Source organism: Actinoplanes nipponensis, from assembly GCF_016862275.1.
GTDB lineage: Bacteria > Actinomycetota > Actinomycetes > Mycobacteriales > Micromonosporaceae > Actinoplanes > Actinoplanes nipponensis.
On the sequence record NZ_BOMQ01000024.1, the window covers coordinates 1 to 111,376 of the forward strand.

The following is a 111,376-nucleotide window of genomic DNA, read 5'->3' on the forward strand; positions in this document are numbered from 1 at the left end:
GGGGTGCCCGTGCGGCTACCGGGGTGCCCGTGCGGCTACCGGGGTGCCCGTGCCGCTTCTGGTGTGCCCGTGCCGCTTCTGGTGTGCCCGTGTCGCTTCTGGCATGCCCGTGCTCGCAGGCCCTGCCACACTCCGCTCCGGTCCCCTTCACTCGGATCTTGGTGACGCCGCGCCGAGACGAGGGTCTGGGCGTATCAAGATTCGCTCGCGGGGCGGGCTTGTCCGCTTTCTGAGGTGCTCGCCGGCTTGCCTCGGTGAATCTTGAGGCGCCGGGCCGTGGCAACCGACCCGCTCTCCCCAAGATCCGCGTGGGTGGAGGGGCAACCGGGCAACGCGGGCTGCCACCTGGCGGTTCCCGCAGCTGCCGGGCTGACGCGGCGGCGGCCGAGTGCGAGCGCGCCGCATCCGGCAGTAGGAGCCCGGCGGGCGCCGAGCGGCAGAGCGCCGCGTCCGGGAGTGAGAGCGCGGCGGGCGCCGAGTGGGAGCGGTCCGTATCCGGGAGTGGGGGTGCGGCTCGTAGGAGCGGTCCGCATCCGGGAGTGAGAGCGCGCCGGGCGCCGAACGGGACGCGCCGCATCCGGTAGTTCTACCTCGGACGGTCCCGCGACGAGCATCCGAGCGACCGCGAGGTCCGGCACCCTGGCGTGCCGGACGGGCCGCCCCCGGGCCGCCCCCGGGCCGCCCCCGGGCCGCCCCCGGGCCGGCAGAACCGCCCCGTTCCGGACCGTCAGGCGCCGCTGCCGGCCCCGAGGATCAGCCGAAGAGCATGCAGCTGGAGGTGGCGTGGGCGATCAGCCGCCCCGCGGAGTCGGTCAGCCGGGCCTCGGTGAGCGCGGTCCGGCGCCCCTTCTGCAGCACGCCGCCCTTGCAGGTCAGCCGTCCCGATTCGACGGTCACCGCGCGCAGGAACTTCACGTTGAGGTCGAGCGACGTGTAGCCGACGCCGGCCGGCAGGGTCGAGTGCAGTGAGCACGCGGCCGTGCTGTCCAGCAGGGTGGAGATCACGCCGCCGTGCACCGAGCCGAGCGGGTTGTAGTGGAACTCCTGGGGGTCCAGGAAGAACGTCACGCTGCCCTCCTCGACCTCCATGCCGGCGATGTCGATCAGATTCATGATCGGCGGGGGCGGCAGCTCGCCGGCCGCCATGCCGCGCAGCAGGGTCAGCCCGTCGGTGGTGCCGAGCAGGGCGGCGTGCGCCGCCGGGTCGGTCCAGGAGTACGTGCGGGTCCGGTCCTGGGTCTGCGTCATGGACGCAGATTGGCACGGGCTTGCTGTGTCTGTCAAACAGACCTAGCCTCGGTGTCATGCAGCCCACCCTCCCGCGTCCCGCCGCCCTGGACTGGTCCATCGACACCTGCACGATCGGCCGGGCGATGGAGATCCTCGGGGAGCGGTGGACCGTGGTGGTGCTGCGTGAGGTCTTCAACGGCGTCCGCCGCTTCGCCGACATGCGGGAGCGCACCGGCATCCCGCGCCAGGTCCTGGCCAACCGGCTCGCCTCGCTGGTGGCGCACGGCCTGCTGCGCCGCGAGCCGTACCGGGAGCCCGGGGCGCGGATCCGGCACGAGTACCGGCTCACCGCCAAGGGGCTCGACCTGTACCCGGTGCTGACCGCGGTGAAGGCGTGGGGCGACCGCTACCTGGCCGAGCCGGAGGGCCCGCCGCTGGAGATGGCCCACCGCGGCTGCGGGGCGGAGGTCCACGTCGAGCTGCACTGCGCGGACGGCCACCGGGTCGCCGACTACCGTGAGGTGGTGCCCCGCCCCGGACCGGGGGCCCGGCGCCGAAACTAGAGTCCCTCGGCGTGACGACGACACCGGCGTGGAGCCCGCTGCGGGACAAGGTCTTCCGGGGGCTGTGGATCGGCGTGCTGGCCAGCAACGTCGGCACCTGGATGCAGACCGTCGGCGCCCAGTGGCACCTGGTGCACGAGCCGGCCGCGGCGACCTACGTCAGCCTCGTGCAGACGGCCACGATGCTGCCCGTCCTGCTGCTCGCCCTGCCGTCGGGCGCCCTGGCCGACACCTTCGACCGCCGGCGCCTGCTGCTCGCCGTACAGGTGGGGCTCTTCGTCGTGGCCGCGGCCCTGACCGGGCTCACGGCGCTGGACCGGATGCCGCCGCCGCTGCTGTTGATCTTCACCTTCCTGCTCGGCGCCGGGCAGGCGCTGACGCTGCCGGCCTGGCAGGCGGTCATCCCCGAGGTGGTGCCGCGGGACGAGCTCCCGGCGGCGTCCGCGCTCGGCGCGGTCAACACCAACCTGGCCCGCTCGGCCGGGCCGGCGGTGGCCGGCCTGCTCGTGGCCCACGTGGGCGTGGCCGCGGTCTTCGGCCTCAACGCGCTGTCCTTCGTGATCTTCGCCGGGGCGCTGCTGCGCTGGCGGCGGCGCCCGGAGAGCCGACCGGGGCACGCCGAGCGGTTCGGTCCGGCGCTGCGGGCCGGCGGCCGGTACGTGCGCTACTCGCCCGTGGTCCGCCGGATCCTGCTGCGCGTCGTGCTGTTCGTGCTGCCCGGCAGCGTCGTCTGGGGACTGCTGCCGCTGGTCGCGGAACGCGAGCTGGCCCTGGGCCCCAGCGGCTACGGCGCCCTGCTGGCCGCCCTCGGCGTGGGGGCGGTGCTCGGCGCGCTGCTGATGCCCCGGGTCCGCGAGCGGGTGCCGGCCAACCGGCTGCTGGTGCTCGCCGGCGTGGTCTACGGCCTGGCCCTGGTCGTGGTGGCCTCGGTGGCGAACGCGGTGGTCGTGGTGGGGGTGCTGGTCGCCGCCGGGCTGGCCTGGATGATCCAGGTGTCGCGGATGAACGCCGGCCTGCAGCTGTTCCTGCCGAACTGGGTGCGCGCCCGCGCCTTCGCCGTCTACCAGGTCGTCTTCGCCGGCGGCCAGGCCCTCGGCGCGCTGGTCTGGGGTCAGGTGACCGAGGCGTTCGGCCTGCGCGCCGCCTTCCTCGCCGCCGCGGCCCTGATGCTGGTGGGCACCCTGACCGTGCCCTGGCTGCCGCTGCACCACCAGGAGGGCGACCGCGGCCCGGCCGTCTACTGGGCCGAGCCGCACCTGATGTTGGAGCCGCACCGGGACGCCGGCCCGGTGCTGGTCACCTCGACGTTCCGGGTGCGGCCGGAGAACCGGGCCGCCTTCGTCGCCGCGATGCAGGCCGTGCGGCGCTCCCGGCAGCGCACCGGGGCGACCCGGTGGGGACTGTTCCGCCCGGGCGAGCAGGCCGGCGAGTTCGTCGAGGTCTACCTGGTGCCCACCTGGGAGGAGCACCTGCGCCAGCACGAGGGCCGGCTCACCGGCAGCGACGAGCGGGAGGAGCACGAGGCGTGGGCGCTGGCCGAGGGCCCGCCGGCCGTGACGCACCTGCTGCCCGCCGACTCGGCGGATTAGCCGGATGTTTCGGTATTGTTCCGTTTAGCCTCTAGGCAGGCCGCCGGATCGTCGGGTGCGGCCCCTTCAGGAGGCGCGGCGTGGCAATCGTCGATCATCGCGGTCACTCCCGCCTGCTCGTCATCGGCGGCGCCGAACGCTACGGCCCCGGCGGCACCGGGATCCTGCGGCGCTTCGTCGACCTGGCCGGCGGCCGGGCGGCCCACATCATCGTCATCGCCACCGCGAGCGCCGAGCCGGCCGTCCTGGAGGCCGAGTACGCCGCGCTGTTCACCCGCCTGGGCGCGGGCCGGGTACGCGCGCTGCGCCTGGAGAACCGCGGCCAGGCCAACGAGCCCGCCGTGGTCGAGGCGCTCGCCGCCGCCACCGCGGTGTTCTTCACCGGCGGCGACCAGCTGCGGATCACCGCCGTGCTCGGCGGCACGCTGACCGACTCGGCGCTGCAGCGGCTGGTGCAGACCGGGACGATCGTGCTCGGCGGCACCAGCGCCGGCGCGGCCATGATGTCCGGCACCATGATCCTCGGCGGCGACGCCCCGGGGATCAGCCGCGACAGCGTGCGCACCGGCCCCGGGCTGGAGTTCCTGCCCGGGGTGCTGATCGACATGCACTTCGCCGAGCGGGGCCGGCTCAACCGGCTGCTCAGCGCCGTCGCCCTCTATCCGCACGAGCTCGGCCTGGGCATCGACGAGGACACCGCGATCCTCGCCGAGGGCGACAACTTCGAGGTGCTGGGCACCGGCACGGTCACCGTGGTCGACGCGGGCGCGGCCGCGGACATCCGGGTGCCGGCCGCCGGGCCGATCGCCCTCACCGGGGCCCGGGTGCACGTGCTGCCCGCGGGATACCGGTTCGAACTGTCCGGCCGCCGCCCCTCGCTGGTCGACGGGGCCGCCGGGGAACGGGAACTGGCCGCATGAAGATCATCGGCATCCGCCGGCTGCGCGGACCCAACGTCCACCTGTCCCGGCCGGCGATCGTGGCCCGGGTCCGCCTGGACGCGCTGACCGGCCGCGAGACCAGCGACGTGGCCGGGTTCACCGAGCGGATCCTGCGCTCCCTGCCGGGCCTCGCCGAGCACCACTGCGCCGCCGGGGCGCCCGGCGGCTTCGTGAGCCGGATGCGCGGCGGCACCTACTTCGGGCACGTCACCGAGCACGTCGCCATCGAGCTGTCGCACCGCATCGGCCGCGACGTCAGCTTCGGCCGCACCGTCGCGGCCGGCGAGCCCGGCCTCTACGACCTGATCATCGAGTGCCCGGTGGACGAGTCGCCGGAGTCCACCCTGCCCGCCGAGCTGCTGGCGACCGCCGTGTCGCTGGTCTGCTCGGTCGCCGGCGGCGAGCCCGTGCCCGCGGCCACCCTCGGCGAGCACCTCGCCGCGCTCGCCGCCCTGGCCGAGCGCGAGGCCACCGGGCCGAGCACCCGGTCGATCATCGCCGCGGCCCGGCGCCGGGGCATCCCGGTGGAGCGCTACGCCGACCTGAGCCTGCTGCGGCTGGGCTGGGGCACCCGCCGGCGGCTGGCCTGGGCCGCGATGACCGACCGGACCAGCGGCGTCGGCGTCGACATCGCGGCCGACAAGCAGGTCACCCGGCGGCTGCTGGAGGACGCCGGGGTGCCGGTGGCGCCCGGCGGCGCGGCGCGGACCGTGGAGGAGGCGATCGGCCTGCTCGGCACGCTGGGCGCGCCGGTGGTGGTCAAGCCGCGCCAGGGCCGCCAGGGTGAGCACGTCGTGCTGAACCTGCGCACCGCCGAGGAGGTGGCCCGGGCGTACGCCGCCGCGGGCGGTGACGTCGTCGTCGAACGGCAGCTCGGCGGGCGGGACTACCGCGCGCTGATCGTGGCGGGCGAGCTGGTCGCCGCGGCCGAACGGGTCGCCGCCCACGTGGTCGGCGACGGGAAGAGCACCGTGGCCGAGCTGGTCGCGTCGACCAACGCCGACCCGCGCCGGGGCGTCGGGCACGCCCGGGTGCTGACCCGCATCGAGCTCGACGACACCGCCCGGACGGCGCTGGAGCGGCAGGGCTGCACCCCGGAGACCGTCCCGGCCGCCGGGCGGCAGGTGTGGCTGCGCGACAACGCCAACCTGTCCACCGGCGGCACGGGCAGCGACGTCACCGACCGGGTGCACCCCGACGTGGCCCGGCTCTGCGTGCGCGTCGCCGCCCTGGTCGGGCTCGACATCGCGGGCATCGACCTGCGGCTGGCCGACATCGCCGCGCCGCTGCCGCCGACCGGCGAGCAGGCCGGGCCGGCCGCCGGGGTGATCGAGGTCAACGCCGTGCCGGGGCTGCGCATGCACCTCGCGCCGGTGCGGGGCCGCGCCCGCGACGTCGGGGACGCGATCGTGCGGGCGATGTTCCCCGGCGGCTCCGACGGGCGGATCCCCACCGTGGCCGTCACCGGCACCAACGGCAAGACCACGGTGACCCGGCTGACCGCGTACCTGCTGGCCGGCACCGGCCTGCGGGTCGGCACGGCCACCAGCGACGGCGTGTCGATCGACGGCCGCCTCGTGTACGCCGGCGACGCCACCGGCCCCCGCTCGGCGCAGATGGTGCTGGGCGACCCGGGGGTGCAGGCGGCGGTCCTGGAGACCGCGCGCGGCGGGACGCTGCGCCGGGGCCTGGGGTACGACTGGACCGACGTCGGCGTGCTCACCACCATCACCGCCGACCACCTGGGCCAGGACGGGCTCGACTCGATCGAGGACCTGGCGCACGTCAAGGCGCTGGTCGCCGAGCGGGTCCGGGACGGCGGCACGCTGGTGCTCAACGCCGACGACCCGTGGGTGCGCAGCATCGCCGAGCGCCCCCGGGTCCGGGCGGACCGCAAGCGCGTCGTCTGGTTCGGCACCGACTCCCGCCAGCCGGTGCTGGCCGAGCACCTGGGCCGCGGCGGGACGGCGTACGTGTTGCAGGACGGCTGGCTGGTGCAGGCCACCGGCGGCCGGCGCACCCCGTTGCTGCGGGTGGCCGAGGTGCCGGGCGCGTTCGGGGGAGCGGCGCCGTACGCGGCCGTCAACGCCCTCGCCGCGGCGGCCGCCGCCCGGGCCCTGGGCGCCTCGCCGGACGTGGTGGCCGAGCGGCTGGCCGGCTTCGAGCCGCGGGTGGACAACCCGGGGCGCGGGACGCTGCTGCGGCTGGGGGAGGTGTCGCTGTTCGTGGACTACGCGCACAACCCGGCGGCGATCGCCACGGTCCTGCGTACCCTGCACCGGCTGTGGGGTCCGCAGCGCTGCCTGGCCGTGGTCACCCTGCCCGGCGACCGCCGCGACGACCTGCTGGCCGCCTCCGCCCAGGTGCTCGCCGACGGGGTCACCCGGGCGGTGCTGCACGACGACGAGGACCCGCGCGGCCGGGCGCCCGGCGAGGTGTCGGCGTTGGTGGAACGCGAGATGCGGGCGCGCCGCCCCCTGCTGCAGGCTGTCCGCGCGGCCGGCCCCCGGGCCGCGGTCGAGGCGGCGCTGCGGCTGGCGGCGCCGGGCGACGTGGTGCTGGTGCTCTACGAGAAGCTCGCCCCGATGCTGGATCTGCTGGCCGACCTGGGTGCCGTGCCGGGTGACTCCACGGTGGTGCACGCCGGCCGGCTGGCCGCTCATCCGGGCCGTGCGGCGGAGCCCGGGCGGGGCACGGTCCGGCCCGAGGGGGCGGCCGCGGCCTCGGCAAAGTAACTGGATCGGGTGAATTGCCGGCAATGCTGGCGAGTTGCGCCAACAAAGAATGATCGGCGGCGGGAAATCACCCGATCGGGCGGGGTGCCCCAGGTCATTTGCCCTGGGACAACCATCACACAGGGTATAGATGAAAGTGACTCGGAATCGGCCCATGGTATCTGTGCGTGATGCATGAGCGACTGCACGTGCAGAATCCCTGGTGAAGTCCCCCGATTCGCGTTCCTGCCGCACATTCCGACGAAGCGGTCATAACCGGTCAGCCCTCGGCCTGATGGTCATCTATACAACGCTGACCTGCCGTTATGCCCAAACCTCCGGCCGGGCACCGCAGGCGCACAGGGGGAAACTGAGGGTGACGACGTGCAGGTCACCCCCGGGGCGAGGAGTCGAGACAGTGGCCGATCGTCCGCTAACATCCTCGCCGTCGATGGGGAATGCTCGGTCCAACGGCGGACCGACAACCGCCCCGGCGTCAGCACGCATGGCGGTGCAGTGTTGATGTTTCTTCCGATCGCGCATGTGGGGGCACATGAGCACGACGGACCTGCCCGGTTCGAGTCTGCTGGCCGGTCGCTACCGACTGGTCGAGCGGCTCGGCGCCGGCGGGATGTCAGTGGTCTGGCGAGGGTTCGACGAGGTTCTCGGTCGGCAGGTGGCGGTGAAGGTGCTGCCGCCCTCGACGAGCACCGACCCCTCGTTCCGGCGCCGACTCCGCGGGGAGGCCCAGGCCGCCGCGCGCCTGAGTCACCCGCACATCACCAACGTCTACGACTACGGCGAGGCGACCACCGTCGACGGTGAGCCCGTGCCGTACGTCGTGATGGAGCTCGTCGACGGCGAGTCGCTGGCCGCCGTGCTGGCCCGCTCGCGCCGGCTGCCGTGGCCGGCCGCCGTGCGCATCGCCTCCGAGGTCTCGGCGGCCCTGGCCGCGGCGCACGCCCGGGGCATCGTGCACCGCGACGTGACCCCGGCCAACGTCATGCTCACCTCCGCGGGCGCCAAGGTCGTCGACTTCGGCATCTCGGCCCTGATCGGCGAGAACGACATCGACCCCGACGGCAGCCTGCTCGGCACGCCGGCCTACCTGGCGCCCGAGCGGCTCGAGGGCGGCCAGGTCAGCCCGGCCACCGACGTGTACGCCGTCGGCCTGCTGATCTACCGCACCCTGATCGGCCAGCTCCCCTGGGACGTCGGCACGACCACGGCCCTGCTGCGCGCCCACCAGTACACCGAGCCCGACCCGCTGCCGGCCGTCGAGGGCCTGCCGCCCGCGGTCTCCGCCCTGATCGCCCGCTGCCTGGAGAAGCGGCCGGCCGACCGGCCCTCCAGCGCCGAGCTGGCGCACGTGCTCGGCACGGTGACGGCCGGTGTGCCGGCCGCCCGCGCGTACGTCCCGGACGGCGCGGACAACGGCGAGGACACCACGATCCTGCCGTCGGCCCGCCGGAACACCGACGGCTACGCCCGGCTCCTGTCGGGTCTGGCCCGGGTGCCGGCCCAGGCTCCCGGCCGCGGCGTCGCGCCGATGCCCGCGGCCGAGGCGCCGGTCTCGCCGGCCCCCGCGGGATCGCCGGTGGCGCCCCCGGTCTCCGTCGCCGAGGTCGAGGCGGCGGTCGGCCCGGTCGCGTCCCCGCCCCAGCGCGGCGCCCGCAACAGCCGGTTCGGTCCCGTGAGCCCGGCCCCCGTCGGCTCGGCGGCCGCCGCCCCGCCCGCCCCGCCGTCCGAGCGGCCGGCCCGGCCGTCGGAGCAGCCGGCCTCGCCGTCCGGGAAGCCCCTGCCGCCGGCCGAGCGGTCCGCCCCGTCGTTCGGGCGGCCGGCCTCGTCGGCCCCCGGCCACCCCGGCCCGGCGCTGCGTCCCGCCTTCGGCGCGGACGGCGCGTCCCGGCCGCCGGCGGACCGTGCCGCCGGCCCGTCCACCCCGCCCGCACGTCCCGGCGGCGGGGGCGTGCCGCCGCACCAGAACAGGCCGGGCGCGGCGGCCACCGGTCCCTCGGGCCCCGGGCGCAACGGGGGCCTCACCCAGCGGCGCCGGGTGCTGATCGTGTCGGGCGCGGTCGCCGGCGCGGTGCTCGCCGGCGGTGTGGCCGTGGCCGCGCTGGCCCGCGACGGGGCGTCGCCGCGCACGCCGAACGCGATCTCGACCACGCTGGCCGGATCGAACAAGTGCGTGGTCAGCTACGCGGTCTGGTCCGACAAAGACAACCAGTTCAAGGCCGCGATCACGGTGGCCAACCGCGACACGACCGCGATCAAGGACTGGAAGCTGTGGTTCGTCATGCCCGGTGACCAGGTGGTGACCGGCATCGGCAAGGTCAAGCTGGACCAGCAGGGCCGCGGCGTCACGGTGCAGTCGCCGAAGGTGCTCAGTCCCCAGCGCACCGAGACCCTGCAGGTCAACGGCCGGTACAACGCCAGCAACGCCGCCCCGATGGTCTTCCAGCTGGGCGGCGAGACCTGCCAGACGTTCGTCTCGCCGGCCCCGGGCGCGCCGTCGCGGCCGGTGGAGCACCTCAGCAACGGCACGGTCCGGCTCGGCCCGGTGCCGACCAAGGACACCCCGATCCCCGGCATCTCGATCAACCCGAGCGGCGTCGCCGTTCCGGTCCCGGTCGGGACGACGGCCCCGGCGGGCGGCGCGCCGACCAGCTCCGGTCCGGGCACCGTGGTCGATCCGGGCACCGGCACCGGCACCGGCACTGGTCCCGGGACCGGCACGGGCACCGGCGGCGAGGACGGCGAGGACATCGAGCCGTCCGTGGCGGGTACGACCCCGCCGACCACGCCGCCCACGACGGCGGTCGAGCAGCCGCCGACGACCCCGCCGACGACGGACGCGTACACCGACCCGGCCGACACCCCCGGCGACGTACCTCCCGCGCCCCCGGCCGGCCTCGGCTGACCTGCGCCCCGCACGATCCTCGGGCGGTCGACCGGAGTTCCGGTAGGCCGCCCGAGCTGCGCGTAAAGTCGGACGGAGAGCCCGTCGGGAACCTGTGCTCCCCTCCGCGAACCGCGACGGCCGCGACGAGGGCCACCCGCCGAAATCGGTACGGACCGCATCGGCGTGCCGCCGGGCCGGGCTGACGCCCACGGGGAAGATGACTGATACCGGTCTGCAACCTGAGCGGTTCCGGTCGGCACCGGCGCGAGCGTTAGCTGGAACCAGAGCAAGTCGTCGCACATCGGGGAGCTCCACATGATCAGCACCGTCCAGGAACTGGCGGCCGAGGCGTTGTTCGTCTCGTATCTGCAGCCGTCCGAATGCCCGAGCCGGCAGACCGTCGAGGAGACCGTCACCGCCATGCTGCTGCGGCACGGCAGCGACGGCTGTGCGGCCGGGGTCGCGGAGGAGTTCGGCGACCACCCGGAGGCGGCCGTGCGCCGGATGAACTGGGTGCGTCACGAGCTGAGCGGCCTGCTGGCCGCCCCGCGCCGCCCGCACTTCGCCAGCTAGGGGCCGGCCGGAGCCACCGCCCGGCGACCTGAGTCTTTTTCGCAAAAAACACCATAAAAGCAACCGAGTTCGGCCGCGCCTGCACCTTTCGGCCACAAGTGTTCTCCTCATCAGCCGGTTCATCAGCCGGCTCGTACGAGCGAGGAGGAACACGTGACCGTGACGACCGATCTCCCCGCCGCCGCCGGCATCATCCACGACGCGCCGTCCGCGCGCGACCTCGAGGACCTGGTCCGCGAACACATGCCGATGGTGGGACACCTGGTTCGGGAACTGCTCAACCGTGTGCCCGGCCACGTGCATGCCGACGACCTGTCGTCCGCCGGATTCGCCGCGCTGCTGGGCGCCGCGCGCTCCTTCGACGTGAGCCGGGGCATCCCGTTCCACCGGTTCGCCGCGGTCCGGATCCGGGGCGCGCTGCTGGACGAGCTGCGCGGGCAGGACTGGGCCAGCCGGTCGGTACGGGCCCGGGCCCGCCGCACGGCGACCGCCCGCCAGGAGCTCACCGCGGCGCTGGGTCGCACCCCGTCCGAGGCCGAGGTGGCCGAGATGCTGGGTATCGGCGTGGCCGAGCTGGCCAGCGTCGAGGACGACGTGCAGAAGGCCGCGCTGCTCAGCCTCCAGGGCTTCCCCACCGGGGCGGCCGAGGAGATGGTGCCGGAACTCTCCGAGGGCCCCGAGGACCTGCTGCTCAAGCGGGAACGCCTGGGCTACCTGCACCAGGCCATCCAGGCCCTGCCCGAGCGGCTGCGCCTGGTGGTCACCCAGTCCTTCCTGCAGGAGCAGCCGCTCAGCGACGTGGCCGCCGAGCTCGGGGTCACCGAGTCGCGGATCTCGCAGCTGCGCACCGAGGCGCTGCGCCTGTTGCGCGAGGGACTGAACAGCTCCCTGGCCCCGGAGCTGCTCACCGTCGCGGCGGGTGGGCCGCGGACCCGCAAGGGCTGCCTGCAGCGGCGGCGGACCGAGTACTTCGCCCGGGTCGCCGAGCAGGGCAACCTGCGGACCAGGCTGGCGCTGACCGACAGCCACGGGGTGCCGATCGCGGTCGCCGCCTGACGTATTCCCCGGCCCCTCCTGATCATTGTTGAAGTGGATCATGAGGGGTCGGGGAAAAGAATTCCCCCACCCCCGTCATACGGGGTCGCGAGTGGACGACGGTCTATGCAACGATTCGTCCGTCCGCAATCTCGGGACCAACTCGCACGGGGGTTTCCTTGTATTTCCGCATGCGTATCGCGGCGTTCTGCGCCGCTGTCACGATCGTCTCCGTGGGCGCCGGATCGGCGCCCGCGGTCGCCGATCCCGCACCCGCCCCGCCGGCGGCCGCGCCGGGCGCCACGCTCAGCCGGCCCGTCGCGGCGCCGGCCGGCAAGCAGCTCTGCGCCGCCGTCACGGCGCATCCGCGCAAGTTCATCAGAGCCGGCGAGACCCAGGCCGGCTGCGCCGTGGCCGCGACGACCGCGGCCGCCGCCGCGGTCGCGCCGGTCAGCTGTCAGGACCAGACGACCGGCACCTGGCACTACCGCCGCACCTCGGTCTGCCTCGCGGGCTACCAGCGCAGCCTGCAGACCGTCGACGCCGCCGGCAAGGTCACCGGCACCGCCACGATCGAGATCTCCACCGACATGCCGTTCCAGACCGAGCGCCTGACCTGGACGGAGAACTGGTACCTCACCCTGACCGCGGCGACCGGGCGCCTGACGACCATGGGTCTCACCTGGTCGGTGGCCTGCGGCACCGGCTGCGCGGCGCGCAGCACGCCGGCCGGCGCGCAGCAGGTCACGGTGGGTGCGACGGTGTCCGGCACGACGACGTACACGGCCAACCCGGCCGGCCGCAGCGAGTGGACCCAGACGTACTCGCTGGCCGCCACCAACCCGTCCGGCGACACCCTGCCGGTGCAGAGCTACCCGGGCTACTACCCGTTCCGCTGCGACCGGGTGATCGGCCCGAACCCCGGCTGCGTGGTCCCGGCGGTGACCATGTCGCTGGCGATGAGCAAGTCCGGGGCCGAGCGGTCGGTGCAGGCGGCCTGGCTGCTCCAGCGCGACTTCCCGGACAACTGGGGGGCCGGCGCCAAGCTGCACCGCCAGATGGATTCGACGCTGGCCCAGGCCAACTACGACGCCGTCTGCAACGACGGGACGTTCGTCAAGAGCGGCACGTCGGACACGTGCGTGCTGTTCCCGCCCGCCTCGACGTACGAGACCGCGCGGCTGCTCGGCCTGTCGGCCGGTGACTGCGTGGACGCCACCGCCCGGCAGTCGCGGGGCACCGGCCAGTGGTATCTGGACTACGCGGCGGGCACCGTCGATTTCACCGAACGGTGCCTGCGGGCCCACGCGCCGGACACCGAGGCGGCCGAATTCCAGCGTCAGCTGAACGGGTTCTACCAGGGCCAGCGCATTCTCGACAATGACGCCTTCGGGCTGGTTTTCTCCGGCTGAGGAATCAATTCCGGCAGCGCGTATTCCATCGACCGTGGGGCGGCTTCGCGGCAGGACATCCCGGGCGGGGCCGCCCGCGGGCGGTGGCGCGGGACAGACGTCTCGGGGTGTCACTCGCCGGGCGCGGCGCAGAGCGGATCCAGGGCGGCGCGTACCTGGCGGATGTCCCGGCCGACGGCGGACGCGAGCAGCCCCGGCCCGGCGAGCGGCATGAGCGCGGCGTCCCCGCCCAGCAGCGCCGGCTCGGGCCACCCCGGGCCGGCCAGCACCAGCGCGCCGACCGCCCGGCCGCCACCGAGCACGGCTGCTCCCGACCAGCCCGGCGCGCCGGGGCCGACCGCCAGCTCGTGCCGGTGGAGGGTGCTGCCCGCGTACCGGATGGTCACGTCGGCCCGCACGTCGCCGGACGGCTCGTCGTGCCGGCCGCAGACCAGGTCGTCGCGCCACAGCAGCCGGCCGCCCGCGGCGACCTCGACCCGGGTGCCGGCCCGGTGCCGGCAGCCGGCCGCCGCGATCAGCGGCTCCGGCAGCCAGCGCAACGTCGCGTCCGCCGCGACGGCCGCCCGGATCTCCAGCCGCGACGGCGGCGCCCCGGCCCGGCCCGGTAGTGCGAGCTGGGCGGCGACACTGCGCACCGTCAGCCGCGCGGCCGGCCCCACCTCGACGTCCAGGCGCAGGTCGTCGCCGCCCAACGGCCCGGCGGCGCCACCGACGAGATGCACGGTGACGGCACCGCCCGCGCGCGGCCCGGTCCGGCGCAGCAACAGCGGCGACTCGCCCCGGAGCACCCGCAGCCGGGTGCCGCCCCGCCCGTCGGCCTCGGCGACGATCCGGGCCTCGGCCCGCATCAGCGCGCCACCGGCCGCACCCGCGGGTGGGCGCCGGAGGGCCGCGGGGGCGTCAAGGGGCCGGGACCCGGGCCGCCACCAGCGCGCGGATCCAGTCGGCGACCGGGGCGGCCGCCCGGTCCTGGACCAGCGACAGGAACACCGTCGGCAGGTCGCCGCGCCGGGCCCGCGCGTCCCGGTCCATCACCGCCAGGTCGGCGCCGACCAGCGGGGCCAGGTCGGTCTTGTTGATCACCAGCAGGTCCGCCGTGGTGACCCCCGGGCCGCCCTTGCGGGGCACCTTGTCGCCCCCGGCCACGTCGACCACGAAGATCTGCCGGTCGATCAGGCCCTTGCTGAACGTCGCCGTCAGGTTGTCGCCGCCGCTCTCCACCAGCACCAGCTCCAGCGGCCCGAGCGCGGCCTCCAGGTCCTCGACCGCGTCGAGGTTCGCCGAGATGTCGTCGCGGATCGCCGTGTGCGGGCAGCAGCCGGTCTCCACCGCGCGGATGCGCTCGGCCGGCAGCACGCCGTTGCGCAGCAGGAAGTCGGCGTCCTCGGTGGTGTAGATGTCGTTGGTCACGACGGCCAGCCGCAGCTCCGCCCCTAGCGCCCGGCACAGCGCCGCGACCAGCGCGGTCTTGCCGGAGCCGACCGGGCCGCCGATGCCGATCCGCAGCGCGCGGGGCGCTGCGGGCAGCGGGGCGTGCGGGTCCACACCCGGATCGGGGTGGCTGTGGGGCGCCTCGTCGGGGCCGTGTTCGTGCGGTTCAGGATGCAAAGAGACGCACCTCCCAGGTGGCGTGCAGCTCGGCGCCGAGGTCGAGCAGGGGCGCTCCGGCGGCCGGCAGGTCGTCGACCGGGTCGTCGGTGCGGGCCGCGGCGTCCGCCGCGATCCGGTCGATCTCGGGGGCCAGGCGGGCCAGCAGCGCGTGCACCGCGTACGGGTCGAGGCCCAGCAGCCGGACCGCCGCGCCGGCCGGACCGCTCACCGTGCCATGCGCCGCCGCGACCGCGGCCTCCCGCGGGCCCAGCCCGGCGGCGGCGGCGAGGGCGCCGAGCGCGACGGGGTGGTGCGGCTCGCGGCCTAGCTCCGGCAGGGACCACATCGCCCGCCCGGCGCGCAGCAGCGCCCGGCCCTGGGCCCGGGAGGCCCGGCGCAGCGCGGGCGAGGGCGTCCGGGCGTCCAGGCCGCGATCGAGATCCCGGAAGTCCCCGGTACGGGCACACGCGCCGGCCGCGAAGGCGGCGGACACCAGGCCCGTGGTGTGCAGCCGTCCCCGCAGGAACCCGCCCAGGTCGCCGACGTCGCGGACCCGCCCCGCCGCCACCGCCGCCTCCAGCCCGCCCGAGTGCGCGTGCCCACCGGCGGGCAGCCTCCCGTCGGCCAGCACCAACAGCGTCGCCAGGCTCATCCGGGCGTCCTCAGAACAGGAAGTAGCGCTGGGCCATGGGCAGCTCGTCCACCGGCTCGGGCGTCACGACCTCGCCGTCGATGCGTACCGTGAACGTGTCCGGCTCCACCTCGATGCGGGGCAGCGCGTCGTTGAGCGGCAGGTCCGCCTTGCCCACCGAGCGGGTGTCGGTCACCGGCACCAGCGCCCGCTTCACCCCGATCCGGTCGCCCAGCAGCGCGTCGATCGCCGCGGGCGCCACGAAGGCCACCGACGTCACGGACGGCACCACCCCGTACGCGCCGAACATCGGCCGGGGCAGCATCGGCTGAGGGGTCGGGATCGAGGCGTTCGCGTCGCCCATCTGGGCCGACGCGATCATGCCGCCCTTGAGCACCAGGGCCGGCCGGACGCCGAAGAACGCCGGGTCCCACAGGACCAGGTCGGCCAGCTTGCCGGGCTCCACCGAGCCGACCTGCTCGGCCAGGCCGTGGGCGAGCGCGGGGCAGATCGTGTACTTGGCCACGTACCGTCGCGCCCGCAGGTTGTCCGCCGCGCCGTCGCCCGGCAGCGCGCCGCGGCGCGCCTTCATCACGTGCGCGGTCTGCCAGGTACGCATGATCACTTCGCCGACCCGGCCCATCGCCTGCGAGTCGGAGCCGATCATCGAGATCGCGCCGAGGTCGTGCAGCAGGTCCTCGGCCGCCATCGTGGACGGCCGGATCCGGCTCTCCGCGAAGGCCAGGTCCTCGGGCACCGAGGAATTCAGGTGGTGGCAGACCATCAGCATGTCGAGGTGCTCGCTGAGGGTGTTGCGGGTGTACGGCCGGGTCGGGTTCGTCGACGACGGCAGCACGTTGGGGTGCCCGGCGACCGTGATGATGTCGGGTGCGTGCCCGCCGCCGGCCCCCTCGGTGTGGTACGCGTGGATCGACCGCCCGGCGACGGCCCGCAGCGTCTCCTCGACGAAGCCGGCCTCATTGAGCGTGTCGGTGTGGATGGCGACCTGCACCCCGGAGGCGTCGGCGACCCGCAGCGCGGCGTCGATCACCGCGGGCGTGGTGCCCCAGTCCTCGTGCAGCTTGAAGCCGCCGGCGCCGCCGCGCAGCTGCTCCCACATCGACTCGCTCGACATGGTGTTGCCCTTGCCGAGCAGCAGCACGTTGATCGGCCAGGAGTCCAGCGACTCGAGCATCCGGGCCAGGTGCCAGGCGTTCGGCGTGACCGTGGTGGCCTTGGTGCCCTCGGCCGGCCCGGTGCCGCCGCCGATGATGGTGGTGATGCCGCTGGCCAGCGCGGTGTCCAGGATGGTGGGGCTGATCAGGTGGACGTGGCTGTCGATCGCCCCGGCGGTGAGGATCCGGCCGTTGCCGGCGATGATCTCGGTGCCGGGCCCGATCACCAGGCCGGGGTGCACGCCGTCCATGGTGTCGGGGTTGCCGGCCTTGCCGAGCGCCACGATCCGCCCGTCCCGGATGCCGATGTCGGCCTTGACGACGCCCCAGTGGTCGAGCACCACGGCGCCGGTGATGACCGTGTCCGGGCTGCCCTCGGCGCGGGTGGCGCGGGACTGGCCCATCGACTCGCGGATCACCTTGCCGCCGCCGAAGACCACCTCGTCGCCCGGCCGCGGTCCGGCGCTGCGGTCCTCCTCGATCTCGATCAGCAGGTTGGTGTCGGCCAGCCGGATCCGGTCGCCGGCGGTGGGGCCGTACAGGGCGGCGTAGCGGCCGCGGTCCAGGGTGGTCATCGGGGACTTCCGTTCGCCGGCTGGTCCTCGCCGGTGTCCTCGTCGAGGGAGCCGGCGGGCTCGATGTCGTCCGGGTCGGGCGCCGGCGCCGCCGGGGGCCGGTCCAGCGGGCCGGCGGCCAGGCCGCGCAGGCCGGGGACGATCCGCCGGCCGGCCAGCGGGATCAGCTCGACGTCGCGCGGCAGGCCGGGCTCGAAGCGGACCGAGGTGCCCGCGGGCACCGCCAGTCGGTGCCCCCAGGCGGCGTCGCGGTCGAAGTCGAGGGCCGCGTTGGACTCGGCGAAGTGGTAGTGCGAGCCGACCTGCACGGGCCGGTCGCCGGTGTTGCGCACGGTCAGGGCCAGCACCGGCCGCCCGGCGTTGATCGTGATGTCGCCGTCGCCGGCGATGATCTCCCCCGGCACGATCATGAGATCGGCTCGTGCACGGTGACGAGCTTGGTGCCGTCCGGGAAGGTGGCCTCGACCTGCACCTCGGGCAGCATCTCGGGCACCCCGTCCAGGACGTCCGCGCGGGTGAGGACCCGCCGCCCGGCGTCCATGAGGTCGGCGACCGTGCGCCCGTCGCGCGCGCCCTCGAGCAGGAAAGCGGTGATGATCGCGGTGGCCTCGGGGTGGTTGAGGCGCAGGCCGCGCTCCCGCCGGCGCCGGGCGACGTCCGCCGCGACGTGGATGAGCAGGCGTTCCTGCTCGTGCTGGCTGAGGAACAACCGAACCTCCCCGGGTCGCCAGGCGATGCTCGCAGCTCGAGGTTTCCGACGTGTTACCCGCGCCGCCAGCTTGATCATGCTGATCAGACCACGGTGGCCCGGCCGTCCGCAGGTGACCACGCCGTGCGGGCGCGCCGGGCCGGGAACATCGGTTCGCTACCGTGCGGGGCATGGCCGAGACACCGGAGTACCTGCGCCCGTTCGTCCTGTCGCCGCCCGCCCGGGAGCCCGAGCGGGCGGGCAATGTGGACACCTATCGCCCGCCCGGGGAGGGTCCGTTCCCGGTGGTCGTGGTGGTGCACGGGACGCCGTTGCCGCCCGGGCTGACGACCGGACCCCGCGACTGGCCGCTGTACCGCGGCTACGGCGAGCTGCTGGCCGCGGAGGGACTGCTCGCCGTCGTGGTGGAGCACCGGATGCCGGTCACGCCGGGCCCGGACGGCCTCGTGCTGGACTACGCCACGGCGGCGGACCAGGTCGCCGCGGCCGTGACGGCCGCCCGGGCCGATCCGCGCGCCGACGCGGACCGGGTGGTGCTGTGGTTCTTCTCCGGCGGCGCCATGCTCAGCGCCCCCTGGCTCCGCGACGCGCCGCCCTGGCTGCGCGGCGTCGCCCTGACCTACCCGGTGGTGACCCCGCTGCCGGGCATGGTGGCCGGGCCGGGCTACGCCGCCCCGGCCGCGGCGGTCGGGGCCGGCGCCCCGCCGATCCTGCTCACCCGGGTGGGTCGCGAGGACCCCGGCTTCGCCGCGGGGGTGGAGCAGTTCCTGGCCCGGGCGGCCGGCGTGGAGGTCATCGACGTGCCGGACGGGCAGCACAGCTTCGACATCGCCGACCACACCGAGCAGTCGCGGGCGGCGGTACGCCGGGCCGTCGCCTGGGTGCGCGCGCGTCAGGCGGTGTAGAGCACGGCGTCGATCTCGATGTCGAAGCCGACCAGCGGCACCGGCAGGGTGGTGCGCACCGGCAGGTTGTCGCCCTTGATGTACTGCGCGTAGATCTCGTTGAGCTCCGCGAAGTCGGCGAAGTCCCGCAGGTAGACGCCGACCCGGACGGCCTGGTCGAGGCTGGCGCCGGCGGCCTCGGCCACCGCCGCCAGGTTGCGGAAGGCGGCGTGGGCCTGCTCGGCGAAGCTGCCGGTGACCCGGGTGCCGTCGGGCCGCGCCGGGATCGCGCCGGCCAGGTAGACGGTGTCGCCGGCGACGACGGCGTGCGAGTACGGGCCGCCAGCGGGGGCGGCCTTGTCGGTGGTGACGGCGCGGTGCATCAGGAACTCCTCGGTGTCGGTCTCGGGAACTGGTCGGCCAGGCCGTCCGCGCCGACCAGCGGCGCGGCGAGCAGGGCCCGCAGGTCGCGCTCGCGCCGGGCGAGGGCGGCGCGCTGGGCGTCGGTGAGCGGGATCCACGGCGCCGGCGGCGGGTCCAGCCGCGGGGCCAGCCGGCGGCCGGCCACGTACGTCGCCTCGTTGACCAGCCGCAGCGGGGCGTGCCGGACCTGGCGGTGGGCGTCGACCACGGGGAACGCGCCCTCCTCGACCCGGAACACGGCCAGGTCGGCCGGCGCCCCCACGGCCAGCGTCCCGCCGCCCAGCCCGAGCGCCCGCGCGGGCCGTACGGTGGCGGCGGCCAGCACCTCGCTCAGCGGCAGGCCGGCGGCGAGCAGCTTGGCCATCGTGGTGGGCAGGTCGAAGACCGGGCCGTGCACCGAGCGGGCGTGCAGGTCGGTGGAGACGGTGTCCGGCGCCAGCCCCGCCGCGAGCTGCCGTTCCAGCACGTCGAAGGCGAAGCCGCCGGAGCCGTGGCCGACGTCGAACAGCACGCCGCGGTCGCGGGCGGCGTGCACGGCCGGGCCCAGCGGAGTAGCGATGCCGCTGGCGCAGTGCGTCACGATGTCGCCGGGGCGCAGCAGGTCGAGGACCTCGGCCAGCGGCGGCGGGGCCGCGCCGATGTGGACCATGACCGGGACGCCGCAGGTCTGCGCCGCGGCCAGGCCGCGGCGCAGCGGCTCGACGCCGTTGCCGCCGACGGTCTCGCGGTCGATGCGGACCTTGATGCCGCGGATCAGGTCGCGGTGCGCCTGCACGGTGTCGATCGCCAGCGCGGTGTCGCAGACGTCCAGGTCGCGGCTTTCCCCGGTACGCCCGGCCAGCCCCACCGCCGCGATGTTGAGCAGCGCCGGCACCCGCACCTCGGCGCCGGCCGCCACCCGGCGCAGCCCGTCGAGGGTGTACGCCCCCGCCGACCCCGCGTCCACCCAGGTGGTGACGCCGGAGCGCCAGGCCACCGGGCCGGGGTCGATGCCCCAGTAGCCGGGCCCGACGTGGGTGTGCAGGTCGACCAGCCCGGGCGTGACCAGCAGCCCCGACACGTTCACGACCGTGGCGGCGTCGCGCCGCAGCTGCGGTCCCACCGCCGCGACGAGCCCGTCGCGCACCGCCAGGTCGGCCCGTCCGGTCCCGAGCACCTCGCCGCCGGTGAGCACCAGATCGAAGGTCACGCCGCCTCCTCGAGGGCCGCGGTGATGGCCAGCCGGTAGAGCCGGGTGGGCCGGCCCCGGCGATAGGGCTGGGCGCTGCCGTCGGGCACGGCCAGGCGGGACCCGCTCAGCTTGCGGATCAGCCGCCGCCCGCTGGGGTCGGTGATGCCCAGCGACCGGGCCAGCTCGCCGGGGGTGACCGGCCGGCCGGCCAGCCGGCGCTCGATCGCGGCCAGCCGGGACAGCGTGGCCGGGCTCAGCCCGGCCCGCCCGGCCAGCGCCTCCAGCGCGCCGTGCTCGCGGTAGGCGTAGGCCAGCGGCGGGCCGGCGGCGCCGATCGGGCCGATCACCATTCCGCCGGAGATCAGGTACGCGCCCGGCCCGCGGTCCTGCTCGGCCCGGGCGGCGGCCCGCTCGGCCAGCGTCACGCAGAGCCGCGCCGAGTCGCCCTGCCCGAAGCCGGCCACCACGCGGACGCCCAGGCTCTCGCGGGCCGCGGCCAGCAGGGGCAGATCGACCCACTGGCGGGTGGCCGCCGCGAAGAGCGCCGCCGGGGCGAGCACGAGGACGCCGCGCGGCCCCCGGTCGTCGATCCAGGCGTCGGCGAGCTCCGGGGCGGTGCGCAGCAGCTCGCGCAGCCCGGCGCGCTGAGCGGGCTCGGCGGCCAGGAACACCCCGGCGGCGAAGCGCAGCCCGTCGGCGTGCCGGTGCCGGATGCGCAGCGCCAGCTCGTGCAGGTCGGCCCGGATCGTGCCCGGAGTGGGCAGCGCGGGCAGCACGGCCACCTCGCCGGCGAGCGCGGCCGCGACGCCGGTCCGCACGCTGATCACGTACGGGGCGCCGGTGCGGGCCAGGTGCGCGCGGTGGAACGCGACGACGTCGGCGACCGGCTGCTCCGGCTCGAACGGCAGGCTCGCGATCGCCTCCCGGTCCAGCTCCAGCGCCGTGGCCACCTCGTCGACCGTCTCGCGGGCGAAGGTGTCGATGCTGACCGGGGTGGCCGGCCAGCCGTTGCCGCGGGCCCGGGCCCAGGCCAGCGCCAGGTCCAGGGCGGCCGAGCGGGTGACCGCGACCGGCAGCTCCGGCGGCAGCAGGTCCCGGGAGCGGGCATACGGGACCGGCCCGAGCAGCAGCCCGTCCAGCCGCCCGGCCCGCAGCAGCCCGGCGACGCGGTCCCGGATCTCGTCCTCGTGCTCGTAGACCGCCCGGGCCAGGGTGACCCCGCTCAGGGTGCGGGCCGCCGCGGCGAACCGGGCGCGGTGGCTCGCGTGCAGCACCAGGCCGATCACCATCGCCGCCGGCACGCCTCGCCCCGCTTCCGCTCCTGGTGGTTCGTAATTGGTTCGTAGTAGCGTGCGCGACAGCGCCCCCGCGGTCAAGCCTGAGGAGACGGACATGACCCTCGACATCCCGGACGAGCTGATCGACTGGCGGGCCAAGGGCTTCTGGCTGCCCGCGGGCGAGGTGACCGCGCGCGACTTCGCCGCCGCCCGGCACCACCTGTTCGACGGCTCGTTCACCTGGCCGCTGCTGGTGGTCCGGGAGTCCGCGGTACGGGCGAACATCGCCACGATGGCCGCGTACGCGCAGCGCCACGGCTTCTCCTTCGCGCCGCACGCCAAGACCTCGATGGCCCCGACCCTGCTGGAGGCGCAGCTCGCGGCGGGCGCCTGGGCGATGACCGTGGCCACCGCGAGCCAGGCCCTGGTGCTGCGCCGGCTCGGGGCGCCCCGGGTGCTGATCGCCAATGAGGTGCTGGACCCGACCGCGCTGGGCTGGCTGGCCGCCGAGTCGGCCCGCGGCTGGGAGGTGTTCCTGCAGGTCGACTCGGTGGCCGGGGTCGAGGCGGTGGCGGCCGCGGGCGGGTTGCCGGTGCTGGTCGAGCTGGGGCACGCGGGCGGGCGCACGGGTTGCCGTACCGTCGCCGAGGTCGTGGCGGTGGCCCGCGCGGCCGCCGCCGCGCCCGGGGTCACGCTGCTCGGGGTCACCGGCTACGAGGGCGCGCTGCCCGACGTCGCGGCGGTCGACGCGTTCCTGGCCACCCTGGTCGAGTCCGTCCGGGCGATCGCCGACCTGCTCGGCGACGAGGTGCTGGTCTCGGCCGGCGGCAGCGCCTGGTTCGACCGGGTGGTCAAGGCGCTCGAGGGGCAGTGGCTGGAGGGTCACCGGCTGCGGGCGGTGCTGCGCAGCGGCGCGTCGGTGACCCACGACGACGGCTTCTACCGCGAGCGCACGCCGTTCAACCGGGAGCCCGGCGACGGCACCCTGGCCGCGGCGCTGGAGATCTGGGCGCAGGTGCTGTCCACCCCGGAGCCGGGGCTGGCGATCGTCGGCATGGGCAAGCGGGACGCGCCGTTCGACGAGGGGCTGCCGGTCGCCGCGGGGCTCACCGTCACCCGGATGAACGACCACCACACGTACGTGACCGGGGGCTCCCCGGCGGTGGGCGAGCTGGTGCGCTTCGGGCTGTCGCACCCGTGCACGGCGTTCGACAAGTGGCGGTTCATCCCGGTGGCCGACGAGCGCGACGTGGTGGTCGACGTGCTGCACACGTACTTCTGAGCCGGCGCGATGATTCCCCGCCCGGAGAGCGTGGCGTACCAACCCGGTGTCTTCGTGCTGCGCCCGGGCACTCCCGTGGTCGCCGATCCCGGGCTGGCCGGCGTGGCCGCCTGGCTGCGCGGCCTGCTCCCGGCCGGGCGCCCGGCCGACACCCCGGGGCGCATCCGGCTGCGGCTCGACACCGCCCTGGCCGCGGAGGGCTACGTCCTGACCGTCGGCGCGGGCGGCATCGACATCCGCGGTGGCTCCCCGGCCGGGGCCCACTACGGCGTGCAGACCCTGCGCCAGCTGCTGCCCGCGCGGAGCCTGCGCCGGGCGCCGGTCTCCGGCGACCCGCTGCTGGTCCCGGCCGTGCACATCGAGGACGCGCCGCGCTTCGGCTGGCGCGGCGTCCTGCTGGACGTGGCGCGGCACTTCATGCCCGTCGCCGACGTGCTGCGCTTCGTCGACCTGGCCGCGTTCCACAAGCTCAACGTGCTGCACCTGCACCTGACCGACGACCAGGGCTGGCGGATCGAGGTGCCGGGCCGGCCGCGGCTGACCACGGTCGGGGCCTGGCGCCCGCGCACGATGCTGGGCTCGCGGATCCACGGCCGCTACGACGACCGGCCCCACGGCGGCTACTACACCGCCGACGACCTGCGGGAGATCGTCGCGTACGCCGCCGAGCGGCAGGTGACCGTGCTGCCGGAGGTCGACATGCCGGGGCACATGCAGGCCGCCGTCGCGGCGTACCCGGAGCTGGGCAACGGGTTCGCGGGCGGGGTGCGTACCTCCTGGGGCATCTCCCCGCACGTGCTGAACCTCTCCGACGCGGCCCTGGACTTCTGCCGCGAGGTCCTCGACCACGTCTGCGCGATCTTCCCCGGCGAGCTGATCGGCATCGGCGGCGACGAGTGCCCGGTGACCGAGTGGGACACCCCGGCGGCCCGCGCGCGGATCGCGGCCGAGGGACTGGCCGGACCGCACGAGGCGCAGGGCTGGTTCACCGCCCGGATCGCCGAGCACCTGGCCGCCCGGGGCCGCCGCGTCCACGGCTGGGACGAGATCCTCGCCGGCGGCGCGCCGGCCGGCGCCACCATCGCGGCCTGGCGGGGCGCCGCACCCGCGGTCCTGGCCGCCCGCGCCGGACACGACGTCGTGTCCTGCCCGGACACCGCGGTCTACCTGGACTACCGCCAGTCGGACGACCCGGGTGAGCCCACCCCGGTCGGCACGCTGCTCACCCTGGCCGACGTGTACGCCTTCGAGCCGGTCCCGCCCGGGCTCACCGGCGCGGCGGCGGACCGCGTCATCGGCGGGCAGGCCAACGTCTGGACCGAGCACCTGGAGTCCGCGCGCCGGGTCGACTACCAGGTCTATCCGCGGCTGTGCGCGTTCGCCGAGACGGTGTGGGGCCCGCCGGACCGCGACTACGCCGACTTCACCGACCGGCTCGGCCCGCACCTCGCCCGCCTCGACGCGCTGGGCGTCAACTACCGGCCGCCGTCCGGTCCGCGGCCGGGCGACGCCCGGCCGGACGCGCCGGGTCACCCCCGCGAGCTGGCCGACCGGCTGGCCGAGGTGCACGAGATGACGGCGGACCTGCGGCGCTGAGCCGGTGTCGTACCCGAAGGGCGGCCCGGCCACCTCGCAGGACCGGGGTCGCGACCGGCACGGGTTGACGCGCCCGGCGGGGCTTTGATCGGATGGCCGCAGCGTCGCAGTGCACCCGGCGAAGAGGCCGCCGCGGGCACGGAGGCGCCGGACCATGGGACTTCCGTGGAGAGCACATCGAGCGAGTACGCCCGCTTCCTGGCGTACGGCAACCAGTTGATCGAGGTCCACATCGGCCTGCGCGACCTGCTCGCGGATCTCCGCGAGGGCGTGGTCCCCGCCGCCGAGCTGGGCGCGCACTGCCTGGCCTTCTGCGCCGCGGTGACCCGGCACCACACCGGCGAGGACACCCAGGTGTTCCCGCTGCTCGCCGCGCGTGACCCCGGGCTGCGGTCCTTCCTGGCCGGGCTGGAGCACGACCACCGGATCATCGCCGGCCTGCTGACCCGGGCCGGCGCGGTGGCCGCGGAGCTGCGGGACGGGTCCACCGCCGACGGCGCCGCGCGGCTGCGGCAGGAGCTGGACGTGGTCGCCGCCGTGCTGGAGACCCACTTCATCGGCGAGGAGAAGCGGCTCGTGGCCGTGCTGAACGCCATCGACCCGTCCGTGGGATTGACCGCCCTCACCGACCAGGCCGTAGAGTTCCGTTAGCGCTCAGCGCCTCGAGCATCGCTCTCCGTGACCGCAGGGGGTACGCGTGGGTGCAACCCGGGACCGGCTCCTCGCCCGGCAGGCCGAGCTCCGCGTGCGGCACGACGCGCTCGGCGGCCTGGGCGCGGAACCGCCGCACGATCCCGCCCTGCTCGCCCAGGTGTTCGCCGGCACGGACGAGCTCATGACGGTGGTCGAGGAGCTCGCCGCGGCCACCGCCCGCCGCCGGGTGGTGGTGGCGCTCGCGCTGCTCGGCGTAGCGGCGGCCGGGGCCGTGCTGGTGGCATTCGGCGTGCTCCCCGCGTACTGGTTGCTGGCCGTGCTGGCGCTGCTGGTCACGGCGGTGCTGCTCTGGCTCACCACCCGCGCCGCGCCGTCGCGGGCCGGGCCGTGAACGCCGACGCGTCGGGGGATCTGGCCCGGGTCGCCGCCGGGCTGCGCCAGGAGATCCGCAGCAAGGTCGACGGCCTCCGGCGGCAGCTCACCGACGAGCTGAAACGCCTCGACCGGACCGTGGAGCGGCGGGCCCGGGAGACCGCGGCGCGGCTGGACGCCGTCGACGCCCGCCTGGACACCCTCGCCGCCGATCAGGCCGTGCTCCGGCAGCACGTCGAGCGCAGGCTGCGCGACGTCGCGCAGCGGACCGGCCGGCTGGAGGGCGAGATCCAGCAGATCGAGGGGCTGCTGCGCCACCAGCAGGGTCACGTCCCGGTCGACCTCGACGGCGTGCCGGCCGACCTGCGGGTGCTGGTCGACGACGTCCGCGCGGCCGAGCGGATCCGCGCCGGCCTGCTCGACGACGACGCCCGGGCGGCCCGCCGGCGGGACATCGAGCGCTGCGAGCAGGACGAGCACACGCTGGCCGAGACGCGGCAGCGAGCGCTGAGCGCCAGCCGGGCGCTGGCCGTCCGCACGGCCGGCGGCTGGGCGTTCCGCCGGGCCGTCCTCGCCTACCGGTCGGAGCGGAGCCGGATGAGCGAGCTGGAGGCGCAGCTCGCCGCGGCCCGGGAGAAACGTGCGCAGGCGGAGCAGGAGCTGCGCCACGATGCCGCCCAGCAGCAGGCGTTCCGCGCGCATCCCGGCGCCGACGCCGCGGACCGGCTCGCCGGCCGGGTCCGTGACCGGATCGACGATGCCGTCGCCGAGTACCACCTGTTCCCGCCGTGGTTCGTGACCGTGCTGGGACACCGCCCGGCGCCGACCCGGGCCGCGCAGTGGCGGGAGGCCGCGGTCCAGGTGGTGCTCTACCGGATCACCTTCGAGGTCACCGACCGGCTGCTGGCCCTCGGCCCGCCGCCGTCCGGGGGCCACCGGCTGGTCCGGTACGACGCGGTGCAGGCGGCGCTGCGCGGGCTCGAGGAGTGACACGTGCTGTCCTTCACCACCGCGCTGACCGTGGCCGCCGAGCGGGGGATCGCGGTGCTGCCGTACCGGTGGGGTGACGACTCCGCGGCGCGGGTGGCGCGGGAGCAGGGTGCGGTGCTGGCGGTCGGGCGCCGCCGGGGCCGGGAGGGGGGAAAGGTCAGCCTGTCGCCGGACAGCATCCGGCGCAGCGCGGGCATCACCCGGCTCGTGCTGCCCTCACCCAACGGCGCGACGGTCGCCGCTCGGCTGGCCGGGGCCGGGGCCACAGTCGTCGGCGTCGCGCTGCGCAACGCGGACGCGGCCGCGGCGGCCGCGCTGCGACGGCTGGGTGCGGGCGACGCGGTCGCGCTGGCCGCGCAGGTGGACGCCGCCACGGCCGTCCCCGTCCTGGACGAGGGGGGATGGTTCACGACGGAATCCGCGCCTTCCGGCGGTCCGCATGGAACTTTCTGACGTCTCCTATCGACTATGAGGATGGTCCTCACCTGGTCAGCGGTTCGGCTGGCAGATCCGCATGGGGCTGGAGGAGGGTGAGGCGGTCACGCCACGTCAAGGAGAAGCCCGTGCGGAAATGGTGGCCGCTGGTCGCGGTATGCCTCGGAACATTCATGCTGCTCGTCGACGTCACCATCGTGAACGTCGCGCTGCCCGGGATGGCGGTCGACCTCGGGACGTCGTTCAGCTCGCTGCAATGGGTGGTCGACGGCTACGCGCTGGCCCTGGCCGTCCTGCTGCTGGGCGCCGGCGCGCTCGGCGACCTGTTCGGGCACCGCCGGCTCTACATCGGCGGCCTGATCGTGTTCGCGCTGGCCTCGCTGGCCTGTGGACTGGCCGGCGACGACGCCACCCTGATCGCCGCCCGGGTGGTGCAGGGCGTCGGCGCCGCGGCCATGTTCACCACCACCTTCGCCCTGCTCAACAGCGCCTACCAGGGCCGCGCCCGGGGCGTCGCGTACGGCGTCTGGGGCGGCGTGTCGGGCGCGGCGGCCGCCATCGGCCCGATCCTCGGCGGCCTGCTCACCGAGGCCCTGAGCTGGCGGTGGATCTTCCTGGTCAACCTGCCGGTGAGCGTCGCCGCGCTGGTGCTGTGCGGCACCGTGCTGGCCGCCGACCGGGCACCGCGCCGGGGCCGCTTCGACCTGACCGGCACCCTGACCTTCACGGTGGCCGCCGGCGCCCTGACGCTGGCCGTCATCCGGGCCACCTCCGTCGGCTGGGGCGCGGCCCAGACCTGGGGTCTGCTGCTGCTCAGCGGGGTCGCGCTGGTGGCGTTCGGGCTGGTGGAACGGCGCAGCCCGCACGCCATGCTGGACCTGGCCCTGCTGCGCAACCGTTCGTTCGCCGGCATCCTGGTGGCGGCGCTGCTGGTGAACTTCGCGGCGTTCGCGGCGTTCACGTACACCTCGATCTGGCTGCAGACGGTCATCGGCCTGTCGCCCGTGCAGGCCGGCCTGACCGGGCTGCCGATGTCGATCGTCTCGGTGGTGGTCGCCGGCGTCGCCGGCGCCCGGCTGCACGGCCGGTCGCCGCGGCTGATCATCGGCGGCGGGATGCTGCTCATCGGCGCGGGCAGCGCCCTGTGCGCGCTGCTGCTGGGCCCGCAGTCGAGCTGGCCGGCGCTGCTGGCCGGGTACGCGGTGATCGGCGCCGGGGTCGGCCTGGTCATGCCCGCCCTGGCCGAGTCGGCGATGAGCGCGGTCCCGGCCCACCGCGGCGGCATGGCCGGCGGCGCCGTCACGACCGCCCGGCAGCTCGGCTTCGCGATCGGCATCGCCGTGCTCGGCACCGTGTTCGCCGCCCGGGCCGAGGACCACCTCGGTGAGCAGGGCGCGCCGGAGCCGGAACGGGCCGCGCAGGCCCTCGCCGGCGGGCAGGCCGGCCGGGTCCTGGCGGCGTTGCCGGACGGCCTGCGGGACACCGTCGACCGGGCCCTGCACGGCGCGGCCGTGGCCGGGCTGGACGCGGGGTTCCTGGTGGCGGCCGGGGTGGGCCTGCTGGGCGGGATCGCGGTGCTGGTCCTGGTGCGCCCGGCCCCGGCGCGAGACTCAGACGACCGGCGCGCCGAGTACGCCCCCGTCCACGAGTGAGACGGCGTGCTTGACCCGGTTCTGCACCGGCACCGTCTCGCAGCTGCGGATCTCCGGGATGGCGGCCACCTCGGTGGTCAGGTAGCGGTAGAGCTCGCCGGCGTCGCGGCACAGCGCGGTGGCGGTGATGCTGGTCGTGCCGGTCACCGCGGCCGCCCAGACGAGCTGCCGGTGGTCGGCGAGCCGGGCGCCGACCGCGGCCAGGTCGGCCGGCGCCACGGTGAACCACAGGTTCGCCGCGGCCCGGAAGCCCATCAGCGTGGCCGCCACCTCGGTGTCGAAGTACACCGCCTGGGCGGCGGTCAGCGCGGCCAGCCGCAGGGCGACCTTGCGCTGGGTCCAGCCGGTGGCCGCGGCCAGCGCGGCGTACCCGGCCCGGCCGTCGGTGGCCAGGGCGGCCAGCAGCGACCGGTCCCCGGGCTCGACGTGGGCGTCGCCCTCGACGGGGGCGTCGGTCCCGGCCCGGGCCCGGGGCTCGTCCCCGGCGGCCGGCCCCGGCTCGCGACCGGCGCGCAGTCCGGGATCGTGACCGGTCAGCAGCCGCGCGCGTTGCCCGGCGTCCAACTGGGCGTCGCCGGCGATCCAGTCCGTCTCGCCGCGGCCCACGAAGCGGTGCAGCACCTGGTGGGCGCTCAACGACAGCACGTTGGCCGCCCGGGGCAGGTGGTGCAGCAGCCCCTCGTGGCCGTCGCGGCCCTCGGCCACCCGGACCGCGCAGGTCAGCTCGGCGCCCCCGGCCCCGATGGTCACCCAGCTGGTGTCGGTGCGCCGGGCCAGCGCCTGGGCCGTCGTGGTGGCGGTGCCCGGCCGGCAGGCGATCCGCAGCGTCCAGTACGTGTACCCGGGCAGCAGCTCCGGGTTGGCCTGGCCGAAGACCCGGAGCAGCCCGGCGCCGCGCATCCGCTGGTAGCGCCGGGCCACGGTCTGCTCGGACACCTCCAGCACGGCCGCCAGCCGGGCGAAGGGGATCCGGGGGGCGAGGCGCAGGCCCTGGAGGATCTGCCGGTCGAGCCGGTCGATGACGGCGGATTCGATCGCGCTGCGGGCTGCCACGTGCGGAATGGTACGTGGCTGCGTCGGCTGCCGAGTCATGCCGCGTCCCGGATGACGACATCCTGATCCGCCCGGCGACCGGCGCGCAGCCGGGCGGGGCGGAGCTGACACAATGTCGGATGCGCCCCGTAACCCCGTGAGGAGAAGTTTCCGTGATCCGTACCCATGACGCCGGCAGCTTGCGCGCGAGCCACGCCGGTCAGACGGTGACGCTCGCCGGGTGGGTCGCCCGCCGGCGCGACCACGGAGGCGTCATCTTCGTCGACCTGCGCGACGCCTCGGGCATCGTCCAGGTGGTCTTCCGCGAGGAGGACGCGCACGCGCTGCGCAACGAGTTCTGCGTGCAGGTCACCGGCGCGGTCACCCAGCGCCCGGCCGGCAACGAGAACCCCGACCTGCCCACCGGCGCCGTCGAGGTCACGGCCACCGAGCTGGTCGTGCTCTCCGAGGCCGCCCCGCTGCCGCTGCCCGTCGACGACACCATCACCGCGTCGGACGACCTGCGGCTCAAGTACCGCTACCTGGACCTGCGCCGCAGCGGGCCGGCGAACGCGCTGAAGCTGCGCAGCCGGGCCAACCAGATCGCCCGCGAGATCCTGCACGCCCGCGACTTCCACGAGATCGAGACGCCGACCCTGACCCGGTCGACGCCCGAGGGCGCCCGCGACTTCCTGGTCCCGGTCCGGCTCCAGCCCGGCACCTGGTACGCCCTGCCGCAGTCGCCCCAGCTGTTCAAGCAGCTGTTGATGGTCGCCGGCATGGAGCGGTACTACCAGATCGCCCGCTGCTACCGCGACGAGGACTTCCGCGCCGACCGCCAGCCGGAGTTCACCCAGCTCGACATCGAGATGTCCTTCGTGACCCAGGACGACATCATCGCGCTCGGCGAGGAGATCGTCGTCAAGCTGTGGGGCGAGCTCGCCGGCCACCGGGTGCAGACCCCGATCCCGCGGATCACCTGGACCGACGCGATGAACCGGTACGGCTCCGACAAGCCCGACCTGCGGTACGGCCTCGAGCTGACCGAGCTGACCGACTACCTGCGCGGCACCGAGTTCCGGGTGTTCGCCGGCGCGATCGACGCCGGTGGCTACGTCGGCGCGGTCGTCATGCCGGGCGGCGCCTCGCAGACCCGCAAGGAGCTGGACGGCTGGCAGGACTGGGCCAAGGCGCGCGGCGCCCGCGGCCTGGCCTACGTGGTGCTGGACGCCGACACCGGCGCCGCCCGTGGCCCGGTGGCCAAGAACCTGTCCGAGGCGCACCTGGCCGGGCTGGCCGACGTGGTCGGCGCGAAGCCGGGCGACGCGGTGTTCTTCGCCGCGGCCACCGAGCGCCGCGAGGCCCAGGAGCTGCTGGGCGCGGCCCGCATCGAGATCGCCAAGCGGGCCGGGCTGATCGACGAGTCGGCGTGGGCATTCTGCTGGGTGGTCGACGCCCCCATGTTCGAGAAGACGGACGAGGGCGGCTGGACGGCCGTGCACCACCCGTTCACCTCGCCGAACGCGGAATGGATGGACACCTTCGAGTCCGCGCCCGACCGGGCCCTGGCCTACGCGTACGACATCGTGGTCAACGGCAACGAGATCGGCGGCGGCAGCGTCCGTATCCACCGCGCCGACGTGCAGAGCCGGGTGTTCGACCTGCTCGGCATCACGCCGGAGGAGGCCCAGGACAAGTTCGGCTTCCTGCTGGAGGCGTTCAAGTACGGCCCGCCGCCGCACGCCGGCATCGCGCTGGGCTGGGACCGCACCTGCATGCTGCTGTCCGGCAACGAGTCGATCCGCGAGGTCATCGCGTTCCCGAAGACCCGCGGCGGCTACGACCCGCTGACCACCGCGCCCACGCCGATCACCGCCCAGCAGCGGCTGGAGGCCGGCATCGACGCGAAGCCGAAGGCCGCGGCGGGGCTGCCGGGCACCGACGGCGTGGCGGCCCCGGTCGAGCCCTCGAACTGATGCGCTGGCTGGTCGTCGGCGCCAGCGGCCACCTCGGCGGCGAGGTGGCGCGGCTGGCGTCGGCGGCCGGCGCCGAGGTGCACGGCACCTCCACTACCGGTGGCAGCTGGTCCCGGCTGGACATCACCGACCGGGCGGCGGTGCGCGCGCTCGTCGCCGCGGTGCGGCCGGCGGTCGTGGTCAACGCGGCGTACCGGGCGGACAGCTGGGCGATCTGCGCCGACGGGGCCGCCCACGTGGCGCTCGCGGCGGCCGAGGCGGGCGCCCGGCTCGTGCACGTCTCCTCCGACGCGGTGCACGGCGGCCGCCCGGAGCCGTACCCCGACGACGCCGCGCCGACGCCGGTCTACCCGTACGGTGCGGCCAAGGCGGCGGCCGAGGCGGCCGTCGCCGCGATCGACCCGGCGGCCGTCGTGGTGCGTACCTCGCTGATCGTCGGCGACGAGCGCAGCAAGCAGGTCCGGTTCGTCCTCGACCTGGCCGCCGGGCGGGCCCGGGGCGCGCTGTTCACCGACATGGTCCGCTGCCCGGTCGACGCGGGCGACCTGGCCGCGGCGATCCTGGAGCTGGCCGCGGCCGGCTACGCCGGCCGGATCAACGTCGCCGGCCCGCAGGCGGTGACCCGGGCCGAGCTGGGCCGCCTGGTGGCGGCCCGGTACGGGCTGGACCGGGCGGCCGTGCCGGTGGGCCCGATCGCCGAGGGTGGCGTGGCCGCCGGGCCCGCGGAGATCCGCCTGGACAGCAGCCGCGCCGCCGGCCTGCTCAGCACCCCGCTGCGGGGTGTCCGCGAGGCGCTCGGCGGTGCGTGACCGCGGCAGCGGGTGCGGTGGGCCCGGTCGTTGCCGATGATGGACCCAATCCGTCGACGAGGAGGCGCCGTGCCGGCCGAACCCACTGTCCTGTGGCGCGACGAGCAACTGTACGTCGCCCGGCGCGAGTCGGTGACCATGACCGACTTCGCGCGGGTGGCCGATCACCTGCCGGGCATGTTCGGCTGGCTGGCCGAACGCGGGGCGGCGCCGGCCGGCCCGCCGTTCTTCCGCTACCGGGTCATCGACATGTCGGCGGAGCTGGTCGTGGAGGCCGGCATCCCGCTGGCGGCGCCGATCGAGGTGCCCGCGCCGGCCTTCCTCGACGTGCTGCCCGCCGGCCGGTACGCGACCCTCACCCACGTCGGGCACCCGGAGGAGCTGATGGGCGCCACCGCGGCCCTGCTCGACTGGGCGCAGCGGCGGGAACTGCGCTGGGACGTGACCCCGACCCCGGAGGGGGAGGTGTGGGGCGCCCGGCTGGAGGTGCTGCTGACCGATCCGGCCGCGCAGCCGGACCCGCACAAGTGGGAGACGGCACTGCTCTTCCGCCTCGCCGACGAGGACGGGCCCGGCTAGGGTCCGGCCATGGAGTTCCTCTGCTACCACCGGGATCGGCCCGGTTCCGCCGCCCTGCGCCGGGACCTGACCGAGGCGCACTGGTCCTACATGGACGGCTACGCCGACGCCCTGATCGCCCGCGGCCCGACCTTCGCGCCCGGTGGCGACAGCCCCAGCGGCAGCGTGCACATCGTCGACCTGGACGGCCCCGCGGCGGCCCGGGCGTTCGCCTTCGACGAGCCGAACTACCAGGCCGGGGTGTACCGGGACGTGCTGCTGCGGCGGTGGCGCAACGCGCTGGGCCGCACGATGTGGGAGTTCCCGGGCGGGCGGGACGGCGGCGAGCGGTATCTGGTGCTCGGCTTCGGGGCGGGCGAGGCCGCCGACCTCGCCGTGCCGGAGCACGACGGGCTGATCGCGTACGGGCCGCTGCTGGCCGACGACGGGGTCGCCTGGCTGGGCACGGCGATGCTGATCCGGGCGGCCGGTCCGGAGGAGGCCCGCGCCCTGCTGACCCCGGGCCGGTACGCCGCCGTGGAGGTCCACGACTGGGCCTTCGGCGGCCGTCCTTCGTGAGCTGCTTCCACTGTGGACCGCTTCGCCCGGATTGCCGTGTGGCCCCGGTCATGGGCGAGGATTCTTCTTGATCGTTGATCTATGACTATGCGTGTCCGCGTGGATACGATCAGCGGCAGCGACGGCGCGCCCACCGGTGTCCGCGTCCGTTCCACGGTTCCGCCGCTTGCCGACCCACGAGGAGCTGCAGTGGACGCGTACTTCATGACCGAGCGGCACGAACAGTTGCGCCAGGAGGTGCGGGCCTTCGCCGAGACCGAGGTGCGCCTGCGGGTCGACGACATGGAGGCGTCGCGTGCCGTCCAGCACGACCTGGCCCGGCTGATCGCCCGCCAGGGCTGGATCGGGGTCACCATCGGCGCCGAGCACGGCGGCCTGGGCCTCGGCCACCTGGCCAAGACGATCATCATCGAGGAGCTGGCCCGGGTCAGCGGCGCGATGGGCGCCATGGTCCAGGCGTCACAGCTCGGCGTGGCCAAGATCGTGCACTTCGGGAACGCGGAGCAGCGGGCGGCCTGGCTGCCGGCGATCGCCGCGGGCGACTGCCTGCCCACCATCGCGGTCACCGAGGAGCAGTCCGGCGGCCACGTGCTGGGCATGGCGGCCACCGCGGTCCGCGACGGCGACGAGTACGTCCTCAATGGACGCAAGGTGTTCGTCGGCAACAGCCACGTCGGCGACCTGCACGGGGTGGTCGTCCGCACCGGCGCCGGCTCCCGGGGGCTGTCGGCGTTCCTGGTCGAGGCCGACCGGTCCGGCTTCTCGCTCGGCGAGCACCGGCCCGCGCTGGGCCTGCACGGCTTCAGCTTCGGCGAGCTGATCTTCACCGACTGCCGGGTGCCGGTGGCCAACCGGCTGGGCGCCGAGGGCGACGGCCTCTCGGTGGCCTACTCCTCCAGCATCCTGTACGGCCGCCCCAACCTCACCGCCGTGGCCCTCGGCATCCACCAGGCGCTGGTCGAGGAGACCTCGGCCTACGTCACCGAACGGCACCGCTACGGCAAGCCGCTCGGCGACCTGCTGCCGGTCAAGCTGAAGCTGGGGCAGATGCAGTCCCGGCTGATGACCGCCCGGCTGGCGGCGTACCACGCCGTGCACACGCTGGACCTCGGGCTGCCCTGCGACGCCGAGCTGATGAACGCCAAGCTCATCAACGTGGAGTCCACCCTGGACAGCGCCCGCAACGCGATGGAGATCCACGCGGCGGCCGGGCTCTACCTGGACCGGCCGGTGGAACGCTACCTGCGCGACGCGCACCACATCTTCGCCCCGGCCGGCACCTCCGACGTGCAGCTGATCCGGCTGGCCGAGTTCGCCCTCGGCACGGCCAAGGGTCAGTGGTCGCAGCGCCTCGCGCCGCGCCCCGCCGCGGAGGCCGTGCCGTGACGGCGCCCACGGCTCAGCGGCTGTCCTCGCGCCGGTGGATCCGCTCGATCAGCTCGGCCGCCATCGACTTGATCGTCTCCAGCCCGGGCCGGCCCCACGGGCGCGGCTCGACGTCCACCACGCAGATCGTGCCCAGCGTGGTGCCCGTCCGGTCGATGAGCGGCGCGCCGAGGTAGGACCGGATGCCGATCTCGTCGACCACCGGGTTGCCGGCGAAGCGCGGGTAGTCGCAGACGTCGTCCAGGACCAGGGCCTTGCGGCGCACCACCACGTGCGGGCAGTAGCCGTGGTCGCGGTCCATCTCCCGGCCCGGCGTCGCGGACGGGTCGCCCTTGGCCACGGTGTGCAGGCCGGCGAAGTACTGCCGGTCCTCGCTGATGAAGTTCACCATCGCGTACGGCGCCCCGGTGACCTCGGTCAGCTTGCGCGCGAAGTCGTCGAATTCCGGGTCCGGCCGCTCGCCCAGGCCGAGCTCGCGCAGCCGCCGCATCCGCAGCGGCACCTCCAGGTCGGCCGGGGTCAGCGGGTGGTGCGGGGACGAGTCGTAGATCATGCCGGGCTCCGGATGAACGTCGGGGTGGGATGGGCGCCGAGCAGGTGCTGGACGAGCTGGACGAGCACGCCGGTGGCGGACCGGGCGTCGCGGGCGTCGCAGGTGACGATCGGCACCTCCGGCCGCAGGTCGAGGGCGGACCGCAGGTCGGCCGCCTCGTACCGGAACGCGTTGTCGAACTGGTTGACCGCCACCAGGAAGCCGATGCCGCGCGACTCGAAGAAGTCGACGGCGGCGAAGCAGTCCTGCAGCCGGCGGGTGTCGGCCAGCACCACCGCGCCCATCGCCCCGGCCGACAGCTCGTCCCACATGAACCAGAAACGCTCCTGCCCCGGGGTGCCGAACAGGTACAGGATGTGCCGGCGGTCGATGGTGATCCGGCCGAAGTCCAGCGCGACCGTGGTGGTGGTCTTCTGCTCGATGCCGGTCAGGTTGTCGGTGCCGACCCCGGCGGTGGTGAGGATCTCCTCGGTGCGCAGCGGCTCGATCTCGCTGACCGCGCCCACGAAGGTCGTCTTGCCCACCCCGAAGCCGCCGGCGATCAGCAGCTTGAGCGCCGTCGGGAACGGATCAGAGCCGTCGTTGTAAAGCATTGAGAATGGTCTCCAGTACCGCCGTGTTGGTGGGTTCGGCCGCCGGGCCGGGGGATCGGGCATCGATGGCGCCGGCGTCGACCAGGTCGGAAAGCAGGATCTTGGTGACGACCGCGGGCAGCCGCAGCCGGGCGGCGACCTCGGCCACGGTGGTGGGGCTGCCGCACAGCCCGAGCGCCTCGGCGTGGTCCGGCTCGAGCTGCCCGTGCGGCAGCCGGCCGGTCGCCATCACCATCGACAGCAGCTCCAGGCGTGTGCTGGGCTGGGTGCGCCCGTTGCTCACCGTGTACGGCCGCACGAGTCGTCCCGCGGCGTCGTCGAGCCAGTGCTCGTCGTCGGCCCGCGGCATCGTCACCGTCCCGGGGCACCGGGATGGCCGGCCGCGGACCGGACCGGAGTGCCCAGGTACGGCCGTACGCTCTTGACCAGCTGCGTCATCTCGTAGCCGAGCACGCCCGGGTCGGCCTCCTTGCCCGCGATGACGGCGAGCACCGCGCCGGACCCGGCGGCGGAGACGAACAGCAGGCCGTCCTCCAGCTCGGCGACGACCTGGCGCACCGTCTCGCCGCCGCCGAACCGCGTGCCGGCGCTGCGGGCCAGCGAGAACAGCCCGGAAGCGATCGCGGCGAGGTGGTCCGCGCCGTCGTCGTCCAGCCCGTGCGCGGCCTTGCGCAGCCCGTCGGAGGACAGCAGCAGCGCGCTCCGGGTGTCCGGGACGCGCTCGACCAGCCCGGACAGCAGCCAGACGAGGTCCTGGGCGGAACGTGCCGGATCGTTGCTCAGCATCTGAGCCCTTTCTCGATGGAGCGCGGGAGGTGTCAGCGGGGGTCGGAGTCGGCTTCGCCGCGGGCGATGCCGCGCATGAAGGACGCCATCAGCGCGGGGTCGTGCTCGGCGTCGTCGTCCGCCGCCGGCGGCGGGGGCGGGCCGAACTGCAGCTGCGGCGCCAGGTGCGTCTGGCTGTGCCGGCGCGGGAGCGGGGGAGGGGTGACAGCCGGGCGGACCTCGGCGGCCTCCGTCCCGGACCGGCTCGGCGACGCCGCCGGTACGGCCACGGAGTCACCGGACGCAGGCACCCCCGAAGCCGGTGCGACGGCCGGCGCGGGCGCCGCGGACACCGGCGTGGTCGCGGCGGGTCTCGGCGCGCCGGTGGATCCGGGCGCGCCGGTGGATCCGGGCGCGGCGGCGAGGCCGGGCGCGGCGGTCAGGCCGGGCGCGGCGGTCAGGGCCGGCGTCGCCGCGGTTCCGGCGAAGGCCGGCCAGGGCGGCGGGGTCGCGGCGATCTGCGACGGCCCCGGCACCCGCTGGGCCAGCTCCATCGTGGCCTGCGAGAGCGCGTTGGGCACGGCGGCCGGCGGCGGGTCGTCCTGGGCCGAGCCGAGCAGCTGCTGCGGCAGGATGATCACGGCCTGGGTGCCGCCGTAGATGTTGCCCTGCAGCTGCACCGTGACGCCGTGCTGACGGGCGATCATCGAGACCACGAACAGCCCGATCCGGCCGTCGCGCAGCAGCTCGTCCAGGTTGATGTCCTCGGGGTTGAGCAGCAGGCGGTTGACCCGTTCCTGGTCCTCGCGCTGCATGCCCAGGCCGCGGTCCTCGACCTCGACCGCGACGCCGGCCGTCACGTGCTGGGCCCGCAGCAGCACCTGGGTCTGCGGCGGGGCGAACATGGTGGCGTTCTCGATCAGCTCGGCGACCAGGTGGATGATGCTGGCCACGGCGTGCCCGGGCACCGTGCCGTCGATCGGCGGCACCAGCTTGACCCGCGAGTAGTGCTCCACCTCGGCGATGGCCGAGCGCAGCACCTCGGTCAGCGCGACCGGCCGGCTCCACTGCCGCCGGGAGACCGCCCCGCCGAGCACCGCCAGGTTCTCCGCGTGCCGGCGGATCCGGGTGGCCAGGTGGTCGACCTGGAACAGGCCCTTGAGCAGGTCGGGGTCCTCGACCTCGTTCTCCAGCGCGTCCAGCAGCTTGATCTCGCGGTGCACCAGCGACTGCAGCCGCCGGGACAGGTTGACGAACACCTCGACCTGGCGGCCGGCCGACGTGCGTACCGGCACCGGCCGCGCCTCGGCCAGCCGTACCCGCTCGGTCAGCGCCTCGATCTCACTGCGGGCGTCCGCGACCGCTGCGCGGTATCCGGTCGCCTCGGTCAGCGCCGCCGTCGCCTCGGCCCGCGCGTCGTTCAGCTCGGCGCGGGCGCCGGCCAGCTCGGCGCGGGCCGCGGCGGTCTGCGCGCGCGCCTCGGCGAGCTCGCCGCGCAGCCCGGCCGGCCGATCGCCGAGCTGCCGGACGGCCGTGACGGCCTGGCCGGCCAGCACGGTGAGCAGCGCCACGCCGGCCAGGAACACGATGATCAGCACCAGGTCGGGTCCGTCCGCCCCGCCGGCCCAGAGGTAGCCCGCGGTGACCGCGAACAACAGCGCGGCGGCCCCGGCGGGCGCCGCGACCAGCCACGGCAGCCGGCCCCGGAGCAGGGTGTCGTCCGCGGGCACGGCGGACGGGGGTGTTTCGGGCATGGGCGTCCTCGGTCGGCGGGGGACTCGGGTGGCAGCGCGTCCAGCGGATTCCACAGTGGAAGCAGCGACCACTCTAGTGCTCCGCGAGATCTTGTCCAGGCGCCGCCCGGCGGTGCGGACGGGAGCCCGCGGCGTGCCGGGAGGCCGCCGGCAGCAAGGGATCCGGGTCCCGCCCGGCCGTGCCGGGCCGGCCGGCGGGCGGCCGCCGCGGGGCCTCGCCCACGAGCGGGACCGGCGCGGCGCTGTGCCGGTGGGAACGGGGCCGGGGGCCAGGGGCGATGATGATCCCGTGGGTTTCGAGGAGGATCTGGCCGCGCGGCCGTTCTGGCGCCGGCTCAGCCGCGGCGAACAGCGCTGGCCGTTCGCCCTCGCCATCGCCGTGATGATCGCGCTGCAACTGGCCCTGCCCGAGCGGTTCAGCCTGGGCGCGTGGTGGGTGCTGCCGGCGGTCGAGGTGGTCCTGGTCGGGGCGCTGGTGGCCGCCAACCCGGGCCGGCTGGAGCGGCGGACGCCGGTGCTGCGCCGGCTCAGCCTGGGCCTGATCGCCGTGGCCAGCCTGGGCACCGCCTGGTCGGTGGTCCGGCTGGTGGCCGACATCGCCGGGGGCGCCGACACCGGCAGCGCCGCCGAGCTGCTCGGCAGCGGCGCCACGATCTGGCTGATCAACGTGCTGACGTTCGCGGTCTGGTACTGGGAGCTGGACCGGGGCGGGGCGCCGGAGCGGGCGGCCGGCGCGGATCCGTACCCGGACTTCCTCTTCCCGCAGATGACCGCGCCGGAGCTGGCGCCGAAGGACTGGCGCCCGCAGTTCGCCGACTACCTGTACCTGGCGTTCACCAACGCGACCGCGTTCAGCCCCACCGACACCCTGCCGCTGTCCCGCTGGGCCAAGCTGACCATGCTGCTGGAGTCGGCGATCTCCCTGGTCACCGCGGCCCTGGTGATCGCCAAGGCGGTCAACGCGCTGGGATGAACAGGCGCATGCCGGGGTCGCGGTTGCGGACGAAGCCGAGCGAGGCGTAGAGCGGCTCGCCGTCCGCGGAGGCGCGCAGGTCGACGGCGCCGATGCCGCGCTCGGTGAACCAGGCGAGCAGGGCGGTCATACAGGCCCGGGAGTGGCCGCGGCGGCGGTGCGCCGGGTCGGTGGCGACGTTCAGCACGTACCCGCGCCGCCCGGTGGGGTCGTTCGGCCCGGGCAGGCGCTGGTCGATGGTGCCCACCGCGCAGGCCGCGAGGCCCGGCCCGCCGGGCGCGTCGACCACGAAGGCGGCCATGGTGTCGGGCTGCTCGGCGAGCAGCCGCCGGACGACCGGGACGCCGGGGCCGATCCAGCTCTGCGGGTCGTCCAGGCCGGGGCGCACCGCGGCCAGCATCACACTGCGCAGGCGCAGGAGCTCGGCGGCGTCCTCCATGCCGGCGCGACGGGCTTCGATCATGGCGCCATTGTGGCACGGAAGGGTGGCACAATTTCTGTGCACAAGTATTATGCAAGGTATGGAGCCCACTCTGGTCCACCTCGACGGCAAGCAGATCCGCGTCCTCGCGCACCCCCTGCGGTCCCGGCTGCTCGGCCGGCTGCGGCTGGACGGGCCGGCCACGGCGACCCGGCTCGCCGAGTCGCTCGGCACCAACACCGGCGCCACCAGCTACCACCTGCGCCAGCTCGCCGACGTCGGGCTGGTCACCGAGGAGACGGCGGCCGGGCGCGGCCGGGAGCGCTGGTGGCGGGCCGCCCACGACATGAGCAGCTGGCAGCGCGACGCGTTCGCCGGCGACGCGGACGCGGTGGAGGCGGCCGACTGGCTCGACAGCAACGCCCTGCACATGTTCGTGGCCCGGGCGGAACGGTGGCAGCGGGCCCGGCCCGCCGAGTCCGCGGCCTGGCGCAGCGCCGCCGGCTTCTCCGACTACATCCTCAACCTGGGCACCGAGCAGCTGAACGCGCTGACCGCCGAGCTGGACGCGGTCATCGAGCGCCACCGCGCCCTCGGCGAGGCCGAGCCGGCTCCGGACGCCCGCCAGGTCCTCCTCTACCTGTACGCGGTGCCGAGGCTCGAGGACCCGTCATGACCACGCTGACCGCCGACCGGGTCCGGCGCCGCTTCCTCGGGCTGCTCGCGCTGCGCTGGCTGCCGGTCGGCCTGATGATCCCGGTGACCGTGCTGCTGCCCCTGGAGCGTGGCCTGACCCTGGCCCAGTACGGCACCGCCGCCGCGCTGCAGGGCATCACCGTCCTGCTGCTGGAGCTGCCGACCGGCGGCCTGTCCGACGCGATCGGCCGGCGCCCGGTCCTGCTGCTGGCCGGCGTCCTCGAGACGGCCGCCCTGGGCCTGCTCACCGTGGCCGACACGATGCTGATGTTCGTGATCTTCTACGTGCTCCAGGGCGTCTACCGCGCGCTGGACAGCGGCCCGCTGGAGGCCTGGTACGTCGACCACGCGCTGGCCGCCGACGAACACGCCGACATCGAGACGGGCCTGAGCCGCAGCGGGGTCGTGCTCGGCGTGGCCATCGCCGGGGGCGCGCTGGCCTCGGGCGGCCTGGTCGCCCTCGGCCCGCTCGGCCCCGGTACGGCGCTGACCCTGCCGGTCTACGTCGCCCTCGGCCTGCAGCTGGTGTCGCTGGCCGCGGTGGCGCTGCTGATGACCGAGCGGCGCCCGCACCGCGGGCTGGCCGCCCTGGCCGGATCGGTACGCGGGGTGCCGGCGGCGATCGCGGGCGCGCTGGGCCTGCTGCGCCGCTCGCGGATCATCGTGGCGCTGGTGGCCGTCGAGATCTTCTGGGGCTTCGGCATGGTGGCGTTCGAGAGCCTGATGCCGGTCCGGCTGGCCGAGGTGGTGGGCGATCCGAGCGCGGCGTCGGCGCTGATGGGCCCGGTCGGCTCGGTGGCCTGGCTGGCCTCGGCGCTCGGCGCGGCGCTCATCCCGCTGCTGGCCCGCCGGATCGGGGCGCCCTGGACGGGCTTCACCCTGCGTATCGTGCAGGGCGTGACGGTGGCCGGGATGGCGCTGTTCGCCGGGCCGGTCGGCGTGATCGCGGCCTACCTGGTGAGCTACACCGTGCACGGCGCGTCGAACCCGGTGCACAGCGGGCTGCTTCACCGCCAGGTCGACGGGCCGTACCGGGCGAGCCTGCTCTCCCTGAACTCGATGGTGAGCCAGCCGGCCGGGGCCCTGGGGCTGGTCACGCTGACCGCCGTCGCCGCGGCGACCGACCTGCGGGTGTCCCTGCTGGTCGGCGCGGGTGTGCTCGCGGTCGCGGCGCCGCTCTACCTGGTCGCCCGCGGCTCGGCGGCGGGCACCGGTCGGGTCACGGCGCCGGCCCCGGAAACCCTCCCGGCGCCCTGAGCCCGGGCGCCGGCCTCCGAAGACGTCCACGGTGGAGTTTACCCGCGACCACCCCCGGGGTAGTAGCACGACAAGTGCTCTCATCCCCTCGGAGGAACCCATGCTCGCAATCGCCGCCGCGATCGTCTTCGGCATCTGGCTGCTGCTCGATCTCTTCGACACCAACCTCGGCGCCCCCGACCTGTTCAACTTCTCGACCATGGCCTCGCTGGGCCTGCTGCTGCTCTCGCTCTACCTGGCCGGCGTGGGCAGCGGCCCGCGCGCCGGTGGCGGCAGCGGCAGCGGCCGGCGCTTCTACGGTCGCCGCCCCGGCCGCGGCTGATCGGTCGATGCCGGTCCACGGCCCGCCTTCGGTGCATTTCCGGCACCCGAGGGCGGGCCGGTACTGTCGTTGCCGATGGAATTCGACGGACTCTTCCCCCTGGCCGAGCCGGGCGGTGTCCGCACCGCGCCCCCGGCCGGTGCGGGATCCGCCGGCTTCACCTCCTGGTCCGAGGACTCCCCGCTGCCCGTCCGGATGCGCCCGGCCAGCATCGACGAGCTCGTCGGCCAGCAGCACCTGCTCGCCCCCGGCGCCCCGCTGCGCCAGCTCGTCACCGGCACCACGCCGATGTCGGTCATCCTGTGGGGCCCGCCCGGCACCGGCAAGACCACGATCGCCCACCTGGTCGCCGGGGCCACCGACCGCAAGTTCGTGGCCATGTCCGCGCTGACCGCCGGCGTCAAGGACGTGCGCGCGGTCATCGACACCGCCCGCCGCGAACGCCGCGCGGGCGGCCCGCCGACCGTGCTGTTCATCGACGAGGTGCACCGCTTCAGCAAGACCCAGCAGGACTCGCTGCTGGCCGCGGTCGAGGACCGCACGGTGACGCTGCTGGCGGCGACCACCGAGAACCCGTACTTCTCGGTCATCTCACCGCTGCTGTCCCGCTGCGTGCTGCTCACCCTCCAGGCCCTGGACGAGGACGACGTGCGGCAGCTGATCCGCCGCGCGGTGACCGACCCGCGCGGCCTGGGCGGCGCGGTCACCCTCACCGACGAGGCCGAGGAGCACCTGGTACGCCTGGCCGGTGGCGACGTCCGCAAGGCGCTGACCGCCCTGGAGGCCGCCGCGGGATCCGCCGCCGCCCAGGGCGCCACCGAGATCGACCTGGCCACCGCGGAGCAGGCGGTGGACGTGGCCGCGGTCCGCTACGACCGCGACGGCGACGCCCACTACGACGTGACCAGCGCGTTCATCAAGAGCATGCGCGGCTCCGACCCGGACGCGGCGCTGCACTGGCTGGCCCGGATGCTGGTCGCGGGGGAGGACCCGCGGTTCATCGCCCGCCGCATCGTGATCTTCGCCAGCGAGGACGTGGGCATGGCCGACCCGCAGGCGCTGCTGGTCGCGACGGCGGCGGCCCAGGCGGTGCAGTCGGTGGGCCTGCCGGAGGCCCAGCTCAACCTGGCCCAGGCGGTGGTCCACCTGGCCACGGCCCCGAAGTCGAACGCCGTGACGACCGCGCTGGGCGAGGCCCTGGCCGACGTCCGGTCCGGCCGCGGGGGCGCGGTTCCGCCGGCCCTGCGCGACGCCCACTACCCGGGCTCACGTGGTCTTGGTCACGGCAAGGGCTACCGCTATCCACACGACGACCCGAAGGGTGTTGTTAGGCAGCAGTATGTGCCGGATGATCTGATCGGCGCGGACTACTACCGCCCGACGGACCACGGCGCGGAACGCGCGGTCGCCGAGCGGTTGCCTCGCCTGCGCAGAATCGTGCGCGGCCCGTCCGCGGGTGCGCAGCCCTCGTCGTCGGGCGGGGGTGGTTCGGTGGGCCCGTCCGCGGGTTCGCAGCCTCCGTCGTCGGGTGGGGGTGGTTCGGTGGGCCCGTCCGCGGGTTCGCAGCCTCCGTCGTCGGGTGGGGGTGGCTCGAGCGGCTCGTCCGGTGACGGGCCGACGGTGAACGACAGCGGCCCGGCCGCCGGAGAGGACCAGCCGTGAGCAGGCGCGGTGCCGAAAGGCCCGACGACGACGCCGACCAGCGGGAACAAGCCGGTCGGAGCCGCCGCCTGTTCGGCCGCGGCCGGCCGGAGCCCGTCGAGCCGGTCGAGGTGCCCCGCGAGGAGACCGGCTGGCTCGACGACCTGCGCAGCGCCAAGGAGGACCGCTCGGCGATCGGGCCCGGCGCCGCGGCGGGAGAGGCCCGCACGAGCAAGAGCGGCCGCCGCGCCCCCGGCCCCGACGACGTGGTCGACGACGACTCGCCGTTCCCGGTAGCGCCGCGGTCGCCCGCTGCCCCCCGCTCCGCTGCCGCTCCCGGCTCCCCGGCCGGTCCTCGTTCCGCTGCCGCCCCGGGCTCCCCGGCCGGTCCTCGCTCGGCTGCCGCTCCGGGTTCCCCGGCTGGTCCTCGCTTCGCTGCCGCTCCGGGTTCCCCGGCCGGTCCTCGCTCCGCTGCCGGCCCGGGTTCCGCTGCTGGCCCTCGGGCTGCCGGCCCGGGTTCCGCTGCCGGCTCTCGCGCTGCCGGCCCGCGCTCCGGCTCCGTGCCCGGTTCTCCGGCCGGTCCTCGTTCCGGTCCGGTGCCCGGTGCCGCGGCCGGTCCTCGTTCCGGTCCGCCCGGTCCGCCCGCCGGTTCTCGCGCCGTCCGGTGGCCCGGTGGCCCCGGCGGCTCCGTGCCGGATGCCTCGGGGATCCCCGGGCCCGGCGCTCCCGCCGGCCCCGGAGTGGATGCTCAGGCCGGTCAACACTCCCCGGCTGCTCCGGGTTCGCGACCCGGGTACGGCCCGCCCGTCACGCCCGGCGCCCCGCCCGGCGTGGATCAGCCGCCGGCATGGCAGGCCGGTTCCGGCGCGCACGCGACCGGCGCCTGGCAGACCCCGCCCGGCGCCCGCCACGGCGGCGAATCCACCGGCCGGCACACCCCGCCGGACCGCAGCGAGCCCGGCATCCGCCCGCCCGGCCGGCGTGCGGCGCCCGTGCCCCCCGAGCCCGCTGACCTGGCCACGCCCGGCCACGGCCGCCGGCAGATGGATCCCGGGCAGCTCAGCGGCCGGATCGACCCGAGTTCCTCGGGCGCGTTCCCGGCGGTCGGCCCGACCTCGGCGGTGCCCGCCTCCGGCAACGCCCCCGAAGTGCCGGCGGCCCGCCCGACCTCCCCCGCCTGGCCCGGCGCCGCCGGCCCGACCGCCGGTGGCCGCCGTGCCGCGATGCCGCCCGCTGGTCCCGGCCCGGCCGGACCGCCAGATGCCGCGGGTCCGCCCGCCGGTGGCCGTCGCGGTGCGGTGCCGCCCGGCGCCACGGCCGGCGGGTCGCCTGCCGGTGGCCGCCGCGGTGCCGTGCCGCCCAGTGTTTCCGGCCCGGCAGGGCTGGCGCCGGACGCCGCGGGCCCGCCTGCCGGTGGTCGTCGCGGTGCGGTGCCTCCGGGTGTGGCCGATGCCGCGGGTCCTTCGGCTGGTGGTCGTCGTGGTGCGGTGCCTCCGGGTGTTGCCGACGCCGCGGGTCCGCCCGCTGGTGGCCGTCGGGCTGCCGTGCCGCCCGGTGCCGCGCCGCCGGGTGCGGCGACCGGTGGGCTGCCCGGCGGTGGTCGTCGTGGTGCCGTGCCACCCGGTGTCTCAGCAGCCGGAACACCGCCCGCCGGCCGCGGCGCGATGCCGCCGGGTGCCGCCGATGCCGCGGGTCCGCCCGCCGCGGGCCGCCGCGGCGCAGCGCCGCCTGCCGGTTCCGGACCGGTCGGCCCGCCGGCCGGTGGCCGCCGTGCCGCCGGGCCGCCCGACGCGGCCGGACCGATGCCCGGACGCCCGGTGTCGCCGGCCGGCCGTGCGGCCCGCCACCAGGAGCCGGACGACTACACCGCGCCCGGGTGGCCGGGTGCCCACGCCGGTCATGCCGCGCCGGAGCAGCCCGGTCCCGCCCGCCGGGGCCACGCCGCGCCCGAACCGTCCGGTGGCCACGCCGCGCGGTCCGGTGGTCACGCCGCGCCCGACGAGGTCGGCGGTTTCACCACCGGCGGACACAGCAGGCGACCGGCCGGTGGCGCCGGCCGGCCGGTGTCCGCCGTCCCCTTTGACGAGGACCAGTCCTTCGGTGCCCGCGCCGCCGGTACCGCCGCGCACGCGCGCCCCGACACGTACCCGGCCGAGGGCGGTGGCCGGCACGGCCGTCCCGACCCCGGGCCGCAGTCCGGCGACACCGCCGGCCGCCACACCGGCGCGTTCCCCGCCGCCGGTCAGCACGGCGTCCCGGACCCCGACGACGAACCCGGCACCGGCCCGATCGGCCGCCGCAACGGCCCCGGCCCACGCGGCCGTGGTGGCCCGCCGGACACCGCGGGCCGTGGCGGCCCGCCGGACACCGCCGGCCGTGGCGGCGCCGTGGACCCCGCCGGCCGCGGCGGTCCCGGTTCGGCCACCGGCCCGGTGCGCGCGTCCGCGGTCGTACCGCCCGTGGTGCCCGGCCGCGAAGGTGTGCGCACCCCCGCCGTCCCCGGCCGCGCCGGGGCGATGGCGGGCAGCACGTCCGGCGTCATCGGCACCACCGGTCAGATCGCCCGCGCCGGCGAGGCCGCGGCCCGCGCCGCCGGCCGGGGCACCGGGCGCGTCGCCCGGCCCGGTCAGCCGCAGGGCCGGCCCGTTCCCGGACAGGGGCCGGGTCAGGATCCGCGGCAGGCGCCGGGCCAGCCCGGAGGTCCCCGTCAGGCGGGCGGCGCTCGTCAGGCGGGCGGCCCTCACCAGCCCATGGGTCCGGGTCAGCCCGGCGGTCCTAGCCAGCCCAGTGCTCTGGGTCAGCCCGGCGGCCATGGTCAGCACAGTGCTCCGGGTCAGCCCGGCGGTCCTGGCCAGCCCAGTGCTCCGGGTCAGCCCGGCGGTCCGGGTCAGCCCAGTGCTCCAGGCCAGGCCGGCGGGGTCGGTCAGCTGGGGCCGGGTCAGCCCGGCGCCGGTCAGCCGGCAGCGGGTCCGGCGGGCGCCTCCCGCGGGCCCGGCGGACGTCCGCCGGCGGGTGCCGGTCGTTCCGGTGCCGTTCAGCAGGGCGCACGCCGGGGTGGTCCTGGTCCGGTGGGCATCCCCGGTCAGCCCGGCAGCGTCGCCGCCCGCCCTGGCCAGGCGAGTGGTCCCGTCGCTCGCCCCGGTCAGCCGGGTGGTCCGGCGGGCGGTTCCGGTCACCCGGGCGGTCCCGGTGGCGCTCCCGGCCGGCCGAGTGGTCCGGGCGGTGGCCCCGCTCAGACCTCCGCCCCCAACCTCCCCGGCCAGCCCGGCCCCTTCGCGGGTCCCGGCCAGCGGGTTCCCGGCGCGGTCGAGGCCGGTCAGCGCAGTGCCGGCATGACCCGTGGCGGGGGTTCCGCGCCCGTCCGGGGCACGCCGCGCCAGCAGCCCACCGCTCCCGGTGCTCCCGGCGCCCCGGCCCGGCACCCGGCCGGTCCGGTGAGCCCCGCCGATCCGTCCGGTCTGCCGATCCGTCCCGGCAGCCCGGCGCCCGGTGGCCCGGCTCGTGGCCGTTCCGGCCCCGGCCTGCCCAGCGGTCTGCCGCTGCCCGGGCAGCCCGGTGGCCCCGCGAACGGACCGGCCGGTGGCCCCGCGAACCGACCGGCCGGTGGCCCAGCGATCGGGCAGCCCAGTGGCCCCGCGATCGGGCAGCACGGCGGCCCCGCGAACGGACCGGCCGGCGGGCCGGCGAACCGACCGGCCAATAGTCCCGCGAACGGACCGGCCGGTGGCCCCGCGAACGGACCGGCCGGCGGCGCCGCGAACGGACCGGCCGGAGGGTCGGTGAACCGACCGGCCGGTGGGCTTGCGAACGGACCGGCCGGTGGGCTTGTCAACGGACCGGCCGGTGGCCCGGCGAACGGATCGGCCGCACCACGCGGTGACGGCTCCGCGGGTCCCCGCCCGGCCAGCCTGGGCGATCCCGGGCGACCCGTTCGGGGGACCGGTCCGGCGCTGCCCGGTCGGGGCGCCGCCGAGGTGCCGCCCGGCCAGGGCGCCGCGACTCCCGCCCGGGACCTCTCCGGTCTTCCGCAGAGCCGCGAGGCCGTCGCGTCCGCGTCCGACGCCCCGGTCCGGGGTGCGGCGGGCGTTCCCGGCCGCGGCGCCGCCGCCGTGCCCGCCCGGGGCGGCGCCGAGCTGCCGGGTCACGGCAGCGGAGACGTCACGGCCCGGGGTGGCGCCGAGGTTTCCCCCGTACGGGGGACCGGGCTGGCCGCCGTGCGGGAGCGGGGCGGCGCTGTGGCCGTACCGGACGACGGGCGTGAGTCGCCCGGCGGGGTTCTCGGCAAGGCCGCCGAGTTGCGCGACCGGTTGCGGACCGAGCGGCGGCTGCGTGTCATCACCCTGGTCACGCTCAGCGTCATCGTGCTCGGGCTGCTTCCGCTGCTGTTCGGGATCCGGTCGGCGACGCGGGACCCGGTCTTCAACTCCCTCGATGCCCTCAGCGTGCCCACCTGGGCCGACAAGCAGGTCGACGACCGCACCAGCGGCAGCATCTGGTGCTTCTTCGACTGCCGGTTCCGGGAGCGCACCGCGCAGTCGGACCGGCCGTTCGAGGAGACCGACAAGGTGTACTCCGACGCGCTGACCGCCGCGGGCTGGCGGCTCCGGGGCGGCGAGTGCGCCGACCAGCCGACCACGTCGGGCAAGTACACCTGCTGGACCCGGGACGAGTTCACTCTGGACCTGTGGGTGCGGCTGCCCGAGTGCGCCGTCGACGCCGTCGCCGCCCAGGATCCGGCCACCCAGCCGTCGATCGGGCCCGACGGGCTGGTGCCCACTCCCGACCCGGCGACCTGCACCGGCTCCACCGTCAGCATCAAGGTGCAGAACGCCGTCACCGACCAGCGGGGCAAGCCCCAGCCGGCCGTCGACCCGTCGCTGATCGGGGAGACGCCGGACCCGGTGCTGACCCCCGATCCTTTGCTGGAGCCGACACCGACGGCGTCGTGACGCGCCCGCCGGTCACTGACGGTAGGGTCTGCACGTTGTCACACGTGGAGCACGTCAGTAGAGGAGACGCGTAGATGGACGTTACCGCCGGAGAAATCGCAGGCCTGATCGCGGCGGGCGCGTTTTTGATGCTCGTGCTGGTGCTCGCGGTCCCGATCCTCAAGCTGCGCCACACCGTCGACGCCGCCACCCAGGTGATCAACGACCTGAACGACCGGACCGGGCCGCTGCTCGGCAACGTCACCGAGACGGTGAGCAACGTGAACACCGCGCTGGGCCAGGTCCAGGTCTCTTTGGACGGCGTCAACGTCCAGCTCGCCAAGGTCGACACCATGACCGAGCACGCGCAGAACATCACCGCGAGCGTGGCCAACCTGGTCACCGTGGTGTCGGCCGCCGCCGCGAACCCGTTGGTCAAGGTGGCGTCGTTCGGCTACGGCCTGCGCAAGGCCGCCGCCGCCCGCCGGCACGCCGAGGACGAGCGCGAGGTCCGCGCCTCCCTCAAGCAGCGCCGCAAGGCCGCCCGCGCGGCCCGCTGACCATCTCCGTCGAAGTCTCTAGCTCGGAAGGAACACCGCCATGAAGCGGCTGCTCTGGCTGGGTGTCGGCCTGGCCGTCGGCGCCATCGTCGTGCGCAAGGTCACCCGCAAGGCCAACGAGTTCACCCCCACCGGCATCGCCACCTCGCTGTCGCAATCCGCTGGCGGCCTGGTCGAGTCGCTGCGTAGCTTCGTGGATGACGTCCGCGAGGGGATGGCCGAGCGGGAGCGGGAGATCCACGAGGCCTTCGCCGCGGGGGAGCTCTACGACGACCAGTTCGCCGAGCTGCGTGACGGCACGCAGGGGCGGCACGCGAGTGAGGACCACTGATGAAGACGGCGGAGATCAAGCGGCGCTTCCTGGCGCACTTCGAGGCCAACGGGCACACGGTCGTGCCGAGCGCCCCGCTGCCGGCCATCGAGGATCCGAACCTGCTGTTCATCAACGCCGGCATGGTGCAGTTCGTGCCGTTCTTCCTCGGTCAGCGCACGCCGCCGTACCAGCGCGCGGTGAGCGTGCAGAAGTGCATCCGCACGCCGGACATCGACGAGGTCGGCAAGACCAGCCGGCACGGCACGTTCTTCCAGATGAACGGCAACTTCTCCTTCGGTGACTACTTCAAGGCCGAGGCGATCCGGCTCGCGTGGGAGCTGTCCACCAACCCGGTCGAGCAGGGTGGCTTCGGGCTCGACCCGGAGCGCATCTGGCCGACCGTGTACCTCGACGACGACGAGGCGTTCGAGATGTGGCGCGCGACCGGCGTGCCCGCCGAGCGGATCGTGCGCCGGGGCAAGAAGGACAACTGGTGGCACATGGGCATCCCCGGCCCCGGCGGCACCTGCTCGGAGCTGTTCTACGACCGCGGCCCCGCCTACGGCAAGGAGGGCGGCCCCGAGGTCGACGAGGACCGGTACATGGAGTACTGGAACCTCGTCTTCATGCAGTACGAGATCACCGACGTGAAGAGCAAGGAGAGCTTCACGATCGTCAGCGATCTCCCCAAGAAGAACATCGACACCGGCATGGGCCTGGAGCGGGTCGCGTCGATCCTGCAGGGCGTCGACAACCTGTACGAGATCGACGAGGTCAAGCCGATCCTGGCGCGGGCGGCGGAGCTGGCCGGCAAGGTGTACGGCGCGCACTCGGGCCACGAGGCCGGCCTGTCGCACCCCGACGACGTCCGGCTGCGCGTGATCGCCGACCACGTCCGCACCGCGCTGATGCTGATCGGCGACGGCGTCACCCCGTCCAACGAGGGCCGCGGCTACGTGCTGCGCCGCATCATGCGCCGGGCGATCCGGGCCATGCGGTTGCTGGGCTGGCAGGGCGCGACGTTCCCCGAGCTGCTGCCGGTGGCGCGCGACTGCATGGCCCCGTCGTATCCGGAGCTGGCGCAGGAGTTCGGCCGCATCTCCACGTACGCGTACGCGGAGGAGGAGGCGTTCCTGTCCACCCTGCGGGCGGGCACCACGATCCTCGACACGGCGATCACCGAGACGAAGCGGTCCGGCGGGGCGAAGCTCAGCGGCGCGCAGGCGTTCCAGCTGCACGACACGTACGGCTTCCCGATCGACCTGACCCTGGAGATCGCCTCCGAGCAGGGCCTCGACGTCGACCAGGACGGCTTCCGCCGGCTGATGGCCGACCAGCGGTCCCGCGCGAAGGCGGACGCGGCCGCGCGCAAGACCGGCCACGCGGACCTGTCGGCGTACCGCTCGGTGCTGGACGCCGGCGGCCCGGTGGAGTTCACCGGCTACGCCGAGGTGTCGCGCGAGTCCCGGGTGCGCGCGTTGCTGGGTGACGGCGGCGCGATCGAGGCGGCCGGCGAGGGCGACTACGTCGAGCTGGTGCTCGACACCACCCCGTTCTACGCCGAGGGCGGCGGCCAGCAGGCCGACACCGGGCTGATCAACGTCGGCGGCGGGCAGGTCGAGGTCGTCGACGTGCAGCAGCCGCTGCCCGGCCTGATCGTGCACAAGGCGCGGGTGGTCCGGGGCGAGGTGCGCGCGGGTGAGGCTGGCTTCGCCGAGATCGACGTGACCCGCCGCCGGGCGATCTCGCGGTCGCACACGGCGACGCACCTGATCCACCAGACCATGCGGGCGTTCCTCGGCGAGTCGGCGACCCAGGCGGGCTCGCTGAACGCGCCCGGCCGGCTGCGGTTCGACTTCAACACCCCGGGGGCCGTCTCGCCCGCGGTGCTGCACGACGTCGAGCAGCAGGTCAACGAGGTGCTGCTGCGTGACCTGGAAGTGCATGCGTTCGTCACCTCGCAGGAGGAGGCGCGCCGGCTCGGCGCGATGGCCCTGTTCGGGGAGAAGTACGGCGACGAGGTCCGCGTGGTTGAAGTCGGCGACTACGCGCGGGAACTCTGCGGCGGCACGCACGTGGCCCGCTCGGGTCAGCTCGGCCTGGTGAAGATCCTCAACGAGTCGTCGATCGGCTCCGGGGTGCGCCGGGTCGAGGCGCTGGTCGGTATCGACGCGTTCGGCTTCCTGGCCAAGGAGCACCTGCTCGTCTCGCGGCTGGCGGAGCTGTTCCGGGTGCCCGGCGACCAGGTGGCGGAGCGGGTCGAGCAGACCGTGACCGCGCTGCGCGACGCCGAGAAGGAGCTCGAGAAGATGCGGGCGCAGATGGTGCTCGGCGGCGCCGGTGCGCTGGCGGCTCAGGCCCGTGATCTGCGGGGCGTGGCGTTCGTCGGCACCGAGGCACCCGAGGGGGCGGCGACCAACGACGTGCGTACCCTGGCCCAGGAGATCCGCGGCAAGATCGACGCCGGTCGTCCGGCGGTGGTCGCGGTGGCGGCCCGGTCCAACGGCAAGGCGTCACTGATCGTAGCGATCAACGCCACGGCGAAGAGTCGTGGCCTGTCCGCCGCGGACCTGGTCAAGGGCGCGCTCTCCGGCCGGGGCGGCGGCAACGCCGATCTCGCGCAGGGCGGTGGAGTGCCCGCCGACCAGGTGAACGTCTTGCTCGCAGCGGTGGAGAAGGCGGTCGGCGAGGCTGCCTGAGAGGGAGGCCGTCGACATGTTGCCGGTGCCACGGGGTAGGCGACTGGGTGTGGATGTGGGTAAGGTCCGCGTCGGGGTCGCAGTTAGTGACCCTGACGGGATCCTGGCCACCCCCCTGGTCACGGTCGCCCGTGACATGGGTGGGGCGCCCGACGCAGTGCCCGCCGACATAGCTGAGCTCGTGCGCCTCGTGGGGGAACACGAGGCCGTGCAGATCGTGGTGGGCCTCCCCGTGCGCCTCAACGGCGAGGAGGGGCCTGCCGCCATAGACATTCGTGCGTACGCTGGGCGACTGGAAAGGGCGGTCGGGAACGTGCCGGTCGTCCTGGCGGACGAGAGGATGTCGACCGTGGTCGCGACCCGTAGGCTGGCCGAACGTGGCGTGCGGGGCAAGCGGCAACGGGCGGTCGTCGATCAGGCGGCCGCGGTGGAGATCCTGCAGAGCTGGCTGGACGCGCAGCGGAGGCAGACGAGATGATCGACGAGCTGGACCTGGCGTTCGACGAGCAGGCCGAGAAGGGCAGACCCCGGCACCGCCGGGGCTCGCGCGGCGCGAAGGGCGGCGGCAAGGGTAAGTCCGCCGTCGCCTTCCTCATGGTGTTCATCCTGCTCGGCGTGCTCGGCGTCGGCGGATACCTGGGCTACTCGAAGATCAAGGGCTTCTTCACGGCGGCCGACTACGACGGCCCGGGCACCGACCCGGTCCAGGTCGAGATCGCCAAGGACTCGTCGCTGACCGAAATCGGCAACGTGCTGGTCGACGCCGATGTGGTGAAGAGCACAGCCGCCTTCACCGAGGCCGCGGACGCCAACCCCAAGGGCAAGAACATCCAGTCCGGCACGTACAACCTGCGCAAGCAGATGGCCGCCGCGCAGGCGGTGGCGCTCATGCTGGACCCGAAGTCCAGAGTGGTGTCCGGCATCCTCATCCCGCCCGGCAAGACCGCCCGGCAGACCTTCGAGCTGCTGGCCAAGGGCACCGGCATCCCGCTGGCCGACTTCCAGGCCGCGGCCAAGGATCCGAAGGCGCTGGGCGTGCCCGCGTTCTGGTACAACCGCCGGGACGGCAAGAAGGCCGCCACCACCAGCATCGAGGGCTTCCTGTTCCCCGACACCTACGAGTTCCCGCCGAAGTCGACCGCCGAGGAGATCCTCGGGATCATGGTGCAGAAGTTCCTCGCGGTGACCGGCGAGCTGGGCTTCGTCGACAAGGTGCAGAACAACCTGTCGGTCTCGCCGTACGAGGCGCTGATCGTGGCGTCGCTGAGTCAGGCCGAGGCCGGCATCGCGGCGGACCTGCCGAAGATCGCGCGGGTGGCGTACAACCGGGCGTACAAGGCGAAGATGCCGCTGCAGTTCGACGTGACCACCAACTACTGGCTGGATCTGCAGGAGAAGGACGGCAAGCACTCCGGCAAGATGACCGACGCCGAGCTGCAGGACCCGAAGAACCCGTACACGACGGAGCTGCGCGTCGGCCTGCCGCTGGGCCCGATCAACAGCCCCAGCGAGGCGGCGCTGAAGGCCGCGGAGGCGCCGACGGCCGGACCGTGGCTCTTCTTCGTGGCGGTGGACAAGTCCGGCCGGTCGGCCTTCGCGACCACCAACGAAGAGCACAACGCCAACGTCCAGAAGGCCTGCAAGAACGGCATCCCGCTCTGTTGACCCCGGTGCCGGCCCGGCGGGCCGCGGTCTGCGGCAAGCCGATCGGCCACTCGCTGTCGCCCGTGATCCACAGTGCCGGTTTCGCCGCGGCCGGGCTGCTGACGTGGTCGTACACGGCCATCGAGTGCGCCGAGGCGGAGCTGGCCGGCCTGGTGGCCGGCCTGGGCCCGGAGTGGGCGGGCCTGTCGCTGACCATGCCGCTGAAGGAAGTGGGGCTGACGCTGGCCGCGGCGGCGTCGCCGGTCGCGGCCGCGACCGGCGCGGCCAACACCCTGGTACGCCGCCCCGACGGCAGCTGGTTCGCCGACAACACCGACGTCCCGGGCATGGTCCGGGTGCTCACCGACGCGGGCCTGAAGGCGTCCCCGGCCGTCACCGTACTCGGCGGGGGCGGCACGGCCCGGGCCGCGCTGGCCGCCGCGGCCCGGTTCGGCGCGGACGAGGTGACGGTGGTGACGCGGCGTCCGCAGGCGCGCGCGGAGCTGGCTCCCGCCGCCGCCGCCCTCGGCGTCACGATCAGGGGCGTGGACTGGGCCGACGCGCCCGCGGCGTTCGACGCGGACGCGGTGATCTCGACCGTGCCCAAGGGTGCGGCCGACGCCCTGGCCGCCGCCGCGCGCTGGCGGCCGGGTTCGGTGCTGTTCGACGCGATCTACGACCCGTGGCCCACGCCGCTGGCCGCCGCGGCGGCCGCGCACGGCGTTCCGGTGGTGTCCGGGCTGGATCTGCTGCTGGCCCAGGCGCTGAGCCAGTTCGAGCAGTTCACCGGGGTGGTGCCCGCGCCCGAGGGGCCGATGCGGGCGGCCCTGACGGCGGCGGCCGCCGTCCGCTGACCCCGGCCGCCGGACGGGCGGGGCTCAGACCGCGCGAGCGGTCGCGGCCCGGGCGAGCACCACCACCGACAGCAGCGCCACCAGCGCGAAGCTCATGATCGCCACGGCCATCGGCGCGCCCCGGCCGGGGTCGCCGAAGCCGATCAGCGGCGCCGCCACCGCCGCGATCACCGACTGGATGCCGCCCAGCAGGGCGGCCGCCGTCCCGGCGCGTTCCGGGTGCCGGTCCAGGGCCAGCGCGGTCGCGTTCGGTGTCACCATGCCGATCGTGCCGACCAGCACGAACAGGCCCACGAGGAGCCCCGGCAGGCTGCCCAGCAGGGCCGCGGCGAAGACGATGCCGCCCGCCGCCCCCTGCGCCACGAGCGTGGCCAGCAACAGCCGGCGGGGCGGGTAGCGGTCCAGCAGCCGGCCGTTGACCTGGCTCAGCACGATCAGGCCGCACGCGTTCAGGCCGAACAGCAGGCTGAACGTCGTGGGGGACAGGCCGTAGCCGTCCTGCAGGACGAAGGACGAGCCGGAGATGTAACTGAACAGGGCGGCGAACGCGAACGCCTGCGCGAGCGCGTACCCCAGGTAGGTCCGGTCCCGGACCAGGATCCGGGCCGTGCGCGCGGTGTCGGCCAGGCCGCCCGGGCTGCGCCGCGCCGGCGGCAGCGTCTCCGGCAGGCGCCAGCCGATCAGCAGCGTGAGCAGCGTGGCGATGACGCCGAGGGCGACGAAGACGCCGGGCCACGAGGTCACCTTCAGCACCGCGCTGCCGAGGGCGGGCGCCGCGATCGGCGCCACCCCGAAGATCAGGGTCAGCCGGGAGAAGTACTTCGCGGCGGCGACCCCGGCGTGCAGGTCCCGCACGATCGCCCGGGCCACCACGACGCCGACGCCGCCGGCGACGCCTTCCACCAGGCGCAGCCCGGCCAGGGCCGGGGCGGTCGGGGCGAGCGCGCACAGGTACGAGAAGACCGCGTACGCGCCGACGCCGGCGATCAGCGGCCGCCGCCGGCCCCACCGGTCGCTGAGCGGGCCGCAGACCAGCTGCCCGACCGCCAGCCCGATCAGGCACGTGGTCAGCGACAGCTGCACCTGCGCGTCGGACACCCCGAGGTCGCCGGCCAGGGCCGGGAACGCGGGCAGGTACATGTCCAGCGACAGCGGCCCGATCGCGGTGACCAGCCCCAGCATGACCACGAGCAGCGGACCGTGGGCGCCGGGCACGGGCCGGCTGACCGGCGCGGCGGGCGGGGAGGACACCCCAGGACCATAGCCCGGGTGGATGTCACGGGTCCGTAAGGCGGGACGACCCTGCCCGGGGGCGCAGGCCGCGACGGCTGCGTGCCAGACTGTGACCCGTGTTGCGCTGGCTTACCGCAGGTGAATCCCACGGCCCGGCGCTCGTCGCCCTTCTCGAAGGGGTGCCCGCCGGTGTGCGGGTGACGAGCGAGGACATCGGCCGCGACCTCGCACGCCGCCGCCTCGGCTACGGCCGCGGCGCCCGGATGCAGTTCGAGCAGGACGAGATCGAGATCATCGGCGGCGTGCGCCACGGTGTCACGCTCGGCAGCCCGGTCGCGATCCGGATCGGCAACTCGGAGTGGCCCAAGTGGCGCACCGTGATGGCCGCCGACCCGGTCGACCCGCAAGAGCTGGCCTCCCAGGCCCGCAACGCGCCGCTGACCCGGCCCCGGCCCGGCCACGCCGACCTGGCCGGCATGCAGAAGTACGGCCACACCGACGCCCGGCCGATCCTCGAGCGCGCCAGCGCCCGCGAGACGGCGGCCCGCGTGGCCGTCGGCGTGGTCGCCAAGGCCCTGGTCAAGCAGGCGCTCGGCATCGACGTCGTCTCGCACGTCATCGAGCTGGGCTCGGTCGTGGCCAAGCCCGGCCTGATCCCCACGCCCGACGACGCCGACCGGATCGACGCCGACCCGCTGCGCTGCCTCGACCCCGAGGCCAGCGCCCGGATGGTGGCCGAGGTCGACGCGGCCAAGAAGGACGCGGACACCCTCGGCGGCATCGTCGAGGTGCTCGCCTGGGCCGTGCCCCCGGGCCTGGGCTCGCACGTGCAGTGGGACCGCAAGCTCGACGCCCGGCTGGCCACCGCCCTGATGTCCATCCAGTCGGTCAAGGGCGTGGAGATCGGCGACGGCTTCACCCAGGCCCGCTCGCGCGGCTCGGTCGCGCACGACGAGATCATCCCGACCGCCGACGGCGTCAAGCGGATCACCGACCGGGCCGGCGGCCTGGAGGGCGGCATCACCAACGGCGAGAACCTGCGGGTCCGCGCCGCGCTGAAGCCGATCTCCTCGCTGAACCGGGCGCTGCAGACCGTCGACGTGGTCACCGGCGAGGCGACCACGGCGATCAACCAGCGCTCCGACGTGTGCGCGGTGCCGGCCGGCGCGGTGGTCGCCGAGGCGATGGTCGCGCTGGTGCTGGCCGAGGCGGCGACGGAGAAGTTCGGCGGCGACTCGGTCGCCGAGATCCGCCGCAACCTGGCCGGCTACCTCGACAGTCTGCTGATCCGGTGACGGCGCCGGCCGCGGTGATCGTCGGCCCGCCCGGCGCGGGCAAGACCACGGTCGGGCAGGCGGTGGCCGCGCTGCTCGGCGTGGACTTCGCCGACACCGACCACCTGATCGAGCAGCGCGCCGGCAAGCCGATCCCGGAGATCTTCTTCGACGACGGCGAGGACGCCTTCCGCGCCCTGGAACGCGAGACGATCGCCGCGTCGCTCGGCTCGTTCACCGGGGTGCTCGCCCTCGGCGGCGGCGCGATCCTGCACGAGGGCACCCGCGAGGCGTTGCGCGCGCACACCGTGGTGTTCCTGTCCGTCGAGCTGACCGACGCGGTCAAGCGGGTCGGGCTCGGCGCGGGCCGCCCGCTGCTCTCGGTGAACCCGCGGGCGACCCTGAAATACCTCATGGAGCAGCGCCGCCCGCTCTACGCGTCGGTGGCCACCCACACGATCGCCACCGACGCCCGGAGCCCCGACGAGATCGCCGCCGAGCTAGCCGCGCTGCTCAAGGATCGCGGCTAGCGCGGCCGGCTCGCTCAGCATCGGCCAGTGGCCGGTGGGCAGCGCCACGATCTCGGCCTCGGTCAGGCCGGCGAAGAACGGGTGGCCCGCGGCCGCCATCTCCGTGATCTGCTCCAGCGAGAAGGTGCACGCGACCAGCGTGGTGGGCAGGTCGCGCGAGGTGGCCCGGGCGCCGAGCGGCTGGGTCACCGAGGCGCGGGGATGCGGTGTGCCGCGGGTCCGCAGCAGCGTCAGCGCCGCCTCGTCCAGCCCGGCCAGCAGCACAGGATCGGCGCCGGGGTCCCAGTCCCGCGGCGGCACCGCGTCACCCTCGTCCGCGCCGGCCGGCTCCCCGGACATCGACTGCTGCGTCGTGCCCTCCGGCAGCGGCCCGCTGTCCACATAGATCACCCGGCCGATCCGCTGGCGCAGCCGCAGCGCCGCCGCGCTCACCGGCATGCCGCCGTAGCTGTGGCCGACCAGCACCACGTCGCGCAGGTCTCCGATCTCGACCAGGCGGACGATGTCCTCGGTGTGGGTGTCCAGATCCACGGTGGGGCCGAGCAGGTGGGAGCGGTCGGCCACCCCGGTGAGGGAGAGCGGGAAGACCTCGTGCCCGGCGCGGCGCAGGGCGGCCGTCACGTCGTGCCAGGCCCATCCGCCGAGCCACAGGCCGGAAACCAGAACGTATGTCGTCATGCCGGCCACGCTAGGGGGGATACCGGACGTTTCCGGTCCGGTATGGGGTGCAGAATCATCGGCATGCCGCATCCCGCCTCGCGCGTCCTGGCCATGCTGGAGCTGCTCCAGACCCACCGCAGCATGCGGGGCGGCGAGCTGGCCGCCCGGCTCGCGGTCGACGAGCGCACGGTCCGGCGGTACGCGGGCACGCTGGCCGAGCTCGGCATCCCGGTGACCGCGGAACGGGGCCGGTACGGCGGCTACCGGCTGCTGCCCGGCTTCAAGCTACCGCCGCTGATGCTGACCGACGACGAGGCCGTGGCCGTGCTGCTCGGCCTGGTCGCCGCCGACAGCCTGGGCCTGGCCACGGACGCCCCCGCGAGCGCCGCCGCCGAGGCGAAGATCAGCCGGGTGCTGCCGAAGGCGCTGGCCGAGCGGCTGGCGGCCCTGCGGGCCAGCCTGGGCCTGACCCTGCGCCGCCGCGAACCGGCCGGCCCGTCCCCGGCCGGCGGGGCGTCGATCGCCGATCTGCTGCTCACGCTGGGGACGGCGACGCGCTCCCACCAGCGCGTGGCCCTCACCTATCGCGCACCCCGCCGCCGCCCCGAGCCCGCCGAGCCCGCCGAGCCCGCCGAGCCTGCCGAGCCTGCCGAGCCCGCCGAGCCCGCCGAGCCCGCCGAGCCTGCCGAGCCCGCCGAGGCCGCTGAGCCCGCTGAGCCCGCTGAGGCCGCTGAGCCCGCTGAGCCCGCCGAGGCGGCCCGCTCCGCCCAGCCGGCCGGGCCCGCGGAGGTGGAGCCGCCGGAACGGATCAGCCGCCGCCGCGTGGACCCCTACGGCCTGGTCTTCCACAACGGACGCTGGTACCTGGTCGCCCACGACCACCGCACCGACGAGATCCGCTCGTTCCGCCTGGACCGCATCGTCACCGCCAACGCCACCGGCGAGGAGTTCGAGGCGCCGCCGAACTTCGACGCCGTCGCGCACGTCACCCGGCAGTGGGCCGGCCTGCCCTGGAAGTGGGAGGTCGAGGTGCTCATCGAGGCCGACGTGGCCCAGGTCCGCCGCCGCCTGCCCGCCGCGGTCGCCGACGTCACCGAGGTGGCCGACGGGGTGCGGCTGAGCTGCCGGGCGCAGAGCCTGCCCGGCATGGCCCAGATGCTCGCGGGCCTGGGCTGGCCGTTCACGGTGGTGCGCCCGGACGAGCTGCGGACCGCGCTCACCGAGCACGCCGCGCGACTCGTCCGGTACGCCGAGCGGGGATGAGGTCAAGCGGTGCGCGCCTCGAGCGCCTCGATGCGCCGGATCACCGGACGCAGCTCCTGCCGTACCAGGGAAGCGAGCTCCTCCGGGCCGGCCGGCGGCCTGGTCGCCCGCAGGTGGGCGTAGCCGCCGAGGGCGGCGGAGACCGCGCGGCGCACCGACTTGCCGTCGGCGCCCGCCTCGCGCAGCACCCGGCCCGCGATGCCGTCCGGCTCGGCCGCGAGACCGATGAGCAGGTGCTCGCACCCCACGTAGTTGTGGCCCAGCCCGCTGGCCTCGGCGATCAGCATCTCCAGGGCGTTGGCGGCCGGGGTGCTGTAGCGCAGGCCCGGCCCGCCGCCCGGTTCGTCCTTGTCAGCCCAGCTCAGCGCGGCCGGATCGATCTCCATGGCCCGGAGCACGCGCAGGGCCAGGTTGTCGCCCTCGGTGATCATCGCGCGGAGCAGGTGGCCGGTGCCCACGGTGGGCGCGCCCGCGTCGCGGGCCGCGGTGATCGCCAGGGCGACGACCGTCACGGCCCGCTGGGTGAAGGCGGGCAGCCGGGCCGCGAGCTGTTCGGCGTCGAGCTCGCCGAGCGGGGTCTGCCGGATGGCGGTGATCCGCCGGACCGCCTCCTCCAGGGCCCGCTGGCAGACGGCGGACACGGGCAGGCCGGAGTCGCGGACGGCCTCGGCCAGGTCGTCGGGCAGGTACACGTTGATTTTGGGCATGCGTCAGATGTAACCCCGACTGGGGTTAGGTGTCTATAACCCCATTTCCGGAGCACTAGGATCGCCCGTGATGAACGACGTGACGCGAATCCCTGTGCCCGGTGACCGGCCGTACGACGTCCTCGTGGGCCGGGGTCTGCTCGGCGCCCTGCCCGGGCTGGTCGACGGGGCCGTGCGCGCCGCGGTCCTCCACGCCCCTCCGCTCAAGGAGCGGGCGGCGGCCGTGGCCGACGCCCTGTCGGCGGCGGGCCTGCGGCCGCTGCCGATCGAGGTTCCGGACGCCGAGGCGGGCAAGTCGATCGACGTGGCCGCGCGCTGCTGGGACGAGCTCGGCGCGGCCGGCTTCACCCGCACCGACGCGGTGGTGGGCATCGGCGGGGGCGCGGTCACCGACCTGGCCGGCTTCGTCGCGGCGAGCTGGCTGCGCGGCGTGCGCTGGGTGCCCGTCCCGACCTCCCTGCTCGGCATGGTGGACGCGGCCGTCGGCGGCAAGACCGGCGTGAACACGGCGGCGGGCAAGAACCTGGTCGGCGCGTTCCACCCGCCGGCCGGCGTGCTGTGCGACCTGGACGTGCTCGACACGCTGCCGGCCGACGACCTGGTCGCCGGCCTGGCCGAGGTGGTCAAGTGCGGCTTCATCGTCGACCCGGCGATCCTCGGCCGCATCGAGGCCGATCCGGCCGCGGCCACCGACCCGCGCGGCGCGGCGCTGCGCGAGCTGGTCGAGCGGGCGATCCGGGTCAAGGCCCGCGTCGTCGGCGCCGACCTGCGCGAGTCCGGGCTGCGGGAGATCCTCAACTACGGCCACACGCTCGCCCACGCGATCGAGAAGCGCGAGCAGTACGGCTGGAAGCACGGCCACGCGGTAGCGGTCGGCATGATCTTCGCCGGCGAGCTGTCCCGGCTCTCCGGCCGCCTGGACGACGCCACCGCGGCCCGCCACCGCGCGGTGCTGACCCGGCTCGGCCTGCCGGTCGCGTACCCGCCGGAAGCCTGGCCCGACCTGCTCGCCGCGATGCGCGTCGACAAGAAGGCCCGCGCCGACACCCTGCGCTTCGTCGTGCTGGACGGGCTGGCGCAGCCGGGCATCCTCACCGGGCCGGCCGAGGAGACGCTGGCCGGGGCGTACCGGGCGGTGTCCGGGTGAGGACCTACGTCCTGAACGGGCCCAATCTGGGCCGGCTCGGCACCCGCCAGGTCGACGTCTACGGGGTCACGTCGTACAAGGATCTCGTCGAGCTGTGCGTGGCCGAGGGCGAGGCGCTGGGCCTTGACGTCGAGGTGCGGCAGACCGACGCCGAGCACGAGATGCTCGGCTGGCTGCACGCGGCCGCCGACGAGCAGGCCCCGGTCGTGCTGAACCCGGGCGCCTGGTCGCACTACTCGTACGCGCTCCGCGACGCCTGCGCGATGCTGCGCGCGCCGCTGGTCGAGGTGCACATCAGCAACATCCACGCCCGTGAGGAGTTCCGCCACCACTCGGTGGTCTCCGCGGTGGCCACCGGCGTCATCGCGGGCCTGGGCGTCGACGGCTACCGCCTGGCGCTGCGACACATCGCCGGACGTGGTTGACCCGATTCGCCTGTTCACGACGCGCGCCGGTAAACTCGCTCGGTCACCTTCACGCTTTTAAGACCATCACGCTTTCAAGACCATCACGCTTTCAACACCAAGGCAGGACATGGCTTCCACCAACGACCTGAAGAACGGCCTGGTGCTCAACCTCGAAGGCGCCCTGTGGGCCGTCGTCGAGTTCCAGCACGTCAAGCCGGGCAAGGGCGGGGCGTTCGTGCGCACCACGCTCAAGAACGTCCTCTCCGGCAAGGTCGTGGACAAGACGTTCAACGCCGGCACCAGGGTCGAGACCGCGACCGTGGACAAGCGCACGATGCAGTACCTCTACCAGGACGGTGAGGACTTCGTCTTCATGGACCTGGACACCTTCGAGCAGATCACCGTGCCCGGCCCCACGGTCGGTGAGAACGCCAACTACCTGCTCCCCGAGGCCGAGGCCACGGTGGCCACCCACGAGGGCGTGCCGCTCTACATCGAGCTGCCGACCAGCGTCTTCCTCGAGGTGACGTACACGGAGCCCGGCCTGCAGGGCGACCGCTCCACCGGCGGCACCAAGCCGGCCACCGTCGAGACCGGCGCGACGGTCAACGTCCCGCTGTTCATCACGACCGGCGAGAAGATCAAGGTCGACACCCGCGACGGCCGTTACCTCGGCCGTAGCTGATGGCCGAGGGCCCCAAGACCCAGATGCCGGCGCGCCGCAAGGCGCGCAAGCGGGCGCTGGACGTCCTCTACGAGGCCGACCTGCGCGACCTCCCGCCGGCCCAGGTGCTGGTCACCTACCTGGATCGCATCGCCAAGCCCCGCCCGGACCACCTGGACTACACGGTCAGCCTGGTCGAGGGCGTGGCGAAGCACCTCGACCGGATCGACGAGCTGATCGCCAGCTACGCCGAGGGCTGGACCATCGACCGCATGCCGGTGGTGGACCGCAACCTCGCCCGGATCGCGGTGTTCGAGCTGCTCTACGTGGGCGAGATCGACGACCCGGTGGCGATCTCCGAGGCGGTCGAGCTGGCCAAGCAGATGTCGACGGATGACAGCCCGCGGTTCCTCAATGGGATTCTGGGGCGGATCGCGGAGTTCGCCAGTAGGTAGGTTCTGCTTCAAGCGATCGGCCTGGGCCCTTGCGGGGGTCCGGGCCGTTCGTCTTTTCAAGATCAAATTCTTTCAGGGTCATGTCGTGCGTGGGTGCATGGTGCTGACCGTCGCTCCCGCCGATTGCGGGCTTCGTGCTTTGTTCCAGTCGGGTCGGGCTGGGTGCATGGGCGGGCGGGATGCCCCACTCCGGGCGGTCAGGCTTGATCCCTGCTTGGGGCGTCCTCGCCCCAAGCCCTGTGATCGTCGCGGGCGGGGGCGGCCTGCTGGATGCTGTTGGGCAGCGCCCGCCCGCTTCGCTGGTGTCGCGTTGTCGCTGGCCGGGCCGGTCTTCTGGCATGTGCGGTGGGTGGCTTTGGCCGGGTCGCCGGCCGTGCTGCGGGAGCGGCGCTCGGTCTGAGGGGCCGGTGAGCTGGCTTTTGACCGCGCGGCTTCACGGCTGGGGTCGGGCTCGTCGCTGCTGGGGCTTGGCCTTGCTTCGGTGCTGCTGGGGTTGGACTGGCCTGGCTGCTCGGGTTGACTGGCCTCGGCTGTCGGGTCGGCCTCGCCTGCCTTGCGTTGGCGCGCGCCTCGCGTCGCTGGTTGGGGGGCTCGCCTTGCGTTGCTGCTCGATGGGCTCGCCTCAATGCTCGGTGCCTCACCCCACCGGCTGCTCCGTCTCTGTCCGGGTTCCCGGCTCCTTGCCTTGTGCGCTTCACGGCTCCTTGCCTTGTGCGCTTCCCGGCCTTCTGAGCCGCCCGGAGTCGTCCGGCCGATGTTCGTGCTGCCGGCACCCGCGGGTTCGCCCTCTCGGTGAATCTTGTGTAGCGGAGCCCGAAAAATCGGCCTGCGCTCATCAAGATCTGTGCGGGTAGGCATCCGCAGGCGCCAGCGGGTGTTCTTGCGGGGATCGAGCAGGTAGGCCAAATCCTGCGTCACCAAGATCCGTGTGGGTGGGTGGGTGCTGTCGGCGCGCCGAGCGTCATGGGGTGCTTGTGGCGGGTTCGGGCGGGGTCGGCCGACCCGTGCCTATCAAGATCTGTGCGGGTGGGTGCGGGGGCGCGCCGGGCGTCATGAGGTGCTTGTGGCGGGTCCGGGCGGGGTGGGGCCGACCCATGCTCATCAAGATCCGTGCGGGGTGGGTGCTACGGGCACGAAGGACGTCATGGGGTACTCGGGGCCGGACCGAGTGGGGGTAAGCCGACCCGCAGTCACCAAGATTCGTTCGGTGGGGGCCACGGCTGCTCGTGGCGGGACCGGGCGGGTTAGCCCAATCGGCCGGTGGATCGTGGCCGGCCGGCCTCACCCTGCTTGCTGACCGCCCCGACTGAGCCCCACGCGGCGTGTTCGGTGGAGCGCAGGCGATCCGGGCGATGTGGTCACCCGTAGTCACGAGGAAAGTGACCGCCGCCGGGCGCTCGGCAACCCCTTGACCTGCCCCGGCCGGCTGTTCTCCGCCGAGCCCGCGGGAGCCGACCCCGAATGGGCGACCGAATCGATGTCCCCCATGACCGAATCCGCCCGCATGGCGAGCTCCCGACCTCGTGGCGCACCCTTGACCCGTGCGGCGGACCGGTGTCCCGACCGGGCTCGGTCACCCGATCCGGGGCGGACGGGCGCGGAGACGCGAAGAGGGGACCCGCGACTGCGGGACCCCTCTGCGGCAGGTGCCGGGTGATCAGCTGGCGAAGAACGCCCGCGGGTCAGCGACCAGCACACCCTGTTCGGTCAGGCGCTCGATGAGGCCCGACGGCGAGATGTCGTACACGATCGCGAGGGCGCGCAGGTCGTCCGCGCGGATCGACAGCACGCGACCGTTGTAGTCGCCGCGCTGCTGCTGTATGGCCCGGGCGTAGCGCGCGACGTAGGCCAGGTCCTCACCGGCGGCGTCGTACAGCTTCTCCAGGTCGAGCACGATCTTGTTGGTCGCCTCGAGCCGGACGCCGCTGCCGTCGGGCAGCAGCTCCGAGACGGGGACGCGGTAGAAGTCGGCCAGTTCGGCGAGGCGCGAAACGGTGACGGCGCGATCGCCACGCTCGTACGAGCCCACCACGACGGCCTTCCAGCGGCCGTTCGACTTCTCTTCCACGCCCTGCAGGGACAGGCCCTGCTGCTGGCGGATGGAGCGCAGGCGGGCGCCCAACGACTTGGCGTACTCAGACGGCATTCGGACACTCCCAGTACTGTGCTGGCCCGGAGGGTTCTTCCTCGGATCGCTACGCTGCGTGACGGTACGGAGTTTGCAACCTCTGGTCAAGTGTCGGTTACCGATGAGTCGCCGAGCTCGGGAGAGAGTTGCCCGCATTCGTCCGTTCGGTCCGCGGGTCAGCCACGTCACCATGGTCAACGCCGCAGGCACTGGTAACGTAGCGTCAGCCATCAGGGATCCTGCAACGGGGTCCTTGACCGACGTCCTTTAACGACCCGTCCCGTGAGGCGGGGAAGGAGGTCCGCTGTGGCGTCCCTACGTGACACCCACATCGGCACTGCGCCCGGCAAGACCGTTCTCTCCGCGTCCGACCTGCACCGGGTCGTCGACCGGATAGCGCATCAGATTCTCGAGAAGACCTCCGGCGCCACCGGCACCGTCCTGCTCGGCATCCCCACCCGCGGCGTGCCGCTCGCCCGCCGGCTGGCCGCCCGCATCCACGCCTTCGAGGGCATCGACGTGCCGGTCGGCGCGCTCGACATCACGCTCTACCGCGACGACCTGCGGCTGCACGCCACCCGCGCGCTCGGCAAGACCGAGATACCCGGCGACGGCATCGACGGGCGGCGGGTGATCCTGGTCGACGACGTGCTGTTCTCCGGCCGTACCGTGCGGGCCGCCCTGGACGCGCTCAGCGACGTCGGCCGGCCCAGCTCCGTGCAGCTCGCCGTGCTGGTCGACCGCGGCCACCGGGAGCTGCCCATCCGCGCCGACTACGTCGGCAAGAACATCCCGACCGCACAGTCCGAGAGCGTGCGCGTGTCGCTGGCCGAGACCGACGACGGTGTCGACGAGGTACGGCTCTCCGGCTCGGAGGATCCCCGATGATCAAGCACCTGCGCTCGGCGGCCGACCTGGACGCCGAGACCGCCACCCTGATCCTGGACACCGCGGGCGAGATGGCCGCCCTGGCCGGCCGCGAGGTCAAGAAGCTGCCGACGCTGCGCGGCCGTACGGTGGTCAACCTCTTCTACGAGGACTCCACCCGGACCCGGATCTCCTTCGAGGCCGCGGCCAAGCGGCTCTCGGCCGACGTCATCAACTTCTCCGCCAAGGGCTCCAGCGTCTCCAAGGGCGAGAGCCTCAAGGACACCGCGCTGACCCTGCAGGCGATGGGCGCGGACGCGGTCGTGATCCGGCACCCGGCCAGCGGCGCCCCGCACCGGCTGGCGTCCTGGGTGGACGGCTCGGTGATCAACGCCGGCGACGGCACCCACGAGCACCCGACCCAGGCGCTGCTGGACGCGTACACGATGCGCTCCCGGCTCGGCCGGCTCGACGGCCTGAACGTGGCCATCGTGGGTGACGTGTTGCACAGCCGGGTCGCCCGCTCCAACGTTCTGCTGCTCAGCACGCTGGGCGCCCGGGTCACCCTGGTCGGCCCGCCGACGCTGATCCCGATCGACGTGGCCGCGGCCCTGCAGCCCGGCCTGAAAGTGTCGTACGACCTCGATAGCGTCCTGCCCGACGCGGACGTCGTGATGATGCTGCGGGTGCAGACCGAGCGGATGCAGGACTCCTACTTCCCTTCCGCCCGCGAATACAGCCGCCGCTACGGGCTCGACGCGCCGCGGATGAGAAAGCTGCCGGAGCACGCGATCGTCATGCACCCCGGGCCGATGAACCGGGGCATGGAGATCGCGCCCGAGGTGGCCGACTCGTCGCGCTCCACCATCGTCGAACAGGTCGCCAACGGGGTCAGCGCCCGGATGGCGGTTCTCTACCTGCTGCTCGGAGGCAAGGCATGACCTCGTACCTGATCAAGGGTGTTTCGATCCTCGGCGGTGCGTCGGCCGATCTGCTGATCAAGGACGGGGTGCTCGCCACCGGTTCCGCCGACGGCGCCGAGGTGATCGACGCCGCCGGCCTGGTCGCGCTGCCCGGCCTGGTCGACCTGCACACCCACCTGCGCGAGCCCGGCCGTGAGGACGCCGAGACGGTCGAGACCGGCTCGCGGGCCGCGGCGCTCGGCGGCTACACCGCGGTGTTCGCGATGGCCAACACCTCGCCGGTCGCCGACACCGCCGGCGTGGTCGAGCAGGTCTGGCGGCTGGGCCGCGAGGCCGGCCTGGTCGACGTGCAGCCCATCGGCGCGGTCACCGTCGGGCTGGCCGGTAAGCAGCTGGCCGAGCTGGGCGCGATGGCCACCTCGGCGGCCGGCGTGCGGATCTTCTCCGACGACGGCCACTGCGTCGCCGACCCGCGGCTGATGCGCCGCGCGCTGGAATACGTCAAGGCGTTCGACGGCATCATCGCCCAGCACGCGGAGGAGCCCCGGCTCACCGAGGGCGCCCAGATGCACGAGGGCGAGGTCTCCACCCGGCTCGGCCTGACCGGCTGGCCCGCGGTGGCCGAGGAGGCGATCATCGCCCGCGACGTGCTCCTGGCCGAGCACGTCGGCAGCCGCCTGCACGTCTGCCACGTCTCCACCGCCGGGTCGGTCGAGGTGCTGCGCCAGGCCAAGGCCCGGGGGGTACGGGTGACCGCCGAGGTCACGCCGCACCACCTGCTGCTCACCGACGAGCTCGCCGCCAGCTACGACCCGGTGTTCAAGGTCAATCCGCCGTTGCGCACCGCGAAGGACGTCGCGGCGCTGCGCCAGGCGCTGGTCGACGGCGTGATCGACGTCGTGGCCACCGACCACGCGCCGCACGCGGTCGAGGACAAGGAATGTGAGTGGGCGTACGCCCGGCCGGGCATGGTGGGGCTGGAAACGGCGTTGCCGGTCGTGCTCTCCGTCCTGGGCGAGCAGTGGGAGCTCATCGCCGAGCGGATGTCCCGGGCCCCGGCCCGCATCGCCGGGCTCGCCGGGCACGGCACCGATCTCACGGCCGGCTCGCCGGCCAACCTGACGCTGGTGGACCCGTCCGCCCGGCGGGTCGTCGACCCGGCCGAGCTGGCGAGCCGCAGCCGCAACACACCGTACGCGGGCACCACCCTGCCGGGTCGCATCGTCGCGACCTTCCTTCGGGGAGAGCCGACTGTCCTGGATGGGAAGGCCGTCAAGTGAAACCAGCCATTCTTGTATTGGAAGACGGGCGCACGTTCCGTGGTCAGTCCTACGGCGCCGAGGGGGAGACCTTCGGCGAGGCCGTGTTCACCACCGGCATGACCGGTTACCAGGAGACGCTGACCGACCCGTCGTACCACCGGCAGGTCGTCGTGCAGACCGCGCCGCAGATCGGCAACACCGGCGTCAACGCCGAGGACGACGAGTCCGACCGGATCTGGGTGGCCGGCTACGTGGTCCGCGACCCGGCCCGCCGGCCGTCCAACTGGCGTTCGACCGGCGACCTCGGTGAGCGGCTCGCCGCCGAGGGCGTCGTCGGCATCAGCGGGATCGACACCCGGGCGCTGACCCGCCACCTGCGCTCGCGGGGCGCGATGCGGGTGGGCATCTCCACGGTCGACCTCGACCCGGCGTCGCTGCTCGACCGGGTCCGGGCCCAGCCGCAGATGATCGGCGCGGACCTGTCCGCCGAGGTCACCACCGGCTCGCGATACACGGTGGAGGCGGTCGGCGAGCACCGCTACACGGTGGCCGCGCTCGACCTGGGCATCAAGCGCAACGTCTCGCGCCGGCTGGCCGAGCGGGGCGTCACCACGCACATCTTCCCGGCGTCCTCGACCATCGAGGAGCTGCTGGCGGTCAGCCCGGACGCGGTGTTCCTGTCACCCGGGCCCGGCGATCCGGCCACCGCCGACGTACCGGTGGCGCTGGCCCGGGCCGTGCTGAGCCGGCGCGTGCCGCTGTTCGGCATCTGCTTCGGCAGCCAGATCCTGGGCCGGGCGCTCGGCTTCGGCACCTACAAGCTGGGGTACGGCCACCGCGGCATCAACCAGCCGGTGTTCGATCGGACCACCGGCAAGGTCGAGGTCACCTCGCACAACCACGGCTTCGCCGTCGACGCCCCGCTGAACACGGTCATCGACACCGAGTTCGGCGGCGTCGAGGTGTCGCACGTCTGCCTCAACGACAACGTGGTCGAAGGGCTGCGGGCGCTGGACGTGCCCGCGTTCACGGTCCAGTACCACCCCGAGGCGGCAGCCGGCCCGCACGACGCGGACTACCTGTTCGACCGCTTCGTGGAGCTCGTCGAGAAGGTTGAGGCCCGCTGATGGGAAAGCGCACCGATCTGCAGCACGTGATGGTGATCGGCTCCGGCCCGATCGTCATCGGCCAGGCCTGCGAGTTCGACTACTCCGGCACCCAGGCGTGCCGGGTGCTGCGCGCCGAGGGGCTGCGCGTCTCGCTGGTCAACTCCAACCCGGCCACGATCATGACCGACCCGGAGTTCGCCGACGCCACCTACGTCGAGCCGATCACGCCGGAGTTCGTCGAGCTGGTCATCGCCAAGGAGCGCCCGGACGCGATCCTGCCCACCCTCGGCGGGCAGACCGCCCTGAACACCGCGATCGCCCTGCACGAGAACGGCGTCCTGGAGAAGTACGGCGTCGAGCTGATCGGCGCGAACGTCGACGCCATCCGCAAGGGTGAGGACCGGCAGCTCTTCAAGGACATCGTGGCCAAGGCGGGCGGCGAGACGCCCCGCTCGCGGGTCTGTCACTCGATGGACGAGGTGCACGCGGCCGTCGCCGAGCTCGGCCTGCCGGTGGTCATCCGGCCGTCGTTCACCATGGGCGGCTTCGGCTCGGGCATGGCCCACAACGACGAGGATCTCGACCGCCTGGCCGGCGGCGGGCTCGCCGCCTCCCCGGTGCACGAGGTGCTGATCGAGGAGAGCGTGCTCGGCTGGAAGGAGTACGAGCTCGAGCTGATGCGCGACAAGCACGACAACGTCGTGGTGGTCTGCTCGATCGAGAACGTCGACCCGATGGGCGTGCACACCGGCGACAGCGTCACGGTGGCGCCCGCCATGACGCTGACCGACCGGGAGTACCAGAAGCTGCGCGACCTGGGCATCGCGGTGCTGCGCGAGGTCGGCGTGGACACCGGCGGCTGCAACATCCAGTTCGCGATCAACCCGGCCGACGGCCGGCTGGTCGTCATCGAGATGAACCCGCGGGTGTCGCGGTCCAGCGCGCTGGCGTCCAAGGCCACCGGCTTCCCGATCGCGAAGATCGCCGCCAAGCTGGCCATCGGCTACACCCTGGACGAGATCCCGAACGACATCACGCTCAAGACCCCGGCGGCGTTCGAGCCGGCGCTGGACTACGTGGTCGTCAAGATCCCGCGGTTCGCCTTCGAGAAGTTCCCGGGCGCGGACGCCGAGCTGACCACCACGATGAAGTCGGTGGGCGAGGCGATGAGCCTGGGCCGCAACTTCGCCGAGGCGCTCAACAAGGCCATGCGCTCGATGGAGACCAAGGCCGCGGGCTTCTGGACCGCGCCCACCTTCACCGACGTCGACGAGGCGCTCGCCGCGCTGCGGGTGCCGCACGACGGCCGGCTCTACACGGTCGAGGCGGCGCTGCGGCTGGGCGCGAGCGTCGAGCAGGTGCACGAGGCCAGCGGCGGCATCGACCCGTGGTTCCTGGACGAGATCGCCGCCCTGGTCGAGCTGCGGCAGCGGATCCTGGACGCGCCGGTGCTCGACGAGGAACTGCTGCGGATCGCCAAGCGCTCCGGGCTCTCCGACCGTCAGCTCGCGGCGCTGCGCCCGGAGCTGGCCGGCGAGGACGGCGTACGGACCCTGCGGCACCGGCTCGGGGTGCGCCCGGTCTACAAGACGGTCGACACCTGCGCGGCCGAGTTCCAGGCCGACACGCCGTACCACTACTCCACGTACGACGAGGAGACCGAGGTCGCGCCCTCGGACCGGCCCAAGGTGCTGATCCTGGGCTCGGGGCCGAACCGGATCGGGCAGGGCATCGAGTTCGACTACTCGTGCGTGCACGCCGTCATGGCGCTGCGTGAGGTGAGCTTCGAGACCGTCATGGTCAACTGCAACCCGGAGACCGTCTCCACCGACTACGACACCGCCGACCGGCTCTACTTCGAGCCGCTCACGTTCGAGGACGTCATGGAGGTCTTCCACTCCGAGGACTCCTCCGGCAAGGCCGCCGGCGGTCCCGGCGTGGTCGGCGTGATCGTCCAGCTCGGCGGGCAGACCCCGCTCGGGCTGGCCCAGCGGCTCAAGGACGCCGGCGTGCCGATCGTGGGCACCTCGCCCGAGTCGATCCACCTGGCCGAGGACCGCGGCGCGTTCGGCCAGGTGTTGCACAAGGCCGGGCTGCGCTCGCCCGAGCACGGCACCGCGACCAGCTTCGACGAGGCCAAGGCCATCGCCGACGAGATCGGCTACCCGGTGCTGGTCCGGCCGTCGTACGTGCTCGGCGGTCGCGGCATGGAGATCGTGTACGACGAGCCGACGCTGGCCGACTACATCGCCCGGGCCACCGAGATCTCGCCGGACCACCCGGTGCTGGTGGACCGCTTCCTGGACGACGCCATCGAGATCGACGTGGACGCGCTCTGCGACGCCACCGGCGAGGTCTACATCGGCGGGGTCATGGAGCACATCGAGGAGGCCGGCATCCACTCCGGCGACTCGTCCTGCTCGCTGCCGCCGGTCACCCTGGCCGGCTCGCACCTGGCCGAGGTGCGCCGCTACACCGAGGCGATCGCCCGCGGCGTCGGCGTGCGCGGCCTGCTCAACGTCCAGTACGCCCTCAAGGACGACACGCTGTACGTGCTGGAGGCCAACCCGCGCGCCTCCCGGACGGTGCCGTTCGTGTCCAAGGCGACGGCGGTGCCGCTGGCCAAGGCGGCCGCCCGGATCATGCTCGGGGCCACCATCAAGGAGCTGCGCGACGAGGGCATCCTGTTCCGCGACCGGGACGGCGGCGAGACCCCGGCCGACGCCCCGATCGCGGTCAAGGAGGCGGTGCTGCCGTTCAAGCGGTTCCGCACCCCGGCCGGCAAGGGCGTGGACAGCCTGCTCGGCCCGGAGATGAAGTCGACCGGCGAGGTCATGGGCATCGACCCCGGCTTCGGCCCGGCGTTCGCCAAGTCGCAGGCGGCCGCGTACGGCTCGTTGCCGACCAGCGGCAAGATCTTCGTCTCGGTGGCCAACCGGGACAAACGCTCGATGATCTTCCCGGTCAAGCGGCTGGCCGACCTCGGCTTCACGATCGTCACCACCGCCGGCACCGGCGAGGTGCTGCGCCGGCACGGCATCGCGTGCGAGATCGTGCCCAAGCACTTCGAGAGCCCGGGTAAGAACGCGGTGGCGCTGATCCAGGCCGGCGAGATCGCCCTGATCATCAACACGCCGCAGGGCTCGGGGGCCAGCGCCCGCTCGGACGGCTACGAGATCCGCAGCGCCGCCGTCACGTACGACATCCCCAGCATCACCACCGTGCCCGGCGCGGCCGCGGCGGTGATGGGCATCGAGGCCCTGATGCGCGGCGACATGACGGTCCGCCCGCTGCAGGAGCTGCACGCGATGCTGCGGGAGGGCGAGTGAGCCAGCCGAGCATGCCGTGCGCGGCGCAGGCGGAGGTGCGGGGGTGAGCCTGTTCACCAGCGCGGTCCGGCCGGTTCTCTTCCGGCTGGGCGGCGGTGACGCCGAGAAGGCGCACGAGTTCACGCTGGAGCGGCTGGCGTCGCTCGGCGCCCGCCCGCGCGCCCTGCTGCGCAGCCGCTACGCGGTGCCGGCGCCCGTCGAGGCGTTCGGCGTGCGCTTCCCCAACCCGGTGGGGCTGGCCGCCGGCATGGACAAGAACGGGGTGGCCCTGCCGGCCTGGCCCGCGCTGGGCTTCGGCTTCGTCGAGGTGGGCACGGTCACCGCGAAGCCGCAGCCCGGCAACGACCAGCCCCGGCTGTTCCGGCTGCGCGACAGCGAGGCCGTGATCAACCGGATGGGCTTCAACAACGCGGGCGCGGCGGCGCTGGCCGCCCGCCTGGCCGAGCTGGGCCCGCTGGGCGTGCCGCTGGGGATCTCGCTGGGCAAGTCCAAGGTGACGCCGCTGGAGGAGGCGGTGGAGGACTACCTGACCTCCTACCGCCTGCTGCACCCGTACGCGGACTACATCGCGGTCAACGTGTCGTCGCCCAACACGCCCGGCCTGCGCACGCTGCAGGACCGGTCGGCGCTGGCGGCGCTGCTCGGTGCGCTGGTCGGCGGCAAGCCGGTGCTGGTGAAGATCGCCCCGGACCTGACCGAGCCGGCCATCGCCGAGCTGCTGGAGGTCTGCCTGGCGGCGGGCGCGGCGGGCGTCATCGCGACCAACACCACGCTGGCCCGCGACGGGCTGGCGGCGGCCGACCAGCCGCGGGCCGCGGAGGCGGGCGGGCTCTCCGGGCGGCCGCTGACCGAGCGGGCCCGCAAGATCGTCCACTTCGTCCACGAGGAGACGGGCGGCCGGCTGCCGATCATCGGCGTCGGCGGGATCCTCGACGCGGACGACGCGGCCCGGATGTTCGACGCGGGGGCGGCGCTGGTGCAGCTCTACACGGGTTTCATCTACCGCGGGCCGGCGCTGGTCCGGGCCGCCGCGAAGGCCTACGCGACCGCCGGGGAGAAGGCCAGGCCGTGACCCTGGGCGGGGCTCGGGCCGTAGGGCCGCCCGGAGCCGCCGGCCGCGGGAGGGAGGTCTGTCCGTCCCCGCCCGCCGGCGCGGATCTGATCGGTCGCCCGGGCCCGGGCCCGGCCGCCGCAGCATCCTGGCCCGTTGGTTGGGCCGCCGCGGCATCCTGGCCCGTCGGCCCGGCTCCTGCGGCATCCTGGCGCGCCGGTCGGGCCGCCACGGCATCCTGGCCCGCCGGCCCGGCCGCTGCGGCAGTCTGGCCCGCCGGTCGGGCCGCCGTGTGCGGGCGGTCGGCGGGCGGCCCGCGGGGCCGGTCTTGACCGGCCCGGCCGGCCGCGACCGGGCGGAACTCCTGGCCCTGGACCGCGCCCACGTCTGGCACCCCTACGGCCCGATGCCCGGCCGCAGCGAGCCCTACGTCGTCGACAGCGCCCAGGGCGTCCGCCTGCGGCTGGCCGACGGGCGGGAGCTGGTCGACGGCATGTCTTCGTGGTGGGCGGCCATCCACGGCTACCGGCACCCGGTGCTGGACGCCGCGCTGGCCGAGCAGGCCGGCCGGATGAGCCACGTCATGTTCGGCGGGCTCACCCACGCGCCGGCCGTCGAGCTGGCCACCACGCTGGTCGAGCTGACCCCGGACGGCCTCGAGCACGTCTTCCTGTGCGACTCCGGCTCCGTGGGCGTCGAGGTCGCCATCAAGATGGCCCTCCAGGCCCAGCCGGCCCGCGGCCACCCGGGCCGGCGCCGGCTCGCCACCTGGCGCGGCGGGTACCACGGCGACACGTTCCATCCGATGAGCGTCTGCGACCCGGTCGGGGGAATGCACCAGCTCTGGACCGGGGTGCTGCCCGCCCAGGTCTTCGCGGGCCCGCCGCCGGCGGATTACGACCCGGCGTACGCCGCCGAGCTCAGCGACCTGGTCGAGCGACACGCCGGCGAGCTGGCCGCGGTCATCGTCGAGCCGGTGGTGCAGGGCGCCGGCGGCATGCGTTTCCACCATCCGGAATACCTGCGGGTGCTGCGCGAGGTGACCGCGGCGCACGGCGTGCTGCTGATCTTCGACGAGATCGCGACCGGCTTCGGCCGTACCGGTGAGCTCTTCGCCGCCCACCACGCCGGGGTGACCCCCGACATCCTGTGCCTGGGCAAGGCCCTCACCGGGGGCTACCTGACCCTGGCCGCGACCCTGTGCACCGCCGCGGTGGCCGAGGCCGTCTCCGCGGGCAGCGCCGGGGGGCTGGCGCACGGGCCGACCTTCATGGGCAACCCCCTGGCCTGCGCCGTCGCCAACGCCTCCATCGGCCTCCTGCGCGCCCAGGACTGGCGCACCCGCGTCGGGACCATCGAGAAGGGCCTGCGGGCCGGTCTCGAGCCGCTGCGGGCCGCTCCCGGCGTCAGTGACGTCCGCGTGCTGGGCGCCATCGGCGTGGTGCAGCTCGATCACGAGGTCGACGTGGCCGCGGCGACCGCCGCCGCCGTGGCCGCGGGGGTCTGGCTGCGGCCGTTCCGGGACCTGATCTACACGATGCCGCCGTACGTCGCCGACGACGCCGATGTCGCCCGCATTACCCGAGGAATCGCCGCCGCGGTGTCCGCCACCTGACACGGAAGTGAGAACGACCCATGGAGTCCTTCGGAAGCCGGCTGCACCGCGCCACCGCGCAGCGTGGGCCGCTGTGCGTGGGCATCGATCCGCACGCCGCCCTGCTCGCCCGGTGGGGCCTGTCCGACGACGTCGCCGGCCTGGAACGCTTCGCCCGTACGGTCGTCGAGGCACTGGCCGATCGGGTCGCCGTGCTCAAGCCGCAGTCGGCCTTCTTCGAGAGATTTGGGTCACGCGGCATCGCCGTTCTTGAGTCAATTATCCGACAGTCACGCGAGGCCGGGGCGCTGGTGCTGCTGGACGTGAAGCGCGGCGACATCGGCTCGACGATGGCCGCGTACGCCGACGCTTACCTCAATCCGGACAGTGCTCTATGTGCTGACGCGATCACTGTGAGTCCCTTTCTCGGAGTCGGCTCTTTGCGTCCCGCGTTCGACATGGCGGCCGCCCACGGCGGCGGCGTTTTCGTGCTCGCGCTGACCTCCAACCCCGAGGGAGTGGCCGTCCAGCACGCCGTCGGCGCCGACGGCCGGACCGTCGCGCAAACCGTGATCGATGAGATTTCCCAGGTCAACGCGGGTGCGGACCCGCTCGGCAGCCTCGGGCTGGTGGTCGGCGCGACCATCGGCGAGACCGGCCACGACCTGTCGAAGGTCAACGGCCCGCTGCTCGCTCCGGGGCTCGGAGCGCAGGGTGGGAGCCCCGCCGATCTGCGCCGGATCTTCGGCGAGAGCCTGCGGAACGTGCTGCCGTCGTACTCACGCGAGGTTCTCGGCGCGGGCCCCGAGGTGGCCTCCCTGCGGGCCGCCGCGGACCGCGCCGTGACCGCCTGTAGCGCCGTGATCGGGTGAAACGGCCTGCCTAGCAGGCCTGCCCCGGCCCGGCGCAGGGGTACCCCCACGTTGCCGAAACCGCCGTTGACCGCTAGTTTTCCCGGCGCCGGGAACCACATGCCCCTTTGGTTCCCTGGCACACCACGTTTCACAGAGTGCCGGTATTGGACTACCGGTGCGATAGGGACCTGAGGAGAACTGGTGCCGCTCCCGCAACTAAGCCCCGAGCAGCGTAAAGCCGCGCTGGAGAAGGCCGCGGAGATTCGCAAGGCCCGGGCCGAGCTGAAGGATCAGCTCAAGTCTGGCAAGACCACCCTCGCCGCCGTGCTCGACCGGGCGGAAGGCGACGACGTCGTCGGCAAGCTGAAGGTTTCGGCCGTGCTCCAGGCGCTGCCGGGCATCGGCAAGATCCGGGCGACCCAGATCATGGAGAAGCTCAAGATCGCTGACAGCCGTCGCCTTCGTGGCCTCGGCGAGCAGCAGCGTAAGGCCCTCCTGGGGGAGTTCGCTGCGAACTGACTCACCGGCTCGTGTTGAATGAGCCTGTGAGCATGGATGACGACGCGCGCCCGGCGGCCCGACTCACCGTCCTGTCCGGCCCCTCGGGGGTGGGCAAGGACAGCGTGATCGAGCTGATCCGGGCGCGCTCGCCATGGATCAAGCTGTCGGTTTCGGTGACCACCCGCAAGAAGCGCGACTACGAGACCGACGGCGAGCACTACCACTTCGTCACCCGGTCGGAGTTCCAACGCCTGGTCGACGGCGACCAGCTGCTCGAGTGGGCCGAGTTCGCCGGCAACCTCTACGGCACGCCGCGGGCCCAGGTCGAGGGCTGGCTGGCCCAGGGCCGGCCGGTGCTGCTGAAGATCGACTTGCAGGGGGCCCGCCAGGTGCGGGCCACGATGCCCGACGCGCAGCTCGTCTTCCTGGCCCCGCCCAGCGTCGACGAGCTCCGGCGCCGGCTGATCGGGCGCGGCACCGACGACGAGGACACCATCCGGCGCCGCCTGGCCCACGCCGACGAGGAGCTGGCCGCCGAGAAGGAGTTCGACCGCACCGTGGTCAACGACTTCGTCGAGCGGGCCGCCGACGAGCTGGTAGGATTGCTCGGTTCGTCGTTTCTGACTCCCGCTCAGCCGCCGGTGTCTAGCTGAGAATTAAGGAAGTACATCACTGTGGGAACCATCGCCAACCCCGAAGGCATCACCAACCCGCCGATCGACGAGCTGCTCGACAAGACCTCGTCGAAGTACTCGCTGGTGATCTTCGCGGCCAAGCGCGCCCGCCAGGTCAACGCCTACTACAGCCAGCTCGGCGAGGGCCTGCTGGAGTACGTCGGCCCGCTGGTCGAGACCACTCCGCAGGAGAAGCCCCTGTCGATCGCGATGCGCGAGATCAACGCCGGTCTGCTGACCGCCGAGGCGACCGACAATCCCTGATCCGCTGCTTCGCCGTGCACCCGCGTCCGCTCACTGCGGGCGCGGGTTTTTCGCTGACGGGGGTGTGCCATGCCCGAGGTAGTGCTCGGCGTCTGCGGCGGGATCGCCGCGTACAAGGCCTGTGAGCTGCTGCGGTTGTTCACCGAGTCGGGTCACGGCGTCCGTGTCGTGCCCACCGCGTCGGCGCTCACGTTCGTCGGCGCGCCCACCTGGGCCGCGCTGTCCGGCCGCCCGGTGACCGCCGAGGTCTGGGACGACGTGCACGAGGTGCCCCACGTGCGCATCGGCCGGCAGGCCGAGCTGGTCGTGGTGGCGCCCGCGACCGCCGACCTGCTCGCCCGGGCCGCCCACGGCCTCGCCGACGACCTGCTCACCAACACCCTGCTCACCGCGACCTGCCCGGTGGTCTACGCGCCGGCCATGCACACCGAGATGTGGGAGAACCCGGCCACGCGGGCCAACGTCGCGACCCTGCGGGCGCGCGGCGCGGTCGTCATCGAGCCGGCTGTGGGCCGGCTCACGGGCGCCGACACCGGCAAGGGCCGGCTGCCCGACCCGGCGCAGATCTTCGCCACCGCGCTGCGCGTGCTGCGCCGCGGCGCGCCGGCGGAGACCGACCTGGCCGGCCGCCGGGTGGTCGTCACCGCAGGTGGCACGCGTGAGCCGCTGGACCCGGTGCGGTTCCTCGGCAACCGCTCGTCGGGCAAGCAGGGCTACGCGCTGGCCCGCTCGGCGGTCGCCCGCGGCGCGCGCGTCACGCTGATTGCGGCGAACGTCACTCTGGCCGACCCGGCGGGCGCCGACGTGGTCCGCGTCGGCACGACCGAGGAGCTCCGCAAGGCCACGGTGGAGGCCGCCGCGGCCGCCGACGTGGTGGTGATGGCGGCCGCGCCGGCCGACTTCCGGCCGGCCACGGTCGCCGGCCGGAAGATCAAAAAGACCGACGGGGGTACGGCGCCGACGATCGAGCTGGTCACCAACCCGGACATCGCCGCCGAGCTGGGCGCCGCCAAACGCCCTGGTCAGCTGCTGGTGGCGTTCGCCGCGGAGACCCACGACGCGCTGGAGAACGCCCGCGGCAAACTGGTGCGCAAACGCGCGGACCTGATCGTCGTTAACGAGGTGGGCGCCGACCTGGTCTTCGGGGCGGACCGCAACACGGTCACGATCCTCGGCGCGGACGGCAGCACCACAGCGCTCGGGGAACTCCCCAAAGACGATGTGGCCGATGCGATATGGGACGAGGTCGTCAGTCGCCTCGCCGCCCTGGTGGGCGACACTGGGACGGGCTGAGGCCGGGCCAGCGTCCGGCCGGCGGCGGTGACTACACTGCCGCCGAACGAAACTTCGACAAATCTGAGGAGCACCGTGGCACGCCGCCTGTTCACCTCCGAGTCGGTCACGGAAGGCCACCCGGACAAGATCGCTGACCAGATCAGCGACGGTATTCTCGATGCCCTGCTGGGGCAGGACCCCCGTAGCCGCGTCGCGGTGGAGACCCTGATCACGACCGGCCAGGTGCACGTGGCCGGCGAGGTGACCACCAAGGCGTACGCGGACATCCCGAGCATCGTGCGCGAGACCATTCTCGGCATCGGCTACGACTCGTCCAAGAAGGGCTTCGACGGCGCCTCCTGCGGCGTCAGCGTCTCGATCGGCTCCCAGTCGCCGGACATCGCCCAGGGCGTGGACAGCGCGGTCGAGCTGCGCGAGGGCAACTCCGAGCACGCGCTCGACGCCCAGGGCGCCGGCGACCAGGGCATGATGTTCGGCTTCGCCTGCTCCGAGACCCCGGAGCTGATGCCGCTGCCGATCGCGCTGGCCCACCGCCTGGCCCGCCGGCTGTCGACGGCCCGCAAGGACGGCACGATCCCGTACCTGCGCCCGGACGGCAAGACCCAGGTCACCATCGAGTACGACGGCCTGCGCCCGGTGCGCCTGGACACGGTCGTGGTGTCGTCGCAGCACGCGGCCGACATCTCGCTCGAGTCGCTGCTGACCCCGGACGTCCGCGAACACGTCCTCGGCCCCGAGCTCGCCGGCCTGGACCTGGACGTGGACAACTACCGGCTGCTGGTCAACCCGACCGGCCGCTTCGAGATCGGCGGCCCGATGGGCGACGCCGGCCTGACCGGCCGCAAGATCATCGTGGACACGTACGGCGGCTACGCCCGGCACGGCGGCGGCGCGTTCTCGGGCAAGGACCCGTCGAAGGTGGACCGCTCGGCGGCGTACGCGATGCGCTGGGTGGCCAAGAACGTCGTCGCCGCGGGCCTGGCCGAGCGCTGCGAGACCCAGGTCGCGTACGCGATCGGCAAGGCCCACCCGGTCTCGCTGTTCGTCGAGACCTTCGGCACCGAGAACGTGCCGGTGGAGCGCATCGAGAAGGCCATCAACGAGGTGTTCGACCTGCGCCCGGCCGCGATCATCCGCGACCTGGACCTGCTGCGCCCGATCTACCAGCAGACCGCCGCGTACGGCCACTTCGGCCGCGAGCTGCCCGAGCTGCTGTGGGAGAACACGGACCGCGCCCAGGACCTGAAGTCGGCCGCGGCCTGAGCTCGACAACGCCGGAAACGGGTGCCGCGACCTCGGTCGCGGCACCCGTGCTGTTTGCCGCCGAAGATGTCGTACCCGCGCGCCAGAATGTGCGGGTGAGGGCGGCGAAACCGAAACCCGACCGCGAGCCGGCGTCCCGGCTCCCGGTCGCGCGGGTCAGCGTCGAGGTGCCACTGGCGCACCTCGACCGCCCGTTCGACTACCTGGTCTCGGCGGCCGACGACGAGGCGGCCCAGCCCGGCGTGCGGGTCAAGGTCCGGTTCGCCGGCCAGCTGGTGAACGGCTTCCTGCTGGAGCGCGCGGAGTCCAGCCCGCACGGCGGCAAGCTGGCCTTTCTCGACAAGGTGGTCTCGCCCGAGCGGGTGCTCGATCCGGAGGTGGCCCGGCTGGCCCGGGCGGTCGCGGATCGCTATGCGGGCAATCTGTCGGATGTGCTGCGGCTGGCGGTGCCACCACGCCACGCGCGGGTCGAGGCGCAGGCCAGCCCGCCGCCTCCGGATCCGGCTGCCGGAGTCGCAGGATCGCCCAGGTTGTCCGGGCCGGCGGGATCGTCCGGGTCGGCGGAGTCGTCCGGGCTGGCGGGGTCGTCTGAGCTGGCTGGGTCTTCAGGGCCGCAGGTGTCGTCTGGGCTGGCGGAGTCGTCCGGGCTGGTGGGGTCGTCTGGGCCGGCTGGGTCGTCTGGGCCGGCTGGGTCTTCAGGGCCGCAGGGGTTGTCTGGGCTGGCGGAGTCGTCCGGGCTGGCGGGATCGTCTGGGCCGGCTGGGTCTTCAGGGCCGCAGGGGTCGTCTGGGCTGGCGGAGTCGTCCAGGCTGGCGGGGGCCTCTGGGCTGGCCTGGGCTGCAGAGCCGTCCGGGCCGGTGGGGTTGGGCGCGGCGGCCCTGCCCGCTCATGAGGTGGACTTCCCCGGACAGGGGCCCGACGCGGGTGTCTCGGTGGAGTCGCCGGCTGACGCCGCCTCGCTGGACGGCCGGGTCGAACTCCGCCGAGGCACGCGCCCGAGCGGGGGTCCCGGCGGGCCCCCCGGGGGCGACAGCGGTGCCGAAGCGGTAGCGGTAGATCGCCGCGTGCCGGATGGCCGGGCGGTGGCGGTGGGCCAGCCGGCCGACTCGCAGCATGATCAATCGGCAGTCGCCGCGCGGTCAGCCGGCCTCGCTCCGGCACCGGCGGCCCCAGCCGCCCACCGACGCGGAAATCCCGGTGCGGACCCACCGGCCACCGCCCCCATTGCCTCCTCGAAGGGTGCGGCAGGCGCCCCGCGGCGGGTGGGCGACGCAAGCGTCCTCTCCGCGGAGGGTGACGCAAGTGCCCTTTCGGCGGACGGTGATGCGAGAGCCCTTTCCGCGGAGGGCGACGCAAGAGGCTTTTCGGCGGAGGGTGATGCGAGAGCCCTTTCTGTAGAGGGTGATGCAAGCGTCCTTTCCCCGGCGGGCCACCTAAGCGCCCCCTCTCCAGAGGGTGATGCAAGCACTCTCTCCCCGGAGGGGGATGCAAGCGCCCCCTCCCCGGAGAGCGACCTAAGCGCCCCCTCTCCAGAGGGAGACGCAACTGCCCCCTCCCCGAAGGGCGACCCAACCACCCCCACACCGCCCCACGGCTGGGGCATCTACCCAGCCGGCGCCGCCTACCTCCACGCCCTGGAGCAGGCCCGCCCCGCCCGGGCCGTCTGGTCGGCCCTCCCCGGAGAGGACTGGCCCGCGCGCATCGCCGAGGCCGCCGCTGCCGTCGTGCGGGCCGGCCGGGGTGTGGTCGTCGTCGTGGCGGACGCCCGTGATCTGGAGCGACTCGACCGGGCGCTGACCGCGGTGCTCGGCGACGGCAGGCACGTGGCGCTCAACGCCGCCGCCGGGCCCGCCGAGCGGTACAGGCGGTTTCTCGCCGCCAGCCGCCACCGGGTGCCCGTGGTCGCCGGGACGCGGGCGGCCATGTTCGCGCCCGTCGCCGATCTCGGTCTCGTGGTCATCTGGGACGACGGGGACGACCTGCACGCCGAGCCGCGGGCGCCGTACCCCCATGCCCGGGACGTGTTGCTCACCCGGGCGCAGCTCGCCGGGTGCGCCGCCCTGGTCGGTGGTTTCGCCCGTACGGGGGAGGCCCAGCTGTTGCTGGAGACCGGGTGGGCCAAGGAGATCGTCGCCGGCCGGGACACGCTGCGGGCCCGGAGCCCGGCCATCGCGCCGACCGGTGACGATCCGCAGCTCGCGCGCGATCCCGGCGCGGTCAGCGCCCGGCTGCCCAGTCTCGCCTGGCAGGCGGCCCGCGGCGCGTTGCAGGCCGGCGCGCCGGTGCTGGTGCAGGTGCCCCGGCGCGGCTATCTGCCGTCCACCGCGTGTGCCGAGTGCCGTACGCCTGCCCGCTGCCCGCACTGCTCCGGGCCGCTGGGGCTGGCCGGTTCCCGGGACGTGCCGGCGTGTCACTGGTGCGGGCGCGCCGCCGCCGACTACGCGTGTCCGGCCTGCGGTGGGCGGCGGCTGCGGGCGTCGGTGACCGGCGCCCGGCGGACGGCCGAGGAGCTCGGCCGGGCGTTCCCCGGGTTCCCGGTGCGTACGTCCGGGCGGGACGAGATTCTCGGCACCGTTCCGGGGACCGCCGCCGTGGTTGTCGCCACGCCTGGGGCGGAGCCCGTGGCCGAGGGCGGCTACGGCGCGGTGCTGCTGCTCGACACGTGGGCGCTGCTGTCCCGGGCCGATCTGCGGGCCGCCGAGGAGACGATGCGGCGCTGGCTGTCCGCCGCCGCCCTGGCGCGGCCCGGTCCGGCCGGCGGCCGGGTGGTTGTCGTGGCCGACGGGTCGCTGGCGCCGGTGCAGGCGTTGCTGCGCTGGGACCCGGGCTGGTTCGCGGCCCGCGAGCTCGCCGAACGCCGCGAGCTGGGCTTCCCGCCGGCGGCCCGGATGGCCAGCGTCACCGGCCGGGCCGAGGCGGTGGCCGAGTTCCTGGCCGCGGCCCGGCTGCCCGACGACGTGGAACTGCTCGGCCCGGTCCCGGCCGCCGACGACCAGGAACGCATGCTGCTGCGGGTGTCGCGGGGCCGGGCGGCGGCGCTGGCCCGGGCGCTGCACGAGGCGGCGGCGGTACGCAGCGCGAAGAAGTCCACCCAGCCGGTCCGCATCCAGATCGACCCGGCCGAGCTGCTGTGACCGCTAATCGGTGGCCAGCTTGGCGCTGAAGCCCAGCAGCGCGGTGGCGGTCGCCGCGTCGAGGGCCCGGCGCACGCCCCGCCGGGTCAGCACCCGCCGCGCCCGGGCCATGCCCAGGACCACCAGCAGCAGGTACATCAGCGACAGCGCCGCGTGGCTCAGGGCCAGCGCCAGCAGCGCGCCCAGCGGCGCGTCCGGGCCGAGGAACTGTGGCAGCACCGCCAGGTAGAAGACCAGGACCTTGGGGTTGGTGATGTTCGACAGGAAGCCCTGCCGCCAGCCCGACGCCGCGCCGGGCGACACCGAGTCGGGGTAGAGGCCGGCCAGCGCCGACCGCAGGGCCTGCACGCCCAGGTACGCCAGGTAGGCGATGCCGGCCCACTTGATCGCCTGGAACACCGGCTGGGCGCGGGTCACCAGCGCGCCGAGCCCGGCCGCCGCGGCCAGGCCCTGCACCGCGTTCGAGCTGGCCACCCCGGCCGCGCTCCACGAGCCGCGGCGGCGGCCGCCGGCCAGGGTGTTCTTGGTGATCACCGCGAAGTCCGGGCCGGGCATGAGGACCAGCAGCACCGCGAAGACCAGGAACGATCCGTACGTGGACCACGTCATCGGCCGAGCCTAACGCCGCCGGCGTCAGACCGCTTTGTAGTATCTGACCTGCGGCAGCGCCGTGAAACCGGCCTTTTCGTAGGCGCGGCGGGCCGGCGCGTGGCCCGGGTCGCCGCCGGTCCCGATCGCCACCAGCCGGGCGCCGGCCGCCCGCAGCTGGTCGACGGCGAAGGCGATCAGGTCCGTGGCGATGCCCCGGCGCTGATGGGCCGGGTCCACCGCGATCATCTCCAGCTCGCCGCCGCCGGAGGCAGGGTCGAGCACCGCCACGACGAAGCCCACCGGCTCCGCGCCGGCCACGGCCACCCAGGTCGTCGCGGCGTGCTCGCGGCACACCCGGGCCACGTCGCGGGCCTGCGAGCTCGTCCAGTCCGGGAAGAGGCGGCGGTAGATCTCCCCGCCCAGCACCTGCTCGAAGGAGGCGAAGACGGGCGCCCACGCCCGCAGGGACAGCCGCACCACGGCGTCGACGTCCGCGTCGGTGAGCGCCCGGATCTCCGTCGTCATGCGGTCCAGGCTAGGGCAGCACCCGCGGGTCCGGGTGCGGCGAACGGGGCACCGCCACGTCCTCGATGGTGGTGAACGGGAAGCGGAAGACCGGGCCGGAGCCGCGGCGGTCGCCGAACTCGTCGCCGATCCACAGTGAGCCGTCGCGGTCGCGCACGACCGACTCCCGTCGAAGTCCGCCGCGCTCGGCCCGGGCCAGCGGGAACGGGACGCCCCGGACGGCTCGCCGCCGGGCACGAACGTCAGGCCGGCAGCGAGGCGGAGCCGGTCAGGGTGGGCGCGGCGGACGGGTGGGTGGAGGAGCGCGGCCACCAGGCCGAGCGTCAGGACGAGCAGGCCGACGCCGGCGTTGGGCCGCACCGGACATCGTCCGCTGCCGGGCGGCGCGAGGGCGGCGTGCGGGCTCCGTAGACTAGGCGTCATCAGCGATTTTCTGTGAGCAGTCGAGGAGTGGCACCCGCGTGACCGTCCAGCCCATCCGTCTGTTCGGCGACCCGGTGCTGCGTACGCCGGCCGACGCCGTGGTCGACTTCGACAAGGAACTGCGCCGGCTCGTCCGGGACCTCACCGAGACGATGCAGGACTCCGGCGGCGCCGGCCTGGCCGCGCCGCAGCTCGGCGTGGGTCTGCGGGTGTTCGCGTTCCACGTCGACGAGGTGCTCGGCCACATCGTCAACCCGGTGCTGAGCTTCCCCGACGACGAGGAGCAGGACGGCCCGGAGGGCTGCCTGTCCATCCCCGGCGTGTACGTCGACACCAAGCGCCGCCAGCACGTCGTCGCCCAGGGCTTCACCGAGAACGGCGACCCCTTGCAGCTGGTCGGCACCGGCCTGATGGCGCGCTGCGTGCAGCACGAGACCGACCACCTCGACGGGGTGCTGTTCCTGGACCGGCTGGAGACCGCCGCCCGCAAGGACGCGATGAAGCAGATCCGGGCCGCCGAGTGGTACGACGCCGGCGCCCCGCCGACGGTGAAGACCAGCCCGCACGGCATCTTCGGGCTGGGGCGGTGACCCGGTGCGCCTGATCTTCGCCGGCACCCCCGAGGTGACCCTGCCCTCGCTCGACGCCCTGGCCGCCTCGTCCCACGAGATCATCGCTGTCGTCACCCGGCCCGACGCCCCGGCCGGGCGCGGCCGCCGCCTGGTCCGCTCGCCGGCCGGCGCCTGGGCCGACGAGCGCGGCATCGAGGTGCTCACCCCGCAGCGGCCCCGCGAGCCCGAGTTCCAGGAGCGGCTGCGCCAGCTCGCGCCGGACTGCGTACCGGTGGTCGCCTACGGCGCGCTGGTCCCGCCGAGCGCGCTGGAGGTCCCCAAACACGGCTGGGTCAACCTGCACTTCTCCCTGCTGCCGGCCTGGCGGGGCGCGGCGCCCGTGCAGCACGCCGTGCTGCACGGCGACGAGGTCACCGGCGCGAGCGTGTTCGAGCTGGAGGCCGGCATGGACACCGGCCCGGTGTACGGCACGCTGACCGAGCGGATCCGGGCCACCGACACCTCCGGTGACCTGCTCGCCCGGCTGGCCACCGAGGGCGCCGGCCTGCTGGTCGCGGTGCTGGACGCGATCGAGGCGGGCACCGCCCGGGCGCACCCGCAGCCCGCCGACGGCGTGTCGCTGGCCCCGAAGATCACCGTCGAGGACGCCCGGGTCCGCTGGTCCGACCCGGCGTTCGCGGTGGACCGGCGCATCCGGGCGTGCACCCCGGCGCCGGGCGCCTGGACGACCCTGCGCGACGAGCGGCTCAAGCTCGGGCCGGTGCGCCCGGTGGCCAACGCCGTCCCCCTGGCGCCGGGGGAGCTGCTCGTCGAGCGCACCCAGGTGCTGGTGGGCACCGCGACCACCCCGGTGATCCTGGGCGAGGTCCGGGCCGCCGGAAAGAAGCCGATGGCGGCCTCCGACTGGGCGCGTGGCCTGCGCCTCAACCCGGGGGAGACCCTTTCATGAGCGACGACGACAAGGCCGGGCAGCGCCGGCACAGCGCCGATCGGCCGCACAACGCCGGACCGCGCCGCCCCGGCGGCCCCGGCCAGGGCCGGGAATCCGGCCGCGACAGCCGCTCGGGCCGGGCGCCGCGGGCCGGTCGCCCGCCGTCGGATCCGGCCCGGCAGGCCGCGTACGAGGCCATCGCGGCCGTGCACCGCGACGACGCGTACGCCAACCTGGTGCTGGCGCAGATCCTGCGGGAGATGCGCCTGCACGGCCGGGACGCGGCGTTCGCGACCGAGCTGACCTACGGCACCCTGCGCGCCCTGGGCACCCTCGATCTGATCATCGGGGACGCGGCCGGCCGCGAGGTGTCGCGGATCGACCCGCCGGCCCGGGACGCGTTGCGCCTGGGCGCCTACCAGCTGCTGTTCACCCGGGTGCCCGCGCACGCCGCGGTGAATCAGACCGTCGACCTGGTCCGGTCCGTCGCGCCCGGCGCCCACGGCTTCGCCAACGCGGTCATGCGCACCATCTCGGCCACCGGACTCGACGACTGGCTGGCCAAGCTCGCCCCCGACTACGCCGAGAACCCGGTCGGCAACCTGGCCGTCGTGCACAACCACCCCGAGTGGATCATCCGGGCGTTCGCCGAGTCGCTCGGCGGCGACCTGGAGGACACCGCCCGCCTGCTGATCGAGGACAACCAGCCGGCCACCGTGCACCTGTGCGCGCGGCCGGGCCGGGCCGACGCGGTGGAGCTGGCCGACGAGGTGGGCGGCGTGCCGGGGGCGTTCTCGCCGTACGCGGTCTACCTCAACGGCGGCTCGCCGAGCGAGCTCGCCGCCATCCGCGAGGGCCGCGCCCACGTGCAGGACGAGGGCTCCCAGCTGGTGGCGGCCGCGCTGCTGGCCGCGCCGGTCGAGGGGCGGGACACCCGCTGGCTCGACCTGTGCGCCGGCCCGGGTGGCAAGGCCGGGCTGCTCGGCGCGATCGCCGGGGGGCGGGGCGCCGAGGTGACCGCCGTCGAGGTCGCCGATCACCGGGCCCGGCTGGTCGAGCAGGCCACGGCCGGGTTGCCGGTGACCGTGCTGCCGACCGACGGCCGGCAGGTGGGGCGCGACCCGGACCTGCCGGAGGAGGGCTTCGACCGGGTGCTGGTCGACGCGCCGTGCACCGGGCTGGGCTCGCTGCGCCGGCGGCCGGAGTCGCGCTGGCGGCGTACCCCGGCCGATCTGCCGCCGCTGACCCGCCTGCAGCGTGAGCTGCTCGTGGCCGCCCTGCGGGCTGTGCGCCCGGGCGGCGTGGTCGCCTATGTCACCTGCTCGCCGCACATGGTGGAGACCCAGGTGACGGTCACCGAGGGGGCCCGCCGCAGCGGCGTGGAGGTCGACTTCGTGGACGCGCGGCCGCTGCTGCCGCCGGGCATGCCGAAGCTGGGGCCGGGCCCGACGGTGCAGCTGTGGCCGCACCGGCACGGCACGGACGCGATGTTCCTGGCGGTGCTGCGCCGCACCAGCTGAGGGCGGGGCACGGTCAGAGGCGGTGGGCCGGGATGCGCCAGAGGACGGCGCGCGCCTCCCGGTCGGCGTGCCGCCGGACGGCGAGCAGCCAGCCGATGCCGATCAGCGACACGACGATCAGCCCGCCCCAGGACAGCACGGTGAACAGGTCGGTCTGGCCGGCGCTGGGCTCGGGCTCGTAGCCGCGCTCCAGCAGGGCGAACTGGTACGGCGTACCGGTCAGGACCAGGGTCAGCAGCAGCGCGATGCTGTGCATGCTGTCCCACAGCGCGTGCAGGGCGGACACTCCCAGGTACGCCAGCAGCAGCCGCCCGGTGACCGCGAAGTGTTCGCGTCCGCTGGCGGAGAACAGCACGCCGCCCAGGATGGCCGTCCACAGCCCGTGGCCCACGGGCGCCAGCAGGCCGCGCAGCAGCTCGGTCTGGACCAGCTGCATCAGCGACAGGCCCTGCTCGGTGAACAGGGCGGTGAAGGCGTACCCGGCGGATTCGAAGGCGGCGAAGCCGAACCCGACGGATGCGCCCAGGACGAGGCCGTCGAAGGCGTACTTGTGCTGCAGCCGGCGCGTCAGCAACATCAGGACGGTCAGCTTCGCGGCCTCCTCGATCAGGCCCACTCCGAGGAACAGGCCGGGGGAGGGGTGCAGCAGGTACGTCTCCAGCAGCGAGGCGGCGAGCACCCCGAGCACGCCGCCGGTGACGAACGTGCTGAACAGCAACTCCGCGGTGACCTCGCCGCTGTGCCGGCGGCCGAAGGCCCAGACCACGAAGGACACCGGCACCAGGAAGCTGCCCAGCAGCACCAGGGTGGGGATGAGGTTGGGGTTGCCGGTCGCGAACGTGACGACGACCGTGAGGATCCACAGGAGCAGGCCGGTGAGGAACACCCTCAGCCAGGTCCGGCGGCGCGGCGGGGCCGTCGTCACGTCGTTCATGGTCGTCTCCCTCGGCTCGGCTCGATCCGTCGCTTACCCAGCGACGCGGCCGTCACGCGGTGGAACCCGGGTGGACCGGACCGGTCAACAAGCTCCGGTATAAAGAAGGGCATGGATGTCATCGGGGTCGGATTCGGACGGACGGGCACGCTCAGCCTGAAGATCGCACTGGAGATGCTGGGCCGGGGGCCGTGCCTGCACATGCTGCCCGTGCTGGACGATCCGGAGCGGGCGACCCTGTTCCGCCGGGCCGCCGAGGGGGACGTGGCGGCCCTGGACCAGGCGCTCGACGGGCACCGCTTCACGGTGGACTGGCCGGGCGCCTTCTTCTGGCGCGAGCTGACCGAGCGGCATCCGGACGCCAAGGTGGTGCTGACCGTCCGCGACCCGCAGCGCTGGTACGACAGCGCGTACGGCACCATCTTCGAGGCCGCGCGGCACGCGCCGCGCACCGGCGACGACTCCGTGACCGCCGGGCTGTCGATGATCCAGTCGGTGGTCTGGGAGGGCACCTTCGCCGGCCGGTTCGCCGACCGCGAGCACGCCGTACGGGTGTTCACCGAGCACAACGAGGCGGTCCGCCGGGCGATCCCGGCGCGGCGGCTGCTCGAGTTCGAGGTGTCCCAGGGCTGGCCGCCGCTCTGCGACTTCCTGGGCGTGCCGGCGCCGGACGCGCCGTTCCCGCGGGTCAACGACGCCGAGTCCTTCCGGGCGCGGATCCAGGAGAGGCGCGGCGCCGGCAAGCTCTGACGGCCGGCTCAGACCACCGGCAGCACGGCCGGCCCCGCGCCCTTCAGCGAGCGGGTGAAGGTCCGCTGGGCGAAGTACACGAAGCACCGCACCCGCCGCTCCCCGGACAGCCACTCCGTGCGGGTCGGGTTGTAGGAGATCCAGCCGGTCCGGTACTGCATCTCCGAGTCGTCCGGCAGCCCCGCGAACCGGGCGATCACGCTGCGGCAGGCCGCCGCGCTGCGCTCGGTGCCCGACTCCAGCGCCGCGTACGTGATCTCCGGCGCCCGCCACAGCCCGGCGAACTCGGCCCGGTGCGGCCGGTCGCACGCCACCGGCCGCATCGTCGTCACCGTCTCGCCCTCGACCGTGGGGTTGAAGCAGCCCAGCTCCAGCGGCGAGTCCCGGCCCAGCTCGCCGGCCAGGCTGCCGGTCCGGCTGGTGCGGCTCCGCCCGTCCAGGTCCGCGGTCGTGACGTCGCAGCGGAACCAGCGCGCGCCGCCCGACCAGGCCGCCCGGGTCGGCCACACCACCTGCACCGCCACCCGGGCGGTGCGCCACGATCCGCCCAGGAAGTCGGCGGCCCGGTCGGAGCACTCCCGGAACGCGGCCCGGGCCCCGGCGCTGCCCGCGGCCGGGACCACGGCGGCGTCGGCCGCGGTGCCCACGTGGTACGTCTCCGACACGTGCAGCTCGGCGCAGTCCACCGGCCGGTAGTCGGCGAGCGAGGCGGTCGCCGCCAGCGTCTCGTGACACCGGCCGACGGCGGGCCGGAACGGCGCGGGCGACGGCGGCGGCCGCCAGCCGTCGGTCAGGTCGCCGTCGGTGCCGTCCGGGGGCGCGCCGGAGCACCCGGCGGTGAGCAGCACCGCCAGCAGGACCGCCGTGCCTCGCATGCCAGCCTCCCGAGCGCCCCCCGAGTATCCCGGGTCGGGGCAAGCAGGCCATACACTTCACCGGTGGAGTCATCGCCGATCATCGCCCCCAGCATCCTGGCCGCGGACTTCGCGCACCTCGCCGCGGCGGTGCACGCCATCGAAGGGGCCGCGGACTGGGTGCACGTGGACGTCATGGACAACCACTTCGTGCCGAACCTGACCATCGGCCTGCCGGTCGTGCAGAGCCTGCGCCGGGCGACCGTGATCCCGTTCGACGTGCATCTCATGATCACCGATCCGGAGCGCTGGGCGCCCGGGTACGCCGAGGCCGGCGCGCACAACGTCACGTTCCACGCCGAGGCCTGCGAGAACCCGGTGGCGCTGGCCAAGACGCTGCGCGCGGCGGGCGCGAAGGCCGGGCTGGCCATCGACCGGGACACGCCCGTGGAGCCGTATCTGGAGCTGCTGCCGTACCTCGACACGGTCCTGATCATGACCATCAAGGCCGGCTTCGGCGGCCAGAGGTTCATGCCCGAGATGCTGGACAAGGTGCGTGACGTGCGGCGCCGGATCCGGGCCAAGGATCTGCAGGTGCGCCTGGAGGTCGACGGCGGCATCGCGGCCGACACCATCGAGCAGGCCGCCGCGGCGGGCGCCGACGCGTTCGTCGCCGGCACCGCGGTGTACGGCGCCGAGGACCCGGCCGAGGCCTGCCGCAAGCTGCGGGAGCTGGCCGAGCGGGCGGCGGTGCGGGCATGAGCACCGGCGTGGTCAGGCACAAGGTCGACGCGAGCGCCGCCGAGCCGGAGGAGCGCCCCGACCTGATCCTGGTGGTCGACGACGACGAGGACATCGCGAGCTTCGTCGCGTTCAACCTCAAGGTGCACGGCTTCGAGGTGATGCGGGCCCGCGACGGCCGGCACGCCCTCGAGGTGATGGAGAGCCGGCGTCCCGACCTGGCGGTGGTCGACTGGATGATGCCGAACATGAACGGCGTCGAGCTGACCCGCCGGCTGCGCGCCGAGCCGCTCACCTCGGCCCTGCCGGTGATCATGCTCACCGCCAAGGGGATGAGCGTCGACAAGGTGGTCGGCCTGACCGCCGGCGTCGACGACTACCTGGTCAAGCCGTTCGACACCGCCGAGCTGATCGCCCGGGTCTCCTCGACGCTGCGGCGCAACAAGGAGTTCCGCGAGGTGTCCCCGCTGACCGGGCTGCCCGGCAACGCCCGGGTGCGCCGCGAGATCGTGGACCGGATGAAGACCGGCAAGGACTTCGCGGTCGGCTACATCGACATCGACCGGTTCAAGAGCGTCAACGACGTGTACGGCTTCGACCGCGGCGACGAGTTCATCACCGCGCTGGCCGGCAGCCTGCACCGGGCGGTGTCCACCTCGGGACGCCCGCCGGTCTTCCTCGGGCACATCGGCGGCGACGACTTCGTGTTCATCTGCACGCCCGAGCAGGTCCTGCCGCTGACCAAGCGCACGGTGACCGACTTCGAGACCGCCGCCGACCACCTCTACGACCCCGAGGACGCCCAGCGCGGCTACATCGAGGTGCCCGACCGGCGCGGCAACAAGCAGCGGGCCGCGCTGGTGACCCTCTCGATCGGCGTGGCGCAGGCCACCGCGGAGGGCCGCCGCTTCGAGGACGCCCGCGTGGTGGTCGCGGTGGCCTCCGAGATGAAGAAGGTCGCCAAGAGCCAGCCCGGCTCCTTCGTGGCGATCGACCGCCGCCGCGCGGACTCCGAGGACCCCGAGGATCCGTCGTCCGGCGTGGGCCTGTGACGTGGATCGCCCCACGGGTGGCAAGTTGCGTTCCGCGTGCAAGACTCGGGGGTGACCCACCACGCGCTGGCGGGACTCGGTGAAATTCCGAACCGGCGGTGATGTCCTGCTCCGGCAGGGCTGAGCCCGCGACCCGGACGCCTGACCAAGGCGGACGGTGGATCTGGTGAGAATCCAGGGCCGACGGTTGAGCGGACGGCATGCGTGCCGACTGCTCAGACAGTCCGGATGGGAGACAGCGCGCGGAGCAGGATGAGGGCTCGTCGCGGCGTGCTCTCTCCGGGGCGGCGCGAAGCGTCCCCCCGTGTCCTGTTGCGCACCCTTTTTCCCTCTCCGTTCGCGCGTGACCGCACCGCGCCTGGAGAGGAACGCCGATGGTCTCCGATGACGAGGCGATGAGCCGCGCGATCGCGCTCGCCGCCCGGGGCCTGGGCACGACCAGCCCCAACCCGGTGGTTGGCTGCGTGCTGCTCAGCGCCGAGGGCGAGGTCGTCGGCGAGGGCTTCCACGCCTACGCGGGCGGCCCGCACGCCGAGATCGTCGCCCTGGCCCAGGCCGGGGAGCGCGCCCGGGGCGGCACCGCCGTGGTCACCCTGGAGCCCTGCAACCACACCGGCCGCACCGGCCCCTGCGCCCGGGCGCTGATCAACGCCGGCATCGTCCGGGTGGTCATCGCCGTCGACGACCCGACGCCGGTCGCGGCCGGCGGCGCCGCGACGCTGCGCGAGGCCGGGGTGCGGGTCGAGACCGGGGTACGCCGGGCCGAGGTCGAGGAGGGCAACGTCGCCTGGCTGACCGCCGTGCGCCGCGGCCGGCCGTACGTGACCTGGAAGTACGCGGCCACCCTGGACGGGCGTTCCGCCGCCGCGGACGGCACCAGCCAGTGGATCACCTCGCCGCCCGCCCGCGCCGACGTGCACAAGCTGCGCAGCTCGGTCGACGCCATCGTCGCCGGGGTCGGCACGATCATCGCCGACGATCCCCAGCTCACCGTCCGTGACCTGCGCGACGGCAGCCTCGCCATCAAGCAGCCGTGGCGGGTCGTGGTGGACTCCTCCGGGCGTACCCCCGTCACCGCCCGCATCCGCGACCAGGCCGCACCGACCTGGATCGCGACGGCGGCCGAGGTGGGCGCCGGCCCCGACGGCCGCGTCGACCTGGCCGCCCTGCTGGGCGAGCTGTACGCCCGCGGCGTACGCGCCGTGCTGCTGGAGGGCGGCCCCACCCTGGCCGGCGGGTTCCTGGCCGCCGGGCTGGTCGACAAGGTCGTCGGCTACATCGCGCCGAAGATGCTCGGCGCCGGCCAGCCCTCGCTGGTGGGCGCCGGCGTCACCACCATCGCCGAGGCCATCGAGCTGGACCTCACCGACATCGCGCGGGTCGGACCCGACCTGCGCTTCACCGCATCGCTCCGCGCCAAGGAGGCCTGATGTTCACCGGAATCGTCGAGGAACTGGGTGAGGTCGTCCACCTCACCGACGCGGGGGGCGACTCGGCGGTGCTCGCCGTCCGCGGGCCGCTGGTCACCTCCGACGCCGCGCACGGCGACTCGATCTCGGTCAACGGCGTCTGCCTGACCGTCATCGACAACGTCGACGGCGTCTTCACCGCCGACGTCATGGGTGAGACCCTGCGGCGCTCGTCGCTGGGGGTGCTGCGGCCGGGCGGCCAGGTCAACCTGGAACGGGCCGCCACCGTCGGGTCCCGGCTCGGCGGCCACCTGGTGCAGGGCCACGTCGACGGTGTCGCCCAAATCGTCGCCCGGGAGCCCGCCGACCAGTGGGAGGTGCTGCGCTTCTCGCTGCCGCCGGAGCTGTCGCGGTACGTGGTGGAGAAGGGCTCGATCACCGTGGACGGGGTGTCGCTGACCGTCATGGCGGTCACCGCGGACACCTTCGAGGTGGGCCTGATCCCCACCACGCTCAAGCTCACCGTGCTGGGCGGCAAGACCGTCGGCGACCCGGTCAACCTCGAGGTCGACGTGATCGCCAAGTACGTCGAGAAGATGCTGGGGGACAGGTCATGACATCCGACATCGAGCGGGCGATCAAGGACATCGCGGCCGGGCGCCCGGTCATCGTGGTGGACGACGAGGACCGCGAGAACGAGGGCGACCTCATCTTCGCGGCCGAGCACGCCACGCCGGAGCTGCTCGCGTTCATGGTGCGGTACACCTCCGGCTACATCTGCGTGCCGCTGACCGAGGAGGAGGCCGACCGGCTCGACCTCCCGCCGATGTTCCACACCAACCAGGACCGGCGCGGCACCGCGTACGCCGTCACCGTCGACGCCCGCGAGGGCGTCAGCACCGGCATCTCGGCCGCCGACCGCGCGCACACCATCCGCCTGCTGGCCTCGGCCGACACCCAGCCCGCCGACCTGTCCCGGCCCGGGCACGTCGTGCCGCTGCGGGCCAAGGCCGGCGGGGTGCTGCGCCGCCCCGGCCACACCGAGGCCGCGATCGACCTGGCCGTGCTGGCCGGGCTGCGCCCCGCCGGCGTGCTCTGCGAGATGGTCAACGACGACGGCACCATGATGCGGATGCCCGACCTGGAGAGGTTCGCGGCGGCCCACGACCTGGCGCTGATCAGCATCGCCGACCTGATCGCCCACCGGCGCCGGCACGAGACCCAGATCGAGCGGGTCGTCGAGACCCGGCTGCCGACCGAGCACGGGAACTTCACCGCCGTGGGCTACCGCACCGACGTGGCCGGCGCCGAGCACGTGGCGCTGGTCTTCGGTGATCTCGGCGACGGCGAGGACGTGCTGGTCCGGGTGCATTCGGAGTGCCTGACCGGGGACGTCTTCGGCTCGGTGCGCTGCGACTGCGGGCCGCAGCTGGACGCCGCCCTCGACCGGGTGGCCGAGACCGGGCGCGGGGTCGTGCTCTACATGCGGGGCCACGAGGGGCGCGGCATCGGGCTGTTGCACAAGCTGCAGGCGTACCAGCTGCAGGATCGCGGCCTGGACACGGTGGACGCGAACCTCGAGCTGGGCCTGCCGGCCGACGCCCGGGACTACGGCACGGGCGCGCAGATCCTCTACGACCTGGGCGTGCGCTCGATGCGGCTGCTGACCAACAACCCGGCCAAGCGCGCCGGGCTGGAAGGCTACGGCCTGACCGTGCTGGGCCGCGAGGAGCTGCCGGTGCGGACGCACCCGGAGAACGTGCGTTACCTGCGGACCAAGCGCGACCGGATGGGCCACCTCTTCGAGGCGCTGGGCTGATTCTCCGGACGCCGGCCCGGCGTCCGGAGCAAACTGTGGCAAAGAGGGGGAAACATATGGCCGGTTTCGGGGATCCGCACCTGCACACCGTCGACGCCGCCGGGTTCACGCTCGGCATCGTCGGCTCGCGCTGGCACGCCGACCTGGTCGACCACATGGTCGAGCGGGCGCAGGCGGCGGCCAAGGCGTGCGGGGTGGACGACGTGATCGTGGCCCGCGTGGCCGGCTCGGTGGAGCTGCCCGTCGTCGCGCAGGCGCTGGCCAAACGCTGTGACGCGGTGGTCGCCCTGGGCGTGGTCATCCGCGGCGAGACCGCCCACTTCAACTACGTCAACGACGCCGTGACGGCCGGGCTGACCCGGGTCGCGCTGGACGAGCAGACCCCGGTCGCGCACGGCGTGCTGACCGTGGAGAGCCTGGGCCAGGCCAAGGACCGGGCCGGCCTGGAGGACTCGATCGAGGACAAGGGCTGGCAGGCCACGGTCGCGGTGCTGGACGCGGTCATCGCGATCCGCGACCTCGGCAAGTAGGGCCGGCGATCACGATCGTCTAGCGTGGAGCGGTGCGTGACACCGTACGCGGCAGCCGGATCGCGACCGCGCTGCTCTTCCTGCTGTACGGCACGCTGATCGGCACGTGGACCGCGCGCATCCCGGCGGTGAAGCAGCACCTGGGCCTCACCGACGGACGGCTCAGCATCGCGCTGGTCGGGCTGGCGCTCGGCGCGGTCACCGGCATGCAGGTCTCCGGACGGCTCGTCGACCGGTACGGCAGCCGGCGGATCATGATCCCGGCGGCCCTGGCCGACGGCTGCTTCCTGGCGCCGGTGGCGCTGGCGCCCTCGCTGACCACGCTGACCGCGGCGTTGTTCGCCTTCGGCGTGGTGCACGGTGTCCTGAACATCGCCATGAACGCCCGCGGCGTGGAGGTCGAGCGCGCGGCCGAGCGGCCCATCATGTCGTCGTTCCACGCCGTCTACAGCATCGGCGGGTTCCTCGGCGCCGTCCTCGGCGGCGTGGCCGCGGCGGCCGGCGCGGGCCCGCTGGGCACCTTCGCCGTCGTGGCGGGGCTGGGGGCAACGCTGGCCTGGTGGGCGCGCCGGTGGTCCGGCGACCTGACCGATGCGGGGGGACCGCCGCCGGCGGCCACGACCGGGCCGGCTCGGCTGTCCGGCGTGCTCCTGCTCGGCGCGCTGGCCCTGTGCGCCCTGGTCGGCGAGGGGGCGGCGGCCGACTGGAGCACCGTGTACCTGCGGGACAGCCTCGACAGCACCGAGAGCTTCGCGGCCGCGGCGTTCGCGGCGTTCTTCATCGCGATGACGGCCGGTCGGCTGACCGGCGACCGGCTGGCCGCCCGCCTCGGCGCCGTCCGCCTGGTCCGCGGGTGCGGCCTGCTCGCCGCCGCGGGGTTGGGCACGGCCCTGCTGGTCTCGCATCCCGTGGCCGGCGTGCTCGGCTTCGGCTGCCTCGGCGCCGGGCTGTCCTGCGTCGCGCCGCAGGTCTTCTCGGCGGCCGGCCACCGCAACCCGCACCGGCCCGCCCGGGCCATCGCCCGGGTGGCGAGCATCGGCTGGCTGGGCTTCTTCGCCGGCCCGGTGCTGATCGGCGGCGCCGCCGAGGCGTTCGGCCTGCCGGCCGCGCTGGCCATCCCGGTGCTGCTCGCGCTGCTGGTCGCGCTGGCCGCCGGCGCGCTGCGGCCGGCGGCGGAGAGCGCGGCCGACGTCAGAGCCGGCCGGCCTCGATGATCCGGGCCAGGAACTGCCGGGTCCGCGCCTGCGTGGGGTCGCCCAGCACCTGCTCGGGCGGGCCCTCCTCGAGCACCCGGCCGCCGTCCAGGAAGACCACCCGGTCGGCCACCTGCCGGGCGAAGCCCATCTCGTGGGTGGCCAGCACCATGGTCATGCCCTCGTCCTTGAGCCCGCGGATCATGGTCAGCACCTCGCCGACCAGCTCCGGGTCCAGCGCCGAGGTGACCTCGTCCAGCAGCAGCAGCCGGGGGCTGTTGACCAGGGCCCGGACGATGGCCACGCGCTGCTGCTGGCCGCCGGAGAGCCGGTCCGGGTAGCTGTCGGCCTTGTCGGCCAGCCCGACCCGGCCCAGCCATTCCAGCGCCTGCGCCCGGATCTCGGCGGCGGCCCGCTTGTGCACCCGTTCGGGGGCCAGCGTGATGTTGCGCAGCACCGTCATGTGCGGGAACAGGTTGTACGACTGGAACACCATGCCGATCCGCTGCCGCACCCGGTCCGGGTCGACCCGCGGGTCGGTGATGTCCTCGCCGTCGAGCCGGATGGTGCCGTCGTCGATGCCGGTGAGCAGGTTGACGCAGCGCAGCAGCGTGGACTTGCCCGAGCCGGAGGCGCCGATCAGCGCGACCACCTGGTGCTCGTCGACCGCCAGGGACAGGTCGTCGAGCACCACGGTGGCGCCGAAGGTCTTGCGGACGTTCTCACAGGACAGCAGCACGGTCAGGCCCCCGCGGACTGGCGGCGGGCCGCGCGCAGCGTGACCCAGTCGGTGACGCCGATCAACGGCAGGGCGAGCAGCACGAACAGCACCCCGGCCACGATGTACGGGGTGTAGTTGGCGTCCTGCGCCACCCCGATCTGGGCGGCGCGCACGGCGTCGATCGGCCCCGCCAGCGACACCAGCCCGACGTCCTTCTGCAGCGCCACGGTGTCGTTGAGCAGCGGCGGCGCCACCCGGCGGATCGCCTGCGGCAGCACCACGTGCCGCATGGTCTGCCGGTACGTCAGCCCCAGCGACCGGGCCGCGGCGAGCTGGCTGGGGTGCACCGACTCGATGCCGGCCCGGAACACCTCGGCCAGGTACGCGCCGTACGTGACGACCAGCGCGGCCCCGCCCAGCACCAGCACCCCCGGGGTGCCCTGCAGCCGCAGGCCGGGGATGCCGAACGCCATCAGGTAGATGACGATGATCAGCGGCAGCCCGCGGAACGTGTACGTGTAACCGGTCGCCATCGCCCGTACCGGGAAGAAGACCGGGCCGCGCAGCGTCCGCAGCGTCGCGATCAGCAGGCCCAGCGCCAGCGCCAGGACCGCGCAGACGACCAGCAGCCGCACGTTGAGCCAGAGGCCCTCCAGGATGTCCGGCAGGTAGCGGCGGGCCACCTCCGGGCTGAAGAACGACTGCCGGACCCGGTCCCAGCCGGGCGCGCCGGTGACCGCGACCGCCAGCAGCACGCCGACGACGGCGGTGGAGAGCGCCGCGAGCAGCACGGAGCGGATCGTCTGCCGGCGCCGGTAGGCGATCCGCCCGCGCTGGATCTCGGAGGGCCGGTGGAGCTGGTCGCTCACGAGAGCTCGGGGGCCCCGCCCGTGCCGGCCAGCCACTGCTTCTCCAGCACCGCGAGGGTGCCGTCCTGGCGCAGCTGGTCGACGGCCCGGGAGACGCAGTCGGTCAGCGGCGAGCCCAGGTCGAGGACCAGGCCGAACTGCTCCGGCACGCCGACCTGCGGCAGCTGCCCGACGATCACGCCGTTGTCCAGCTCGGCCGCGGTCATGTAGAACGCGGTCGGCAGGTCCACGACGATGCCGTCGACCTGGCCGTTCTCCAGGGCCGCCTTGGCGTCGTCGTTGTTGTTGAAGACCTGGGCCTTGGCCCCGGGCTTGATCAGCTCGTTGATCGCCTGGTAGCTGGTGGTGCCGACCTGGGCGCCCAGCTTGGCCGACTTGAGCTCGGCCAGCGTCTTGACGCCGGCGATCTTCGAGCCCTTGGTGGTGATCACCGTCTGCCGGACCAGGTAGTACGGCGAGGAGAAGTCGACGGCCTTGCGCCGCTCGGGCGTGATGGAGAACTGGTTGATGTCGAAGTCGAACGTCTTCGGCCCGGGCGCGATGGCGTTGTTGAACGTCACGTTCGTCCAGACCACGTTCGCCGCCGGGTAGCCGAGGCGCTCGGCGACCTGGTACGCCACCGCCGACTCGAAGCCCTTGCCGTTGGCCGGCTTGTTGTCGCTGAACCACGGCTCGTAGGCCGGGTTGTCGGTGCCGATCGTGAGCTTGCCGGCGGTCCGCGTGGCGAGGGCGCCGGGCGCGCAGGCCGGGCCGGAGGCCGACGCCGAGGCGCCGGCCGAGGGGCTCGCCTCGTCGGCCGGCGCGCAGCCGGCCAGGGCGGTGAGGATTGCGGCCGCGCTGCTCAGCACGGCGAGGGTGTTTCTGCTGACCATGACCGGTGAGCCTAGGCCACGTCCCAACCGGTGGGGCCGTCCGTCGCCATCCCGTGATGAGCTGCCACAATCGTCTCCCGTGAAGACGTTCGAAGAGTTGTTCGCCGAGTTGCAGGCGAAGGCGGCGCAGCGGACCCCGGGTTCGTCCACCGTCGTGGCGCTGGACAAGGGCGTGCACTTCATCGGGAAGAAGGTCGTCGAAGAGGCGGCCGAGTCCTGGATGGCCGCCGAGCACGAGGGGCCGGAGCGGGCCGCGGAGGAGATCTCGCAGCTGCTCTACCAGGCACAAGTCCTGATGATCGCCACCGGGCTCGAGCTCAAGGACGTGTACCGACATCTCTGACGTGTTTCTCCGCCTCATCGAGACCGATCGAAGGAGCACGTCGATGCTGCGCATCGCCATCCCCAACAAAGGCACCCTGTCCGCACCGGCCGCGCAGATGCTGCGCGACGCCGGCTACCGCCAGCGCACCGACCCCAAGGACCTCGTCTGCCGTGACGAGGCCAACAGTGTCGAGTTCTTCTATCTGCGTCCCCGCGACATCGCCACCTACGTCGGCTCGGGTGACCTGGATCTCGGCATCACCGGCCGGGACCTGCTGGTCGACTCCGGCGTCCCCGCCGTCGAGGTGCTGGACCTGAGCTTCGGCGGGGCCACGTTCCGCTGGGCCGCCCCGGCCGGCACGCTCACCTCGGCCGACCAGATCGGCGGCCGGCGCATCGCCACCGCCTACCCCGGCGTGGTCGAGCGCTACCTGGAGGAGAACGAGCTCAAGGCCGACGTGGTCCGCCTCGACGGCGCGGTCGAGAACGCGGTGCGGCTGGGCGTCGCGGACGTGATCGCCGACGTGGTCGAGACCGGCACCACGCTGCGCCAGGCGGGCCTGGTCACCATCGGCGAGCCGATCCTGCGCAGCTCGGCGATCCTGATCGGGCGCGGCCCGGCGCCGGAGTCCGGCCCGGCCGCCCAGCTCATCCGGCGGCTGCAGGGCGTGCTGGTGGCCCGCTCCTTCGTGATGCTGGCCTACGACGTCCGGGCCGACCTGCTGGAGAACGCCACCGCGCTGACCCCGGGGATCGAGTCGCCGACCGTGTCGCCGCTGCACCGCGAGGGCTGGGTCGCCGTGCAGGCGATGGTCCGGCGCAACGACGTGCACCGGATCATGGACGAGCTGTACGAGCTCGGCGCGCGGGCCATCCTGGTCACCGACATCTCCAACTGCCGGCTGTAGGTGGCACAGTGGTGAGCGTGACTTCGACACAGGCGCCGGCCGTCTTCCGGCCCCGGCGCATCCGCTGGGTGGCCGGCTTCTCGGCGGCCGCCGTGGTGATCCTCTTCACCCTGCTCAGCTTCGGGCTGCACGGCTCGACCGGCGACAACATGGGCACGTACCAGCGCGGCGACCAGTTCGCGATGATCGGCCTGGGCGTCCTGGTCGGGCTGGGCATCCTCGCGTTCACCCGCCCGCGGGCGGTGGCGGACGCGGACGGCGTCAAGGTACGCAACGTGATCGGCGGCTACGACCTGCCCTGGACGGCGGTGCGGGCGGTGCGCTTCGACCGCCACTCGCCCTGGGCCACCCTGGAGCTGCACGACGAGGAGATCGTGTCGGTCCACGCCCTGCAGGCGGCCGACAAGGAGTACGCCGTGGAGGGCGTTCGCGCACTTCGCGCCCTCCATTCGGCCGCCACGTCCTGAGCTGGTAGACTCCCCCGGTAGTCGACCACGCCCCTTGACCTGAGGGGCGCGAAAGAGGAGCCCGCTGGTTCCCACCCCGTCGCCCTCGAGGTGGCTGGGTCCGGTCAACCGCTCCGGGAATTCCCGGTGGCGGCGTGCGTCCTCATGGACGCCGATGACCGGTCGAGCGGGCCCTGGCATTCGTGCCGGGGCCTTCTGCTTTCCTCGGCGCCCTGCTGAAGTGGGCGTGAGAGGGCCGACCGACATTGGCAGTGCGCTCGGCCCGCGGCGCAAGACCGCGGGCGGAGACATCCACTAGATCGTTCTGAGGAGGCCCCATCAGCGTCGAACCACGCGTGAACGAGCAGATCCGGGCACGGGAAGTCCGTCTGGTCGGCCCCGAGGGTGAGCAGGTGGGCATCGTCCCGCTCGAGCGCGCCCTGCAGCTGGCTGCGGACGTCGACCTGGATCTGGTCGAGGTAGCGCCGATGGCGCGCCCGCCGGTGTGCAAGCTCATGGACTTCGGCAAGTTCAAGTACGAGAGCGCACTCAAGGCGCGCGAAGCCCGGCGCAACCAGCAACAGACCGTCATCAAGGAAATGAAGCTCCGGCCGAAGATCGACCCGCACGACTACGAGACCAAGAAGGGTCACGTGGTCCGGTTCCTCAAGGCGGGCGACAAGGTCAAGGTGACGATCATGTTCCGCGGTCGCGAGCAGAGTCGCCCCGAGCTGGGTTTCCGGCTCCTGCGCAGGCTCAGCGAAGAGATCTCGGAGCTGGGTTTCGTCGAGGCCAGTCCGAAGCAGGACGGCCGCAACATGATCATGGTTCTGGCACCGCACCGGGCGACCAAGGCCGCCGCCGCGGCTGTCATCGCGGCCAACGCGCGCCCACCCCGGGAGCCGCGTGAAGGCGATGAGGCCGAGGCACCGCCGGCCGAGGCTGCTGCCGACACCAGCGCCGTAACCGCAGAGTAGTTATCAGAAAGAGGCGTTCGAGTGCCGAAGATGAAGAGCCACACCGGCATGGGCAAGCGGGTGAAGGTCACCGGTAAGGGCAAGATCGTGCGTGAGCTGGCCGGCAAGCGCCACCTGCTCGAGGGCAAGTCCTCGCACGTCACCCGCCGGATGACCGGTACGGTCACGGTGGCCAAGGCCGACACCAGGCGAGTCAAGAAAATGCTGGGCCGCTGACGCGCGCGCCACACACGTTCCCCTGTTAGGAGTACAGAAATGGCACGCGTCAAGCGGGCAGTGAACGCCCAGAAGAAGCGCCGTACGCTGCTGGAAACGGCCAGCGGCTACCGCGGACAGCGCTCGCGGCTGTACCGCAAGGCCAAGGAGCAGGTGCTGCACTCGATGCAGTACGCGTACCGCGACCGCCGTGACCGCAAGGGCGACTTCCGCCAGCTGTGGATCACGCGCATCAACGCGGGCGCGCGGGCCAACGGCCTGACCTACAACCGCCTGATCCAGGGTCTGAAGCTGGCCGGCGTCGAGGTGGACCGCAAGATCCTCGCCGACATGGCCGTCAACGACGCCGCCTCGTTCGCGGCGATCGTCGAGATCGCGCGGGCCGCGGTGGCGGCCGAGGGCACCGGCGGCGCCGCCGCCCAGGCTGCCTGATCGTCAGCACTTCTTCGGGGCGTCTTCCGGGTGACCGGGAGGCGCCCCGATGCTGTTCCCTCCAGGAGGACACGTGACCTTCACGCCCCGTACCCCCAGGGTCGTCGCGGCCCGGCGCCTGCAGCGTCGCCGCGACCGCGACCAGAGCGGCCGCTTCCTCGCGGAGGGCCCGCAGGCGGTGCGCTCCGCCCTGGCCGCGGGGGTCGTCCTGGAGCTGTTCGGTACGGAGGCGGCGCTGACCCGGCACGCCGACCTGGCGTCCCAGGCGCCGGTCGTGTCCCCGGTGACCGACGACGGTCTCGCGGCGCTGGCCGAGACCGTCCAGCCGCAGGGCCTGGTGGCCGTCTGCGAGCAGCTGGACGTGCCGCTGGCCGAGGCGCTGGCCAAGGCCCCGCGCCTGGTGGCGGTGGCGGTGGAGATCCGCGACCCGGGCAACGCGGGCACGATCCTGCGCACCGCGGACGCGGCCGGCGCCGGCGCGGTGATCTTCGCGGGCGACGCGGTCGACCCCTACAACGGCAAGTGCGTGCGGGCGTCGGCGGGCAGCCTCTTCCACGTCGACGTGGTCCGCGCCCCGCTGCCCGTGGTGGACGAGCTGCGCGACTACGGCCTGCAGGTGCTGGCCACCACCGGGCACGGCGACGCCGGCCTCGACGAGCTCGACGACGACGGCTCGCTGGCCCGCCCGACGGCGTGGCTGTTCGGATCGGAGGCCCACGGGCTGCCGGAGGACCTGCTGGAGGCGGCCGACAAGCGGGTCCGGATCCCGATCTACGGCGGCGCGGAGAGCCTGAACCTGGCGGCGGCGGCCGCGGTGTGCCTCTACGCCTCCGCCCGCGCCCTGCGCTGAGCGGCCGGCCCGTCGGCCAGCTCGGCGATGACCTGCGCGTGGCACGGCTCCGGCACGCACCAGCAGCCCAGCCGCCGGCCCCGGAGCTCCGGGAGCAGGGCGAGCAGGTCCGGCCGGGTGAGCAGGTACGCCCGGTACTGCTCCAGGACCTCCTCGCGGGTGCCGTCGCGACCGGGCCGGTACGGGCACGCCAGCGGGGAGGCGGGCAGGTGCCAGCCGCCGCGGTGCATGGCCCGCCCGACGTAGACCACATCGGCGTACGCGGGGTCGTCGCGGTGGCCCTTCAGGTTGACGACTGTGGTTGCCGGCACCGGTCCAGTCTGCCACCGGGAAATCTGCCTTGGCCGGCCGCGATATGCTTCTCCCATGCGTCGAGTGCCCATGTTTATCCAGCCCGCTGGTCGCGGGCGCTGACACTCACGCGCGAACTTCCCTGACCGGCGGGCTGCGGCCCAGCCGCGCCTCCGTACACTGTCCACCCGAGTCGTCCCACTCGCGGCCCTCGCTGCGCTCGGTGCACTCGGTCCCGACGAGCCGATGGCTCATCCGGTGTGAGGGAGTTCGCCCGATCATGTCCTACCGCAACGATCCGTACGATCCGAAGCAGGCCGTCCTGCTCGCCCCCGAGGCGCTCGACGCCGCCGTCGCCGAGGCCGAGCAGGCGTTCGCCGCCGCGGCCGACCTCGACGCGCTCGGTGCGCTCAAGTCCGTCCATCTCGGCGACCGGTCGCCGGTGTCGCTGGCCCGGCGCGAGATCGGCTCGCTGCCGCCGCACGCGAAGTCCGAGGCCGGCAAGCGCGTCAACGTGGCCCGGCAGGCCGTGCAGGGCGCGTTCGACGCCCGGCTGGCCGAGCTGGAGCTCGAGCGCGCCGCCCGGGTGCTGGTGGAGGAGCGCGTCGACGTGTCCCTGCCGTGGGACCGGACCCCGCGCGGCGCCCGGCACCCGCTGACCACGCTGATGGAGCACATGAGCGACCTGTTCGTCGGCATGGGGTATTCGGTGGTCGACGGGCCCGAGCTGGAGCTGGAGTGGGCGAACTTCGACGCGCTCAACATCGGCCCGGACCACCCGGCGCGCGGGCTCATGGACACGTTCTACGTGGACCTGCCCGGCCTGGTCATGCGCACGCACACCTCGCCCGGCCAGGTGCGCACCATGCTGGCCCAGCAGCCGCCGATCCACGTCGTCTGCCCGGGCCGGGTCTACCGCACCGACGACCTGGACGCCACCCACAGCCCGGTGTTCCACCAGCTCGAGGGGCTGGTCGTCGACGAGGGCATCACCATGGCCCACCTCAAGGGCACCCTCGACCACTTCGCCCGGGCCATGTTCGGCCCGGACGCGCGCACCCGCTGGCGCCCGCACTACTTCCCGTTCACCGAGCCGTCGGCCGAGTTCGACGTGTGGTTCGCCCAGCACCGCGACGGCCCGCGCTGGGTCGAGTGGGGCGGCTGCGGCATGGTCAACCCGCGGGTGCTGACGGCCTGCGGCATCGACCCCGAGCGGTATTCGGGGTTCGCGTTCGGGATGGGTGTCGAGCGCACGCTGATGTTCCGCAACGGGGTCAGCGACATGCACGACATGGTCGAGGGTGACGCCCGGTTCACCCGCAACTTCGGGATGGCGGTCTGATCATGAAGCTGTCTCTGTCGTGGCTCCGCGAGTACGTGGAGCTGCCGGCGGCCGTGTCCGCCGAGGAGCTCGAGCGCAAGCTGGTCGACCTGGGCATCGAGGTCGAGTCGATCGTCGACCAGGCCGCCACGGTCGTCGGCGACCTGGTCGTCGGCCGGGTGCTGGAGATCGAGGAGCTGACCGGCTTCAAGAAGCCGATCCGGTTCACCCGCGTCGACGTCGGCAACCCGGAGCCGCAGGAGATCGTCTGCGGCGCGCGCAACTTCTCGGTCGGCGACCTCGTGGTGGTCATCCTGCCCGGCGGTGAGCTGCCGGGCGGGTTCAGGATCGGCGCCCGCAAGACGTACGGGCGCAACTCCAACGGCATGATCTGCTCCGCCGCCGAGCTCGGGCTCAGCGGGGACCACTCGGGCATCATCGTGCTGCCCGAGGGCGCGGGCGTGCCCGGCGTGGACGCGCGCCCGATCGTCGGGCTCGACGACGTGATCCTGGACCTGGAGATCACCCCGGACCGCGGCTACCAGATGAGCGTGCGGGGCATCGCCCGGGAGCTGTCCTACGCGTACGCCTCGGCGTACACCGACCCGGGCGCGGCGACCGCCCCGGGCGCGACCGCCGAGGCGCCGTGGCCGGTGCGGCTCGACGACACGGTCGGCTGCGACCGCTTCTCCGCGCGCGTGGTCCGGGGCATCGACCCGTCCGCGCCCTCCCCGGAGTGGATGCAGCGCCGGCTCGTCACCGCCGGGGTGCGGACCATCTCGCTGGCCGTGGACATCACCAACTACGTGATGCTCGAGCTGGGCCAGCCGATGCACGTGTTCGACCTGAACCTGCTGCGCGGCGGCCTGCTCGTGCGCCGCGCCAACGCCGGGGAGAAGCTGACCACCCTGGACGGTGTCGCCCGCGTGCTCGACGCCGAGGACATGGTGATCTGCGACGACTCCGGGCCGATCTCGCTGGCCGCGGTCATGGGCGGCGAGACCAGCGAGGTGCAGCCGGACACGGTGGACGTGCTGCTGGAGGCCGCGCACTGGGACCCGGTGATGGTGGGCCGCACGGCGCGCCGGCACAAGCTGTTCAGCGAGGCGGCGAAGCGCTGGGAGCGCGGCGTCGACCCGCGGCTGACGCTGGTCGCCCTGGACCGGGCCGTGGCGCTGCTGACCGGGCACGCGGGCGGCACGGTCGACGAGCGGGTGCTGGACCTGGACCATGTGGTGGCCCCGGCGCCGGTGCTGCTCGACACCACGCTGGCCACCCGGCGCATCGGGGTGGCGTACGACGTCGAGCAGGTCACCACCCTGCTCGGCCAGGTCGGCTGCGCGGTCCGCGGGGTCGAGCCGCTGGAGGTCACCCCGCCGTCCTGGCGGCCCGACCTGGTGGCGCCGATCGACCTGGTCGAGGAGGTGGCCCGGCTCGGCGGCTACGACGCCATCCCGAGCATCCTGCCGCCCGTGCACGGCGGCGGCGAGCTCACGCCCGCGCAGACGCGCCGGCGCACGGTGGGCCGGGCCCTGGCCGAGAACGGCTACGTCGAGGTGCTGTCGTACCCGTTCGTGGCGCCCGGCGTCGCGGACGCGTTCGGCCTGGCCGACGACGACCCGCGGCGCAGCGCTGTGCGGCTGACCAACCCGCTGTCGGAGCAGGAGCCGCTGCTGCGCACGTCGCTGCTGGCCTCGCTGGCGAGCACCCTCAAGCGCAACCTGGGCCGCGGCGAGCGCGACCTGGCGCTCTACGAGGCCGGCACGGTCTTCCTGCCGCACCTGACGGCCGTCGCGCCGCCGGCGCTCGGGGTGGACCACGGTCCGTCCGCCGAGGACTGGACGGCGGCCAACGCCATCGTCCCCGAGCAGCCGTGGCACCTCGCCGCGGTGCTGACCGGGGAGGCGGCGCCGGCCGGCTGGTGGGGCGCGGGCCGCCCCGCGACCTGGTCGGACGCGATCGAGGCGGCGCGCATCGCGCTGTCCGCGGCGGGCCTGACCCCGGACCGGATCACGGTACGGGCGGCCGAGCACGCCCCGTGGCACCCGGGCCGGTGCGCGGCGATCGCGGTCGACGGCACCGTCATCGGCTACGCGGGCGAGTTGCACCCGGGCGTGCTGTCGGCGCTGGAACTGCCGAAGCGTACGTGCGCGATGGAGCTCGACCTGGACGCGATCCCGGCGGCGCCGGTGACCCAGGCCCGGCACATCTCCACGTTCCCGCCCGCGCTGATCGACGTGGCGCTGGTGGTGGACGAGGCGGTGCCGGCGGCCGAGGTCGAGGCGGCGCTGACCGAGGGGGCGGGCCCGCTGCTGGAGTCGGTCCGGCTCTTCGACGTGTACGCCTCGGCCCAGCTCGGCGCCGGGCTGAAGAGCCTGGCGTACAAGCTGACCTTCCGCGCGCCGGACCGGACGCTGACGGTCGAGGAGGCCGTGGCGGCCCGGGACGCGGCGGTCGCCCTGGCGTCGTCGCGGGTGGGCGCCAGCCTCCGCGGCGCCTGACCGAGCCCGGCGGCGGCCGGGACCTCCCGCGGGAGGTCCCGGCCGCCGCCGTTCGCCGGCGGCCGGGCAGGCTGATCCTCAGCCGGCCAGGCGGGCGGCGTGCGCGCGTTCCTCCGGGGCGATCGTGCCCGGGCCGGAGCTGACCAGCGACCAGAAGCTCGACGTGCCGTCCGGGCCGGCGAAGGCCCCGGCCGCCAGCGCCTCGTCGATCAGCTCGCGCACCTCCGTCTCGCGCTCCGGCGCCGTCGCGAACAGGACGTGCAGCCGCACCTCGCCGTCGGTGCGTTCCGCGCTGGTGTGGTGCTCGGCCAGCGGGCAGGGCGGCTCGTGCTGCCAGTGTCCGCACAGGGCCGTGGTGATCGCGCCGCCCGGCGCCCGCGGGTCGGCCTCCGGGCCCATCATCAGGACGGCGTCGTGGGCGTAGGCGCGGCGGCTCATCCGACGATCTCGACCGGGGCGCCGGCGGGTGGGAAGCCGAACAGCTCGGCCGCGTTCCCGCCGCGGGCCAGCAGCTCGAAACACCTCCGGTCGGGGCCGCCGGCGCCGCCGGGCCAGCCCGAGCTGCCCGGGGCGAACGACACCGCACCGGCCGGTACGGCGAACACGCCGTCGCTGACCACGGCGTCGGCCTCGGCGTCGCCGATGCGCACCCGTACGGTGACGCCGGTCTCCGCCGGGGCGGTGAACCAGCTGGTCTTGAGGTTGCCGTACCCGTCGGTGTAGACCACCACCCGGCGCGGGGCCGGCGCGATCCGCACCACGTCGCCGAGCAGGCCGTCGTCGCCGCGGACCAGGCCCGCGACCGCGGCCGGGAACACGTCCCGGGAGCGGAACTGCGAGCCCGCGTCCGGCACGTTCACCGCGCGCAGCGGCACACCCTCGTCGGCCAGGAACGACAGGCTGGCGCCGGAGTCCACGCCCACGACCAGGACGCCCGAGGGCAGCCGCGCGGCGACCAGGCGCTCGCCGGCGTTGTCCTCGCGCGGCTGGTCCTCGTCCTGGCGGGGCGCCACGTTGGCGTAGATCACCCGGTCGGCCGGGCCGTACCCGAAGGCCAGCTGGGCCACGCAGAACCCGGCGCCGACCGTGTCGAACGGCGGCACCGGCAGCGCGGCGAGGTCGGCCGCGGGCAGCAGCTCGGCGAACGTCTGGCGAACCTCGGCGAAGGCGAGGTCCCCGGTGCCGTAGTCGGCCACGACGGTGATGAGCATGGGGTCAAGCCTAGGGACCGCGGGGCGTCGCCGCTCACCTCTCGGTCAGGAACGAGACTGCCTCGGTCAGCGCGTGGTCGGTGAGGACCGGGTCGTGCCGGGCGCCGACGTCCCGCATGAACGCGTGCTCGCCGCCGGCGTACACGTGCAGCTCCAGGTCCTCCTGCCCGGCGGCGTACAGGGCGCTCACGATCCGCAGCCGGGCGTCGGCGGGCACGTGCGGGTCCCGCGACCCGAACACGATCATCAGCCGCCCGGCGATGTCGGCGGCCCGGGCGAGCGACCCCGCGTCGGCGTCGGCGCCGAGGGCGCCGTTGTGCAGCCCGGTCGGGTAGAAACACACCGTGGCCGCGACCCGGGGGTCGAAGGCGGCCCGGAACGCGAGGTGGCCGCCGAGGCAGAAGCCGGTCGCGAACAACGTCGTGACGTCGCTGCGCCCGGCGAGGTGGTCCAGGACGGCGGCGCGGTCCTCGTCGAACTGGGCGGTCGTGGTGGCGGCCGCGCCGGCCAGGCCGGCCTGCTTGCCCGCGTCGTCGAACTCCAGCGCGACGCCGGCCAGGTCGGTCCGGGGGTAGATCTCCGGCGCGCAGACCACGAAACCGGCCGAGGCCAGCCGCCGGGCGGTGCGCAGGGTGGACTCGGTCAGCTGGAAGATGTCGGTGTAGAGCAGCAGGCCCGGCCAGGGACCGGCGCCGGCCGGGCTGATCACCATCGCGCGGATCTCGTAGCCGGACGCCGGCACGCGAACCTCGTCCTCACGCAGCTTCATGCCGAGTGACCCTACTCAACCGGTCCCGGCCGGGCTGTCGTCCCGGCCGCCGCTCAGTCGATGGTGTGGCCGCCGTTGACGGTCAGGCGCTCGCCGGTCATGAAGCGGGACGCGTCGCTCGCCACGAACGCCACCACGTCCGCGATGTCCTCCGGCCGGCCCAGCCGGCCCAGTGGCACGTCCCGCACGTAGCCCGCGCTGTCCTCGGCCGTCACGACGCCGTGGCGTTCCACCGGGATCCAGCCCGGCGCCACCACGTTCACCGTGATGCCGTGGACTCCCAGCTCCCGCGCCCAGGTACGGGCCAGGCCGAGCTGGGCGCCCTTGGCCGCGTTGTAGGCCGACGCGCCCGGCAGCGCGCGCTCGAAGGAGTCCGAGCCGATGTGGATGAAACGGCCGGTGCCCAGCCCCCGCATGCCCGCGGCGGTGGCCTGCAGCAGCAGGGTCGGGCTCTTGACGAAGAAGACCAGCTGGTCGAGGTGGGCCGCCCAGGAGACCTCGGTGGCCGGCGCGAGCGGCTGCGGCCCGGTCGCGTTGGCCACCACCACCTGCACCGGGCCCAGGTCGGCGGCGACCGCGGCCACCATCGCCGGCACCTCCGCCTCGTCGGTGACGTCCGCCCGGTACGCGGCCGCCCGCCCGCCCGCCGCGACGATCGCGGCGACGACCGCCTCGGCGCCGGCGCTGTCCGAGCGGTAGTTCACCGCGACCGGCCAGCCGTCGGCCGCCAGGCGCCGGGCGATGTGGGCGCCCAGCCCCCGTGAGGCACCGGTGACCAGGGCGCTGCCCGCGATCGTCAACTCATTCTCCCGTCGTGCCGTCGAGCAGTTCCCGGACCGCGTCGGCGTGCCCCGCGTGCCGGGCGGTCTCGTTGATCAGGTGGATGAGGACGAAGCGTAGATCGGTGCCGTCGCCGGTCCGCGCCGGCGTGGCCGGGTCTCCCAGCTGGCGGACCGCGGCGTCGGTGGCGGCGGCGCGCTCCCGGTACGCCGCGAGCGCGGCCGCGATGGTCAGCTCCGGGCCGGGGAGGTACTCGTCGTCGGTCTTGCCGGTCGGCCGGCCCAGCATCGCGCCGTCGATCCAGCGCCACTCGACGTGGGTGAGGTGGTTGACCAGGCCCAGCAGCGGCAGCAGCCGGCCCTCGGGTCGCCAGCGGGCCTGCTCGTCGGTGAGGCCGCCGGCCTTGCGCAGCACGGCCCCGCGCAGGAAGGCCAGCCAGCGCAGGTGCAGCTCGAGCTCGTCGGGCGTGCCGGTGGGGAAGCCGGTCACAGGAGCCCACCGGCGACGGTGAGCTCCTGCCCGGTGAACTCGCCGGTCAGCATCGGCATGGCCCGCGCGATCGCCGCCCGGGTCCCGGGCAGCTGCAGCGAGGCGTCGTGGTGCTCCTTGCTCTCCCACACCTCGTTGACCCAGATCAGCTCCGGGTCGGTGTCCGACACGCCGACCACGTAGAGCCGGCAGCCGGCCCCGCGCAGGCCGTCGACCCCGCCGAGCAGGATCTGCACGACCTCGTCGCGGCGGCCCGCCTTGGTGCGCATGGTCGC

110 protein-coding genes, 2 pseudogenes and 1 riboswitch (1 of these 113 cut by a window edge) are annotated in these 111,376 nt (G+C 74.2%); of the genes and pseudogenes, 75 read left to right on the forward strand and 37 right to left on the reverse strand.

What is annotated here, in order from left to right; genetic code table 11:
- Positions 1-753: 753 nt before the first annotated feature.
- Entirely contained in the window at positions 754-1,248 is a 495-nt protein-coding gene (locus tag Ani05nite_RS09125; protein ID WP_203766781.1) for a PaaI family thioesterase, read from the reverse strand.
- Between the two features lie 56 nt (positions 1,249-1,304).
- Here Ani05nite_RS09125 and Ani05nite_RS09130 point away from each other — a divergent pair, with 56 nt between their 5' ends.
- From Ani05nite_RS09130 to Ani05nite_RS09165, 8 genes are all read left to right on the forward strand, one after another.
- Positions 1,305-1,793 carry a winged helix-turn-helix transcriptional regulator gene (locus Ani05nite_RS09130; protein WP_203766783.1) on the forward strand — a complete coding sequence of 163 codons (489 nt, stop codon included), beginning with the start codon at positions 1,305-1,307 and terminating at the stop codon, positions 1,791-1,793.
- 11 nt (positions 1,794-1,804) lie between these two features.
- Positions 1,805-3,382, forward strand: coding sequence for an MFS transporter (locus Ani05nite_RS09135; protein WP_203766785.1), 1,578 nt, complete (start codon positions 1,805-1,807; stop codon positions 3,380-3,382).
- 80 nt (positions 3,383-3,462) lie between these two features.
- Positions 3,463-4,302, forward strand: coding sequence for a cyanophycinase (locus Ani05nite_RS09140; RefSeq protein ID WP_239129533.1), 840 nt, complete (start codon positions 3,463-3,465; stop codon positions 4,300-4,302).
- Entirely contained in the window at positions 4,299-7,058 is a 2,760-nt protein-coding gene (gene cphA / locus Ani05nite_RS09145) for a cyanophycin synthetase (RefSeq protein ID WP_203766787.1), read from the forward strand. The genes Ani05nite_RS09140 and cphA overlap by 4 nt, the downstream gene beginning before the upstream one ends.
- A 532-nt stretch (positions 7,059-7,590) precedes the next feature.
- On the forward strand, positions 7,591-9,960 hold the full coding sequence (locus tag Ani05nite_RS09150) for a serine/threonine-protein kinase (protein ID WP_203766789.1): 2,370 nt from the start codon (positions 7,591-7,593) through the stop codon (positions 9,958-9,960).
- A gap of 297 nt (positions 9,961-10,257) precedes the next feature.
- Complete coding sequence (locus Ani05nite_RS09155) at positions 10,258-10,515, forward strand: hypothetical protein (protein ID WP_203766791.1); 258 nt, start codon at positions 10,258-10,260, stop codon at positions 10,513-10,515.
- 153 nt (positions 10,516-10,668) lie between these two features.
- Positions 10,669-11,571: a sigma-70 family RNA polymerase sigma factor gene (locus Ani05nite_RS09160; RefSeq protein WP_203766793.1), complete on the forward strand. Its 903-nt coding sequence runs from the start codon at positions 10,669-10,671 to the stop codon at positions 11,569-11,571.
- A gap of 170 nt (positions 11,572-11,741) precedes the next feature.
- Entirely contained in the window at positions 11,742-12,962 is a 1,221-nt protein-coding gene (locus Ani05nite_RS09165; RefSeq protein WP_203766795.1) for a hypothetical protein, read from the forward strand.
- 110 nt (positions 12,963-13,072) lie between these two features.
- Here the strand turns inward: Ani05nite_RS09165 and Ani05nite_RS09170 are convergent, their stop codons facing one another.
- Genes Ani05nite_RS09170 through Ani05nite_RS09195 form a run of 6 tightly spaced genes read right to left on the reverse strand, consistent with a single transcriptional unit; the run spans position 13,073 to position 17,642 of the window.
- Positions 13,073-13,810 carry an urease accessory protein UreD gene (locus tag Ani05nite_RS09170; protein WP_203766797.1) on the reverse strand — a complete coding sequence of 246 codons (738 nt, stop codon included), beginning with the start codon at positions 13,808-13,810 and terminating at the stop codon, positions 13,073-13,075.
- A 52-nt stretch (positions 13,811-13,862) separates the two neighbouring features.
- A complete protein-coding gene (ureG, locus tag Ani05nite_RS09175) occupies positions 13,863-14,570 on the reverse strand; it encodes an urease accessory protein UreG (protein WP_203766799.1) in 708 nt (235 codons plus the stop codon).
- A complete protein-coding gene (locus Ani05nite_RS09180) occupies positions 14,560-15,204 on the reverse strand; it encodes an urease accessory protein UreF (protein ID WP_203766801.1) in 645 nt (214 codons plus the stop codon). Before Ani05nite_RS09180 ends, ureG begins: the two co-directional genes overlap by 11 nt.
- A gap of 10 nt (positions 15,205-15,214) precedes the next feature.
- On the reverse strand, positions 15,215-16,933 hold the full coding sequence (locus tag Ani05nite_RS09185; protein ID WP_203766803.1) for an urease subunit alpha: 1,719 nt from the start codon (positions 16,931-16,933) through the stop codon (positions 15,215-15,217).
- Complete coding sequence (locus tag Ani05nite_RS09190; RefSeq protein WP_203766809.1) at positions 16,930-17,343, reverse strand: urease subunit beta; 414 nt, start codon at positions 17,341-17,343, stop codon at positions 16,930-16,932. The genes Ani05nite_RS09185 and Ani05nite_RS09190 overlap by 4 nt, the downstream gene beginning before the upstream one ends.
- Positions 17,340-17,642 (reverse strand): urease subunit gamma, encoded by a 303-nt coding sequence (locus Ani05nite_RS09195; RefSeq protein WP_203766811.1) that lies wholly within the window; start codon positions 17,640-17,642, stop codon positions 17,340-17,342. The genes Ani05nite_RS09190 and Ani05nite_RS09195 overlap by 4 nt, the downstream gene beginning before the upstream one ends.
- Positions 17,643-17,812: 170 nt before the next feature.
- On the opposite strand from Ani05nite_RS09195, the gene Ani05nite_RS09200 reads away from it, so the two are divergent.
- Positions 17,813-18,547: an alpha/beta hydrolase family protein gene (locus Ani05nite_RS09200; protein WP_203766813.1), complete on the forward strand. Its 735-nt coding sequence runs from the start codon at positions 17,813-17,815 to the stop codon at positions 18,545-18,547.
- Here the strand turns inward: Ani05nite_RS09200 and Ani05nite_RS09205 are convergent.
- The 3 genes from Ani05nite_RS09205 to Ani05nite_RS09215 are packed head-to-tail and all read right to left on the reverse strand — an operon-like array spanning position 18,535 to position 21,421.
- Positions 18,535-18,909, reverse strand: coding sequence for a RidA family protein (locus Ani05nite_RS09205; RefSeq protein ID WP_239129536.1), 375 nt, complete (start codon positions 18,907-18,909; stop codon positions 18,535-18,537). The genes Ani05nite_RS09200 and Ani05nite_RS09205 overlap by 13 nt on opposite strands.
- Positions 18,909-20,138 carry an amidohydrolase family protein gene (locus tag Ani05nite_RS09210; RefSeq protein ID WP_203766815.1) on the reverse strand — a complete coding sequence of 410 codons (1,230 nt, stop codon included), beginning with the start codon at positions 20,136-20,138 and terminating at the stop codon, positions 18,909-18,911. Before Ani05nite_RS09210 ends, Ani05nite_RS09205 begins: the two co-directional genes overlap by 1 nt.
- Complete coding sequence (locus Ani05nite_RS09215) at positions 20,135-21,421, reverse strand: transcriptional regulator (RefSeq protein ID WP_239129540.1); 1,287 nt, start codon at positions 21,419-21,421, stop codon at positions 20,135-20,137. Before Ani05nite_RS09215 ends, Ani05nite_RS09210 begins: the two co-directional genes overlap by 4 nt.
- Before the next feature lie 91 nt (positions 21,422-21,512).
- Here Ani05nite_RS09215 and Ani05nite_RS09220 point away from each other — a divergent pair, with 91 nt between their 5' ends.
- From Ani05nite_RS09220 to Ani05nite_RS09250, 7 genes are all read left to right on the forward strand, one after another.
- The gene (locus tag Ani05nite_RS09220; RefSeq protein ID WP_203766817.1) at positions 21,513-22,679 is read left to right on the forward strand and encodes an alanine racemase; all 1,167 of its coding nucleotides are present in this window, start codon (positions 21,513-21,515) and stop codon (positions 22,677-22,679) included.
- A gap of 9 nt (positions 22,680-22,688) precedes the next feature.
- Positions 22,689-24,275, forward strand: a complete 1,587-nt coding sequence (locus Ani05nite_RS09225) for a beta-N-acetylhexosaminidase (protein ID WP_203766819.1) — start codon at positions 22,689-22,691, stop codon at positions 24,273-24,275.
- A gap of 165 nt (positions 24,276-24,440) precedes the next feature.
- On the forward strand, positions 24,441-24,926 hold the full coding sequence (locus Ani05nite_RS09230; RefSeq protein ID WP_203766821.1) for a hemerythrin domain-containing protein: 486 nt from the start codon (positions 24,441-24,443) through the stop codon (positions 24,924-24,926).
- Between the two features lie 46 nt (positions 24,927-24,972).
- A complete protein-coding gene (locus tag Ani05nite_RS09235) occupies positions 24,973-25,320 on the forward strand; it encodes a hypothetical protein (protein WP_203766823.1) in 348 nt (115 codons plus the stop codon).
- Positions 25,317-26,291: a coiled-coil domain-containing protein gene (locus Ani05nite_RS09240; protein ID WP_203766825.1), complete on the forward strand. Its 975-nt coding sequence runs from the start codon at positions 25,317-25,319 to the stop codon at positions 26,289-26,291. The genes Ani05nite_RS09235 and Ani05nite_RS09240 overlap by 4 nt, the downstream gene beginning before the upstream one ends.
- A gap of 3 nt (positions 26,292-26,294) precedes the next feature.
- On the forward strand, positions 26,295-26,744 hold the full coding sequence (locus tag Ani05nite_RS09245) for a hypothetical protein (RefSeq protein ID WP_203766827.1): 450 nt from the start codon (positions 26,295-26,297) through the stop codon (positions 26,742-26,744).
- Between the two features lie 110 nt (positions 26,745-26,854).
- Positions 26,855-28,378: an MFS transporter gene (locus Ani05nite_RS09250; RefSeq protein WP_239129546.1), complete on the forward strand. Its 1,524-nt coding sequence runs from the start codon at positions 26,855-26,857 to the stop codon at positions 28,376-28,378.
- On the opposite strand, the gene Ani05nite_RS09255 is transcribed toward Ani05nite_RS09250, so the two are convergent.
- Positions 28,337-29,431: an AsnC family transcriptional regulator gene (locus tag Ani05nite_RS09255; RefSeq protein WP_239129550.1), complete on the reverse strand. Its 1,095-nt coding sequence runs from the start codon at positions 29,429-29,431 to the stop codon at positions 28,337-28,339. The two genes, Ani05nite_RS09250 and Ani05nite_RS09255, sit on opposite strands and share 42 nt — an antisense overlap.
- Positions 29,432-29,583: 152 nt before the next feature.
- On the opposite strand from Ani05nite_RS09255, the gene aspS reads away from it, so the two are divergent.
- The 5 genes from aspS (at position 29,584) to Ani05nite_RS09280 (ending at position 34,718) form a co-directional block, all read left to right on the forward strand.
- Positions 29,584-31,386: an aspartate--tRNA ligase gene (gene aspS / locus Ani05nite_RS09260; RefSeq protein WP_203766833.1), complete on the forward strand. Its 1,803-nt coding sequence runs from the start codon at positions 29,584-29,586 to the stop codon at positions 31,384-31,386.
- A complete protein-coding gene (locus Ani05nite_RS09265; protein WP_203766835.1) occupies positions 31,386-32,195 on the forward strand; it encodes a sugar nucleotide-binding protein in 810 nt (269 codons plus the stop codon). Before aspS ends, Ani05nite_RS09265 begins: the two co-directional genes overlap by 1 nt.
- Before the next feature lie 69 nt (positions 32,196-32,264).
- Complete coding sequence (locus Ani05nite_RS09270; RefSeq protein WP_239129552.1) at positions 32,265-32,774, forward strand: GyrI-like domain-containing protein; 510 nt, start codon at positions 32,265-32,267, stop codon at positions 32,772-32,774.
- A 9-nt stretch (positions 32,775-32,783) separates the two neighbouring features.
- Positions 32,784-33,332, forward strand: coding sequence for a YciI family protein (locus Ani05nite_RS09275; RefSeq protein WP_203766837.1), 549 nt, complete (start codon positions 32,784-32,786; stop codon positions 33,330-33,332).
- Between the two features lie 189 nt (positions 33,333-33,521).
- Entirely contained in the window at positions 33,522-34,718 is a 1,197-nt protein-coding gene (locus Ani05nite_RS09280) for an acyl-CoA dehydrogenase family protein (RefSeq protein ID WP_239129554.1), read from the forward strand.
- Positions 34,719-34,731: 13 nt separating this feature from the next.
- Here the strand turns inward: Ani05nite_RS09280 and Ani05nite_RS09285 are convergent, their stop codons facing one another.
- The 5 genes from Ani05nite_RS09285 to Ani05nite_RS09305 are packed head-to-tail and all read right to left on the reverse strand — an operon-like array spanning position 34,732 to position 38,383.
- Positions 34,732-35,271 carry a GAF domain-containing protein gene (locus Ani05nite_RS09285; RefSeq protein WP_203766839.1) on the reverse strand — a complete coding sequence of 180 codons (540 nt, stop codon included), beginning with the start codon at positions 35,269-35,271 and terminating at the stop codon, positions 34,732-34,734.
- Positions 35,268-35,864, reverse strand: coding sequence for a GTP-binding protein (locus tag Ani05nite_RS09290; RefSeq protein WP_203766841.1), 597 nt, complete (start codon positions 35,862-35,864; stop codon positions 35,268-35,270). Before Ani05nite_RS09290 ends, Ani05nite_RS09285 begins: the two co-directional genes overlap by 4 nt.
- Positions 35,842-36,213, reverse strand: coding sequence for a DUF742 domain-containing protein (locus tag Ani05nite_RS09295; RefSeq protein WP_203766987.1), 372 nt, complete (start codon positions 36,211-36,213; stop codon positions 35,842-35,844). Before Ani05nite_RS09295 ends, Ani05nite_RS09290 begins: the two co-directional genes overlap by 23 nt.
- Positions 36,214-36,215: 2 nt before the next feature.
- Positions 36,216-36,650, reverse strand: a complete 435-nt coding sequence (locus tag Ani05nite_RS09300; protein WP_203766843.1) for a roadblock/LC7 domain-containing protein — start codon at positions 36,648-36,650, stop codon at positions 36,216-36,218.
- 32 nt (positions 36,651-36,682) lie between these two features.
- On the reverse strand, positions 36,683-38,383 hold the full coding sequence (locus tag Ani05nite_RS09305; protein ID WP_203766845.1) for a sensor histidine kinase: 1,701 nt from the start codon (positions 38,381-38,383) through the stop codon (positions 36,683-36,685).
- Positions 38,384-38,672: 289 nt separating this feature from the next.
- Between Ani05nite_RS09305 and Ani05nite_RS09310 the strand changes: the two genes are divergently transcribed.
- On the forward strand, positions 38,673-39,356 hold the full coding sequence (locus Ani05nite_RS09310) for a hypothetical protein (protein WP_239129557.1): 684 nt from the start codon (positions 38,673-38,675) through the stop codon (positions 39,354-39,356).
- Here Ani05nite_RS09310 and Ani05nite_RS09315 read toward each other — a convergent pair.
- Entirely contained in the window at positions 39,340-39,819 is a 480-nt protein-coding gene (locus Ani05nite_RS09315; RefSeq protein WP_203766848.1) for a GNAT family N-acetyltransferase, read from the reverse strand. The genes Ani05nite_RS09310 and Ani05nite_RS09315 overlap by 17 nt on opposite strands.
- Before the next feature lie 58 nt (positions 39,820-39,877).
- Between Ani05nite_RS09315 and Ani05nite_RS09320 the strand changes: the two genes are divergently transcribed.
- The 4 genes from Ani05nite_RS09320 to Ani05nite_RS09335 all read left to right on the forward strand — a co-directional run bounded on the left by Ani05nite_RS09320 (position 39,878) and on the right by Ani05nite_RS09335 (position 43,714).
- Positions 39,878-40,453, forward strand: coding sequence for a helix-turn-helix domain-containing protein (locus Ani05nite_RS09320; protein ID WP_203766850.1), 576 nt, complete (start codon positions 39,878-39,880; stop codon positions 40,451-40,453).
- Positions 40,450-41,730 (forward strand): MFS transporter, encoded by a 1,281-nt coding sequence (locus Ani05nite_RS09325; protein ID WP_203766851.1) that lies wholly within the window; start codon positions 40,450-40,452, stop codon positions 41,728-41,730. The genes Ani05nite_RS09320 and Ani05nite_RS09325 overlap by 4 nt, the downstream gene beginning before the upstream one ends.
- Before the next feature lie 100 nt (positions 41,731-41,830).
- On the forward strand, positions 41,831-42,052 hold the full coding sequence (locus tag Ani05nite_RS09330) for a hypothetical protein (protein WP_203766852.1): 222 nt from the start codon (positions 41,831-41,833) through the stop codon (positions 42,050-42,052).
- Positions 42,053-42,127: 75 nt separating this feature from the next.
- Positions 42,128-43,714 (forward strand): replication-associated recombination protein A, encoded by a 1,587-nt coding sequence (locus Ani05nite_RS09335; protein ID WP_203766853.1) that lies wholly within the window; start codon positions 42,128-42,130, stop codon positions 43,712-43,714.
- Between the two features lie 1,607 nt (positions 43,715-45,321).
- Here the strand turns inward: Ani05nite_RS09335 and Ani05nite_RS09340 are convergent.
- Positions 45,322-46,869, reverse strand: a complete 1,548-nt coding sequence (locus Ani05nite_RS09340; RefSeq protein WP_203766854.1) for a hypothetical protein — start codon at positions 46,867-46,869, stop codon at positions 45,322-45,324.
- Positions 46,870-47,667: 798 nt separating this feature from the next.
- On the opposite strand from Ani05nite_RS09340, the gene Ani05nite_RS09345 reads away from it, so the two are divergent.
- The 7 genes from Ani05nite_RS09345 (at position 47,668) to Ani05nite_RS09375 (ending at position 54,691) form a co-directional block, all read left to right on the forward strand.
- Complete coding sequence (locus Ani05nite_RS09345) at positions 47,668-48,642, forward strand: hypothetical protein (protein WP_239129559.1); 975 nt, start codon at positions 47,668-47,670, stop codon at positions 48,640-48,642.
- Between the two features lie 74 nt (positions 48,643-48,716).
- Entirely contained in the window at positions 48,717-49,181 is a 465-nt protein-coding gene (locus Ani05nite_RS09350; RefSeq protein ID WP_203766855.1) for a DUF948 domain-containing protein, read from the forward strand.
- A 40-nt stretch (positions 49,182-49,221) separates the two neighbouring features.
- Positions 49,222-49,512 (forward strand): hypothetical protein, encoded by a 291-nt coding sequence (locus Ani05nite_RS09355; RefSeq protein ID WP_203766856.1) that lies wholly within the window; start codon positions 49,222-49,224, stop codon positions 49,510-49,512.
- A complete protein-coding gene (gene alaS, locus Ani05nite_RS09360) occupies positions 49,512-52,193 on the forward strand; it encodes an alanine--tRNA ligase (protein ID WP_203766858.1) in 2,682 nt (893 codons plus the stop codon). Before Ani05nite_RS09355 ends, alaS begins: the two co-directional genes overlap by 1 nt.
- A gap of 16 nt (positions 52,194-52,209) precedes the next feature.
- Complete coding sequence (ruvX, locus tag Ani05nite_RS09365) at positions 52,210-52,671, forward strand: Holliday junction resolvase RuvX (protein WP_203766860.1); 462 nt, start codon at positions 52,210-52,212, stop codon at positions 52,669-52,671.
- Complete coding sequence (gene mltG, locus Ani05nite_RS09370) at positions 52,668-53,858, forward strand: endolytic transglycosylase MltG (RefSeq protein ID WP_203766862.1); 1,191 nt, start codon at positions 52,668-52,670, stop codon at positions 53,856-53,858. Before ruvX ends, mltG begins: the two co-directional genes overlap by 4 nt.
- Positions 53,855-54,691, forward strand: a complete 837-nt coding sequence (locus tag Ani05nite_RS09375) for a shikimate dehydrogenase (RefSeq protein WP_377881846.1) — start codon at positions 53,855-53,857, stop codon at positions 54,689-54,691. Before mltG ends, Ani05nite_RS09375 begins: the two co-directional genes overlap by 4 nt.
- Positions 54,692-54,715: 24 nt before the next feature.
- Here the strand turns inward: Ani05nite_RS09375 and Ani05nite_RS09380 are convergent, their stop codons facing one another.
- Complete coding sequence (locus Ani05nite_RS09380) at positions 54,716-55,942, reverse strand: multidrug effflux MFS transporter (protein WP_239129560.1); 1,227 nt, start codon at positions 55,940-55,942, stop codon at positions 54,716-54,718.
- A 98-nt stretch (positions 55,943-56,040) separates the two neighbouring features.
- On the opposite strand from Ani05nite_RS09380, the gene aroC reads away from it, so the two are divergent.
- Together aroC and Ani05nite_RS09390 are read left to right on the forward strand one after the other, a co-directional pair.
- Positions 56,041-57,219 (forward strand): chorismate synthase, encoded by a 1,179-nt coding sequence (aroC, locus tag Ani05nite_RS09385; RefSeq protein ID WP_203766864.1) that lies wholly within the window; start codon positions 56,041-56,043, stop codon positions 57,217-57,219.
- Positions 57,216-57,728 carry a shikimate kinase gene (locus Ani05nite_RS09390; protein WP_203766866.1) on the forward strand — a complete coding sequence of 171 codons (513 nt, stop codon included), beginning with the start codon at positions 57,216-57,218 and terminating at the stop codon, positions 57,726-57,728. The genes aroC and Ani05nite_RS09390 overlap by 4 nt, the downstream gene beginning before the upstream one ends.
- Here the strand turns inward: Ani05nite_RS09390 and Ani05nite_RS09395 are convergent.
- Entirely contained in the window at positions 57,699-58,406 is a 708-nt protein-coding gene (locus Ani05nite_RS09395; RefSeq protein ID WP_203766867.1) for an alpha/beta fold hydrolase, read from the reverse strand. The two genes, Ani05nite_RS09390 and Ani05nite_RS09395, sit on opposite strands and share 30 nt — an antisense overlap.
- A 63-nt stretch (positions 58,407-58,469) precedes the next feature.
- On the opposite strand from Ani05nite_RS09395, the gene Ani05nite_RS09400 reads away from it, so the two are divergent.
- The gene (locus Ani05nite_RS09400) at positions 58,470-59,651 is read left to right on the forward strand and encodes a helix-turn-helix transcriptional regulator (RefSeq protein WP_203766868.1); all 1,182 of its coding nucleotides are present in this window, start codon (positions 58,470-58,472) and stop codon (positions 59,649-59,651) included.
- Between the two features lie 2 nt (positions 59,652-59,653).
- On the opposite strand, the gene Ani05nite_RS09405 is transcribed toward Ani05nite_RS09400, so the two are convergent.
- Positions 59,654-60,358 carry a Clp protease N-terminal domain-containing protein gene (locus Ani05nite_RS09405; RefSeq protein WP_203766869.1) on the reverse strand — a complete coding sequence of 235 codons (705 nt, stop codon included), beginning with the start codon at positions 60,356-60,358 and terminating at the stop codon, positions 59,654-59,656.
- Between the two features lie 70 nt (positions 60,359-60,428).
- Between Ani05nite_RS09405 and aroB the strand changes: the two genes are divergently transcribed.
- From aroB to nusB, 4 genes are all read left to right on the forward strand, one after another.
- Positions 60,429-61,505: a 3-dehydroquinate synthase gene (aroB, locus tag Ani05nite_RS09410; protein WP_203766870.1), complete on the forward strand. Its 1,077-nt coding sequence runs from the start codon at positions 60,429-60,431 to the stop codon at positions 61,503-61,505.
- Complete coding sequence (gene aroQ / locus Ani05nite_RS09415; RefSeq protein ID WP_203766871.1) at positions 61,502-61,930, forward strand: type II 3-dehydroquinate dehydratase; 429 nt, start codon at positions 61,502-61,504, stop codon at positions 61,928-61,930. Before aroB ends, aroQ begins: the two co-directional genes overlap by 4 nt.
- A 109-nt stretch (positions 61,931-62,039) precedes the next feature.
- Entirely contained in the window at positions 62,040-62,597 is a 558-nt protein-coding gene (gene efp / locus Ani05nite_RS09420; RefSeq protein ID WP_203766872.1) for an elongation factor P, read from the forward strand.
- A gap of 23 nt (positions 62,598-62,620) precedes the next feature.
- Positions 62,621-63,031: a transcription antitermination factor NusB gene (gene nusB, locus Ani05nite_RS09425; RefSeq protein ID WP_203766993.1), complete on the forward strand. Its 411-nt coding sequence runs from the start codon at positions 62,621-62,623 to the stop codon at positions 63,029-63,031.
- Positions 63,032-64,688: 1,657 nt separating this feature from the next.
- On the opposite strand, the gene bldD is transcribed toward nusB, so the two are convergent.
- Positions 64,689-65,177: a transcriptional regulator BldD gene (gene bldD / locus Ani05nite_RS09430; RefSeq protein ID WP_015624001.1), complete on the reverse strand. Its 489-nt coding sequence runs from the start codon at positions 65,175-65,177 to the stop codon at positions 64,689-64,691.
- A 312-nt stretch (positions 65,178-65,489) separates the two neighbouring features.
- Between bldD and pyrR the strand changes: the two genes are divergently transcribed.
- The 15 genes and pseudogenes from pyrR to Ani05nite_RS09505 all read left to right on the forward strand — a co-directional run.
- Positions 65,490-66,047 carry a bifunctional pyr operon transcriptional regulator/uracil phosphoribosyltransferase PyrR gene (gene pyrR, locus Ani05nite_RS09435; RefSeq protein ID WP_239129567.1) on the forward strand — a complete coding sequence of 186 codons (558 nt, stop codon included), beginning with the start codon at positions 65,490-65,492 and terminating at the stop codon, positions 66,045-66,047.
- On the forward strand, positions 66,044-66,967 hold the full coding sequence (locus Ani05nite_RS09440) for an aspartate carbamoyltransferase catalytic subunit (RefSeq protein WP_203766875.1): 924 nt from the start codon (positions 66,044-66,046) through the stop codon (positions 66,965-66,967). The genes pyrR and Ani05nite_RS09440 overlap by 4 nt, the downstream gene beginning before the upstream one ends.
- Positions 66,964-68,229 carry a dihydroorotase gene (locus Ani05nite_RS09445; protein WP_203766876.1) on the forward strand — a complete coding sequence of 422 codons (1,266 nt, stop codon included), beginning with the start codon at positions 66,964-66,966 and terminating at the stop codon, positions 68,227-68,229. The genes Ani05nite_RS09440 and Ani05nite_RS09445 overlap by 4 nt, the downstream gene beginning before the upstream one ends.
- Positions 68,226-69,338 carry a glutamine-hydrolyzing carbamoyl-phosphate synthase small subunit gene (gene carA / locus Ani05nite_RS09450; protein ID WP_203766877.1) on the forward strand — a complete coding sequence of 371 codons (1,113 nt, stop codon included), beginning with the start codon at positions 68,226-68,228 and terminating at the stop codon, positions 69,336-69,338. Before Ani05nite_RS09445 ends, carA begins: the two co-directional genes overlap by 4 nt.
- The gene (gene carB, locus Ani05nite_RS09455; protein WP_203766878.1) at positions 69,338-72,649 is read left to right on the forward strand and encodes a carbamoyl-phosphate synthase large subunit; all 3,312 of its coding nucleotides are present in this window, start codon (positions 69,338-69,340) and stop codon (positions 72,647-72,649) included. The genes carA and carB overlap by 1 nt, the downstream gene beginning before the upstream one ends.
- Before the next feature lie 43 nt (positions 72,650-72,692).
- Positions 72,693-73,721, forward strand: a complete 1,029-nt coding sequence (locus tag Ani05nite_RS09460; RefSeq protein WP_203766879.1) for a quinone-dependent dihydroorotate dehydrogenase — start codon at positions 72,693-72,695, stop codon at positions 73,719-73,721.
- 307 nt (positions 73,722-74,028) lie between these two features.
- Positions 74,029-75,315: an adenosylmethionine--8-amino-7-oxononanoate transaminase gene (locus Ani05nite_RS09465; RefSeq protein WP_203766880.1), complete on the forward strand. Its 1,287-nt coding sequence runs from the start codon at positions 74,029-74,031 to the stop codon at positions 75,313-75,315.
- Positions 75,316-75,335: 20 nt separating this feature from the next.
- Entirely contained in the window at positions 75,336-76,166 is an 831-nt protein-coding gene (pyrF, locus tag Ani05nite_RS09470; RefSeq protein ID WP_203766882.1) for an orotidine-5'-phosphate decarboxylase, read from the forward strand.
- 183 nt (positions 76,167-76,349) lie between these two features.
- A complete protein-coding gene (mihF, locus tag Ani05nite_RS09475) occupies positions 76,350-76,667 on the forward strand; it encodes an integration host factor, actinobacterial type (protein WP_125806289.1) in 318 nt (105 codons plus the stop codon).
- 32 nt (positions 76,668-76,699) lie between these two features.
- The gene (gene gmk, locus Ani05nite_RS09480) at positions 76,700-77,302 is read left to right on the forward strand and encodes a guanylate kinase (RefSeq protein WP_203766884.1); all 603 of its coding nucleotides are present in this window, start codon (positions 76,700-76,702) and stop codon (positions 77,300-77,302) included.
- Positions 77,303-77,323: 21 nt separating this feature from the next.
- Positions 77,324-77,587 (forward strand): DNA-directed RNA polymerase subunit omega, encoded by a 264-nt coding sequence (gene rpoZ, locus Ani05nite_RS09485; protein WP_015623990.1) that lies wholly within the window; start codon positions 77,324-77,326, stop codon positions 77,585-77,587.
- 69 nt (positions 77,588-77,656) lie between these two features.
- Positions 77,657-78,880, forward strand: a complete 1,224-nt coding sequence (gene coaBC / locus Ani05nite_RS09490) for a bifunctional phosphopantothenoylcysteine decarboxylase/phosphopantothenate--cysteine ligase CoaBC (RefSeq protein ID WP_203766886.1) — start codon at positions 77,657-77,659, stop codon at positions 78,878-78,880.
- Positions 78,881-78,955: 75 nt separating this feature from the next.
- On the forward strand, positions 78,956-80,146 hold the full coding sequence (gene metK, locus Ani05nite_RS09495) for a methionine adenosyltransferase (protein WP_203766888.1): 1,191 nt from the start codon (positions 78,956-78,958) through the stop codon (positions 80,144-80,146).
- 167 nt (positions 80,147-80,313) lie between these two features.
- Positions 80,314-80,703 (forward strand): annotated as a pseudogene (locus tag Ani05nite_RS09500) (primosomal protein N' family DNA-binding protein); the annotation flags it as partial.
- 1,035 nt (positions 80,704-81,738) lie between these two features.
- A pseudogene (locus Ani05nite_RS09505) lies at positions 81,739-83,280 on the forward strand (primosomal protein N'); the annotation flags it as partial.
- A 3-nt stretch (positions 83,281-83,283) separates the two neighbouring features.
- Here Ani05nite_RS09505 and Ani05nite_RS09510 read toward each other — a convergent pair.
- Genes Ani05nite_RS09510 through Ani05nite_RS09520 form a run of 3 tightly spaced genes read right to left on the reverse strand, consistent with a single transcriptional unit; the run spans position 83,284 to position 84,553 of the window.
- Positions 83,284-83,889, reverse strand: coding sequence for a LysE family translocator (locus Ani05nite_RS09510; protein WP_203766890.1), 606 nt, complete (start codon positions 83,887-83,889; stop codon positions 83,284-83,286).
- 24 nt (positions 83,890-83,913) lie between these two features.
- Positions 83,914-84,396, reverse strand: coding sequence for a GNAT family N-acetyltransferase (locus Ani05nite_RS09515; protein WP_203766891.1), 483 nt, complete (start codon positions 84,394-84,396; stop codon positions 83,914-83,916).
- 10 nt (positions 84,397-84,406) lie between these two features.
- Positions 84,407-84,553, reverse strand: coding sequence for a hypothetical protein (locus Ani05nite_RS09520; protein WP_203766893.1), 147 nt, complete (start codon positions 84,551-84,553; stop codon positions 84,407-84,409).
- 304 nt (positions 84,554-84,857) lie between these two features.
- Here Ani05nite_RS09520 and def point away from each other — a divergent pair, with 304 nt between their 5' ends.
- The 3 genes from def to Ani05nite_RS09535 are packed head-to-tail and all read left to right on the forward strand — an operon-like array spanning position 84,858 to position 87,842.
- On the forward strand, positions 84,858-85,409 hold the full coding sequence (gene def, locus Ani05nite_RS09525; protein WP_203766896.1) for a peptide deformylase: 552 nt from the start codon (positions 84,858-84,860) through the stop codon (positions 85,407-85,409).
- A gap of 4 nt (positions 85,410-85,413) precedes the next feature.
- Entirely contained in the window at positions 85,414-86,340 is a 927-nt protein-coding gene (gene fmt, locus Ani05nite_RS09530) for a methionyl-tRNA formyltransferase (RefSeq protein ID WP_203766898.1), read from the forward strand.
- On the forward strand, positions 86,337-87,842 hold the full coding sequence (locus Ani05nite_RS09535) for an RsmB/NOP family class I SAM-dependent RNA methyltransferase (protein WP_203766899.1): 1,506 nt from the start codon (positions 86,337-86,339) through the stop codon (positions 87,840-87,842). Before fmt ends, Ani05nite_RS09535 begins: the two co-directional genes overlap by 4 nt.
- A gap of 13 nt (positions 87,843-87,855) precedes the next feature.
- Here the strand turns inward: Ani05nite_RS09535 and Ani05nite_RS09540 are convergent, their stop codons facing one another.
- Positions 87,856-88,776 carry a PrsW family intramembrane metalloprotease gene (locus Ani05nite_RS09540; RefSeq protein WP_203766901.1) on the reverse strand — a complete coding sequence of 307 codons (921 nt, stop codon included), beginning with the start codon at positions 88,774-88,776 and terminating at the stop codon, positions 87,856-87,858.
- Between the two features lie 111 nt (positions 88,777-88,887).
- On the opposite strand from Ani05nite_RS09540, the gene Ani05nite_RS09545 reads away from it, so the two are divergent.
- The gene (locus tag Ani05nite_RS09545; RefSeq protein ID WP_203766902.1) at positions 88,888-89,526 is read left to right on the forward strand and encodes a sulfotransferase family protein; all 639 of its coding nucleotides are present in this window, start codon (positions 88,888-88,890) and stop codon (positions 89,524-89,526) included.
- A gap of 8 nt (positions 89,527-89,534) precedes the next feature.
- Here Ani05nite_RS09545 and Ani05nite_RS09550 read toward each other — a convergent pair whose 3' ends face one another.
- Positions 89,535-90,401: a septum formation family protein gene (locus tag Ani05nite_RS09550; RefSeq protein ID WP_203766903.1), complete on the reverse strand. Its 867-nt coding sequence runs from the start codon at positions 90,399-90,401 to the stop codon at positions 89,535-89,537.
- A gap of 63 nt (positions 90,402-90,464) precedes the next feature.
- On the opposite strand from Ani05nite_RS09550, the gene rpe reads away from it, so the two are divergent.
- From rpe to Ani05nite_RS09585, 7 genes are all read left to right on the forward strand, one after another.
- Positions 90,465-91,142 carry a ribulose-phosphate 3-epimerase gene (rpe, locus tag Ani05nite_RS09555; protein ID WP_203766904.1) on the forward strand — a complete coding sequence of 226 codons (678 nt, stop codon included), beginning with the start codon at positions 90,465-90,467 and terminating at the stop codon, positions 91,140-91,142.
- Entirely contained in the window at positions 91,139-92,173 is a 1,035-nt protein-coding gene (locus tag Ani05nite_RS09560) for a GGDEF domain-containing response regulator (protein ID WP_203766905.1), read from the forward strand. The genes rpe and Ani05nite_RS09560 overlap by 4 nt, the downstream gene beginning before the upstream one ends.
- Positions 92,174-92,234: 61 nt before the next feature.
- A riboswitch (FMN riboswitch) is annotated at positions 92,235-92,417 on the forward strand.
- A gap of 130 nt (positions 92,418-92,547) precedes the next feature.
- On the forward strand, positions 92,548-93,603 hold the full coding sequence (ribD, locus tag Ani05nite_RS09565) for a bifunctional diaminohydroxyphosphoribosylaminopyrimidine deaminase/5-amino-6-(5-phosphoribosylamino)uracil reductase RibD (RefSeq protein ID WP_203766906.1): 1,056 nt from the start codon (positions 92,548-92,550) through the stop codon (positions 93,601-93,603).
- Entirely contained in the window at positions 93,603-94,199 is a 597-nt protein-coding gene (locus tag Ani05nite_RS09570) for a riboflavin synthase (protein ID WP_203766908.1), read from the forward strand. Before ribD ends, Ani05nite_RS09570 begins: the two co-directional genes overlap by 1 nt.
- The gene (locus tag Ani05nite_RS09575; RefSeq protein WP_203766909.1) at positions 94,196-95,401 is read left to right on the forward strand and encodes a bifunctional 3,4-dihydroxy-2-butanone-4-phosphate synthase/GTP cyclohydrolase II; all 1,206 of its coding nucleotides are present in this window, start codon (positions 94,196-94,198) and stop codon (positions 95,399-95,401) included. The genes Ani05nite_RS09570 and Ani05nite_RS09575 overlap by 4 nt, the downstream gene beginning before the upstream one ends.
- A 56-nt stretch (positions 95,402-95,457) precedes the next feature.
- Positions 95,458-95,931, forward strand: a complete 474-nt coding sequence (gene ribH / locus Ani05nite_RS09580) for a 6,7-dimethyl-8-ribityllumazine synthase (RefSeq protein WP_203766910.1) — start codon at positions 95,458-95,460, stop codon at positions 95,929-95,931.
- A 32-nt stretch (positions 95,932-95,963) separates the two neighbouring features.
- Positions 95,964-97,145 carry an MFS transporter gene (locus tag Ani05nite_RS09585; RefSeq protein ID WP_203766911.1) on the forward strand — a complete coding sequence of 394 codons (1,182 nt, stop codon included), beginning with the start codon at positions 95,964-95,966 and terminating at the stop codon, positions 97,143-97,145.
- On the opposite strand, the gene Ani05nite_RS09590 is transcribed toward Ani05nite_RS09585, so the two are convergent.
- Genes Ani05nite_RS09590 through Ani05nite_RS09600 form a run of 3 tightly spaced genes read right to left on the reverse strand, consistent with a single transcriptional unit; the run spans position 97,123 to position 99,586 of the window.
- Positions 97,123-97,863 (reverse strand): amino acid ABC transporter ATP-binding protein, encoded by a 741-nt coding sequence (locus Ani05nite_RS09590; protein ID WP_275410525.1) that lies wholly within the window; start codon positions 97,861-97,863, stop codon positions 97,123-97,125. The genes Ani05nite_RS09585 and Ani05nite_RS09590 overlap by 23 nt on opposite strands.
- A 2-nt stretch (positions 97,864-97,865) precedes the next feature.
- On the reverse strand, positions 97,866-98,714 hold the full coding sequence (locus Ani05nite_RS09595) for an amino acid ABC transporter permease (protein ID WP_203766912.1): 849 nt from the start codon (positions 98,712-98,714) through the stop codon (positions 97,866-97,868).
- Positions 98,711-99,586, reverse strand: a complete 876-nt coding sequence (locus tag Ani05nite_RS09600) for an ABC transporter substrate-binding protein (RefSeq protein WP_203766913.1) — start codon at positions 99,584-99,586, stop codon at positions 98,711-98,713. Before Ani05nite_RS09600 ends, Ani05nite_RS09595 begins: the two co-directional genes overlap by 4 nt.
- Positions 99,587-99,665: 79 nt before the next feature.
- Between Ani05nite_RS09600 and Ani05nite_RS09605 the strand changes: the two genes are divergently transcribed.
- The 7 genes from Ani05nite_RS09605 to Ani05nite_RS09635 all read left to right on the forward strand — a co-directional run bounded on the left by Ani05nite_RS09605 (position 99,666) and on the right by Ani05nite_RS09635 (position 103,739).
- Entirely contained in the window at positions 99,666-99,929 is a 264-nt protein-coding gene (locus tag Ani05nite_RS09605; protein WP_203766914.1) for a phosphoribosyl-ATP diphosphatase, read from the forward strand.
- Positions 99,930-99,972: 43 nt separating this feature from the next.
- Positions 99,973-100,818, forward strand: a complete 846-nt coding sequence (hisG, locus tag Ani05nite_RS09610; protein ID WP_203766915.1) for an ATP phosphoribosyltransferase — start codon at positions 99,973-99,975, stop codon at positions 100,816-100,818.
- A gap of 17 nt (positions 100,819-100,835) precedes the next feature.
- Entirely contained in the window at positions 100,836-101,285 is a 450-nt protein-coding gene (locus Ani05nite_RS09615) for a PH domain-containing protein (protein WP_203766917.1), read from the forward strand.
- 335 nt (positions 101,286-101,620) lie between these two features.
- Positions 101,621-102,241 carry a translation initiation factor IF-3 gene (gene infC, locus Ani05nite_RS09620; RefSeq protein WP_203766919.1) on the forward strand — a complete coding sequence of 207 codons (621 nt, stop codon included), beginning with the start codon at positions 101,621-101,623 and terminating at the stop codon, positions 102,239-102,241.
- Positions 102,242-102,262: 21 nt separating this feature from the next.
- On the forward strand, positions 102,263-102,457 hold the full coding sequence (gene rpmI, locus Ani05nite_RS09625; protein WP_203766920.1) for a 50S ribosomal protein L35: 195 nt from the start codon (positions 102,263-102,265) through the stop codon (positions 102,455-102,457).
- Positions 102,458-102,496: 39 nt separating this feature from the next.
- Entirely contained in the window at positions 102,497-102,889 is a 393-nt protein-coding gene (rplT, locus tag Ani05nite_RS09630; protein ID WP_184991627.1) for a 50S ribosomal protein L20, read from the forward strand.
- Between the two features lie 49 nt (positions 102,890-102,938).
- Entirely contained in the window at positions 102,939-103,739 is an 801-nt protein-coding gene (locus Ani05nite_RS09635; RefSeq protein WP_203766921.1) for a TrmH family RNA methyltransferase, read from the forward strand.
- Here the strand turns inward: Ani05nite_RS09635 and Ani05nite_RS09640 are convergent.
- Positions 103,712-104,050, reverse strand: coding sequence for a DUF4326 domain-containing protein (locus Ani05nite_RS09640; RefSeq protein ID WP_203766922.1), 339 nt, complete (start codon positions 104,048-104,050; stop codon positions 103,712-103,714). The genes Ani05nite_RS09635 and Ani05nite_RS09640 overlap by 28 nt on opposite strands.
- A 260-nt stretch (positions 104,051-104,310) precedes the next feature.
- Between Ani05nite_RS09640 and pheS the strand changes: the two genes are divergently transcribed.
- Together pheS and pheT are read left to right on the forward strand one after the other, a co-directional pair.
- Positions 104,311-105,372 carry a phenylalanine--tRNA ligase subunit alpha gene (gene pheS, locus Ani05nite_RS09645; RefSeq protein ID WP_203766923.1) on the forward strand — a complete coding sequence of 354 codons (1,062 nt, stop codon included), beginning with the start codon at positions 104,311-104,313 and terminating at the stop codon, positions 105,370-105,372.
- A gap of 2 nt (positions 105,373-105,374) precedes the next feature.
- Positions 105,375-107,852, forward strand: a complete 2,478-nt coding sequence (gene pheT / locus Ani05nite_RS09650) for a phenylalanine--tRNA ligase subunit beta (protein WP_203766924.1) — start codon at positions 105,375-105,377, stop codon at positions 107,850-107,852.
- A gap of 78 nt (positions 107,853-107,930) precedes the next feature.
- Here pheT and Ani05nite_RS09655 read toward each other — a convergent pair whose 3' ends face one another.
- The 6 genes in view from Ani05nite_RS09655 to Ani05nite_RS09680 are tightly spaced (at most 53 nt apart) and all read right to left on the reverse strand, a layout consistent with a single transcriptional unit that may run on beyond the window.
- On the reverse strand, positions 107,931-108,290 hold the full coding sequence (locus Ani05nite_RS09655) for a hypothetical protein (RefSeq protein ID WP_203766926.1): 360 nt from the start codon (positions 108,288-108,290) through the stop codon (positions 107,931-107,933).
- Positions 108,287-109,063, reverse strand: coding sequence for an SAM-dependent chlorinase/fluorinase (locus Ani05nite_RS09660; protein WP_203766928.1), 777 nt, complete (start codon positions 109,061-109,063; stop codon positions 108,287-108,289). The genes Ani05nite_RS09655 and Ani05nite_RS09660 overlap by 4 nt, the downstream gene beginning before the upstream one ends.
- 34 nt (positions 109,064-109,097) lie before the next feature.
- Positions 109,098-109,832 carry a dienelactone hydrolase family protein gene (locus tag Ani05nite_RS09665; RefSeq protein WP_203766930.1) on the reverse strand — a complete coding sequence of 245 codons (735 nt, stop codon included), beginning with the start codon at positions 109,830-109,832 and terminating at the stop codon, positions 109,098-109,100.
- Between the two features lie 53 nt (positions 109,833-109,885).
- Positions 109,886-110,632, reverse strand: a complete 747-nt coding sequence (locus tag Ani05nite_RS09670; RefSeq protein ID WP_239129561.1) for an SDR family oxidoreductase — start codon at positions 110,630-110,632, stop codon at positions 109,886-109,888.
- A 1-nt stretch (position 110,633) separates the two neighbouring features.
- Positions 110,634-111,101, reverse strand: coding sequence for a mycothiol transferase (locus Ani05nite_RS09675; protein WP_203766931.1), 468 nt, complete (start codon positions 111,099-111,101; stop codon positions 110,634-110,636).
- A protein-coding gene (locus tag Ani05nite_RS09680) for a putative quinol monooxygenase (protein WP_203766932.1) crosses the window boundary here: on the reverse strand, positions 111,098-111,376 show its 3' portion. It continues 18 nt past the right edge of the window; 279 of the gene's 297 nt are visible here — the last part of the coding sequence; its start codon lies off the right edge, out of view; the stop codon is at positions 111,098-111,100. The genes Ani05nite_RS09675 and Ani05nite_RS09680 overlap by 4 nt, the downstream gene beginning before the upstream one ends.

Excerpts from the sequence above, each read along its gene's own strand:
- Ani05nite_RS09125 (WP_203766781.1), bottom strand. The coding sequence starts at position 1,248 with ATGACGCAGACCCAGGACCGGACCCGCACGTACTCCTGGACCGACCCG.
- Ani05nite_RS09130 (WP_203766783.1), top strand. The coding sequence starts at position 1,305 with ATGCAGCCCACCCTCCCGCGTCCCGCCGCCCTGGACTGGTCCATCGAC.
- cphA (WP_203766787.1), top strand. The coding sequence starts at position 4,299 with ATGAAGATCATCGGCATCCGCCGGCTGCGCGGACCCAACGTCCACCTG.
- Ani05nite_RS09150 (WP_203766789.1), top strand. The coding sequence starts at position 7,591 with ATGAGCACGACGGACCTGCCCGGTTCGAGTCTGCTGGCCGGTCGCTAC.
- Ani05nite_RS09155 (WP_203766791.1), top strand. The coding sequence starts at position 10,258 with ATGATCAGCACCGTCCAGGAACTGGCGGCCGAGGCGTTGTTCGTCTCG.
- Ani05nite_RS09165 (WP_203766795.1), top strand. The coding sequence starts at position 11,742 with ATGCGTATCGCGGCGTTCTGCGCCGCTGTCACGATCGTCTCCGTGGGC.
- Ani05nite_RS09170 (WP_203766797.1), bottom strand. The coding sequence starts at position 13,810 with ATGCGGGCCGAGGCCCGGATCGTCGCCGAGGCCGACGGGCGGGGCGGC.
- Ani05nite_RS09180 (WP_203766801.1), bottom strand. The coding sequence starts at position 15,204 with ATGAGCCTGGCGACGCTGTTGGTGCTGGCCGACGGGAGGCTGCCCGCC.
- Ani05nite_RS09185 (WP_203766803.1), bottom strand. The coding sequence starts at position 16,933 with ATGACCACCCTGGACCGCGGCCGCTACGCCGCCCTGTACGGCCCCACC.
- Ani05nite_RS09190 (WP_203766809.1), bottom strand. The coding sequence starts at position 17,343 with ATGATCGTGCCGGGGGAGATCATCGCCGGCGACGGCGACATCACGATC.
- Ani05nite_RS09200 (WP_203766813.1), top strand. The coding sequence starts at position 17,813 with ATGGCCGAGACACCGGAGTACCTGCGCCCGTTCGTCCTGTCGCCGCCC.
- Ani05nite_RS09205 (WP_239129536.1), bottom strand. The coding sequence starts at position 18,909 with ATGCACCGCGCCGTCACCACCGACAAGGCCGCCCCCGCTGGCGGCCCG.
- Ani05nite_RS09220 (WP_203766817.1), top strand. The coding sequence starts at position 21,513 with ATGACCCTCGACATCCCGGACGAGCTGATCGACTGGCGGGCCAAGGGC.
- Ani05nite_RS09225 (WP_203766819.1), top strand. The coding sequence starts at position 22,689 with ATGATTCCCCGCCCGGAGAGCGTGGCGTACCAACCCGGTGTCTTCGTG.
- Ani05nite_RS09265 (WP_203766835.1), top strand. The coding sequence starts at position 31,386 with ATGCGCTGGCTGGTCGTCGGCGCCAGCGGCCACCTCGGCGGCGAGGTG.
- Ani05nite_RS09275 (WP_203766837.1), top strand. The coding sequence starts at position 32,784 with ATGGAGTTCCTCTGCTACCACCGGGATCGGCCCGGTTCCGCCGCCCTG.
- Ani05nite_RS09285 (WP_203766839.1), bottom strand. The coding sequence starts at position 35,271 with ATGATCTACGACTCGTCCCCGCACCACCCGCTGACCCCGGCCGACCTG.
- Ani05nite_RS09290 (WP_203766841.1), bottom strand. The coding sequence starts at position 35,864 with ATGCTTTACAACGACGGCTCTGATCCGTTCCCGACGGCGCTCAAGCTG.
- Ani05nite_RS09295 (WP_203766987.1), bottom strand. The coding sequence starts at position 36,213 with ATGCCGCGGGCCGACGACGAGCACTGGCTCGACGACGCCGCGGGACGA.
- Ani05nite_RS09300 (WP_203766843.1), bottom strand. The coding sequence starts at position 36,650 with ATGCTGAGCAACGATCCGGCACGTTCCGCCCAGGACCTCGTCTGGCTG.
- Ani05nite_RS09305 (WP_203766845.1), bottom strand. The coding sequence starts at position 38,383 with ATGCCCGAAACACCCCCGTCCGCCGTGCCCGCGGACGACACCCTGCTC.
- Ani05nite_RS09315 (WP_203766848.1), bottom strand. The coding sequence starts at position 39,819 with ATGATCGAAGCCCGTCGCGCCGGCATGGAGGACGCCGCCGAGCTCCTG.
- Ani05nite_RS09320 (WP_203766850.1), top strand. The coding sequence starts at position 39,878 with ATGGAGCCCACTCTGGTCCACCTCGACGGCAAGCAGATCCGCGTCCTC.
- Ani05nite_RS09325 (WP_203766851.1), top strand. The coding sequence starts at position 40,450 with ATGACCACGCTGACCGCCGACCGGGTCCGGCGCCGCTTCCTCGGGCTG.
- Ani05nite_RS09330 (WP_203766852.1), top strand. The coding sequence starts at position 41,831 with ATGCTCGCAATCGCCGCCGCGATCGTCTTCGGCATCTGGCTGCTGCTC.
- Ani05nite_RS09335 (WP_203766853.1), top strand. The coding sequence starts at position 42,128 with ATGGAATTCGACGGACTCTTCCCCCTGGCCGAGCCGGGCGGTGTCCGC.
- Ani05nite_RS09350 (WP_203766855.1), top strand. The coding sequence starts at position 48,717 with ATGGACGTTACCGCCGGAGAAATCGCAGGCCTGATCGCGGCGGGCGCG.
- Ani05nite_RS09355 (WP_203766856.1), top strand. The coding sequence starts at position 49,222 with ATGAAGCGGCTGCTCTGGCTGGGTGTCGGCCTGGCCGTCGGCGCCATC.
- alaS (WP_203766858.1), top strand. The coding sequence starts at position 49,512 with ATGAAGACGGCGGAGATCAAGCGGCGCTTCCTGGCGCACTTCGAGGCC.
- ruvX (WP_203766860.1), top strand. The coding sequence starts at position 52,210 with ATGTTGCCGGTGCCACGGGGTAGGCGACTGGGTGTGGATGTGGGTAAG.
- mltG (WP_203766862.1), top strand. The coding sequence starts at position 52,668 with ATGATCGACGAGCTGGACCTGGCGTTCGACGAGCAGGCCGAGAAGGGC.
- Ani05nite_RS09395 (WP_203766867.1), bottom strand. The coding sequence starts at position 58,406 with ATGACGACATACGTTCTGGTTTCCGGCCTGTGGCTCGGCGGATGGGCC.
- Ani05nite_RS09400 (WP_203766868.1), top strand. The coding sequence starts at position 58,470 with ATGCCGCATCCCGCCTCGCGCGTCCTGGCCATGCTGGAGCTGCTCCAG.
- Ani05nite_RS09405 (WP_203766869.1), bottom strand. The coding sequence starts at position 60,358 with ATGCCCAAAATCAACGTGTACCTGCCCGACGACCTGGCCGAGGCCGTC.
- aroB (WP_203766870.1), top strand. The coding sequence starts at position 60,429 with ATGAACGACGTGACGCGAATCCCTGTGCCCGGTGACCGGCCGTACGAC.
- efp (WP_203766872.1), top strand. The coding sequence starts at position 62,040 with ATGGCTTCCACCAACGACCTGAAGAACGGCCTGGTGCTCAACCTCGAA.
- nusB (WP_203766993.1), top strand. The coding sequence starts at position 62,621 with ATGCCGGCGCGCCGCAAGGCGCGCAAGCGGGCGCTGGACGTCCTCTAC.
- bldD (WP_015624001.1), bottom strand. The coding sequence starts at position 65,177 with ATGCCGTCTGAGTACGCCAAGTCGTTGGGCGCCCGCCTGCGCTCCATC.
- Ani05nite_RS09440 (WP_203766875.1), top strand. The coding sequence starts at position 66,044 with ATGATCAAGCACCTGCGCTCGGCGGCCGACCTGGACGCCGAGACCGCC.
- Ani05nite_RS09445 (WP_203766876.1), top strand. The coding sequence starts at position 66,964 with ATGACCTCGTACCTGATCAAGGGTGTTTCGATCCTCGGCGGTGCGTCG.
- carB (WP_203766878.1), top strand. The coding sequence starts at position 69,338 with ATGGGAAAGCGCACCGATCTGCAGCACGTGATGGTGATCGGCTCCGGC.
- pyrF (WP_203766882.1), top strand. The coding sequence starts at position 75,336 with ATGGAGTCCTTCGGAAGCCGGCTGCACCGCGCCACCGCGCAGCGTGGG.
- gmk (WP_203766884.1), top strand. The coding sequence starts at position 76,700 with ATGGATGACGACGCGCGCCCGGCGGCCCGACTCACCGTCCTGTCCGGC.
- coaBC (WP_203766886.1), top strand. The coding sequence starts at position 77,657 with ATGCCCGAGGTAGTGCTCGGCGTCTGCGGCGGGATCGCCGCGTACAAG.
- Ani05nite_RS09510 (WP_203766890.1), bottom strand. The coding sequence starts at position 83,889 with ATGACGTGGTCCACGTACGGATCGTTCCTGGTCTTCGCGGTGCTGCTG.
- Ani05nite_RS09515 (WP_203766891.1), bottom strand. The coding sequence starts at position 84,396 with ATGACGACGGAGATCCGGGCGCTCACCGACGCGGACGTCGACGCCGTG.
- Ani05nite_RS09535 (WP_203766899.1), top strand. The coding sequence starts at position 86,337 with ATGAGCGACGACGACAAGGCCGGGCAGCGCCGGCACAGCGCCGATCGG.
- Ani05nite_RS09540 (WP_203766901.1), bottom strand. The coding sequence starts at position 88,776 with ATGAACGACGTGACGACGGCCCCGCCGCGCCGCCGGACCTGGCTGAGG.
- Ani05nite_RS09545 (WP_203766902.1), top strand. The coding sequence starts at position 88,888 with ATGGATGTCATCGGGGTCGGATTCGGACGGACGGGCACGCTCAGCCTG.
- Ani05nite_RS09550 (WP_203766903.1), bottom strand. The coding sequence starts at position 90,401 with ATGCGAGGCACGGCGGTCCTGCTGGCGGTGCTGCTCACCGCCGGGTGC.
- Ani05nite_RS09560 (WP_203766905.1), top strand. The coding sequence starts at position 91,139 with ATGAGCACCGGCGTGGTCAGGCACAAGGTCGACGCGAGCGCCGCCGAG.
- ribD (WP_203766906.1), top strand. The coding sequence starts at position 92,548 with ATGGTCTCCGATGACGAGGCGATGAGCCGCGCGATCGCGCTCGCCGCC.
- Ani05nite_RS09570 (WP_203766908.1), top strand. The coding sequence starts at position 93,603 with ATGTTCACCGGAATCGTCGAGGAACTGGGTGAGGTCGTCCACCTCACC.
- Ani05nite_RS09575 (WP_203766909.1), top strand. The coding sequence starts at position 94,196 with ATGACATCCGACATCGAGCGGGCGATCAAGGACATCGCGGCCGGGCGC.
- ribH (WP_203766910.1), top strand. The coding sequence starts at position 95,458 with ATGGCCGGTTTCGGGGATCCGCACCTGCACACCGTCGACGCCGCCGGG.
- Ani05nite_RS09600 (WP_203766913.1), bottom strand. The coding sequence starts at position 99,586 with ATGGTCAGCAGAAACACCCTCGCCGTGCTGAGCAGCGCGGCCGCAATC.
- hisG (WP_203766915.1), top strand. The coding sequence starts at position 99,973 with ATGCTGCGCATCGCCATCCCCAACAAAGGCACCCTGTCCGCACCGGCC.
- rplT (WP_184991627.1), top strand. The coding sequence starts at position 102,497 with ATGGCACGCGTCAAGCGGGCAGTGAACGCCCAGAAGAAGCGCCGTACG.
- Ani05nite_RS09635 (WP_203766921.1), top strand. The coding sequence starts at position 102,939 with ATGCTGTTCCCTCCAGGAGGACACGTGACCTTCACGCCCCGTACCCCC.
- pheS (WP_203766923.1), top strand. The coding sequence starts at position 104,311 with ATGTCCTACCGCAACGATCCGTACGATCCGAAGCAGGCCGTCCTGCTC.
- pheT (WP_203766924.1), top strand. The coding sequence starts at position 105,375 with ATGAAGCTGTCTCTGTCGTGGCTCCGCGAGTACGTGGAGCTGCCGGCG.
- Ani05nite_RS09655 (WP_203766926.1), bottom strand. The coding sequence starts at position 108,290 with ATGAGCCGCCGCGCCTACGCCCACGACGCCGTCCTGATGATGGGCCCG.
- Ani05nite_RS09660 (WP_203766928.1), bottom strand. The coding sequence starts at position 109,063 with ATGCTCATCACCGTCGTGGCCGACTACGGCACCGGGGACCTCGCCTTC.
- Ani05nite_RS09665 (WP_203766930.1), bottom strand. The coding sequence starts at position 109,832 with ATGAAGCTGCGTGAGGACGAGGTTCGCGTGCCGGCGTCCGGCTACGAG.